This window comes from Pseudomonas asturiensis (assembly GCF_900143095.1).
GTDB classification, from domain to species: Bacteria; Pseudomonadota; Gammaproteobacteria; order Pseudomonadales; family Pseudomonadaceae; genus Aquipseudomonas; species Aquipseudomonas asturiensis.
The window spans coordinates 1-82,449 of record NZ_FRDA01000023.1; the positions used below are offsets into that span (position 1 = coordinate 1).

The following is an 82,449-nucleotide window of genomic DNA, read 5'->3' on the forward strand; positions in this document are numbered from 1 at the left end:
GTAAGCGCTCCATGAATCCCACATTCCAAGCGCTTATCTGATGCTCGATGCTGTGCTCCCGATTCTCTCAGGAGCACGTTCGCCATGATGCGACCCGACGCCAAAGTCGAAAAAGTCTATCTCTACCCCAAACCCGTCGACTTCCGAAAATCCATTGACGGCCTGGCTGCCCTGGTCGAGTTGGATATCAAGGTCGCAGTCTTTGACCCAGTGCTTTTTGTTTTCCTCAACAAGCCACGCAACCGCGTGAAGATCTTGTACTGGGAACGCAACGGCTTCTGCCTTTGGCTCAAGCGCCTGGAGTCCGAACGTTTCAAAACATCGCCTGACGTGACGGACGAAGCGATTGTCCTGACTGTCCAGGAACTCAACTGGATGCTCGACGGTTTTGACCTCTGGCGTAACCGTCCTCATCAGGTTTTGACGCCGCGATTCGTGGCCTGATTCGGTATAATCCAGGGCATGAAATCCATGCCCGACAACCTTCCCGACGATCTCCAACTGCTCAAGCAAATGCTTGCGAAGATGCAGTCGCGGGTCGGTTTTCTTGAAGAGGAAAACGCGCTGCTGCGTCAGCGCTTGTTCGGACGTAAGTCCGAGCAGACGGCTGATCCTGCCACGCCTCAGCTAGCCCTTTTCAATGAAGCAGAAAGCATCGCGGACATCGCCGACGAAGACACGGAAGAAGAGGTCGTCGCACCCACCAAGCGCCGTGGCAAGCGCAAGCCGCTGCCCGCTGGCCTTCCGCGCATCGAGGTCATCCACGAACTGCCCGAACATGAGCTGACTTGCACCTGCGGCTGCCGCAAGCATGCCATCGGTGAGGAGATCAGCGAGCAGCTTGAAATCGTCCCGATGCAGATCCGTGTCATCAAACACGTCCGTAAAGTCTATGGTTGCCGCGACTGCGAAGCCGCTCCGGTCACTGCGGACAAGCCAGCTCAGTTGATTGAAAAAAGCATGGCCAGCCCGAGCGTTCTGGCGATGTTGCTGACCACCAAGTATGTGGACGGCTTGCCGCTTCATCGATTTGAAAAAGTATTAGGTCGCCACGGCATTGATATCCCTCGCCAGACCTTGGCACGCTGGGTTATCCAGTGCGGCGAGCACTTCCAGCCGCTGCTGAATTTAATGCGCGATAGCCTATTGGCCAGCCGCGTCATCCACTGCGATGAAACGCGGGTGCAGGTGTTGAAAGAGCCTGACCGCGAGCCAAGCAGTCAGTCGTGGATGTGGGTGCAAACCGGCGGCCCGCCGGATAAGCCGGTGATCCTTTTTGACTACTCCACCAGCCGTGCGCAGGAGGTACCGACTCGCCTGCTCGATGGCTATCGTGGTTACGTCATGACTGATGATTATGCCGGTTACAACGCGCTGGGCGCCCAAGCTGGAGTTGAGCGTTTAGGATGCTGGGCCCATGCGCGCCGTAAATTCGTTGAAGCGCAGAAAGTGCAGCCCAAAGGTAAAACAGGACGCGCGGATATCGCGCTGAATCTGATCAACAAGCTTTACGGCATCGAACGCGACCTAAAGACTTGCGGCGACGCTGAACGCAAGATCGGCCGTCACGAACAAAGCCTGTCGATACTGGCGCAGTTGAAAAGCTGGATCGAAAAGACGCAGCCACAGGTCACCGCTCAGAACGCCTTGGGCAAGGCTATCAGTTACCTCGCCAGTAACTGGAGCAAGCTGGAGCGATACGTCGAGGAAGGCTACCTGCCGCTCGACAATAACGCCGCTGAACGCGCGATCCGCCCCTTCGTGATCGGAAGAAAAAACTGGCTGTTTAGCGACACGCCCAAGGGCGCGACGGCCAGTGCTCAACTTTACAGCCTGGTCGAGACCGCCAAAGCCAACGGCCAGGAGCCCTATGCGTGGCTGCGCCACGCACTCGAACGCCTACCGACGGCGACATCGGTTGAAGACTACGAAGCCTTGCTGCCGTGGAACTGCTCACCTGCATCGCCTAGCTGAGCGCGCCACCCATATTGAGCACGGTGGGGTTTATGGAGCGCTTACACTGATCCCGGACACGACGCCAAGTCTTTTCTCGCCCCAGTTTGTGCCATCCCTTCAATGCCCTCACATCGAACTCAAGGTCATAGGTCATAGGTCATCCAGCGAAACTTTGACTCGCTGCGGCGCAGCAAGACGCTCGCGCACGCTGGCCATCAGGGTTTCATCTTCCTCGGTCATCAGCACGGGCTTGAACGGTAGTTGCCCGCGCTCAGCGACGTACTGCAGCGCTTGTCGCATGAGTTCGGAAGGTGTGACGCCGAGCTTTTCAAGCTCACGGTAAGCGCGCGCCTTGAGGTCATCGTCTATGCGGACGTTGATAGATGCCATGATGGGTATCTCTCTGTAATGACGTTTGCCTGTACAGTGACGCACTCCTGCCCCAGAGGCAAGTACCTGCTGCGAGACGACTCATGCAGCGCAGCAAGCCATCCATATCCACATCACAACCGCTACGCAATCCAGGCTGCAACCGAGCACTGCAAGGCAACCATTCCAACCTCAACGCCGCCCAAACCAGTCACACTTTGTAACACCCCTGATACACCGCTCATCATTACCCCCTAAAGCTATCCCCCCACCCCGTCGATATCCCTTGCACATACTCTAATCATGGATTGATGAAATGATTATCTCTTTAAGCACCACTGCCCCGTCGATGGCCGACCGCCTGACGCCTTCCGATCAGAAGCTCACTGCGCAACCGATGAGCGATGCAGCGAAGCAGGCGTTGCTCAATGCCACGCCCGCTGCCGTTTACTATCCGAGCGAACCGCCCAAGACCAGTATTGACTCGATGGAAGTGGTCGAGACGATGATCGGTCCGCCTCAGTCGTGGGATTTTCCGCGAGTGGCTGAGTTGCACCGTGGGGTGACGGAGGTGATGAGGGGCGCGTTCAAGGAGTTTCAGTCGGCGCTGTCGTATCTGTACCCGGACCTGGCTGACAAGAAGTTCGGTTTCACGGTTGCAGAAGACGGCAGCCTGAAGGCGCTCAATACGGGCGGGCAGTTGAATGCGGCCGAGATGGATCGTCTGAATGGGCTGCTGAACAACTCCAGCGATCTGAAGGCAGCGGCGTTGAATTACCGCGACTCGGCCATCGATCTGGTGGAGGCTGATTCGGCGTGGACCGGCAGCTACCTTGGCCGGTACAACCTGACCAAGGAAAACTTCGCCGACACGCTGGATCTGGCGGCGCTGCTTATCCCCGTGACCAAGACGCCGTCTCAGGAACAGTTTGACGGGATGTTCTTCAATCAGATGGCCTACAAGGGCGAGCGTGCATCGGCAGAGGTGCTGGCAGCACGGGAAGAAGCCCGTGCGGCGAAGCGGATTGTCGAGACGGCTTGAGGCTTGTTGCGTGTTTTGGGCGAGGCCGACTTCCGGGGTCACTTCCGGGGTCACTTCCGGGGCGACTTCCGGGGTGACTTCCGGGGTCAGGCCTTGGTCAAGATGATACAAGGCTTGCGCGCGCCAACCACTCCTCCCGCGTCATCTCCCAAATCTCTTGCGGCAGTCTCCCGCTGACGAAGTCGCTTTCACCCGTTGCCACTAAGCGCATGCCTTCCTTGATCGATACCCGCCGCGACCCTTCATTGGGCGCGGCCTTGGGCACTTGCATCAGGGGCTGGCCCAGCGTTTCGAACCAGTAACGATTAATCGTCACACAGGCTTCCTGCATGTAGCCGTTGCCCTGCCAATGCGGGTGCAGCCAGAAGCCGCGGTTGTTGCCGGGGTCGGTCATGAGGCTGATGCTGCCGATGATCTCGTGCGGCGCGTTGTGCAGGCGGATCATCCAGTGCCACTCGGTGCCTCGCTGCACGGCGGGCAGGGCGACGTCCTGGATGTAGCGCAGCGCGCCGTCCGGCGGGTAAGGCCAGGGCACACGATTGTTCAGAAAGCGTACGACTTCCCAGTGCGCAAAGCGCTGTTGCACGGCGGGCGCATCGGCGAGCTCGAGCGGGGTCAGCAGCAGGCGCTCGGTGCGCAGCGTGGGGGTGATGTTCATGTCGATGTCCTTTTCGTTGATCCGGTTTTATAGGATGAACGGTCCCGTTACAGGCGACTTTAGTTCGAACTGCGCCACTGGCGCGGGGGTCTACACAGCCTCTTTTAACTTTTGGTATCCACTGACCGTGCCCAGAATTATCACAGACGAGACACCCGAGCACGTCATCGACGAGCAGCAGATCACGCTGTTTGGCTCGCCAAAGGAGCGGCTGGATTTTTATCGGCGCGAGATTCATTACGAAACCACGAATCTGTCCAATCGCACTAACGCCTATTTGTCGGCGCAGTCTTTTCTGGTGATCGCCTACGCGTCGTCCATGGCCAATGCCAATACCGACTGGGGCGTGATGTTTACGTTGGTGGTGCCACCGATGCTGGCGCTGCTGGGCCTGTTCTGTACGCTGGCCGCGTGGCCGGGCATTCGGGCGGCGTGCGACATCATCATGCACTGGCATCGCAAGCAGGCGGGGTTGTTGCGCAGCGAGCCGGTCATCGGGCTGACCTATGACGACTCGCCGCTGTTCAGCGACTGGGAGTCCAGCGAAACCGGGCCGAAGAAATCACTGCTGTTTTCCAAGCGCACGCCTTGGCTGTTCAGTTTTTTCTGGCTGTTTCTGGGCAGTTTCGCGGTGTTCGTTCAGATGCTTGCGCTGGACAATTGATGACCGATCAGGGCACCAGAATGATCTTGTCGCCCCTGCCCTCGTTGATCTCAGCGTAACGCGCCAGGCCTTCGCTCAGCGGTGACTCGACCAGCCCGGCAGGCAGCGCCGTTGGTGAGGGAAATGCGGTAGCTCTTGCACAGGCTCCGAAGCGGTCAGCGATGGGCAGCGTGTATGGAAGAGGCCGGATACGGATCGGCCAAGGGCTTCTGCTTATCGGTCAGATGCGGGCGGCGGCATTGCGAACAAAGCGGTAGGGGCTGACTGAACGCATAACCGTGGGAGGCGGCTTGCCGGCGATGGCGTCAGTCCAGAAGGTGAGATGGCGTAGCAGACATCGCATCGCCGGCAAGCCGCCTCCCACAGTTCGATGTTGGCTGCGAGACCTGCACAACGAGGAGCGCTCCGCTTCCTAAGGGGTCGTCTACGCCTTCATGGCGTCAGCGCTGGCCGTTTCGCGAGCAAGCTCGCTCCCACGAAATGTTGAACTACGCCTGATAGCATGGACAGCGCTATAGCTGATCTTGCCAACACCACCAGTGCACATGCTCCGTACACACGTCCCGTGGGAGTGAGCTTGCTCACGAAGAGACCGGTTCATCCGCCAGAGATGTGGCGTTCGAAACATAGTCTTCGCGAGCAAGCTCGCTCCCACAAGTCTGCTATGGATTCATCTCAGCCCGTGGGAAAGGTCGTTGCTGGCAACCTGTTGCGAAGGCGATGCGGCTGACGCCATCACATCATCAGAAGATGTTGATCGGGTAGTCGACGAAGATGCGGGTTTCGTTGCCTTCGCTGTTGTACGCCTGAGCGTCGTCGGACACGCGCAGGAACGAATTGCGCAGACGAATCGACAGGTCCTTGGCCGGGCCGGTCTGTACCACGTAGGTCAGCTGGCTGAAGATTTCACGTTCGGTGCCATCGCCACTGCCCGCGGTACCGTCGTCGATGTTGTCGCCGCGCACGTAGGCTGCCCGGTAGCTCAGGCCAGGCGTGACCAGACCCGACAGGTCGACGCTGTAGGCGGCCTGCCACGAACGTTCGTCCTTGCCATTGAAGTCGGACCAGTAGGAGTTCGCCAGGTAGATGGTGTTGCCGCCATCGCTGGTGCCACCATCGTTGCGATAGCCGCCATATACGTAGCCGATGTCGCCGCTGCTGCGCTGGTGAGCCAGGGTGAACGAGTGGATACCCACAGCCCAGGTCGCTGCCAGGCTCCAGATTTTGTTGTCACGCTCGTCGCTGTTGGCGAAGTCCTTGTCCAGCCGGGTCTTGTAGCCGTTGAAGTCCAGTGTCAGGGACTGCTCCTGCGGCAGGGCGAAGACATAGTTCAGGTTCACGTACTGCTTCTTCAGGACGTCTTCGTCGTCAGAGGCGTAGAACGCAGCAGTGAATGCCTTGGAGAATTTATAGCTGGCACCGTAGACATTGATGCTTTTCAGGTCACCACTGTCGCGGGCTTCAGCGCTCTTGCGCGCCTGCTGGGTGAAACGACCGGCCACCACTTCAAGGCCGTCGATTTCCTTGGAAGTGATCATCGTGCCGGTGTAGCTTTCCGGCAGCAGACGGGAGTTGTCGTAGCTCAGTACCGGCAACTGAGGCATCTGGTCGCCGTACTTGATGACGGTGTTGGAGATACGCGCTTTCACTGCCGCGCCCACGCGCGTCAGATCATCGGCTGCGTCACCCTGGCCGTTGTCGCTCTGCTTGAAGAAGTCGATACCGCCTGCGCCGGCACGCCCTTTGCCGCCATCCAGGCGCACGCCGTAAAGTCCGAATGCGTCAACGCCGACGCCCACGGTGCCCTGGGTAAAGCCGGACGTGAAAGTACCCATGAAGGCCTGGCCCCACTCGGCCTTGTCTTCACGACCATTTTTGTAGTCACGGTTGATGTAGGCATTGCGTAGATTGACGGTCAGGCTGCTGTCTTCAACGAATCCCTGGGTGTCTGCCTGCCCTTGAGCCATGGCCTGACTGGCGCTGATGATGCCCAGCGCGAGCATACCCATACGTGTGTTAAGCATCTGTATTCCCTTCCTGTACGAATTGACACGCGCTGTGGCGACGGCGGATGCCGTTCCGGGCTTTCAGGTTTCAAACCTGCAAGCCGCACGCTGTCATCGCAGTGGACTACTGATGCACGTACATGGCGCAAAGCCACAAGCGGTGGGGCGCGAATCCTAGTCCCAAGGCTTGAAGGGTGTCAAACGTCAAGAAGGCCGAAATAGAGCGCTCCCGGTTTCAGTCCTTGAGCACGCCCAGCAGGGCTTCAAGCTCCGCATCGTTGAATAATCCCACCGGATAACGCTGCAGCAGCATCGCGCGCACGTCCGGTCGAGGTTTTGCGGGTTTGGTCGTCCTTAACCAATCCGCCATCAACTGGCGGGCCTCGTTACTGGAAGAAGCAGACAACTCACGAGCACGGTGCTGGCTCATACCTGCGTTCATAGTGACAACCTCTTAATTCATGAGGGGCTAAATTTACGGACGCTGTGTGACAGTCACGCTAAGAAAACGGATCAAACCTGACGTTGATTAAAGATGAGATTCGGATAAACGCTACAAAGTGTTACCCAAAAAAAAGCCCATCAGGTGATGGGCTTTAAGCAGCAAGAACAGGACCAATAGGCCACCATTACATGTTACTAATCATTTCTAACTAGGCCTTATGAGGGGCCGGTTGCTGCTGGGTCAGGCAGTGGATATTGCCGCCGCCAAGCAGCAATTCCCGGCCTGGGACCATCACCACTTCGTGCTCTGGAAACAATTGTTGCAGGATTTGCCGGGCGGTTTCGTCCATCGGGTCATCGAAACTCGGGGCGATGATGCCGCCGTTTACAATCAGGAAGTTCACGTAGGAACCGGCCAGGCGCACCGACGGGTTGCGCTCCTGACTGCCGTGCACCTGATCAACGCCCGCGCACTCTTCAGCCGTGGCAAACAATGGGCCCGGAATCGGCATTTTGTGCACGATGAACTCGCGGCCCCGGGCATCGCGGGTGTTTTCCAAAATACTCAATGCCGCATGGCAACGTGGGTAGTTGGGGTCTTCGGGATCATCGGTCCAGGCCAGCAGGACTTCGCCCGGACGAACGTAGCAGCAGAAGTTATCCACATGCCCGTCGGTCTCGTCATTGAACAGGCCATCCGGCAGCCAGACGATCTTATCCACAGCCAGGTTGTCGCTCAGCACGGCCTCGATCTGCTCGCGGGTCAGGTGCGGGTTGCGGTTGCGGTTAAGCAGGCACTCCTCAGTGGTGATCAGCGTGCCCTCGCCGTCCACATGGATGGAGCCGCCTTCCAGCACAAACCCTTCGGTGGCGTAACGCGGGCAGCGCTCGATCTCCATGACCTTGCTCGCCAGTTGCGAATCGAGGTTCCACGGCGCGTACAGGCCGCCATCGAAACCACCCCAGGCGTTGAAGTCCCAATCCACGCCGCGCACTTCGCCACGGTCGTTGATGACGAACGTCGGGCCGGTGTCGCGCACCCAGGCGTCGTTGTTGCTGATTTCCACGACGCGAATGTTCGGCATGTCCAGACGCGCCCGCGCGTTGTCGTACTGTGCGGCGGACACGGCAACGGTTACCGGCTCGAAGCGGGCGATAGCCTTGGCGACGGCCACGTGTGCCGTCTGCACCGGTTTGCCGCCCAGACGCCAGTTGTCCGGGCGCTCGGGCCAGACCATCCAGACCTGGGTCTGCGTGGCCCATTCGGCGGGCATGTGAAAGCCATCGGCGCGTGGCGTGCTGTTGAGTGTGGTCATGTCAGTCAGGACTCCAGTGGGGAGGTCAAAGGTGTTGATCGTGACCCTAGCAGACCGGCCATGACAATATGGGCGACTTTATAACGGATAAAAATCCGCATTAAAAGTGCTTTCAGGTTTTAATCGGTTATGTATTGCTTTTTTTGCCGATATTAATCTGCAATCAAGACCGCGCCTGATCATTCTTTACGCAATGGGCATGCCCCGTATAAAAAGGATCACTCGAGCTCTCGCAGCACCTTCGACAGCCTGTCCACGAAGAAATCCGCGCTCTGGCGCGTGATGCACATGGGCGGTTTGATCTTGAGGATGTTCAGGTCGTCGCCGGTCGGTTGCATGAAGATGCCCAGTTCGCGCAGGCGTTCGCACAGTTGTGCGGTTTCTTCGGTGGCGGGTTCCAGGGTCTGGCGATTGCGGACCAACTCGACGCCCAGGTAGAAGCCCATGCCGTGCACTGCGCCCAACAACGGATGCTGATCGGCCAGGGCTTGCAGGCGCGCCTTGAAGTGGTCGCCGATGACGCGGGCGTTATCCCACAGCCGCTCCTCTTCCATCACGTCCAGCACGGCCATGCCGATGCGGCAACTGACGGGGCTGCCGCCTGACGAGGAAACGAAATAGCCTTCGGCCTCCAGTACCTCGGCAATCTCGCGACGGGTGATCACCGCGCCCAGCGGATGACCGTTGCCCATGCCTTGGGCCATGGTGATGATATCCGGCACCACGCCCTGCTCTTCGAAGCCCCAGAAGTAGTGGCCCAGACGCCCGTAACCCACCTGCACTTCGTCGGCGATGCATACACCGCCCGCCGCGCGAACCCTCTGATAAACCTGTTGCAGGTAACCCGGCGGCAAGGAAATCCCGCCCGCATTACCAACCACCGGCTCACAGATGAAACCCGCCACCTGGCGCTGCTGCCCGGCCAGTTGCGCCAGTACCTGATCAACACTGCGCACGTACTCTGGCGCACTGCCCGGGCCGCGAAACGGTCCGCGATACACATTGGGCGCGGTCACCGGATGCACCCAGTCCGGCCGGGGGCGGAGCGCTTGCGGGTTGTCGGCAATCGAGGTGGACATGGCATCCGTCGCCACCGACCCGCCGTGATAGGCCCCCAGCACGCTGAGCATGTCGCGTCCGCCGCTGTACGCCCACGCCAGGCGGATCGCCAGGTCATTAGCTTCGGTGCCGCTGTTGACCAGAAACACGCGGTCCATGCCATCGGGTGCCAGCGTGAGCAGGCGCTCGGAGAACCCGGCAATGGCCGCGCAGTGAAAGCGTGCGTGGGTGTTGAGCAGCGACCATTGACGAGCCGCTTCATGGGCCATGCGCGGATGACCGTGGCCCAGCACCGCCACGGTGTTGAGCATGTCCAGGTACGAACGGCCCTGCATGTCGATCAGGTGATTGCGCCAGCCGCGCTCGATCTGCGGCGGTGCCTGGTCATAGTGTTTTTGCGAGCGAGCGAAGCGGGCGTCACGTCGGGCCAGCAACTGCGCCGGATCTTCAAGCGTCGGGGCATCGCAATCGAAACCCAGCAGCGTCGAGGGCGACAGGCAGAACGTACGCCAGGCATCGGCCCACGACGGCGCGGCAAACAACGGCGGGCTGAGGTCTGTCGCCGTACACAGTTGCAGCAGCAGCGAGCCGCCGCCATGGCCGATCAGGTCGCCTGCGCTTACGTGTGTGAGCGACTCAGGCATCACGCCCCACAGCTTCAGGCTCACCTCGGCACCGACCAGCATCAGCGCACCGTCGGCCATCCATCGCAGCGTGGCGTCGAACGGCGCGTGCAGCGGTGTCTCGGCCGGGATGTGAAGCTCGACGTGCAGGGCGAAGGTCTCAGGTTCGCGGGCGCTGTCCGGCAAGGTGCGCGACAGGCGATATTCACCAAAGCGGCTGGCAGCCAGCCCGGTGTGCTCGGCCGCCTCGCTGAGCAGGTATTCATCGATACCGTTGCGCTCCCAGTTGCCCGCGACAAAGTGTTCACTGAGTACACCCAGATCGACCCGCGCAGGCTTCACGCCTGCCAGACCGGGCAGCAGCGGCGCGTACGCGGGCTGCTCGAACGGTACAGGCTGTATGCCGACGGCTTGCAGAATCGCCGTTTCCATCAGGGCGATGGGCACGGACGTCGCCACGTCGAAAATAGTCCATTCACCCGCAAGACTGGCCTGAACGTCAGCATTGTCCGGCTCGACGCTGGCCTGCTGTTCGCTGCTGAGCACCAGCACCGCCGAGCGGGCGACGATCAACGGCCACAGCGCTTGCAGTTCCTCGGTCTTGAGCGGGTTGATCGCGTGATAGGCCCGAATCGCCGGCAGGATGTACAGCGGGTCGCCTTCGGTATGGTGCAGCAGCGCCGCGCAGGTGACGGACAGATCCGCCACGCGCCAGGTGGTCACAAGATCGCCGAAATCGTTCAGCCCTTGTAGCTGCCACTTGCGCTGGGTATCGCGCAGCCAGACCACGTGGTGCTCTGTGATGCCCAGGTGCACGGCCTGGATGGGCAGCGCCGCAATCAGTGGCAACAGACGACGATGCGCCTGCTCGGCAGCCTCGATCACACAGGCGCGGGCGTCGGCGTCTTCGAGCACCGGCAACAGATGTTTGATCAATGCATGCGCATGGCGTGGGTCCCACTGCAGAATGCGGTCCAGGCCCGGATGGTCGAAATCGGCCAGCGCCCGGTCCACCTTCGCACACAGCTCGCCAAGCCCGACCACCACCTCACGCCCCAGATGCTCAACGTGCGCCAGCGACTGACCTTCAATCAACTCCAGAAGCCGCACGTGAACCGGCTGGCCGCCGGTCTCGGTGGTCAGCAGTTGCGCAGTGTCGTTGGCGCGGATCACGCCCGGAACATTCAGGTCGTCGTGGCGAGCCAGGTGCTGGAGCGCCGCATGTTGGGCCTCCAGCTCCATGATCGAATAGGCACCGTGGCAGATTTTCAGCACATAACGACGCTTTTCGGTGTCGAGCAGAAAGGTGTGATCCTGCTGACTGACCAGGGATTTCAACGAGCCGCTCAGACCGTAATACTGACTGAGCCATTGCAGCGCCTGTTCGAGACTGACATCCGGACAAGGCAGGCTGGATCGACGAATAAGCGTGGCGAGCGGCATGTGGACCTCGATATTTTACCGACACTGACGCGGCACACACGGCGTCACGGGCAGTCGCGCAACTATAGGGCGATTGGTGCCCGCAGCCCAATCACGTTCAGGCATAAAAGGATGACGTCGGCTTTATGTCGCGCTGCGCGACACGGATGAATTTATTTCATACCCTGCACGCTTCTTATTGCCTGACCCTGTGATGCGCAATCAGGCGCTATGCTTCATCACGTCAAACACACAAACAAAGGCCAGTTCATGCGAATACTCGTTACCGGGGGCGCAGGGTTTATCGGATCTGCATTGATTCGTCACCTGATAAAGAACACTGAACATGACGTGTTGAACGTCGACAAGTTGACCTACGCGGGCAACCTCGAATCGTTGCAGTCCATCGCGAGTGACACCCGCTATGAGTTCGTGCAGGCCGATATCTGCGATCAGGCGGCCATCAGCGCAGTGCTGGCGCGTTTCGCCCCTCAGGCGATCATGCACCTGGCCGCAGAATCCCACGTCGACCGCTCCATCGACGGGCCGGCCGAATTCATCCAGACCAACATCGTGGGCACTTACAGCCTGCTGGAAGCCGCGCGCGGTTACTGGCTGACCTTGCCCGAAACGGAGCGCGGCGCGTTTCGCTTCCACCACATTTCCACCGACGAAGTGTATGGCGACCTGCACGGCGTCGATGACCTGTTCACCGAAACCACGCCCTACGCGCCCAGCTCTCCGTACTCGGCGAGCAAGGCGGCGTCCGATCACCTGGTCCGCGCCTGGCAACGCACCTACGGGTTGCCGGTGGTGCTCACCAATTGCTCGAACAACTACGGGCCGTTTCACTTCCCCGAAAAACTGATCCCGCTGGTGATCCTCAACGCCCTCGCGGGCAAGCCGCTGCCGGTCTATGGCAATGGCCTGCAGGTGCGCGACTGGCTGTACGTGGAAGACCACGCGCGCGCGCTGCTCAAGGTGGTGACCGAGGGCGGGATCGGCGAGACCTACAACATCGGTGGGCATAACGAGCAGAAGAACATCGACGTGGTGCGCGGCATCTGCGCACTGCTCGATGAACTGGCACCGCAGCACCCGGCTGGCGTGCAGCAGTACAGCGACCTGATCACCTATGTGGTCGACCGTCCTGGCCACGATCTGCGCTATGCGATCGACGCCAGCAAGATCGAAAAAGAGTTGGGCTGGACACCCGAAGAAACCTTCGAGTCCGGGCTGCGCAAGACCGTGCAATGGTATCTCGATAACCTGGACTGGTGCCGCAGGGTTCAGGATGGCAGTTATCAAGGAGAGCGACTGGGCTTCACTGACCACAAGGACCTGATTGCATGACTAAAGGCATCGTTCTGGCCGGGGGCTCCGGCACCCGCCTGCATCCCATCACGCTTGGCCTGTCCAAGCAGTTGCTGCCGATCTACGACAAACCCATGATTTATTACCCGTTGTCGGTGCTGATGCTGGCCGGCATTCGGGAAATCCTGATCATCTCCACCCCGGAGGATTTGCCGCAGTACCGCAAGCTGTTGGGTGATGGCAGCCAGTTCGGTGTGCACTTTCATTATGCCGAGCAGCCAAAGCCGGAGGGCCTGGCGCAGGCTTTCCTGATTGGCGAGCAGTTCATTGGCGACGATTCGGTCTGCCTGATCCTGGGCGACAACATTTTCCACGGTCAGCACTTCAGCGTGCAGCTGCAGCAGGCCGCCGCCCGCAAGGCCGGGGCGACGGTGTTCGGCTACTGGGTCAAGGACCCGGAGCGCTTCGGCGTGATCGACTTCGACGAACAGGGACGTGCGCTGTCCATCGAAGAGAAACCCACGGCGCCCAAATCCAGTTACGCGGTGACCGGTCTGTATTTCTACGACAACGACGTGATCCAGATCGCCCGGGACGTCAAACCCTCGCCCCGTGGCGAGCTGGAAATCACTGACGTGAACAACGCCTACCTGCAACGCGGCGACCTGCACGTCGAACGTTTCGGCCGGGGTTTCGCCTGGCTCGACACGGGCACACACGACAGCCTCCTCGATGCCTCGGCCTACGTGCAGACCATCGAGCATCGCCAGGGCCTGAAAGTCGCCTGCCTTGAGGAAATCGCCTACCAGAATGAATGGATCGACCGTGATCACCTGCTTGCACGTGCCGATTATTTTGGCAAAACAGGTTATGGTCAGTACCTCTTCAAGATTGCTGGGGAAACCAAGTGAACGTGATTGCAACAAAGCTGCCCGAAGTCCTGATTCTGGAACCCCGAGTATTCGGCGACGAGCGCGGCTTTTTTTTCGAAAGCTTCAACGCCCGTGCGTTCAGCGAGGCCACCGGACTGGAGAGGCAGTTTGTGCAGGACAATCACTCACGCTCCCAAAAGGGCGTGCTGCGCGGGCTGCATTACCAGATCGAGCATGTGCAGGGGAAACTGGTGCGGGTGACGGCCGGCGAGGTGCTGGACATTGCGGTGGACATCCGCCGCAGCTCGCCGACGTTCGGTCAGTGGGTGGGCGTCAGGTTGTCCGCTGAAAACGCCCGTCAGCTATGGGTGCCGGAAGGTTTTGCACACGGCTTCGTGGTCTTGAGCGACTCCGCCGAGTTTCTGTACAAGACCACCGACTATTACACGCCATCGGCCGAGCGCTGCATTCGCTGGGATGATCCTGACCTGGCCATCGACTGGGAGCTTGATGGAGCACCTCAGCTGTCGGCCAAGGACCAGCAGGGCAAAAGCCTGAACGAGGCCGAGCTGTTCGCCTGACCGTTCTGGCGGCAGACCATTTGCCCGGGTGCCGGATCAGGCTGTGCCGGGCATAATGCGCCTTTGATCCCCCATCGATGCCCCATCAGGATCGACCGGGTTTTCTGTTGCCTGCGCGGATGTCGTCGCGGACCGGCGTTGTCGCCACAGGTTGAGCATGTTCGACCCCAGACAGCGCCCGTCCCGTACAGCGGCCCAGGCACCGCCATTCATTCGGCGCTTGCCAACAATGACCAAGACTTCCTCCCTCCCTCCCCGCCCACGGTGGCGCAGTCTGGCGCTGCTGGCGATCTGTCTGGCGCCGTTGCTGTGGCCGCTGGAACATCTGGCGGAGCGTTACTACCGGGGCGTACTGGCCAGTCAGAACCGTCAGACGCTGGACCTTTACGTCGCCAACCTGCTGGGCACGCTGCATCGCTATGAAACCCTGCCGCAGATCCTCGGCGACCTGCCCGCGCTGCGGGCTGCTCTGGAAACGCCTGGCGACCGGGCCACTCTGGAAAACGCCAACCACCTGCTCAGCGATATCACGAGCCAGACCGGTGCCGACGTCATGTACCTCATGGACGCCAACGGCCTGACCCTGGCGGCGTCCAACGCCGACCAGCGCGACAGCTTCGTGGGTCGCAACTTCTCGTTTCGGCCCTACTTCATCGACGCTCGGGCTGGCAGAACAGGCCGGTTTTTCGGGCTGGGCACGACTTCGGTCAAGCGCGGCTACTTCTTCGCGGGGCCGGTACGCGACGGCGACCGGGTGATCGGTGTGCTGGTGGTCAAGGTCGATCTGGACCACACCGAAACGCTTTGGGGCAAGACACCCGAGCAGTTGCTGCTGACCGACCAGAACGGCGTGGTGATTCTGACCTCCAACCCGGAATGGCGCTTTCGGGCTACGCGCGACCTGACCGATGACGAAAAGCGGGCGATCACTGCCATCCAGCCTTATCCGACACGTGATCCGCGTCCACTCAAGATTGACGAGCACGCCTGGCTGGCGCAAAGCCAGCCCATCGATGAAACCGGCTGGAACGTGAATATCCTGGCGCCCAAAGCACTGGTCGACCGCCCGGTGCGTACGGTGGTGGCGATTGGCGGAGCGGCGCTGCTGGTGCTCATGCTGTTGCTGGGCTTGATGATGCAGCGTCGTCGTCATTACCTGGACCGCATTGCCTTCGAGGCCAAGGCCCGGCGCGAGCTGGAAATGCGCGTGATCGAACGGACCAGCGACCTTGAAGGCCTCAACAGCCGGTTGCGTCAGGAAGTGCTGGAGCGCGAGCAGGCGCAGCAGGAGCTGGTACGCGCCCAGGACGAGCTGGTACAGACCGGCAAGCTGTCGGCGCTGGGCACCATGTCGGCCAGCATCAGCCATGAGCTGAATCAGCCGCTGGCCGCCATCCGCAGCTACGCCGAAAACGCCGAAGTGCTGCTTGATCACCAGCGCACCGAAGACGCACGCGGCAACCTGAAACTGATCAGCGAACTGACCGGGCGCATGGCCTCGATCATCGCCCACCTGCGCGCCTTCGCCCGTCGTGATCGGCATGCGCCGGAAAGCGTGGCCCTGCAACCGGCACTGGACGACGCGCTGGCATTACTGGCCAAACGTCGGCGCGCCATGGAAGTCGAGTTGATCCGCGACGTGCCTGACGCGACACTGTGGGTGCAGGCCGGAGAAACCCGCTTGCGTCAGGTGCTGGGCAATCTGCTGGCCAACGCGCTGGACGCCCTCACCGAGAAAGGCCCGCCGCGCAAACTGTGGATAAGTGCCGAGCAGACCCGTGAAGGCGTCAATCTGTACATTCGCGACAACGGCCCAGGGTTTTCCCAAGAGGCACTGGAGCGGGCCCGCGAACCGTTCTTCACCACCAAGACCCGCACGCAGGGCCTTGGGCTGGGCCTGGCCATCTGCGATACCCTGATGCGCGCACTGGGGGGCGAATTGCTGTTCGCCAACCATGCCAGCGGCGGTGCATTGCTGACCTTGCGCCTGCGCGCCGGTGCTTCGGGTGCCAACCTTCAACCGCCAGAGGACCTTTCTGCATGAGTTCGGACACAGCCATCGACAGCCAGATTCAGGTGGTGCTGATCGACGACGACTCGCACCTGCGTCAGGCACTGCGCCAGACCTTGGACCTTGCAGGTCTGAACGTATTGTCGCTGCCTGAGGCCACTGGACTTGCCGAGCGCATCGGGCGTGACTGGCCGGGCGTGGTGGTCAGCGATATCCGCATGCAGGGGATGGACGGTCTTGAGCTGCTGGTCCAGTTGCATGAACAGGACCCCGATCTGCCGGTGCTGCTGATCACGGGTCACGGCGACGTGCCGCTGGCGGTGAAGGCCATGCGCGCCGGGGCCTATGACTTTCTGGAAAAACCCTTTGCCAGCGATGCGATGCTCGACAGCGTGCGCCGCGCCCTGGCGTTGCGCCGTCTGGTGCTGGATAACCGCAGCCTGCGTCTGGCCTTGAGCGATCGCCAGCAATTGAGCACGCGTCTGGTCGGCCACTCAGCGCCCATGCTGCGCCTGCGCGAGCAGATCGGCGCCTTGGCGGGCACGCGGGCGGACGTGCTGATCCTCGGCGAAACCGGCGCAGGCAAGGAAGTGGTCGCGCGTGCGCTGCACGATTTGTCCAACCGCCGCAACGGCCCATTCGTGGCGATCAACGCCGGGGCGCTGGCCGAGTCAGTGGTGGAAAGCGAGCTGTTCGGCCACGAATCGGGGGCGTTTACCGGCGCGCAGAAACGCCGCATCGGCAAGTTCGAATTTGCCAACGGCGGCACGCTGTTTCTCGATGAAATCGAAAGCATGAGCCTGGACGTTCAGGTCAAGCTGCTGCGCCTGTTGCAGGAACGCGTGGTCGAGCGCATGGGCAGCAATCAACAGATCCCGCTGGATATCCGCATCATTGCGGCCACCAAGGAAGATTTGCGCCAGGCGGCAGATCAAGGGCGCTTTCGGGCCGACCTGTATTACCGCTTGAACGTCGCCTCGCTGCGTATTCCGCCGCTTCGCGAGCGCGGTGAAGACGCCCTGATGCTGTTCGAGCACTATGCCGATGCCGCCAGCCTGCGCCACGGCATTCCCAAGCAGGAACTCAAACCCGGCCAGCGTGCCTTGCTGCTGCGTCACAGCTGGCCCGGCAACGTTCGCGAACTGCAGAACGCCGCCGAACGCTTCGCCCTGGGGCTGGAGCTGGAACTGGAAGGCAACGCCATGCCGGACGCCCCGCCAGCAGGTGGCGGCTTGAGCGAACAGGTAGAAAGCTTCGAACGTGCCTTGATCGCCGCCGAACTGGCTCGTCCGCACAGCTCGGTGCGCAGCCTGGCCGAGGCACTGGGCGTGCCGCGCAAGACCCTGCACGACAAGCTGCGCAAGCACGGCCTGAATTTTGGCGACAGCGGCGGAGCGTCCGATGAAACCGACTGAGCCACAAACACCGTCGTCAGGCAACGCAGCGGCAGAACTGGAGCAGGTGCTGCACCACGACATCCCGCTGACCCGCGAGATGGGCATCCGCGTCATCGACTGGCAGCATCACCGACTGCGCCTGCACTTGCCGCTGGCACCCAACGTCAATCACAAGAGCACGCTGTTCGGCGGCAGCCTGTACTGCGGCGCAGTCCTGGCCGGCTGGGGCTGGCTGCACTTGCGCCTGCGTGAAGCGGGCATCACCGATGGTCATATCGTGATTCAGGACGGGCAGATCAGCTATCCGCTGCCGGTTCGCGACGACGCCATTGCCGTGTGTGATGCCCCAGAGGCTGCGCAGTGGGACAGGTTCATCACCACCTACCAGCGCAGGGGCCGTGCGCGTCTAGTGCTCCAGACCCGCATCTGTGCGCAAGACAGCGATGAGTCGGCCGTGAGGTTTACCGGGCAGTTTGTATTGCATCGGTGATCCCGCCCCGCCAGCCCTATTCGCGAGCAAGCTCGCTCCCACGAGACGGCGTTAGCTTGTGAACAGGGCCGACCTGGAAAAACCGCTCAATAAAGCGACGGCCGAGGCGTGAGGTGGCGGATAACACCCACCCCGTGGGAGCCCTATTCGCGAGCAAGCTCGCTCCCACGAGACGGCGTTAGCTTGTGGACAAGTCCGACCTGTAAAAACTGCTCAATAAAGCGATAAACGAGGCGCGAGATGGCGGATAAACACCCACCCCGTGGGAGCGAGCTTGCTCGCGAAGGCTATGCATCAGACGCCGTCTCTTCAGCGGATGTACTGCCCTATTTGCGAGCAAGCGCACCAAAGCCAGACCTGCGCATCGCGATAGCGCAGGGCCTTGGGAACCACCGGATCAGGACTGCGCCAGCACCAGCAATTTCTCACGCCACTCGGCCTTGGCTGGCAACGCGAGGAAAAACGGATTGAGCAGCGACTCGCGGGCAGGATAGGAGAAGCGCTGGCCGTCGAGCTGCAGAACTTCACCGCCCGCGCCCTCAAGCACGCCTTGCGCCGCAGCGGTGTCCCATTGCGAGGTCGGGGCCAGGCGCGGATAGCAGTCAGCCGCGCCCTCAGCCAGCAGACAGAACTTCAACGAGCTGCCGATATTGGTCAGTTGCAGCGGCCCAAGACCTGCTGCCAGACCGGCCAGCAGATGTTCCTGCTCAGGGCTTGAGTGCCTGCGACTGGCGACCACGGTAAAGGCCTGCCCGGCCTGTAGCGTCTGTCTGACCTGAATCGGCTCGCAATGGTCGGGGCTGTCACTGCGCCACGCACCCAAGGCTGCGCCGCCGAAATAACAGCGATCATTGGTCGGCATGGACACCACGCCAAACACCACGCGTCCGCGCTCGATCAGGGCAACGTTGACCGTGAACTCTTCACTGCCGGAAATGAATTCCTTGGTGCCGTCCAGTGGATCGACCAGCCACCAGCGCTCCCAGGTCGCGCGCTCGCTGAAAGGGATGTCGGCATCTTCCTCGGACAACACATGAATCGTCGGGTCCAGCGCTTGCAAGCCTTCGACCAGCACCTGATGAGCCGCCAGATCGGCTGCGGTGACAGGCGAGTCATCGGCTTTGGAGGTCACGCTGACGTTGGCGCGCCAAAACGGCAGGATGGCTTCGCCCGCCAGGCGTGCGAGTTCGATCACGGGAGCAAGCAGCGGATGCGGCAGGTTGGCGAACGGGTCGGTCATGGTTGAAAGAGTCCACGTTGGGTCAGCACGTCGCGGGTCAGGTACAGCGCAGCCAGGGCGCGCCCTTCGCTGAACTGTGCATTCTGGGCCAGGCTCGCCAGCTCCCGCAGGTTGATCTTGTCCACGCGAATCGGCTCGGGCTCATCGCCTTCTAGCCGTTCCTCGTAAAGGTCGGTGGCCAGCACCACCTGAATTTTCTGGTTCATGTAACCGGGCGACAGCGACAGCTCGGTCAGGTGTTCCAGTTGGTGCGCGCCGAAACCGGCTTCTTCCTTAAGCTCGCGATTGGCGGCGGCAAGGATGTCTTCGCCCGGTTCGATCAAGCCCTTGGGCAAGGACAGCTCGTATTCATCGGTGCCGCCGCAATACTCTTCGATCAGAATCGCGTGGTCAGCGTCGAGCATTGCCACAATCATGACTGCGCCATAACCCGCGCCTCTGCCGACCAGCCGTTCGTAGGTGCGCTCGACGCCGTTGGCAAAGCGCAGTTGCAGCTCTTCGACGCGGAACAGGCGACTGCTGGCGACGATGGCGCGGGCGAGAACGGTGGGTTTCTGACGCATGACAGGCTCCTTCACATGGACGGGGTACTATACCGTGGCTTTTCCGAATGTCTGTGTCGGATATGCTCACTCACTTGACCCACCTTCATGAGGCCAGAATGCTTTCCATGCCCTGGAGCGAAATCGATACCGTCCTGCTGGATATGGACGGCACGTTGCTCGACCTGCATTACGACGACCACTTCTGGTTGCAGCACCTGCCACAACGTTACGCCGAGCTGCATGGCATCAGCTTCGCCATGGCCTGGCTGGAATTGCAGCCGTTGTTCGAGCGCAACGCCGGCACCCTTAACTGGTACTGCCTGGATTTCTGGAGCGCCGAGCTGAAACTGTCGGTGCGCGACCTGAAGCGCGAAATCGCTCACATGATCGCCTTGCGCCCGGACGCTGAAACCTTTCTGGCAGCGCTCAGGCAGGCGGGCAAGCGGGTGATCATGATCACCAACGCCCACCGCGATTCGTTGTCGTTGAAGATGGAGCGGATCGAATTGGCGTCCTACTTCGAGCGTTTGATCAGCTCCCATGACTATGGCTTCCCCAAGGAAAACCAGCAGTTCTGGGAGGCCCTGCATGCCGACACCGCGTTCGACCCGGCCCGCAGCCTGTTCATCGACGACACCCTGCCGATCCTGCGCAGCGCGGGACGCTTCGGGGTTGCGCAGTTACTGGCCGTCAGCCAGCCCAACAGCCAGAAAGGCCCGAAAGACACCGAGGAATTTGCCGCTGTCGGAGATTATCGGGAGTTGATCAAAGGGTTGTGAGGGCCAGCACACCCTTGGAAGACGCGCAAAACGAAGCCAAAACGAAAGTGCCTGACTGAATGCATACCCGTGGGAGGCGGCTTGTCGGCGATGGCGTCAGTTCAGTCACCGACAGGTCGCTTGCGAAAAAGCATCGCCGGCAAGCAGCCTCCCACAGTCCGTTGGTTGCAGCGAGACGTGTGTATCACGCTGAGTACTTCGCGTATGCACCGTTTCGGAAGACGCACAAAACAAGGCCAAAACGAAAGTGACTGACTGAATCCATACCCGTGGGAGGCGGCTTGCCGGCGATGGCGTCAGATCAGGCACCGATAGATCGCTTGCGAAAAAGCATCGCCGGCAAGCAGCCTCCCACAGTCCGTTGGTTGCAGCGAGACGTGTGTATAACGATGGGCGCGGAGCGTAGGCAGCAATCATTTGCCCGAGCCGCTACTCACTCCGGAATCCGCAACGTCTGCCCCGGGTAAATCTTGTCCACATCCTTGAGCATGGGTTTGTTGGCGTCGAAGATTTTCTGGTACTTGTTCGGATCGCCATACATCTGCTTTGAAATCGCGCTGAGCGTGTCGCCTTTCTTGACTTCATAGAATCGGGATTCGGCACTTGCCGCAGGCGCGCTGCCAGCGGCAAGGGTCATCTGGTCGTCCACTTTCTCGACACCTTTGATATTGCCCAGCGTGACCCGAATCTTCTCCTTCTCCTCCTGACTGGTCGCCTCGCCCTTGACGATGACCGTGCTGCCCTGAACCTCTGTCTGAATGTTGGGGTTGCCCAATCCAACCCTGGAGATATGATCTTTCAGGACTTCATTTGCGTTGGCATTGCCAGGCATGATCGCATCCAGGATCTTCTCGCCCGCTTCTTTCACAAAACTCCAAATACTCATTATCCGATTCTCCTTACGTGAGTTGTCAGACTTGCACACTCAACCATAGCCCTTATAAACCGTGGCCTGCAGCCTTCCGACCAACGTCGCTCGACCACCATTGGCCCTGAACGCGTAGAATCGGGAGCCTGGATCGACCACCGGAGTGGACATGGACATCAAGCAACTCAAATTCCTGATCGCCCTCGACGAAACGCGTCACTTCGGGCAGGCGGCTGCGCGCTGCAATATCACCCAGCCAACGCTGTCGATGCGGCTGCGCAATCTGGAAGAAGAGTTGGGCTTGCCCCTGGTCAACCGCGGCCAGCGCTTTGAAGGCTTCACTGCACCCGGCGAGCGCGTGCTGGCCTGGGCGCGCACGGTACTGGCGGCCTACGATGGCTTGCAGGCCGAGGCGGCTGCCTGCCGGGGTCATCTGGTGGGTACGTTGCGCCTGGGCGTGGTACCGCTGTCGAGTTTCGACCCCTTGCCGCTGCTGCACCGGTTGCATCAGATGCACCCGAACCTGCGTTTCGAGCTGTCATCGCTCAGCTCCGAGCAGGTGCTGGAGCAACTGGCGAGCAACCGTATCGACCTGGGCGTCTCGTATCTGGAGCGGCTGGATAACGACCGCTTCGACTCGCTGGCGCTGGACGACACAAAAATGGGCCTGATGTACGACCGGCGACATTTCACCTTCGGCGATACGCCGCTGAGCTGGGCGGATCTGGTCGAGTTGCCATTGGGCCTGCTCACCAGCGGCATGCATTTTCGCCAATCCATCGATCACAACTTCCACAGCCGTGGCCTGCAACCTCAGCCGTTGTTGCAGACCGATGCCGTTCATCAGTTATTGCAGGCCGTACATGGCGGCTTTTGCTGCGCGATCATGCCACTGGACGGCGGGTTGGAGACACTGACCGAACACCTGGCCATGCACCCGATTGCCGATGCCCGCACGCTCGCCCAACTGGGGCTGATCATGCGCCGCAGTGCGCCGCGCTCGGCTCTGGCCGAGGCGTGCTTTGCGCTGGTAGCGGAATTACCACGCTGACGCATTGATCGACGTCATCTATCGGTGCATTGGAACTAGCGATTAGACGATTCCGGACAACAGGCCTAGGCTGTAGGTGTCAATCTGCCGGTATCTCAGCCCATGCACGCCAAGCGCACAATCGGCACGGTGCCTGTTCTCGCACCCGCGCCCGAAGCCAGCCAGTCCTATCGCTATGCGACCCTTGAGGGTCAGGACGGCGCGCGCACCGAACTTGCTGAGGAAGTCGCGCTGGCGATTGCCTACAACGGCATCAGCCAGGCCGTCATGCTGGTCAGCCCGACCGACCTTGAAGACTTCATCGTCGGCTTCAGCCTGGGCAGCGGCATCATTGCCTCGCGCGATGAAATCTACGACTTCAAGCTCAGCGGCTGCGGCTCGGCGATGCAGGCCGAAGTGGAAATCGCCAGCCGTGCGTTCTGGGAACTCAAGCAGCAACGTCGCCAGCTGGCAGGTACCAGCGGCTGCGGCCTGTGCGGTGTCGAGGCGGTCGAGCAAGCGCTCCCGCAGCTTGATGTCCTGCCCGGTGCTCCCCTGCCGCCAGCCCAATGGCTGGAAGGCCTGCGCCAGCGCATCGGCGAATTTCAGCCGCTGGGTCAACATTGCGGCGCCGTGCATGCCGCCATCTTCATGGACGGTACAGGTCAGTTGCTGCTGGGTCGCGAAGACATCGGACGCCATAACGCGCTGGACAAACTGATCGGCGCGCTCATCCGTCAGGACATTCCGCTGGCGGGCGGCGTTGCCATCGTGACCAGTCGCTGCAGCCTGGAGTTGATCCAGAAAGTCCTGCGCGCGGGAATCCAGACGCTGGTCAGCCTGTCTTCGCCCACCGGCCTGGCCCTGCAATGGGCACGCCGGCATAACCTCAATTTAATTCACCTGCCGCAGCACAGTGCGCCGCGGGTCTATAGCCCTGCGATGGAGATTCAAGCGTGAGCACTCATCACCAAGCCGACAAGACACCTACACCCCGCTACAAGCCATACAAAGGTGCGGCTGGCGGCTGGGGCGCACTGATCAGCGTGACGCAGGCCTGGCTGGGCAGCGACAACGCGCTGAAAAACCTGCGCATGATGCTCAAAACCAACCAGAACGGCGGTTTCGACTGCCCGGGTTGCGCGTGGGGCGACTCGCCGGAAAGCGGCATGGTCAAGTTCTGCGAGAACGGCGCCAAGGCGGTCAACTGGGAAGCCACCAAACGTCGTGTGGACCCGGCCTTCTTCGCCCGTCACAGCGTCACCGCGCTGCTGGAGCAGAGCGATTACTGGCTTGAGTATCAGGGCCGTCTGACCGAGCCGATGGTTTACGACGCCGAGACCGACCGTTACAAGCCCATTGCGTGGGACGACGCGTTCGCATTGATCGCCAAACACCTGAACAACCTGCCCAGCCCGAACATGGCCGAGTTCTACACCTCGGGCCGCGCCAGCAATGAAGCGGCGTACCTGTATCAGCTGTTCGTGCGTGCCTATGGCACCAACAACTTCCCGGACTGCTCGAACATGTGCCACGAAGCCAGTGGCGTTGCGTTGTCGCAAAGCGTGGGCGTGGGCAAAGGTACAGTGACCTTCGATGACTTCGAGCACGCCGACGCGATTTTCGTACTGGGCCAGAACCCCGGCACCAACCACCCGCGCATGCTGGAACCGCTGCGCGAAGCCGTGAAGCGTGGCGCCCAGGTCGTTTGCGTGAACCCGCTCAAAGAGCGCGGCCTGGAGCGTTTCCAACACCCGCAGCACCCGGTGGAAATGCTCACCAACGGCGACCGCCCGACCAACACCGCTTATTTCCGCCCTGCGTTGGGTGGCGACATGGCGCTGCTGCGCGGCATGGCCAAGTACCTGCTGCAATGGGAGCGCGAGTCGCAACTCAACAACGCGCCATCGGTGTTCGACCACGCGTTCCTGAACGAACACACTGAAGGCGTACTGGATTACCTGGCCGCCCTCGATGACACGTCGTGGGACGAGATCGTCGAGCAGTCGGGTCTGCCGCTGACCGACATTGAGCAGTCGGCGCGCATGTATGCAGCCGGCAAGAACGTCATCATGTGCTGGGCGATGGGTATTACCCAGCACCGCCATTCGGTGGCGACCATTCAGGAAATCGCCAACCTGATGATGCTGCGCGGCAACATCGGCAGGCCGGGCGCAGGCCTGTGCCCGGTACGTGGTCACAGTAACGTGCAGGGCGACCGCACCATGGGCATCAACGAGCGCCCGCCGGTGTTTCTGCTCGACGCGCTGGAAAAACGCTTCCAGTTCAAGGTGCCACGCGAGAATGGTCACAACGTGGTCGAAGCCATTCACGCCATGGCCGAAGGCCGTTCGAAAGTCTTCATCGCGCTGGGCGGCAACTTTGCCCAAGCCACGCCGGACAGCCATCGCACCGCTGAAGCCTTGAGCAACTGCGAGCTGACCGTGCAGATCAGCACCAAGCTCAACCGCAGCCACCTGTTCCACGGCAAGGACGCGCTGATCCTGCCATGCTTCGGCCGTACCGACATTGACGTGCAGGCCAACGGCCCGCAAGCGGTCACCGTGGAAGATTCGTTCAGCATGGTTCACGCCTCGAACGGTCAGCTGCAGCCTATCTCTTCAAAGATGCGCTCCGAGCCTGCCATTCTGGCCGGCATCGCCAATGCCACGCTCGGCAAGCAACCTGTCGACTGGTTGTGGCTGGCCGAGGACTACAGCCGGATTCGCGACCTGATCGCCGATACCATTCCAGGCTTCAAGGACTTCAACGAGCGCATCAAGCATCCAGGCGGCTTCTACCTGGGCAACGCAGCCGGCGCGCGCCGCTGGAACACGGCGTCCACCCGCGCCAATTTCAAGCCCAACAAACTGCCAAGCACCTTGTTGCACGAGGACATCAGCTCTACCGGCCTGGTCCCGGACCTGATCATGCAGTCCATGCGCTCCCACGATCAGTACAACACCACCATCTATGGCCTGGACGACCGCTATCGCGGCGTGAAAGGTCAGCGCGACGTGTTGTTCGTCAACGAGGCCGACATCATTCGTCTGGGCTTCCAGCCAGGCCAGAAGGCCGACCTGATCTCGATCTGGAGCGATAACCGCGAACGCCGCGTGAAGGGTTTCACCTTGCTGCCGTTCGATATCCCGGCCGGTCAGGCTGCCGCGTACTACCCGGAGGTCAACCCCCTGGTGCCGCTGGAAAGCGTTGGCGACGGCAGCAGCACGCCGACGTCCAAGTTCGTGGCCATTCGTCTTGAGCGTTCTGCCGAGTCGGCACGCATTATCTGACGCCCACAAAAAAGGCCCGTTTTGCTGGAAACGGGCCTGTCACAAGTAGCCTAAGACTGCATTTTCCGACTTAAGTTCCTCAACCAAAACAGTAACTTAGCTGTTTGTGTTGCAGTCGTGTTACTCGTCGGATTTGCATTGCTACATTCTTCACTTGACACCAAGATCGCGCCGTCATCCCTATGAGATTCCCTACATGAAGTATTCCTCGATACTGTTGTTGTCTCTTACCCTGGCCACCGGTTTCGCCTCAGCAGGCGATAACGTGACGGCCGGTGTAGGCGGAGCATTGGGTGGGGTACTCGGTTCGGTCGTCGGTCAACAGATCGGCGGTAGCACCGGTTCAGCGATTGGCGCAGGCCTGGGCGGCGCAGCGGGCGGTGCAGTCGGTGCAAACCGTCACAACCGTACGGAAGCGGCCATTGGCGGCGGTCTGGGCGCTGCTGGCGGTAACGTGGTCGGTCGCAGCGTGGGCGGCAACACCGGCAGCCTGATCGGCTCGGCCGTCGGCGGCGGCGGTGGTGCGGCACTCGGCAACTACATGGGCAACGAAAGCCGCGATGATGATCGCCGCTACCGGGGTGGTCGTGATGACCGCCGTGAATACCGTGGCCATGGCAACCGTGGCAAGCATTACGGCCATCGCAAGCATGGTCGTGGTCACTACCGTGATCGTTGATCGTCAGAACGCATGAACAACCGGCCGCTCTTGAGCGGCCGGTTTTCGTTTAAGGCGCGCAATCAGTTCATCCTGCCCTGTACCCACGCCCGCACATGCGCGTACGGATAATCTTCCAGCTCGGCGAAGCCTGCGGTGGCGCGGGCCTTGAGTCTGGTGAACAGCGGCACACTGATGCCGCACAGAAAACGCGTCAGGCATTCTGCGCTGGGCGGCTGGCCGCTGTAGTCCTGGTGCTTGCGGATAAAATCACCGCATGACGCCTGAAAGTCCATCGCCTCCAGCGGCTGGAGCGCGGGAGGCTCTGGCAGGTGGGCGACCTGACCCTGGCACACCGAGCAATGCCCGCAACGCTGCGGCGCATTGTGATCGCCAAAGTAGTGCGCCAGGCGATGGGTCAGGCATTGATCGCTGGCGAACACGTTCAGCATCGTGTGAATACGGTCGACCTCCGTGGCCTCGTGCTCGCTGAAATAGTGGTGCAGCTCGCGGCTCAACACATCCGCATCGAAGTCGGTGCGCAGCACGCTGTAGACCTCGGTCATCTGCTTGCTTTCCAGTTCGATCCAGCCCTTTTCCTGAAAGTAGTCCAGCGCCTTGACCACCCGCGAGCGCTCGGCGCCGTAGTGCCGGTACAGCGCGTCGAAATCCACCGTCGCCCAGGTGCGGGCGCGGCTGGACGTCTGGATCACGGCCTCGACGAACTGGCGCCGCTCACCCTCGAAGCGGGTCATCAGCTCGCTTGGCTCAATCAGGAATTTGAAGCGATATTCAGCGAAATAGGCGTAACGTGGCGCGATGATTCCGCGCAGCTCCAGTTGCACCAACAGGGTCTTGAGCGGCAGCTGGCGGATGTTGCTGAGGTCCGCCAGCGGGTTCAGCAGAAACTCCCACTGCCCGTCGTGGCCCGCGCTGAGCAGGTCCTCCAGCACCCGAGCGATCCCCTCGCGCTCCGGCGTGTCGCCGTAAACGAAGTTTTCCAGCACATTGAGGCTGTCGCGGTTGGCCATCACCAGGCAATCGGACGCAGCCCCGTCGCGCCCTGCCCGGCCGATTTCCTGGCTGTAATTCTCGATGGATTTGGGCAGGTCGAAATGCACCACATTGCGGATGTCGCTCTTGTCGATGCCCATGCCGAAGGCGATGGTGGCCACCATGCAGTTCAGGCCACCGCCCATGAACTGTTTCTGGAGGGCCTCGCGCTTATCGTTGGGCAACCCGGCATGATAAGCACTGGCTGGCAGCCCGTTCTGCTGCAGATGCGCAGCGATGTATTCGGCCGTCTTTTGCAGCGTGACGTAGACGATGGTCGGCTGTCCGCTTCGCTCGCTCAGCCACTCGACCAGGCGCTGGCGCTTGTCCCGCCCGCTGACCGGCTCGACCCACAGGCGCAGATTGGGGCGATAGAAGCCGGTGGTCACCACGTCATCCGGCGCGATGGCGAACTTGTCCTGCATGTCGGTGATGACCTGTGGCGTGGCTGTGGCCGTCAGCAGCAGGGCTTGCGGGATGTTGAATTCGCGCTGGTAGTCGGGCAACTTCAGGTAATCGGGCCGAAAGTTGTGGCCCCATTCGGAAATACAGTGCGCCTCGTCCACCACCAGCAGCGAGATGGGCACCTGGGTAATGAACTGCCGGAAACGCTCGTTCTTGAGGCGCTCCACGGAAATCATCAGAATTTTCAGTTCGCCTGAACGTGCCCCCGCCATGACCTGGGCGACGTCTTCGCGGCTCTGCGCCGAATCGATGCTCGCGGCCGGGATGCCGTGACGCTGCAGAAACGCCAGTTGGTCTTGAATCAGCGCCAGCAAGGGTGAAACCACCAGCGTGAGGTGCGGCAACATCAGCGCAGGCAGTTGGTAACAGAGTGACTTGCCTGAGCCGGTCGGAAAAATCGCAGCGGCAGAACGCCCCGCCAGCACCGCGCTGATCGCAGCTTCCTGTCCTGGACGAAACTGCGAGTACCCGAAAACCTGCTCAAGACGTTCATGCATTAAAGGTGCTTCCTCGTTGAATCAAAACGGGTGAATCAAAACGGACCTGACCATAGCCTGCCAGGCTGAACGAATACACCCCCAAAACATTTCAGAAATCGCAGCCCTTGCCGATAAACTTGAAATTTCGCGCCTGACGCGTGGGCAGTGCGTGGCAGATGATTCAAGGAGCAGGGATGGATTCCACACAACAGCCCGAGGACGACGGGGTTATCCGTATTCAGCGTCTGGTGCCCGGACAGGTCGACGTGGTATTGGGCTCGCACCCCAATCGAAAACCGCTGCCCCCGACGCGCCGTAAGCCCGCCTATGCGCTCTGGCTGGCCGGGCTGATCGTGGTGGCTTGCCTGAGCGCCATGATTGCCTCGCAGTTGCGCAAACCCAAGGCAAACCCTGCGCTGCCCATCGAGCAACCGGCTCCGGTGGTAAAGCCCGCCGAAATCGAAATCCCGCCGCCGCAAACGCCCCGTGCGACGCCCGTTGCGCTGCGTCAGGAACCCGCTGCGCTGCCGACGCCAGCGCCGACGGCGCCGAGCGCAACCGTGCAGCCTCTGGATAACTGCCTGAAAAACGGCAATGTCATCGACGAAAGTGTCCTGAACTGCCGATTCGGCCAAGTGCCCCGCCCGGTTCAGAGCGAGCCGGCGAAAGGTATGGTGTCTGCGGGTTACATGGCCGATTTCAAGGCCGATGCCGCCCGCCCGGCATCCCGTCCGTCACGTCCTTACACGGTCGCGACGGTGTCCATACGCGAATGGGACGGGCGCAACCGCTACCGTGCGCAATGGCGTATCTACGACAACACCATCGACGGCGACAGCGTGTGCGAGAACTTCCTCGCCCGCTCGGTAGAGCGGCGCGAGTGTCGTAAATCAGCCGAGGTCAATTTCCGCGAACAGTGCCAGGAATGGACGCGCCGTGCGGGTCGTGATCGCGACCCGCAGAGCAAGAACGCCCAGGCGCGCTACTGTGAAGCGGCTTCGACCTTCACGCCCTGATCGGTCTGACCGTTTTTCGCCCACTCGCGCAGTAGAAACTTCTGGATCTTGCCGGTCGAGGTTTTTGGCAGTGCCGTAAACACCACGGTTTTCGGCACCTTGAAGCCTGCCAGGTGCTCACGACAGAACCGCATGATCTGCTCGCCCGTCACCTCGTCTGCCCCGGCCTTGAGGGTCACAAATGCGCAGGGCGTCTCACCCCACTTGTCATCGGGCCTGGCGACCACTGCGGCCTCCAGAACGGCCGGATGGCGATACAGCACACCTTCAACCTCAATGGTGGAAATGTTCTCGCCACCGGAAATGATGATGTCCTTGCTGCGGTCACGAATCTCCAGATAGCCGTCCGCGTGCCAGACCGCCAGGTCTCCAGAGTGAAACCAGCCGCCTTCGAACGCCTTGTCGGTGGCGCTCTGATTACCCAGATAGCCTTTCATGACCGTGTTGCCGCGCATGTAGATCTCGCCAAGGGTCTGGCCGTCCTTCGGCACAGGCTGATGGGTCAGCGGGTCGGCCACCATCACACCTTCGAGCGTGGGGTAACGCACGCCCTGACGCGCCTTGACTGAGGCCCGCTCGTCGGCCGGCAGTTCATCCCACTCGGTTTTCCAGGCGCAGACAGTGACCGGCCCGTAGGTTTCGGTCAGCCCGTAGGCGTGGGTAATGCAGATGCCCATTGCCTCGACCGAGGCAATCACCCGCGCAGGCGGTGCGGCGCCTGCGGTCATGGCATTGACGGGATGACCGAATGCCACGTCGGCGGCGTTGGGCAGATTGGCCAGGGCATTGAGCACGATGGGCGCGCCGCATAAATGGCTGACGGTGTGCTGGCTGATCAGCGTAATGATTTTCTGAGGATCGACCCGACGCAAAAACACATGCGTGCCCGCCTGCGCGGTGATGGTCCAGGGATAACACCAGCCGTTGCAGTGAAACATCGGCAGGGTCCACAGGTAAACCGGGTGCAGGCCCATGCCCCAGGCCATCTGATTGCCGATGGCATTCAGGTACGCGCCGCGATGGTGATAAACCACACCCTTGGGGTCGCCGGTGGTACCGGAGGTGTAGTTCAGCGAGATCGGCGCCCATTCATCCTGCGGCCATTGCCACTCGAAATCGGGGTCGCCTGCGGCCAGCAGCGCGTCGTAGTCCAGTTCGCTCAACGGCCGCCCTTCGCCGTATTCGGGATCGTCCACGTCGATCAACAGCGGAGGATTGTCCAGCAGGGCCAGGGCGGCATGCACCACGGCATGAAACTCACGGTCAGCGATCAACACCCGCGCTTCACCGTGCCTGAGCATGAAGGCAATGGCCGTGGCATCCAGCCGCACATTAAGGGTATTGAGCACCGCACCCAGCATGGGTACGCCGAAGTGCACCTCAAGCATGGCCGGAATGTTGGGCAGCATGACCGCAACCGTATCGCCACTTTGCACACCTAACTGGCTCAACCCTGACGCAAGCTGGCGACAGCGGCGATAGGTCTGTGCCCAGTCGCGGCGGATCGCGCCATGGATTACGGCCGGATAGTCCGGGTACGTTGCGGCGGTGCGCTCAAGAAAACTCAGCGGCGTGAGTGCCATGTGGTTGGCCGGGCCTCTGGAGAGGCCCTGATGGAAGATCGACATAAGAACACCTTGGCGTATTGTTAGCTCTGGACCCGCATGGGCCGGTGATTTCACGAGGCTGCTGTGCTCAGTTATAGCCTGCGGCGGCGGTTCTGCGTGATCAGACCTTCGGATAAATCCCACGCACGTATAGCCAATGGCTTACACACAATCGAGTTGTTTGGCTCTTTGTGAGTCCACGACACGGCCGTAAGATTGGATCCAACAACTGGTGAGCAGGGAGCTCGCCAGGATCAGGGACGATCGACCATCGCCGGGACGGCAGCCGACAGGGAGTTGGAATGGTCTTGGAAAAACCCGCTTCGGCGGGTTTTTTATTGCCTGCGATTTCTTGCCGCTGATTGAGCCGCTGATTAAAAAATGTACGCGTCCTGATCCATCACTGATCACTTGTCACATTGTCGCGTCATGTTGAGTGAGGAACAGGGCTGCAACGGCCTCGTATAGCCAAAGGCTTACACGCCCTGGGGGCAGTTGGCTATTTTTGTCCGACAACAAGAGCCGTATGATTGGATCCAACAAGTGGTGAACAGGGAGTTCACCAGGATCAAGGATGATCGACCATCGCCTGGGAGGCGGCCGACAGGAAGTCGGGATGGTCTTGGGAAAACCCGCTTCGGCGGGTTTTTTGTTGTCTGCACAAACGTGAATGCCTGCGATGGTTAGCGGCCGCGCGCCTTGTTTTTGCGCAGCTTTTCGCGATTCTTTTCCAGTGCCTGCTGACGACCCGCCTCAGCACCAGCCTGCTCACGTTCGATCCTGAGCGCGATTAAGTCGGCGCGCATTTCCCGTTGCCGCTGACTGTTGAGCATCAGCAGCCCCAGCAATGGAAGCAACAGGCCAAGCGCATAGATAAACAGTTCGATGCCGCGGCCATAACCCGGAAAGGTCGGCAGCACCGCCAACAGGCTCACGATGGGCATCGCGACCAGCAGCCAAAAGCCCTCGCGACGCCCACGGGTGACCATCAAACCGCCCAGGGCCAGCACCATCGCTGCGCCGATCAGCACCATGACCTGGACGATCGTGCCGTCCTGCGCATCGTTGAACCAGGTGTAAAACACCTGAGACGTCGCCAGGGCCATGGAGAACGTGATCAGCAGCATCGAGCCCAGAAACGTCGGAAAGTAACGGGCTCTGAAGGCATAGTAATGATGACGATCGGTCATTCGGTCACTTCCTCATAAAGGCCGACCGCGATGCTTTGCATGTAGCTGCTGCCCACCAGCCCCATTCCGACGCTGAGTACGTCCTGCAACTGGATGACCGTAGCCGGCTTGAGTTGAGTCGGCGTCATGCGTGTCGGCAATTCCCCACTGCGCTGCTTGAGCTTGAGCAACCGGGACGTCAGCTTAGGGTTTTGAAGCGTCAGCAATTCTTCGGTCAACGCCTTGCGTTGTTGCCGGTTGAGCTCTTTGGTCAGATCGAACCAACTGCGTCCGGTGGCGGCTTTGCGCGCCTGCATCAGCTTGTACGTGGTCAGCCCCGTGGCGCCGACACCCGACAGGGATGCAATGTCCAGCACCGAGGCGATGACCTGATACAACTCTGAATCGTCGAGCCTGTCGTTGGCGGCCGGAGCCCTGACTTCGTTGAGGGTGCGGGCCAGACCGATACCGCACTGTGCGGTGCTGGCGGCTGCCGAGGCGTAGCCGATTGCGGTGATGACCAGACTGGCACCGCCCGAAAAAGGCACGGCCGCCCCACCACCGAAAACGGCGATCCAGCCCAGGACTGCTCCGCCACAGGACATCGTGGCACTGAATGCCTCGTACAGCAGACGGGACTCGCGAGGATTGGTCTGCACCTCACGGGCGAACTGCTGGGGCGCGATATTGCGTTTGGCCTCCCGCAGGATCAGCCGCTTGGGCTTGATGCTGCAGATGGGCGTGAATTCTCGAAGCGTCACGACGTTGAAGTCGCTGTCGATGTACACGACGCCTGCGCCTGCGATGCCCGGGTCGGAATCGATGGACGCAAACAGACGTTGAACGTTGATTCTGGCTGCAATGTTCTGGCGCGCCAGAACCTGCGAAGGGCTGTTGTACAACCCGATCATGGCTTGGGACATCGGTCTTCCTTGAATCCGTTCGACGCACTTCACCGGCCTCGCCACGGAGGCCGGTGAAGCTGTCGATCAATGCTTATGCATCAATGTACTCAAACGTTCGGGCAAGGCACTGGAGCCCAGTCGCCGACGTCTGGGTTCTTGCACATGCTGTTGACCTGGGTTTGACCGGCGGTCGCCACCTGCGCGCTCTCGGCCTGCTTGACCTTGGCCTGCTGCAGGTTTTTCTCGGTCCCGACCGCTTCTTTCGGCACGTCAGGCAGTTTCTGCTGCTTGGCCTTGGTGTTCTTGCCGGTCTTCTTGTTCGACGTGGCCGCAACCGGTGCGGTATCGGCATTGGCGACGATCACCACGTCGTTGCGCTTCACACCCACTTGTTGCAGGTCTTTCTCGTAGGCCTGGGTGTAGCTGCTCAGGTCTTCGCTGGCACGACCGTTGACCGCGGCGATCAGGTCGTTGGACTCTTTCAGGCCGGCCACGATTTCAGCCAGGCGCTTGCGGCCTTCGGTGGCGTTGATGGTGTTGGCCTTGCGACCCGAGATCAGGTTGGTGAACTCACGCTGGTAGCAGGACTGCGAAGCCTTGGCGTACGCCGTGCTGCGGTCGATGTCGGCCGCGCTTTTGTTGATGTCGGTGGAGTAGGAAGCGATACGTGCGTTGTCGTCGGTGATCTGCTTCTGACGCTCGGTGTAATAACCCGCTGCGCCGCCGACCAGTGCGCCGCCTGCGGCACCGATGGCAACGTTACGCGCACGCTTGTCGGAGTTACCGGTCAGGGCACCCGCCAGAGCGCCGCCCACTGCACCCAGTGCCGCGCCGGTCGCGACCGATTTGGTCATGTCCGAGTCGGTCTGACGCAGGTGCTGCACAGGCTCGTAGCAGGTCGGGTAGTACTCGACCTTGGTGCTGGCGCCGACTTTGGAAACCGGGGAGCTTGCGCAACCGGTCAGCAGGACAGCGCCGAAACCGGCGGTAGCCAGCAGCAAGGCACGGCTTTTCGAGGCCGAGACAAAGGGTTTACGGGACAAAAGCATATTGGCGTTCTCTTCTTTAGGTTTGACGTGCCCGGTGCGGCCTGATGCCGCCCGAGTCCCCTCTGTGCTTGCCAGACACCGGCCGGTCATGGCTGACTGGCCGATGCAAGCAATTGCTTCACAATCGTTTCCGGATCAGCGCGCTTCTGCTGGCGGTATTCGCCCACATGACGCACGAACAGCGTCGCCCGGGTGACCAGGCTCTTGCCGATGATCGGCTTGCGATTGAGTTCTTCTTTGATCCGCTGAAACTGCGCCTGAATCACCGCATCGGTGTAGCGCGTGCCGGTCGCCAGGTTATCGATGTAGATCGCCACCGCGCCATCCAGTGCGCTGCGACCGTTATCGATGGCGGTCCCGAACAGCTTGGCGCTGGCCTCGTCCTTGGCGGCGAGGGCCTGCTGCTGGCTCTTCTTCAGGTTGGTCAGGCGGATGTTGTAGTTATTGATGGTCTCCGCCACCAGCGCAGCGGACTGGATCAGGTTGCCAGCCGCCTCTTCACGTTGCTGGGCGATCAGCGAGACATTGCGCTTGAGTTCTTCGTTGACCAGCCCGAGCTCGGCCTGCAAGCGCGGATCGGCGCTGGCGGCGATGATGCTGTCCAGCCGCTTGGTCGGGTCCTGCGCATCGTCGATGGCATCGGTCAGGGACGCGAGTCGACCTTCCTTCTGCCATTGCTCGAACAGCTCCTTGTAACGTGAGCGCGGCGCGGACAGAGCACCGATGGCCACCCGAAAGCCGGTGGTTTCATTACTCTGCTCGGAGCCGTCGGCGGCAAACAGCGGGTACTCGCGGCGCATGCCGGTGAACAGCGTGCCCTCGCCTTCCAGGTAGTTGCCGCCCTTGGCCACGAAGCCGCCATAAGCGCCCTGACGACGCCCGGCATGCACCAGCTGGAAGGACTCCTGAACCATTTCCGCCGCGTTGCCGATCACGTCGAACAGGCCGATCGGGTTAGGCAGTTTGGTGCCGATCGGCATCAGGCGTGCCGCTTGCCCGGTGCCTCCGGCGACCTGATTGAATACCGCCCAGTCAGACAAGGGGCCGTCAGTTTCGCTGCCTTCAAGCCTGCGAGGAAACAGTCGGCCGTCCATGTCCTGGCGGCTCACGGCCTGCGCGCCTCGCGCTGCAAATTCCCACTCCACTTCGGTCGGCAGGCGCACGAAACCGGTCCCGCCCTCCTCCGCATCCGTGCCGCGACCGCTGACCGGCAGCAGCTCACGGTGGTATTTCATCAACCAGGCGCTGTACACCGCCGAAAAGCGCTCGGCCTCGAAACGCGACAGCTTGACCTTGGGCAGACGACCCGCCATGCCGGTCGGCGCGTCACAGGCAGGTGCGGGCTCGCCGCTGGCCAGCGACTGCGCCTGCGACATGACCTGCGCATACTGACGGGCAGTGACTTCGTACTTGCCGATGAAATACATCATCGGCTTGAGCGGCGTACCCGCATCGGTCTTGGGCAGCAACGGGCTGATGGTTTTGCGCCAGTCAGCGGGCAGATCCTTGAGGGTGAACTGACCGTTGATGAAGTCACGGCGATAACCGGAGATGAACGACTGCTTGTAGCCCGGCTCGTCCTCACTGAACGGGTAGCCAAGGCTGATCTCGCGATCGTCCAGGCTGCCCTGCGCCAGGATGTACACATAGCGAAAGACCATTTCACCGTCGCATGGCAGCGGCAGACTGATGTCGTCAGCCAGCGGCTTGGGGTTGTCCAGTTTGTCATCGTCGTCGGCCTGAACGCTCAACGACGATACGCACAGTGCAGCCATCGCCAGCACCAGACCGGCCCTGCGCAACTCAAACATCTCTGATTCCTTCCGAAGCTTCGATACGTGCGACACGCAAGCCACCCAAGGTCGCAGCGAGCGCGCTGGCACCCAGGACGGCAAACAGCGCCACCAGATAGTGATGGGGCAACAGGTGGCTGGCGTATTCACCGCCGACCTGCACAAACAAACGGTTCAGGCCCAGCTCGGCGACGCCATACAACGCGGCACCCAACACGGCCGCGAGCGTGCCGCTGTACAACGCCTGCAGCACGACGAACAACAACAGCCCGCCCGTGCTGAAACCCAGCAGCCGCAGCACCGACAACTCACGACGCTTGCGCTCGACGGACGCCAGCGCGCCGGCAAAAATCGCCGCACAGGCACCCGTCACGGCCAGGCCGGCGATCACCCAGAATACAATCGTCAGGTTACGGCTCAAGGACTGTACCTGGGCGATGGCCTGAGACTGCGTGGACACCAGAATGCCGGTATCGGCGAAGTAACGGCGCAGCGGTTCGACATCGTTCAGACCCCGCGCGTAAAGACGAAATGCCGGGTAAATGCGCGGCTTGTCGGAGCGCGGCTCACCTTCCCAGCCGAACACGCTCACGGCACGTCCATCGCGATAATCTTCGGCCGCTTCCAGAAATGCCAGCGGTGCAAACAGCGCATCACGCTGAAAGCTTTCCAGCGGAAGAATCGCCTGCACGCGCACCGGTGTGCGTTGCGTCTGCACGGTGCCTGAGACCTGCCGGCTGAATGCGGCTTCGATCCAGTCGCCTACTTGTGCATTGAGTTTTTCGGCCGAGGTCTTGCTCAGCAGCACGCTGTCCACGCGCTGCGTTGTCGCCGAGCCGTTCAACAAAGGGTCGCCCGCTGCGGTCGGGATCATCTCGACGTTGAGCGTCTGGCCGTTCACGGACAGATCAGCCGTCGCGGCAATCTGACGGGTGCGGGGCAGTACAAAACCCACGTCCGGGCGTTGGGCCAGGGTCTCGATGAACTGCGCGGTGAAGCGCCCGCCGCCCAGCGGGATCACTTCCCGCACGGCGGGATCCTGCTCCAGCCGTTCGGTGAGGCTGCCGATCAGGCCGAACTTGAGGCCGAACAGCACCAGCAACGGTGCAATCACCGCCACCAGCGCCAACACGCTGCAGGCCGAGAGCCGACTTTCAGCGCGATAATCCTGCCAGGCCATGCTGGCGACAAGGGCCGTGCGCATCAGCAGGCCTCCGCAAGCGTGGCGGTCACGCCGCCGTCGGTATCGCGTCGACACTCGATGCGCAGCACCACCATGCCTGCGTGGCGAACCAGCGCCTCGTCGTGCGTCGCGATCACACAGCAGGCTCGCTGCCGGGTGGCCTGGTTCAGCAGCAGTTGCATGACGCGTGACGCGTTGAGCGGGTCCAGCGCAGCCGTCGGTTCATCGGCCAGCAGGAGTTGTGGCGCGTGAGCCAGTGCCCGGGCACAGCTCACACGCTGGCGTTGCCCGACCGACAGCGCTGCCGGTTTCTTGCGCAACTGGTCACCGATTTCCAGCTGATCGGCCAGTCGTTTGACCGTGCCGTCGTCGCTCAAACCCAGCAGCCTGCGTGACAAATCGATGTTGCCGCGAACGTCCAGATAGCCCAGCAAGCCACCGGTTTGCAGCACATAGCCCAAATGGCGGCTGCGCAGCTCGGCCAACTGATTGTGTCGCCCGTCGCGCCACAGACTGCCGATGTCGTGTTCGCCGTGCGGTGTCGAAAAATCGAAGCGTTGCATCTGGTCGGGTGACGACACCAGCGCCAGCATGTCCAGCAAGGTGCTCTTGCCACAGCCGCTGGGGCCGACCAGCGCGTAATGCTGCCCGGCCTTGAGTTCCAGGCGCGGCACCACGAGGCGATAGCGTTGGCTGCCCTGGCCTCGGGCCTTGTGCACTTCGCGCAGGTTCAGCATTACGGCAGCGTCGACAAGGGAACGCGGTACAGCGCATCACCCGGCTCGGCATCGCCGAAACGGACCCAATTGGCCAGGTCGTTATGGAAGGTTTCATACAGGCGGATTTTCGAATCCAGCTCGTCGATGAAGTCTTCCTGCTCGGCCACACTCAGCGACAGCCACAGGTCCTGAGTCATGTTCAACGATTTGCTGCGGTACGGCAGCCCTTCGAGGTATTCGCCCAGCACGCCGCCTTCAGCGAGGTTGCCGCCCTTGCGCAAGGCTGACGGGTCGCGGCTCATGTAGGCACTGGCGCTGGCGATTTCCTGGAAGAAATCCTTGGGCGAGGTCTGTGTCTTGCGCGCCGCATCGACGATCAGTTTCAGCGACTGCTGCAAGTCGTTGAGTTGCAGCTTGGTGAGCATCACGCAGACCTGAAAGGCTGGCAGCGACAGGTTGGTCACGTCGCGGTCAGCCGTCCAGGCGCTGACCAGCTGCGGGGCCTGGCTGGCCGATTTGCGACCCAGGAAATCCATGTGCATGGCGTAACCGATGGCCGCCGACTTCTCAGCAACACTGGGGGCGGCAGTCAGCGTCGGTACGCTCTGCGCAGGGTTGCTGCGCACTTGATGCACCAGGTCGGCAAACGACGAACCGATTTCGTCGACACGCTCGCCGAACCGGCGCACATCACCGCCTTCGACCGGTACGTACAAATCGCCGATCTGCGGGTTCGCATCGGCCGTAAGGGTGCGGTATTGCTGCTCGGCGAACGCATGGTTCTTCTTGCCGGCATCGGTGCGCAGGTGCAACGCGTAAATCTTGATCTGCTTGCCGAGTGCAGCCTGGCGCACTTCGGCTTCGTTCATCTGGGTACTGCTCAACGGGTCGTTCTTGCGCAACGAACCGGCATCAGTCACCAGCAGGATCAGACGCCCGCCATAACCTGACCAGTCCATGCCGTTGACGGCCTGCATCACACCGGCAAACGCGTCTTCGTTGAAGGCATGGCTGGAGACCGTGGTGGCCTTGACCTGCTGCGCCAGCTCCATGAAGCGCTGCGGATCGCGGCCCTGATCCAGCGTCACCAGCGTCTTGGTCAGGTACTGAAGGCCAGGCGTCCTGGTGGTGTTGTTGCGAAAGCCCACCAGCCCGAAGCTGACACTGTCCAGCTCGCCGCGCTGGCCGATCTTTTCCTGCAGCTCGTGCACCACATCGCGCACCCGGTCGATGTAGGGCTGCATCGACACGGAGGTGTCCACCACCAGCACCACCGCCGTGCGGAATGCGTCAGCGCTGACCGGTTTTCTGGCCTCGTTGCCCGCGGTTTTTTGCGGCAGGTTGCCCGGATCGATCGAGGCCACGTTCAGCAACTGAACCGGCTGACCGTTTTCATCGAAGCTTTCCCGCGATTCGAAAATCGGCAACAGGTAAAACTGCTCTTGCGGCACGGCGCTGGCGGCCGGTTCCAGCGCCACCACCTGAGCGTTGTCCTCCGGGTTTTTCTGCGCCGTAAGCAACAGGTTTTTCGCCTTTGCGGGGTTTTCGATAAGCGTTTCCAACTGCTCGGGCTGGCGCACAAACATGACCGGTGCCCGGCCTGAGCGCTCGGTGAATTTAAGCACCAGACTCTGCTTCCAGTCGCTGACCTGCTCGGCGGGCAACCAGCCCTCGCTGCGCCCGTCACTGGCTGCACCGACGCGCAACCAGGCACGGCCATCGACCGTCTGGCGCTGATAGACATACAGCACCGAAAAGGCCGGCAACGCCTTGTCGGCCGTGGCGCCAGGCTCACTGGCAAAACGGGCACCGGGCTTGCTCAGCACGCGTTGAAACAGGGTCTTCTTGCCAGGCATCAATAACGGCCGCTGACCACCATCGCTGTCAGGCGGTGACACCGTTGTGCCCTGTGACGCGGCCTGCGTCGTGGCCGATGGCAGCGTTCCGGCAGGTGGCATTGTAGGTGGCGTGGCAGGTGGCGTGGCAGGTGGCGTGGCCGCAGCGCTCGTGGGTGTCCTGGTATCGGTTCTGGTCACGGGCGCATCCGAATGCAGAAACCAGTAGCCGCCCACACCGATGGCTGCTGCCACGGCAACCGCTAGCAAGGCCAAGGGCAGAATACGGCGCTTTTCAGGCTCCGGAGTTTTCTCAAGGGTCACGCCGGGCGCAGGTGCCGGGGCTGGCGCAGCACGCTGCGGCGGGCCGCTCGGAATGTCGATGGACACCGGCGTCAGCCCTGCCAGTTCATCTTTCTCGGGCGCCGGTTTGGCCAGCGGCTGGAATACCGTGCGCTCGGTGTCGTTGAGCGAAAGCGCATCCAGAGCAACCAGCAAAGCCTTGGCGTTCGGATACCGGTCGGCCGGGTCCTTGGCCAGCAGACGGCCGAGAATATCCTGATAACGGCCGTGGTGAATCGGCAACTCGGGCAAGGGCTCGGTCAGATGGGCAAGCGCCGTGGACAACGCATCAATACCGTTGAACGGCAGCTCACCGACGAGGATTTCGTAGAGCACGACACCCAGCGCGTACAGATCGGCACGGCCGTCGATGTCCTGGCCGCGTGCCTGCTCAGGGCTCATGTAGCTGGGCGTGCCCACTGCAAAACCGGCCTGGGTGAACTGGGTGTGGTCGTCCAGGGACTTGGCGATGCCGAAGTCCGACAGCACGGCGTTGCCGTCGGCGCGAAACAGGATGTTGGCGGGTTTGACGTCGCGGTGCACCAGCCCTTGCTCATGGGCATAGCCCAGCGCCGAGGCGATCTGGCGAACGTATTGCAGGCCCTGCTCGGCGCTCAGCCCGGACGCGATGCGCTCCTTGAGCGTGCCGTTGGGCAGGTACTCCATGGCCATGTAATACAGCTCATCGACGTTGCCGATGTCATGGATGGTGACCGTATGAGGATGAGACAGACGGGCCAGCGTGCGGCCTTCGCGCAGGAAGCGCTCGCAGAAGCTCGGGTCAGCCGCCAGCGAAGCGGCCATGACCTTGAGCGCCACCTTGCGCTGCAGCGAGCGCTGGGTCGCCAGGTAAACGGTCGCCATGGCGCCTTCACCAATCTCGCCTTCAATGTCGAACCCAGGAATCTCTATGCCCATGTGTTTATTCTTCAACCGGCTTTGACGACGATGGCTGTAATGTTGTCCGGCGCGCCCCGGGTCAGCCCCAGGTGCACCAGGCTGCGAACGACTTCGTAAGGGTCCTTGTGGCCCAGCACGTCACGAATCTCATGGTCTTCGGCGGTCTTGTTCAGACCGTCGCTGCACAGCAGGTAGCTGTCGCCGGGCAGGATCTGCAGGCGGGCCATCGACAGTTCAAGCTGGTCCTGCACGCCGATGGCACGGGTCACAATGTTGGAGCGAGGATGCACGCGCGCCTGGGCTTCATTGAGCAGACCGCTGTCCATCAGGTCCTGCACGTAACTGTGATCGCGGGAAATGCCGTCGAGCACGCCGTCACGCAGGCGGTACAAGCGACTGTCCCCGGCCCACAGGCAAATGCCCTCATCCTCGCGCACTGCCAGCACCACCACCGTGCTGCCCATGACGCTGACGCCTCGGTGGTGGGTTTCTTCACGCACCGTGGTGTTGATTTCATCGAGGCGCAGACGCAACTGGGCCGCGCAGGTATCCAGCGCCGATGCCAACTGAACGCTGCGCAGGGTATCGACGATCAGGCTGCTGACGTAATCGCCTGCCGCATGTCCGCCCATGCCATCGGCCACCACCCACAGCCCCTCTGCGGGCATTTCCAGAAAAGCGTCTTCGTTGACCTGACGAACCATACCGACGTGGCTGTAGCTGGCCGATCGATACGACATTTCAGCGGCTGGACTGCTCAATGCTCAGCCCCCTTGCCCAACAGAAAACTGCCGAAGTCCGCAGCGGCTGGCAGTCCCTGGCAACGCAGCAAACCTGGCTCGATGCATTCCGACCCCTTGCCCCACCACAGGCTACGGCCTTCACAGGCCTGCTCGATCAATGCCGCCGCTCGCGCTTGAGGCGTGACGCAGGCGAAGCGTTGCAGGCCGGCGAACTCGCTTGCAGGCTCACGTTGCGTCAACACGGGCGCTCCCAGCGCCTGCAATCCAGATTCGAAAAACTCGAACGTCGAATGAGGTTCAAGCGTTTCCAGCAGCAACGCTTCGCCTCGCTCGAACCAGTCTTGCGCGCCGCCGAGCAACGCGCCAGGTGCCTGATCGGCTTCCAGCACGAACGCCACGGTCAAGGGGAAATAGCGCCCCACCCTGTCGATACTCGGCATCAGCACACCTGCAACCGCATCCGGCCCGCAAACACCCGGTGCCAGCACGAAACGCCAGAGCGGGCTGACCAGATAAGCGTCCAACCATTGACCGCCCAATTGTTGCTGGCTGGCCAGCAGGCCGGCGGCCAGCCACTGGTCCCATGGCTGGATGAAACTCTGCGGCAAGCCGCGGCTGACAAAATCGCCCCGGCTCGCCAGTTTTCCGTAGAAACCCACCGCTGTCATAGCCGCTCCGGCAGGCTGAAGCCACTGAGTACACGGCTCTTGAACGGGTTGAACGCGCTATTGGCACGCAGCTCGTAGGAGATACTGGCGCCATCCACACGCAGACGCAGGTTGAAACGGTCCGGCGAATTGCCCGCCGTCAGGTCCGACTGTTCAAGCAGTCGAAACCAGGCCCACGGGCCATCGAGCGTCACACCGGAACGGCCACTGGCCGACGGTGGTGAAATCGACAACCGCACCACACCGATGCTGCCCGGATTGGGCCACTGCATGGCGACCGGGCGGCTTGGTCCATGGTCGTAGCTGATCTGCTGGCCGTCCAGGTCCAGCAGGAACTGGGTGATGGTCGCGTCCATGGCCACCGGCTTCAGCTCGAAACGTACCGTCGGCTGTGTACCACCGGAACGGAAGAACGCGTCACGAATGGCGCTCGCACGCTGGAAGGTCTGCAGTACACCCGCGTTGATGCCCAGTTTCTGCGCGGCGCCCGGCTGCCAGCGCCAGGTGCTCGCCGAGGTGTCGACATAAGGCTGCAGGTACTTGCGGAAGTAACTGTCCATCACGCCACCCACGCCGAAGAACTGGCCGAAGTCATCCAGCGTCGCGTCACGCGCGCTGCCGGGCGACATGGGATAGCGCCCACTGAGGGACTGGCGATAGACGTTCACCACTTCACTCACCCAGGCAGCATTGAGCTGATTGCGCACGCCGCCCATCATCGTGTTGGTGGTGGAGCTGACCACTGACTTGACCAGCCCCTGCACCAGCGGCGGCTGGCGTTCGGCGGTCAGGCTGACCCGCGCTGCGGCAGCAGTGGCCTGATTCTTCGCTTCACCCAGCAATGCATCGCCGCTGGCACCGACCATGGCGCTGACCTGCACATACAGCGCGTTCATGTCCGACAGCAAGGCATCAATGGCGGCGGGTTCACCTTCGCCTTTACTGACCAGGCTTTTGAGGTCGGCAAAATGCGCGCTGACCGGATCCTGCGTGACAGCCGGTGCCTGAGCGGCGGCTGCCTGCTGCTGGCCGAGCAGCGAACCCAGTCGCTGCTTGAGCTCATCGACATTGCCATCGACTTTCTTGCCTTGAGCCGCGAGGAGCTTTTCTTCCTCCTGCAGGTCCGTTTCCTTCGCCACGGCGGCGAGCAATTTCTTCAACGGCGAGCTGGGACCGGAGATGACCCGCAACACATCAGCCGCCTGCGCAACGCTGGTGATCGGCACGAAGTCGATGTCGGCCAGCAACGCATCCCACTGGCGCATGTAGTCCTGGAAATACAGGCGACGCACTTCGGCCGCCAGGCTGGCGACGTCCTGCTGCTCGGCCTGATCGCGGCCCAGCACCCATTGCTCCTCGGCCAGCGTCGAGGTCTGATTCAGGCTGCTGAGCAAAAACCCTTCGCGATAGCCCTTGGCAGTGAAGAGTCCACTGAGCGGTTCGGTCAGCGGTTTGCCACTCTTGCGACTGAACACCAGTGCCGCGTCACGACCGCCGGCTTCGCTGATACGAAAATCAGGTACGCCAGCGGGCAGCTTCTGGCGCTTGACCCGGTCGTAGACCCGTTGCGCCACCGGCAACTGCTGCAACTGGCGGCGCAGGTCATCGATCAGACGCTGATCCAGACGGGCCTTGGGCGGATGACGTTCGAACAACGCCTGCAAATGCTCACCCAGTGCCGCACGTTGCTCGGGCGGCAGGTCGCGGGGCAGGCTGCTGTCCCAGTCCAGGGCAATCCAGGCCTTGATGAAGTCGGCGTCGTAATGCTCGTTATCGGCCAGCATCAGGTAAGCCTTCAGGCCCTCATACAGGAAGTCAGAAGAGCCGCCGCTCTGCAATTGCTCCTCAAGACGGGTGACCAGCCGGGGCGCGAACACGGCAATCAGCAGTTTGCGATACACGCTGCCTGACTCGGCTTGGAGCATGTCGCCCTGATACAGCCCCAGCCCTTCGGCCCATCCCGGCGGGTCACTGGCCAGATGCCGGACCGCATTGAGCAGCGGCAATACCGCCAGCACGTCGCGCTGGGCCGGGCTGAGGTTCTGCACGCTCTGCCCCAGCGGCGCGACTTTCTGATCGACCTGCGCGATGTAGGCCTGGTTGGCATTGTAGCTCACCAGCCACAGCGTACCGACCAGCAGCACCACGGCGACCGTCGCCGCCAGAACACCTCGGGCGATCCACTTGCGTCGCCGCTCGACCTTCGGGTCAACCCCCATCAGGCCTTGCTCGGCAAAGGCCACGGCGGTGAACAGTTTTTCGATGAAATAACTGCGCCCCGTACCGGTCTGGCGCGCCAACTGCTGGCGGTCAAGATTCATGCTCTGCGCCATCGAACCGATCAGCCGGTCAATGGGGCTGCCTTCCTGGGTGCCGCTGGTGAAATACACCCCGCGCAACAAAGCGCGCTCTTCGAACGCATTGGGCTTGAACACCCCGTCCAGAAAGCTTTGCAGCGACTGACGCAGCGCGGCGAACTGCTGGGGGAAGCCATAGATGAGATCGCGTCGCGCCGGATCGCGCTCCTGTTGCAGGCGCTCCACCAGACGCTCGTTGAGGCGCTGTTCGAGAGCGGCGAACTCTTTCTGGAAATCCTGTAGCGGGCCTTGCGCACTCTTGCCGTCATCCAGCGCAAACGTCATGCCCCAGACCTGCGCACGCTCTTCCTTGCTCAGCGCGTCGAAGAACTCCATGAAGCCCGGCACCAGGTCTAGCTTGGTGAGCATCAGGTAGATGGGGAAACGCACACCCAGTTGCGTGTGCAGTTCCTGAATGCGCAAGCGAATCGCCGACGCATGGGCCGCGCGCTCGGCGTCCGTACCCAACAGCAGGTCAGACAGGCTGATGGCGATGAACGCACCATCGATAGGACGGCGTGAGCGCTGGGTCTTCAGCAGGTCGAGAAAGCCCAGCCAGGCTGCCTTGTCGACTTGCGCGTGACTGTCCTGGGTGGTGTAACGGCCTGCGGTATCGAGCAGCACGGCCTGGTCGGTGAACCACCAGTCGCAATTGCGTGTGCCGCCAACGCCACGAATGGCGCCCGCGCCCAGCTGTGCTGCCAACGGAAAATGCAGACCTGAATTGACCAGTGCGGTGGTCTTGCCCGAACCCGGCGGACCGATGATGACGTACCACGGCAATTCATACAGGTTGCGACGCTGATCGCCCCCCAACCGGGCTTTCTTGAGCAGCGCCAGCGCCTCGTCCATGCGCTGACGCAACGTGGCCAGCTCTTCGGCCGTGGCGACGCTGGCGGGGTCGGGCGCCGTCTCGGCAGCCAGGCTTTGCATGACGCGGGCCGCCTGGCGGCGAGCCTGAATGATGCGAAACACACGGTAGCCAATCCACGCCGCGAACAGCAGGATGATCAGCGCCCAGCGACGCCCTTCGGGCACCAGTACTTCAAGCAGCGGGCCGACAAACCAGATGATCAGGCTCAGGGCAATCAGGCCCAGCAACGGGACGAGCCAGCGAATGACAAAACCGAAAAAAACCTTCACTCGACCCCCTCCGCCAACACAGTGATTTCAACCCGACGATTCTTCGCCCGCCCTTCGGCAGTCGCATTGGAGCCCAGCGGCTCGGTGTCGCTGCGACCTTCTGCGGTGAAGCGTTGCGGCTGACCGGTTTTGGCAGCGAGGATCTGCAGCACCTGTTCGGCGCGTGCCTGGGACAAGGCCCAGTTGGACGGGAATCGCAGGGTCGCGATAGGCCGGTTGTCGCTGTGACCGGTGACCCGCACATCGCCCTTGACCTTGCGTATGGCGTCAGCGATGCGCAGCATCAATGGCTGGAAATCGTCGACGATGGTGGCGCTGCCCGACGCGAACAGCTCGTCGCCGCGAATGGTCACCACCGAGCGATCCACGGCGTCTTCGACGGCCACTTTGCCCGCCTTGATTTCTTCGGCCAGAAAGCCGGCCAGACGCGGCCGTTCGATCAGCTTGGGCTGCACGACCGGCCGGTCGATGGACTGCACCGGAATTTCGCCCAGTGCATGGATGTTCTTGAACACCGGTTCGGCGTCCGACGCCAGTTTCAGACGCAGCACGAACAACAGCAGCAACAACAGCGCCAGGCCGATTGCCACGCCGACCCACGGCGGCATGAACTGGGTCAGGCGGTCGCGGGCCAGCGTCAGGCCGCGCCAATGAGGTGACAGCTCACGCTCATGCTCGCCGCGCGCACTGCGAATGGCCGCGCTGGTGCGTTCACGCAGGGCCTCAAGCTCGCTGCGCCCGTTGTTCATGACCCGGTAACGCCCTTCGAATCCCAGGCACATGCACAGGTACAACAGCTCCAGCAGGTACAGCCGCTCACGCGGGCTCTGCAGGCAATGGTCAAGCAGCTGGAAGACTTTTTCGCCGCCCCATGCCTCGTTATGCACGGTGATCAGCAGGCTCTGTTTGCCCCATTCGCTGGTGCTGCCCCAAGGCGTGCTCATCACGGCTTCATCGAGTGCTGTGCACAACACGTAACGCCCCAGCAGGACGTCGTTGCGCGCAACGCCGGCCGCTTCAGCCCGCTCTTCAAACTGACGCAGGTACGCCAGCAACTGCGCGCGCAGGCTTGCAGGTGCCGGATGCGCGATGGTGCTGCGCAACCGGGTCAGCAATGCCAGCAACGGACCGGCTGCGCTTTCCAGCGGGTTGAGACCCTGGGCCTGACCGCTCGCCAGTGGCGCTGCCGCCACACTCAGTGGCGGTGTCGGATCGGGGTTGCCGGGCGGCGCACTGCGCCCGCCCGGACGGGGCATGAACTGGGTACGATCACTGGCAGGTGGAAACGAACCGTCGTCGTTGGAATGCATCGCGACTTATCCTCGAATGGCCCAGAAGGCCAGGTTCAGCCCGGGGAACTCGCCAGCCACATGGAAGGCGAAGCCACCGGACTGCATCAACTGCTTCCAGTGCTCGCTGCCACGGTCCAGTTCGTAATAGGTCGATCCGGCATGGTACGGAATCTGACGTGGCGCGACCGGCAACGGCAGCAAGCCGATACCGGGGAGTTGCAGGTTGACCAGGTCGCGAATGTGCTCCACGGAGCCGATCTTGCTCTGCTGGCTGAAACGCCCGCGCAACGTTTCGCTCGGGATGTCGGCGCGCACCACCAGAATGAAGCTGGCCGTGTCGATCAGGGTCTTGTCTGCCAGCATCGCCACGTGCACGCCGTAGGCTTTCTCGACAATCGGAATCGGCGTTGCCTTGCTGTCGATCAGCATCGACAACGCTTCACGCAGGGCATGCATGACCGGCGTGAAGCTCAAGGTCAGGTCGTCATGCTGATAGCGGGGAAACTCTTCCGGACGGCGCGTGCCGGACGAGAAGGTCGCGAACTCGCCCGCCAGACTGACCAGCTCGCTGTAGAAACGCTCAGGATGCAGCGGGCTCAACTGGCTGAGATGGTTGATCAGCGGTTCAGCACGGTTGACCAGTTGCAGCAGCATGAAGTCAGCAATTTCCGATGCGCCGCCGGCGCCGGACGCCACAACCCGCCCCGCCAGCGCTTCGCCACGCTGACGCAACAGGCCCTGCAGCTCGCTGCGAAACGCGGTGAGCGGCCTGCTTGCTGCCACATCGAGGACCGGCGGGATGTAGCTGTCATCCAGCACCAACGCTCGATCGGCGCGCTTTTCCTTGACCCGCACCACGCCAACGCTCGCGTAATCGCTCAGGCCGTCCTGCGCGGTCAACAGGCGCAGGGCTCTGGACCCCACGGCCACCGGCGCACGGTTTTCAAAAGGGGCGTTGTCATCGCGCACTTCGCGAACCTGACTCACGTAACGCGCGCCACCCAGCTCTTCGCCTTCGTCCACGGTATCCCGTGCACCGGCCCGCTTGAGCGGCAAGGCCAGGTAGACCACACCATCGCGCAGACTTTCGTCGATGTTCAGCGGGCTGGGTGCCAGGTCGTCATGGGGGATACTGAACGGCGTGCCGTCAGGCAACAGGCCTCGCGCGGACACGATGGCCAGCTTGCCCTGCGCCAGCAAACCCTGGTCGATCAACAGCTCGGAAAAGCCCCACGCGCCCGCCGACAAAGGTCGGCTGCGCGCATCGATCAGATTTTCCAGATAACGGTCGTGCTGCTGGAAGTGCTGCGTTCCGATGAACATGCCTTCCGACCAGACCACTCGATTATTCCAGGACATGGATACTCCGTTTGCCTATTGAGCCGGGCGGGATGGGTTGGCGACGACGTCAGTGCGCACGGCCTGCACATCGAGGCTGATCTGATATTCGCGGGTCTGTCGCGGCGGTATGTCGAGCACCGCACGCCATTGGGCGCGGTCGATTTCCCGATAGCCGACCACCAGACCGACATGGCGGGTGGCCGGGTCGAGGTGACGCACCACGCTCTGCAGTTCGCCAGGCTGGATCAGGACTTCATCCCGGTCGATCAGGTCGACACCCAGCGTGGCGGGCGCACGATCGGCCAGCGCGAAGTAGTCGGCGCGCAGAAAGGACGCGGTATTTTTCAGCTCGTAGATGCGTACGCGCACAGGCGCAGCCTGGCCCGACGCACCGGGGTTCAACCCCGCAATCGCCTGAAAGTTGAGCGTGACCGTACTCTGCGAGTCAGCCGCAGGGGCATCCTTGGAAGCGGGCACATCCTTGGCACAAGCACTCAGCAGCAATACGGTGAGAGCTGCCGATACAACGCTGCGAAACATCCTTAATCCTCAATGCTGTTATTGGCTTTTTGGGTCAATCCGGCCGCTCAGGAGCGACGTACGCGCGCGCTGTGCTCCTCGTAGGCGCGACTGAATTCACGCCCGAAAAGATCCTGAAAATCGTCTTCCGCTTCGCGGGAAATATTGCTGTAAAGCGCTGTGAACTGTTGCCAGTACTGAGCCTGACGGGAACCGCTGAACAATCCCGACAAGCCACCCGAAGGCGCCCCCATGCGGGCCTCAAGCTCGGCGGGCTCGAAGCGCTTGAGCAAATGCTTGATCGCCGCCTGCACGCCCGCCATGACCGCCAGCTGATGCGCACGCAAATCATCGAAACTATCGGTCACAGCCTGCTCCGGTCCCATGAAAGCCTGATTACCGTGACGCAGCAGCAACAGCAACGCCTCATCGGCATTGGGGGCGAACTTGAGCGGGTTGTTTTCCACAGGGCCGATCATGGTCTGCTGCATGCGAAATTCGGACTTGAGGCTGCTGCGCGCGCGCAAGACGTCAATCAGGCCTTCGACCATCAGCCGGTAGCTGCGTCCGATGTCGTGCATCTGCGCTTCGGCCTGAGCAGTGTCGATCTGCAACCGATCAAGACCGGCACCGCGCAGGAACGCCTGCAGCAAGTCTGGCTGCCCGGAAACCGCTGGCTGAGCCTGAGTCGGTTCAACGACAGGTGGCGTGACCGGCGCGGGCACCTGCACAGGTTCAGGCGTGGCAAACACAGGCTCGAGGGTGACGGGCACCACCGGTTCCGGCACAGGCTCAAACGCCTGCTCAGGAACGGGCACAGCGGGCGGCGCAGATGGCTTGAGAATGTCGGCAAAAGGATCCCAGTCATCAGGGATCAGCCCGGCAGCCGGAGCGGACACTGGCGCTACAACGGGAGCGGGCTTGGCCAGCGGCGCAGGCGCGCGAAAGTCATGCTGCTCAGCGGGCACATGATCAGGCTGGGTCGGCGGCGCGATACTGGACGGTGACAGGAAGTCGAACAGATCAGGGAAAGTGTCCTGCGACGACCCGCCCTGGAACTGCGCCGTCGAAGGTGCAGCGCTGAAAGCGGGCGAAGGCATCGGTGCTGGCGCGCTCTGGCGCCCCATCAGCGCGTCGAAGCTGCTGGACGAGTCAACGCCTGCCGAAGGGATATCCGCCACCTGCACGGCAGAGTCGATGCGCGCCTGGATCTCGTACTCACCAATGCGAATGATCTCGCCATCCTCAAGCGGCTCGCTGTTGCCACGGCGCAGACGAATGCCCGCCTTGACCAGCTCGACGCCGTTGGTGCTGTAATCGGTCAGATAATAACGGCCGTCCTTATATTGGACGACGCAATGTTTCTGGGAAACAAGCCGTTCCGGGTCAGGAAGTACCCAGTCATTTTCTTGACCGCGGCCAATCGCCATCATCCCCATATCCATTGATTTCTCAGGACATTGTCCGGGGGTGATCTTGTGGTAACTAGTGATCGTCAAGCACAGCGACATCGTGCCTCCTTGCTTATATCGCACCCAAAAAACAACCCGGAAAACATGCAACGAAGAAAGCGAGACCTGCGCACGCGTAAAACGTTCAAAAATTTATTTATAATTATCTACTGTCATGAAAACGCGCGACTTTAAACATAAACTCGTGGCTTTGACATGGGTGCCCGCAGGATACCGTTCATCCTGTAGCCCCCGTCACAACTGCACGAAACCGACATAGCTTAACCTTGACAAGCGATATGTACTACACCAAAAATGCTCAACGCCCGAACTGCGATGATTTCATATTGATATCACGCGAAGGTATCGGCAACAATCTATAAAAAGTTGTCCATAGAAATTCCCTACCGAGCAGCATTACAGCATCTGGTTTGATAAGGAGATCGGTTTTGGTGGATGTTCCGTTGTTGCTGGCCGCCGTTTCCACCAACTTGCCTTGCGGCGAGGATCTGGAATATGACCCGGACTTTCTGCAGTTGGAGCGCGACGCCAAAGGCAAACCCGAGCGCGCCATGGGCGACTCGATACAGCCTGCCGAACCGCCTCAATGGCGCGCTATCGAACAGTCCAGTGTTGCGCTGTTACAGCGCAGCAAAGACCTGCGTATCACTCACTTTCTGCTGCAAAGTGCGCTCGCCCTCGACGGATTTTCAGGCGTGAGCAACGTGCTGACGCTCATCAGCGAGCTGCTGAAGCAATACTGGGCCGATATCTACCCGCAGCTTGACGCCGACGACGACAACGATCCCACCGTTCGGGTCAACGCACTCTCAGGCCTTGCCTGCGATACCAACGTGCGCCTGTTGCGTGAAAGCCCGCTGATCCGCTCCCGCGCCTTTGGCACCATCAGCCTGCGCGCAGCGCTCAGTGCCAGCGGCCTGCAGACCTTCCACGACGAAAACCTGAGCAGCGAGACCCTGTCCGCCGCCTTGCGCGACAGCGACCCCGAGCAACTGAACGCCACCCGCACCGCCTTGAGCGATGCACGCGACGCTGCCGACTTCATCGAGCGCTTCGTTTCCGAGCACGTGGGCTCCGCGCAGGGCGTGGACCTGTCGGCGCTCAAGCTGCCGTTGAGACAGGCGTTGCAGATTCTCGGCGAACCCGTCCACGCCCGCGACGACGCGCAACCGACAGACGCAGCAGCCACCGACACGAACGACAGCCCGGCGCCTGCCTTCTCTGCGCCCGCCTCTGTTGCTGCCCAGCCGCCCGAAGACATTGCCAATCGCGACGACGTGCTGCGCAGCCTGGATCGAATTCTGAGTTATTACGCCCGACACGAGCCTTCCAGCCCGCTGCCTGTGCTGTTGAACCGAGCAAAGAATCTGGTGCATGCCGATTTCGAAACCATCGTGCGCAACCTGATTCCAGACGGAATGTCCCAGTTCGAAAACTTGCGCGGACCCGAGGCTGACTGACTTCCAGACGAAGTCTCAACCCGGATCACGCAATCCCGTTACCGGCAACGACCGATGACGCCAACACCGTCGCAGCAGCGACCAGGAGGAGCAACGTGGCGAAAACCAGTTCTCAGAAATTCATCGCGCGCAACCGCGCGCCTCGAGTTCAGATCGAATACGACGTGGAGCTTTACGGCGCCGAGAAGAAGGTCCAACTGCCTTTTGTCATGGGCGTGATGGCCGACCTGGCCGGCAAGCCGGCAGAGCCCCTGGCTCCGGTGGCCGATCGCAAGTTCCTGGAAATCGACGTCGACAACTTCGACTCGCGCCTCAAGGCGATGCAGCCGCGCGTGGCTTTTCACGTGCCCAACGAGCTGACCGGCGAAGGCAACCTGAGCCTGGACATCACCTTCGAGAGCATGGATGACTTCAGCCCTGCAGCCGTTGCGCGCAAGGTCGACTCGCTCAACAAGCTGCTCGAAGCGCGTACCCAGCTGGCGAACCTGCTGACCTACATGGACGGCAAGACCGGCGCTGAAGAAATCATCATGAAGGCCATCAAGGATCCGGCGTTGCTCCAGGCCCTGGCGAGTGCGCCAAAGCCTCAGGACTCCGAGCCCAACGCGTAATCAGGACCACACATCATGACCGAATCGAGTCGCGAAAATCAGGTACAACAGGGCACCACTGAACAGACCAGTGAGTTCGCTTCGTTGCTGCTGCAGGAATTCAAACCCAAGACCGAGCGTGCGCGCGAAGCGGTGGAAACCGCTGTACGTACCCTGGCCGAACAGGCTCTGGCGCAAACGGACCTGGTGTCCAACGATGCGATCAAGTCGATCGAATCGATCATTGCCGCCATCGACGCCAAGCTCACCGCTCAGGTGAACCAGATCATCCACCATCAGGACTTCCAGCAAGTGGAAAGCGCCTGGCGGGGCCTGCACTATCTGGTCAACAACACCGAAAGCGACGAGCAGCTGAAAATTCGCGTGCTGAACATCTCCAAGCCGGAGCTGCACAAGACCCTGAAGAAATTCAAGGGCACGGCGTGGGATCAGAGCCCGATCTTCAAGAAGATGTACGAAGAGGAATACGGCCAGTTCGGCGGTGAACCCTACGGCTGCCTGGTGGGTGACTACTACTTCGATCAGTCGCCACCCGACGTGGAGCTGCTGGGCGAGCTGTCCAAGGTCTGCGCCGCCATGCACGCGCCGTTCATTGCAGCGGCCTCGCCGACCGTAATGGGCATGGGCTCGTGGCAGGAGCTGTCCAACCCGCGTGACCTGACCAAGATCTTCACCACGCCGGAGTACGCGGGCTGGCGCTCGCTGCGTGAATCGGAAGACTCGCGCTACATCGGCCTGACCATGCCGCGCTTCCTGGCACGCCTGCCCTACGGCGCCAAGACGGATCCGGTGGAGGCCTTCGCGTTCGAAGAAAACACCGACGGTGCCGACAGCGCCAAGTACACCTGGGCCAACGCCGCTTACGCGATGGCGGTGAACATCAACCGTTCGTTCAAGCACTACGGTTGGTGCTCGCGGATTCGCGGTGTCGAATCGGGTGGTGAAGTCGAGAACCTGCCGGCTCACACCTTCCCGACCGACGATGGCGGCGTGGACATGAAGTGTCCGACCGAAATCGCCATCTCGGACCGTCGCGAAGCCGAGTTGGCCAAGAACGGCTTCATGCCGCTGCTGCACAAGAAGAACACTGACTTTGCAGCGTTCATCGGTGCGCAATCGTTGCAGAAGCCTGCCGAGTATGACGACCCGGATGCCACGGCGAACGCCAACCTGGCGGCCCGTTTGCCATACCTGTTCGCCACCTGCCGCTTCGCTCACTACCTCAAGTGCATCGTGCGCGACAAAATCGGCTCGTTCAAAGAGAAGGACGAAATGCAGCGTTGGCTGCAGGACTGGATTCTCAACTACGTCGACGGCGATCCGGCGCACTCCACCGAAACCACCAAGGCCCAGCACCCACTGGCGGCGGCGGAAGTGGTGGTCGAGGACGTCGAAGGCAACCCGGGTTACTACAACTCACGGTTCTACCTGCGTCCGCACTATCAGCTCGAAGGCCTGACCGTATCGCTGCGTCTGGTTTCCAAGCTGCCGTCGGCCAAGGGCGCCTGACACCGTCGGCGCGTGAGGCTGTCGCAGTCGGCCCGCCCGCTGCGACAGCACCGCGCCAATCGGTTTTACGAGTGCCCTGCACTCGATTGCGAGTACGCCGTGCGCCCATGGGGGCGTGTGGCCAATCAACAGAACAGTGGTTCACGCCACATCAGGAGAGCACATGGCTGTCGATATCTTTATCAAGATCGGTGACATCAAGGGCGAGTCCATGGACAAGACCCACAAGGATGAAGTCGATGTATTGAACTGGAGCTGGGGCATGTCCCAGACCGGCAACATGCACACAGGCACAGGCGGTGGCGCGGGCAAGGTCAATATTCAGGACCTGTCGATCACCAAATACGTCGACAAATCCACCCCGAACCTGATGATGCACTGCTCCAGCGGCAAGCACATCGACAAGGTCAAGCTGACCGTGCGCAAAGCAGGCGGCGAAAATCAGGTCGAGTACCTGATCATCAACCTGGAAGAAGTGCTGATCACCTCCCTGAGCACCGGCGGCTCGGGCAGCGATGATCGCCTGATCGAAAACGTCACGCTGAACTTCGCCCAGGTCCTGGTCGACTACCAGCCTCAGAAAGCCGACGGCACCAAAGAAGGCGGCCCGGTCAAATACGGCTGGAACATCCGCTCCAACACCAAGCGCTGAGTCCTGGCGCTCCTGGCCTTGCCGGCCGGGAGCGCTCGGTTGGTAATCTCCTGCCTAGCGGTGACTGAACCATGGCGAAGCCCTCTTTTATCAATTTGTGGAAAGCCTACAACGACATGATGGGCACCTCGCCCAGCGGCAAGCCGTGCGACGGCCCTTGGGCCAATCAGTGTGCAATCCGCCTGAGCATTGCGCTGTGCAACGAACGTTCACTCGCGGTTAATAGCTCAACCTACAGCGAGCCTCGTTGCGCTCATGGGCATGCCCGAGGAGCCGAGTCACTCGCCAATTGGCTGTGGAAGAAGAAACAATTAGGCGCGCCGAAGATTTACAGCAACAGCGCGGCAGACCGGAACAGCCTGATCGACAAGACAGGCATTATTTTCTACAAGGATTTCTACTCCCAGCCGAACGATGCCGAGGGCCATCCCACCGGCGATCATATTGACCTGTGGAACCGCGGCCAGACCCAGACCGGCGATTATTTTCACCGGGCCAAGGCTGTCTGGTTCTGGGAGCTGACGTGATGCAAAAATCGGTCATGACTCTAATGCTGGCTGGCGTGCTGATCAGCCTCAACGCGTGTGCCGAACAGGCAGACTCTGCCCGCAATGGCTTGACCCAGGCCGAAGTCGGCGGCCAGCTTCTCAGCCTGAGCGATGAGCAGGGTCGTTGTACCCTGAACCGTGCGCAAAGCGCGCCCCTGACGCTGGAGATGCAGTGGCCCTGCCGGTTCAGCGAGGACCTGCAAAAGAATGTGCGTGTAGAAACCTACCGCAAGGCCCTGATCGTTATGGTGGAACGCAGCGATCCGTTGCCCGCGCCAAGCAAGAACTGCGTCACTGATCTTCAGCCGGTGCGCCTGTTCAACGGCAAGCTGGAGGCTTCGCCCGTCAGCCGGATTGCCGCATGCGGACCTGCCCACTGGGATCAGAAGGCATTCGTCTGGCAGTTCGACTGGTGAGCGACCTGACCCTGCGTGAGCGCCTCCAGCCCTCGTTGCTGGACCGCCTGACCGACGAAGACCCGGGCAATCTGCAGGAAAGCCCGGACAAGCGCGTGCTCTCGCTGAATCAGCTCAAGGCTTCGGTGCTGCGCGACCTGGCTTGGCTGCTGAACACCACGTCGCTGCTGGATGCCGACGCCACGCTGCATACGCCGGCAGGCACATCGGTGATCAATTACGGCCTGCCCGCGCTGGCGGGAAACAGTGCGTCGAGTGTCGATGTGAACCTGCTCGAAAGCCTGATTCACCGCGCCATCGTCACCTTCGAGCCGCGCATCCTGCCCCATACCCTGCACGTGAAGGCCCATGTTGGTCGAGATGAAATGAACCATAACGCCATGAGCTTCGAAATCCAGGGCGACCTGTGGGCACAACCGGTTCCGCTGCCTTTGCTGCTGCGCACCGAACTTGATCTGGAGTCGGGCCATGTTCGGGTGATGCCGGCCGAACAGAGACGACGCTCATGAATCCGCGCCTGCTCGGGCTGTACAACCAGGAACTGCAGCACATTCGCGAGAGTGCTGCCGAGTTCGCCAAGGAATACCCGAAGATCGCCGGACGCCTGACCTTGTCGGGCCTGGACTGCGCAGACCCTTACGTCGAGCGTCTGCTCGAGGGCTTCGCTTACCTGACCGCACGCGTGCAGCTCAAGCTGGACGCCGAATACCCGACCTTCACGCACAACCTGCTGGAGATCGCTTATCCGCACTACCTGGCACCCACGCCCTCGATGACCGTGGTGCAGATGCAGACCGACCCGAACGAGGGCTCGTTGAGCGACGGCTTCACCCTGCCCCGCGACAGCGTGATGCGCGCAAGCCTGGGTCGCGACTCTCAGACGCCCTGCGAATACCGCACCTCCCACGAGGTCACGCTGTGGCCGCTGCAGATCACTCAGGCCGAATACTTCGGCAATCCTTCCGCCGTACTGGGACGCCTGGCCGCCAGCGAACCCAAGGCCAAGGCCGGCCTGCGCATCACGTTGCGTACCGGCGCGGAGCTGACGTTCGACACCCTGGCGCTGAATAACCTGCCGCTGTACCTGCACGGTGCGGACGAGCAGCCGTTCCGCCTTTACGAGCAACTGCTCGGTAACGCCTGCGCCGTCTTCGCGCGACAGCCAGCCGGCGACTGGGTAGAACGCTTGCCTGCCGACGCGTTGCGTCCTTGTGGCTTCGATGACAGTGAAGCCGCGCTTCCCGTCGTGCCTCAGGCGTTTCAGGGCTACAGGCTGCTGCAGGAATACTTCGCCCTGCCCCAACGGTATCTGTTTGTCGATTTCACTCACCTGACGCGCGCCGTTCAACGCTGCTCGGGCCAGGAGCTGGAACTGATCGTGCTGTTCAACAGCTTCGATCAGTCGCTTGAGAGCAGCGTCGGGGCGGAACAGTTTGTGCCGTTCTGTACGCCGGCCATCAACCTGTTCCCGCGTCGCCTGGACCGCATCCACCTGTCCGACCGCGTCCATGAACACCACGCCATCGCCGACCGCACCCGGCCGATGGATTTCGAGATTCATTCGCTCAAGAGCGTGACCGGCCATGGCACCGGCCCCGACCAGCCGTTCCTGCCGTTCTACGCCGTGCGTGATCCTTCGCGCTATGGTCGCGACAAGGCGTATTACATCCTGCGCCGCGAGCCGCGTGTGCTGTCCAGCGAACAGCGACGTAACGGCACGCGTTCAACCTACGTCGGCAGCGAGACGTTCATCAGCCTGGTCGACAGTCAGCAGGCGCCCTATCGCCATGACTTGCGCCAGCTGGGCCTCAGCGCACTGTGCACCAACCGCGACCTGCCGTTGTTCATGAGCGTGGGCAGCGGCAAGACTGATTTCACGCTGGCCGACAGCGCCCCCGTCTCGGCGGTCCGCTGCCTGGCAGGCCCGAGCCGGCCACGCGCCAGCCATGCACACGACAACAAGGCGTGGCGCTTGATCAGCCAGCTGTCGCTCAACTACCTGTCCCTCAGCGAGCAGGGTCAGGGTGCCGCCGCCCTGCGCGAGCTGCTGCGCCTGTACGGCGACGATAATGACGCGGCCTTGCAGCTACAGATCGAAGGCCTGCGTGAGGTCAGCAGCAAACCCTGCACCCGGCGCTTGCCAATGCCAGGGCCGATCGTGTTCGGGCGCGGGCTGGAAATCACTCTGGAGTTTGACGAGAACGCCTTTCGCGGCACCGGCGTGTTTTTGCTGGGTGCCGTGTTCGAGCGTTTCCTGGCACGTTACGTGTCGATCAACAGCTTTACCGAGACGGTGCTACGTACCACCGAACGCGGCGAGATCATGCGATGGAAAGCCAAACCCGGACGCCGTCCGACGCTTTGAAGACTGTGACGGCCATGCAGAACGAGCCCTGGGAATACGACTTCTTCCAGGCGCTGCGCCGTATCGAATGCGAATCGCCGGACCTCCCAAGATTCGGCCACTCCGTGCGGCTGGCCGACGATCCGCTGCGCCTGGGCCAGCAGCCCGAAAGCGCCTTCGCGCCCTCGACACTGGCCTCGATGACTCCGGCTGGCGACGGCACACCGGCGCGGCTGGAACAGTTTTTCTTCGGCCTTGGCGGTCCCAACGGCCCCTTGCCGCTGCACATCACCGAATACGTGCGTGAGCGCCAACGTAATAATGCCGACAGCGCCAGCAAGCGTTTTCTGGACGTGTTTCATCATCGCCTGCTGAGCCTGTTCTACCGGGCGTGGGCCGAAGCCCGCCCCACTGTCAGCCATGACCGCCCGGACGATGACTACTGGTCTGCGCGGCTCGCGGCACTGAGCGGGCGCGGCATGCCGAGCCTGCTGGAACAAGGGCTGATTCCCGACACGGCCAAGCTGCATTTCAGCGGCCATCTGGCGGCACAGACGCGTTACCCGGATGGATTGCGCGCGATCCTGTCCGAATACTTCGGCCTGCCGGTGCAGATCGAGGAGTACGTCGGCCAATGGCTCGAACTGCCCGAGCGCAGCCGTCTGGGTGTCAGCTCAAACCAGGTGGGTGTCGATTTCTGTCTGGGCAGCCACGTCTGGGATCGTCAGCATAAATTCCGCATTCGCCTGGGTCCGCTCAAGCTGGACGACTACATGGGCATGCTGCCCGACGGTCAGCCGTTCAAGGAGCTGGTGGCCTGGGTGGCCGAGTATCTGGGGCACGAGCTGGACTGGGATCTGAACCTGATCCTTGAGCAGCCCGAAGTCCCTGCGTTTCAACTTAACGGGCGTCAACGGCTGGGGTTCAACACCTGGCTGGGCAAACCCGACCAAGATGCCAAAGACTTGATCCTGGCCCGGCATTACGCCGAACAGGCCACATCAGCACACATTTCAAGGAGCGGGAAACATGGGTGAAATCAGTCGCGCAGCGCTGTTCGGCAAACTCAACAGCGTGGCCTACAAAGCTATCGAAGCCGCCACGGTCTTCTGCAAATTGCGGGGCAACCCGTATGTCGAGCTGGCGCACTGGTTTCATCAGCTTTTGCAGCTTCAGGACTCGGACCTGCACCGCATCATCCGCCAGTTCAACGTAGAACCGGCGCGCCTGGCCCGCGACCTGACCGAAGCACTGGATCGCCTGCCGCGCGGTTCGACATCAATCACCGACCTGTCGTCCCACGTCGAAGAAGCTGTCGAGCGCGGCTGGGTGTACGGCAGCCTGATGTTCGGCGAAAGTCAGGTACGCACCGGTTATCTGGTGCTCGGTATTCTCAAGACCCCGAGCCTGCGCCATGCCTTGCTGGGCCTGTCTTCCGAGTTCGACAAGATCAAAGCCGAAACCCTGAGCGAGCGTTTCGACGAGTACGTCGGCGACTCGCCGGAAAACGCACTGGGCGCCAGCGACGGATTCAACGCCGGTACCGTGCCGGGCGAAGCCAGCGGGGCCATGTCGCCCAGCGCGATGGGCAAGCAGGAAGCCCTGAAGAAATTCACCGTCGACCTCACCGAACAGGCGCGCAACGGCAAGCTCGACCCTATCGTGGGCCGTGATGAAGAGATCCGCCAGATGGTGGACATCCTGATGCGTCGCCGTCAGAACAACCCGATCCTGACAGGCGAAGCCGGTGTCGGTAAAACCGCCGTGGTCGAGGGGTTTGCGTTGCGCATTGTCGCGGGCGACGTACCGCCTGCGCTCAAGGACGTCGAGCTGCGCAGCCTGGACGTCGGCCTGCTGCAGGCAGGCGCCAGCATGAAGGGCGAATTCGAACAGCGTCTGCGCCAGGTCATCGAGGACGTGCAGGCATCGCCCAAGCCGATCATCCTGTTCATCGATGAAGCGCACACCCTGGTCGGTGCTGGCGGTGCGGCAGGCACAGGCGATGCCGCCAACCTGCTCAAACCTGCGCTGGCACGCGGCACCCTGCGCACCGTCGCGGCGACCACATGGGCCGAGTACAAGAAACATATCGAGAAAGACCCGGCACTGACCCGACGCTTCCAGGTCGTGCAGGTCGCCGAGCCGTCGGAAGACAAGGCGCTGCTGATGATGCGCGGCGTGGCCTCGACCATGGAACAGCACCATCAGGTGCAGATTCTCGACGAGGCACTGGAAGCCTCGGTAAAACTGTCCCATCGCTATATCCCCGCGCGTCAGTTGCCGGATAAATCCGTCAGCCTGCTGGACACCGCCTGCGCCCGGGTTGCCGTCAGCCTGCACGCCGTTCCGGCTGAAGTGGATGACAGCCGTCGTCGCATCGAAGCGCTGGAAACCGAGCTGCAGATCATCGCTCGCGAGCATGCCATCGGTATCGTTACCGGGACTCGTCAGGCCCACAGCGAGACGCTGCTCGATGCCGAGCGCATCCGTCTGGCCGAGCTGGAAACCCGTTGGGCGGACGAAAAGGCACTGGTCGATGAACTGCTCGCCCTGCGCGCGCAATTGCGTGACAGCGCAGGCGTTGTCGACAGCGATACCGGGAGCGAGCAAGGCCAGGCGCTGCGCGAACAACTGATTGACCTGCAACGCCGTCTCAGCGACCTGCAAGGTGAAAACCCGCTGATTCTGCCGACCGTGGATTATCAGGCGGTCGCCTCGGTAGTGGCCGACTGGACCGGTATTCCAGTGGGCCGCATGGCGCGCAACGAGCTGGAAACGGTGCTCAACCTCGACAAGCACCTGAAGAAACGCATCATCGGTCAGGACCACGCCCTGCAGATGATTGCCAAACGTATCCAGACCTCGCGCGCCGGGCTGGATAACCCGAGCAAGCCGATTGGCGTCTTCATGCTGGCGGGCACCTCAGGCGTGGGCAAGACCGAAACCGCGCTGGCCCTGGCCGAAGCCATGTACGGCGGCGAACAGAACGTCATCACCATCAACATGAGCGAGTTCCAGGAAGCGCACACCGTCTCGACACTCAAGGGCGCGCCGCCAGGCTACGTGGGTTATGGCGAAGGTGGCGTGCTGACCGAAGCCGTGCGCCGCAAGCCCTACAGCGTGGTGCTGCTGGACGAAGTCGAGAAAGCCCACCCGGACGTTCATGAAATCTTCTTCCAGGTCTTCGACAAGGGCGTGATGGAAGACGGCGAAGGCCGCGTGATCGACTTCAAGAACACACTGATCCTGCTGACCACCAACGCGGGCACCGAACTGATTTCGCACCTGTGCAAGGACGCGCTGAACGTCCCGGACCCGGAAGCCATCGCCAAGGCGTTGCGCCAGCCGCTGCTGGAAATCTTCCCTCCAGCGCTGCTCGGGCGACTGGTGACGATCCCTTACTACCCGCTCAGCGACACCATGCTCAAGGCGATCACCGTGCTGCAACTGAACCGCATCAAGAAGCGTGTCGAGAGCACCCACAAGGTCGCGTTCGATTACGACGATGCCGTGGTGGACCTGATTGTGTCGCGCTGCACCGAAACCGAAAGTGGCGGGCGCATGATCGACACCATTCTGACCAACACCCTGCTGCCGGACATGAGCCGCGAATTCCTGACGCGCATGCTGGAGGGCAAGGCGCTGGCAGGCGTGCGCATCAGCCAGCGCGATAACGAATTGCACTACGAATTCAGCGATGCAGCGGCCTGACTCACAGGCCATGCGCCTGACGAACGCTGAACAGGACCGCCCATGAATTTCCAGCAATTCACCCGCCTGGCACAGGTCACCAGCCCGCTCGGCCCGGACGTGCTGCTGCTCAAGGAAATGAGCGGCGGCGATGAGCTGGGGCGGTTGTTCAACTATGACCTGCAGTTGACCTCCGCCGACGGCTCGCTGGACCTCAACCAGTTGCTCGGCAAGCCGATGTGCCTGTCACTGCAACTGACGGGCGGCGCTCAGCGTTACTTTCATGGCATCGTTGCGCGCTGCAGCCAGAACGTCACCCGTGACCAGTTCGCCAGCTATCAGGTCACGCTGCGGCCCTGGCTGTGGCTGCTGACACGCACCTCCGACTGCCGGATTTTCCAGAACCTGACCATCCCGCAGATCATCAAGCAGGTGTTTCGCGACCTGGGGTTCTCGGACTTCGAAGACGCCCTCAGCCGTCCGTACCGCGAGTGGGAATACTGCGTCCAGTACCGCGAGAGCAGCTTCGATTTCGTCAGCCGTCTGATGGAACAGGAAGGCATCTACTATTTCTTCCGCCACGAAAAGGACCGTCATGTCCTGGTGCTGGCCGATGCGTACGGCGCGCATCAGCCGGCGCCGGGCTACGAGTCGGTGCCCTATTTTCCACCGGACGGCCAGCACCGCGAGCGCGACCACATCAACGACTGGCGTCTGGCGCAGGAAGTCCAGCCCGGATCGCTGGAGCTCAACGACTACGATTTTCAGCGCCCCAGCGCCAGCATCGACGTGCGCTCGGCCATGCCGCGCCCGCACACCGCAGGTGACTATCCGCTGTACGACTATCCCGGCACTTACGTGCAGAGCCAGGACGGCGAGCATTACGCGCGCACCCGCCTGGAAGCCCTGCAAAGCCTGCACGAACGCATCGAACTGAGCGGCAACGCACGGGGCCTCGGTGCCGGGCATCTGTTCAGCCTGACCGGCTTCGGTCGTCAGGATCAGAACCGCGAATACCTGATCGTCGGTGCCCGTTACTACGTGGCCCAGGAAAGTCTGGAAAGCGGCGGTTCGGGCGGCGGTGTGCAGTTCGAACTGGGCCTGAGCTGCATCGACGCGCAGCAGAGCTTCCGGCCGCTGGCCAACACCCAGCGCCCCATCGTCAAAGGGCCGCAGACCGCTTTGGTGGTCGGCCCCGCTGGCGAGGAAATCTGGACCGACCAGTTCGGCCGGGTGAAGGTGCATTTCTACTGGGACCGTCACGACCAGTCCAACGAAAACAGCTCGTGCTGGATCCGGGTGTCGCAGGCCTGGGCTGGCAAAAACTGGGGTTCGATGCAGATCCCGCGCATCGGTCAGGAAGTGATCGTCAGCTTTCTGGAAGGCGACCCGGACCGGCCGATCATCACCGGTCGCGTGTACAACGCCGAACAGACCGTGCCCTACGACCTGCCTGCCAACGCCACCCAGAGCGGCATGAAAAGCCGTTCCAGCAAGGGCGGCACACCTGCGAATTTCAATGAAATCCGCATGGAAGACAAGAAAGGCGCGGAGCAGTTGTACATCCATGCCGAGCGTAACCAGGACATGGTGGTTGAAGTCGATGAAAGTCACGCGGTCGGCCATGACCGGGTCAAAAGCATCGGCCATGACGAGACGGTATTGATCGGCAACAACCGGGTACGCATCGTCAAGCAGGAGGATGTGCTGGCTGTCGGCAAGAACAAGACGGACAGCATCAGCCAGAGCTACATCATCGAAGTCGGCGAGAACCTGCGGCTGGTGTGCGGCAAAAGCGTGATCGAGCTCAATGCCAGCGGCCAGATCAACCTTTGCGGTGTGCAGATCAGCCTGCACGCCAGCGGCGATGCCCAGTTCAATACCGGCGGCGTGCTGCACCTGAACAACGGCAAGGGCGCGGACGCCGCCCCCGACGGACAAGGTGTCAAGGCGGCCATCGACGCCAACATCGCCAGTGCGTTTCCCAAGCCCAAATAACGAGAGTTCCGCCTTATGGCTTATCGCATTAATGAGCTTCAGTTCCAGTTGCCCGAGAGCGAGCTGCTGGACGCCTCGATCAACATTCTCAAGTTTCCGGCACTGGGCACGTCGTTGATCGTCAGCCGCAGTCAACTGGCGGAAGGTGAAACGCTGCACAGCAACTTCGACACACAATTGAAGCGGCTGGAGCAGCAGGTTCAGGACCTGCGCTATCAGCCGGTTCAGAGCACACGCCTGGGCGCAGATCAGTCCATTGATGGCATCGAGCTGCGCAGCCAGTTCAGCAAGGGCGCAGAGAAGGTCTATCAGTTTCAACTTGCCTTCGTATTGCCGGGCACACGCAAAATGATTGCGCTCAGTTACGTGAAGGCTCAACCGTTGGGCGATGCGGAGGCGGCCCATTGGGCCACCCTCAAGCAGACGCTGACCCTGGCATGAAGAGCGCCCTGAATGTCTGACGCGTTGTGGGCCGCCCGACTGGGTGACGGGCTCGAGCACAGCTCGATGATGGCCGACATTCTGGGCGGCGTCCTTGAAGTCGCGGCTTACGCGGCGATTGGCTCGCTGGCGACCATGGCCGTCGTGGCCGCCACCGGGATCACCGTTGCAACGGGCGGGCTTGGCGCGTGTGTGCTCGGGGCCGTCGTGGGGGTGATCGTCGGCCTGGCGATGAGCAAGACCGGCGCCGATAAAGGACTGAGCACGATATGCGAGTCCCTTGCCAACGGCCTGTTCCCGCCCACGGTACAGGCCACCATTCTCACCGGCTCCACCGATACGCTGATCAACTCGATTCCGGCGGCGCGCGCAGCAGGGGCCGTGCCTGCACACATGAACCCGATGGCGACGCTGCACAGCGATGACACCGCCGAAGAAACGCCCACGGACGAAGAAACAGCGCCCGCCGGCCCCGACTCGATGTCCATGAAAAGCCTTGCAGCGCCTGAAGAGGAAGGCTTTCTGGACATGGCCAAAGGGTTTTTCTCTCAGCTTTGGCAGCCCACCGTCGCGATGCCCGTACCCGGCGCGGTGCCCAAGCCGCTGGACCTGGTCACCTGCATGAAGCATCCGCCGATGCCGCCGCAGTTTCTGGCCGAAGGGTCGGAGAAGGTCAGCATCAACGGTCAGCCTGCCGTACGCAGCGGTGATCGCAGCACCTGCGAAGCCAAAGTGGTTTCGTCCGGGATGGTCTCCTCCAACGTCACCATCGGTGGCGACTCAGTGGTGGTGCGGGAAATCCGCAGCGGCAAGACGCCGGGCGTGGGCCTGGCGCTGACCGTGCTGATGATGCTCAAGGGCGGCAAAGGGAAGTTTCGCGCCAACCTGCCCTGCATGCTGCTCGCCGGGGTCAACTCCTTCGTCGTCAGTCAGGTGACAGGCGCGATTACCAATGCTGTGGCGGGCTCGCCCAATCCGGTGCACGCGGCAACCGGTGCCAAGGTGCTGGGCGGCATGGATGAGCTGGATTTCGTCTTGCCGGGCGTGCTGCCCATCGACTGGCAGCGCTTCTACAACAGCCGTGACGAGCGACGTGACGGGCTATTCGGTGCGGGCTGGAGCGTGACGTACGAAGTCAGCGTGCGCATCGAGCCGCACCCCGACGGCGGCGAACGGCTGGTGTACACCGACGAGCAGGCGCGCCGTATCGACATGGGCTTCATCCCGCTGGGCGGCGCGGTGTTCGGCGCAGGCGAAGGCCTTGCGGTCAAGCGCAGCGACAGCGGGCAATTGCTGATTGAAAGTGATGACGGCCTCTACCGGCTGTTCGAGCCAACACGGGCCGACCCTTCCCTGCTGCGCCTGAGCCAGCTGGGTGATCGTAACGACAACCGGGTCTACCTCGACTACAACGACGCCGGACAGCTGGTGCGCCTGCGCGACACCCTCGACATCGTGCAGATCGAGCTGGTCTACAGCGCGCAATGGCCTGATCGCGTTCAGTACATCGAACGCCTGTACCCCGATCAGCAGCGCGAAACACTGGTGACCTACAACTATGACGCACAGGGCGATCTGGCCGAGGTGCGCAACGCGCTGGGCCAGGTCCAGCGCCGTTTCGCCTACGACGCGGGCCAGCGCATGGTCGAGCACCAACTGCCCACCGGGATGCGCTGTTTCTATGAATGGGCGTACATCGACGGCATCGAGTGGCGCGTGGTTCGGCACTGGACCGATGCAGGTGATCGCTATGCCTTCGATTACGACCTGAGCCAAGGCATCACCCGGGTCATCGACGGCCTTCAGCGCGTCAGTCTTCGTCACTGGAACGCTCAGCATCAGATCACCGAATACACCGACAACCTGGCCAAGACCTGGCGTTTCGAGTGGAACGATGAGCGCCAGTTGCTCGGTGCCGTCGATCCCAAGGGCGGTCAGTATCAGTACAGCTACGACGACGCTGGCAACCTGAGCGAAACCGTCGACCCGCTGGGTCGTCGTGAGTCGGTTGTGTGGCTGGAGTTGTGGTCGCTGCCGTTGGTGGAGACCGACGCTGCGGGCAACAGCTGGCAGTATCGCTACGACAAGCGTGGCAATTGCACCCACGAAATCGACCCGCTGGGCCAGACCACGCGCTATCGCTACGATGAGCGCGGCCAGACAATCGAGATCATCGACGCGACCGACAAGCACAAGACACTGGAGTGGAACGACCTCGGCCAGTTGGTCGAACACATCGACTGCTCGGGCTATCCGACGCGCTTTGGTTACGACCGGCACGGCTACCTGCAGGTGGTGACTGATGCCTTGGGCGAACGCACGCTTTATGAACATGATCGGAAAGGTCGGCTGCTGCGCTGTGAATGGCCGGACGGGCGCCTCGAGCAATACCTGCGCGACACCAGCGGCCAGCTCACCGGCTACGTCGACCCGGCCGGGCACACCACGCGGTATCAATACGACCTGCGAGGTCAGGTGCGTCAACGCATCGATGCCGTCGGCCGGCCCGTGCAATTCAGCTACGACGCCTATGGCCGCCTGCAGGCTCTGACCAATGAAAACGGTGAAAGCTATCGCTTCGCCTGGGATGCGGGTGACCGCCTGACCCAACAGCAGGATCTGGATGGCAGCGCCCGTCGCTACGCCTACGATGCGCTGGACGACGTTATCCAGATGGAATATGCCCCCGCCCCGTTCGGCAACGGGTTGGCGCTGGTACCCAACGAACCGGTACCGCCCATCGTGCATCAGCTGGAACGCGACGCCGTGGGTCGATTGATCGCCAAGGTCACAGATAACGGCCGCACGCAGTATCACTACAGCCGGGTGGACGACCTGACCGGGGTGGCGTTCGTCAGCGCTTCTGGCGAAGAGCAGACACTTGGTTTTACCTATGACGCGCTCGGCCAACTGCTGGAAGAACAGAGCACAGCGGGCAGCCTGAAATACCATTACGACGAACTGGGCAATGTGACCCAGACCCAACTGCCTGACGGCCGCTGGCTCAACCGCCTGTATTACGGCAGCGGTCACTTGCACCAGATCAACCTGGACGGCCAGGTCATCAGTGATTTCGAGCGCGACCGGCTGCACCGCGAAGTGCTGCGCACCCAAGGCCAGCTCAGCACGCGCAGCGAATACGACCGCAGCGGTCGGCTGCGCTCACGCAAACGACGGCTCGCCAGCCAGTCGCCGATTCTTCCGGCACCCGCCCAGAAGCACTTCGACTACGACCCGGCGGACAACCTGATCAGTCGTCTCGATCAACAGCCGCGCGGCGACCAGCGCCAACTGCTGCACTACGACGCCACCGGTCGCATCATGGCCAGCCAGGACAGCATCCAGGGCCAGAGCGAAACCTTTGCCTACGACGCCGCCGCCAACCTGCTCGACGGCCCGCCTGCCAGCGCAGGTCTCGTCGTACACAACAAACTGCTGACCTATCAGGACAAGCGCTACCGCTACGACGCCTTCGGCCGCATGATCGAAAAACGTAGCGGCAGCAGTCGCGTGCAGCGCTTTGCCTACGACGCGGAACACCAACTGATCGAAGTCCGCACCGAACACGGCGCACGCACGACCGTCGTGACCATGACCTACGACCCGCTGGGTCGGCGCATCGGCAAACACGAACACGACGACCACGGCTTCCCGCTGAGCGTAACCCGCTTCACCTGGGACGGCATGCGCCTGATACAGGAACACAAACACAGCCAGACCAGCCTGTACATCTACGCCGAAGACGGCTACGACCCGCTGGCCCGCGTCGATGGCAACGGTGCCCTGCAAAAAATCCGCTACTACCACAACGACCTCAACGGCCTGCCGGAACAACTCACCGAAACCGACGGCCACACCGTCTGGCAGGCCCGCTATCGGGTCTGGGGCAACACCGCCGAAGAAATCCGCGAGCCCTACTACCTCGAAGAACAGAACCTGCGCTTTCAGGGCCAGTACCTGGACCGCGAAACGGGACTGCACTACAACACGTTTCGGTTTTATGATCCGGATATCGGCCGGTTTACCACGCCGGACCCGATTGGGTTGGATGGGGGATTAAACACTTATGCCTACGGACCCAACCCCTTTGGCTGGGTGGATCCGTGGGGGTGGAGCCCAAGTTCCGCCTTGGACAGATCACTCGGCGGAACTGTAGGCGACAACATGCAAGCCCAGCATCTTATCCCCGTGGCCGTCTGGAAGGATCACAAACCGTTTTTAGACTCGATTGGGATGGGCGGGACACGCGATACGAAAAGCAACGGACTTCATATGCCTGACAGTGAAGCGAAAGCACGCGCTGTCGGGAGCAAGATTTATCACAACGGCTCACATAAAAATTATTCCGACCTCGTTGATCAAAAACTGAGCAGAATCAGTAACCGTTACAGAGCTAAATTCATATCCAAGGCTCAGGCAAGGCAGCAGGTCGAATCCCTCCAACGCAGCCTTCGTAAGAAAACTGTATCTGGACGCATACGAACCAAATCAAGCACCGGCCGACTTTGTTAAAGAGGATTTTATGTTTTATACACTGGCGATCAAAACAGAAAAGAGCTGCCCCGTATTTATTGATGGTGTGCTCAGTGAGTCCTTCTACCCAGGTGCCTACGATGAGGGCATGTCAGGCAGTTGGTATTACTCTGAACCGGGAGAGCCGCTTGCTCTACTGCCTGGCAAATTACTGCTCATCACCAAGGACAAAGGTTATAACTTTGACTTCCGCACTGCGTTTGAAGGCCATATTGTAAGCGAGCAATTTCTGTCGATTTTCAAGACTTTGAAAACCGGCAAATGGGAAACAGCCGAGCTGAGCATTGTCAACCCGAAGGGTGACAACATATGTGCGAAAAAATACTACTTCATTCGTCAGATCATGCAAGAACAAGAGACACCTGCTGTTATTGACCCTGACAAGTCAAACATTAACTACAGGAAAAGTGGAGAAATAAAAAACGTTATAGCCCTAGCGATCAAAGATGATGTAAAACTGGATTTTTTTAGCATTTTTGAAATTAGCCTTTTGGGATACACCTTTGTGTCGTCAGGCGCTGCCGAGGCATTCTTGAAATATGAAATGAAAGGCTTTGAGCTCGTGAGCACCGAAAAAATCGGCACTGTCAGGCGGGCGTGATTGCGGTGAGGAGTCAGGTCACCCCCTGACAACGTTATTCGAAGGCGCGTACTTCAGACTTAGGTATGCGCCAACCTAGACCTGCACCGATCAACTCCATTGTCAGGCCCACACCGAGCAAAATAACGTGTCCAAACGTACACAATTCACTACACAACCGACATGAATACCCCTGATAAGTAAAATATTCGAAACAAAACATTTTTTTCATTTTTGATTCGTAAACTGCACGGACTTCTACACACCCTGACGGTCCCTTTACATGAATCGCTTTCTCTGGAAGTTACTTCCAAAGTCTCAGCGCGAGTTATTGCTCGAGCGTCTTCCGGTCATTGACCGGCAGGTTGTGAGCAAGACGCTGGCAGGCAAGACCCGGTTTCCCGAGGTGTTTGACGAGCTGGAGTGTCTTTTTATCCATGTGCCGAAATGCGCAGGCAGCAGTGTGGCCAAGGCGCTGTTTGACGGAGCGCCGGCGGGTCACTTGCCGCTTTACTGGTATGAAAAGCAATTCAATGAGCGTTACAGGCACTACTTCAAGTTCGGCTTCGTCCGTGACCCGTTGCAGCGGGCGCTCTCGGCGTACCACTACTTGTTGCAGTCAACGCCCGGTCGGGATCAGGCTGCGGGCGAGCTGGTGAACAAGTACCCCAGTTTCGATGCCTTCGTGGACAACTGGTTGTGCACAGAAAACGTTGCACGGCAGATTCACTTCGCGCCACAGCACTACTTTTTGCAGAATTCGCTGGGCAGTCTCGATGTCGATTTCATCGGTCGCCATGAGAACCTCGACGCGGACTTTCGTACGCTATGCGCTCATCTGCATGTCAAAGGCGAGCTGCCGCACGTCAACCGGTCAGCCAGCCGTGGAGGTTCACCCGGCACGACCTGTTCCGCCGCTTCACGTCGTAAGGTGCGAGAGGTGTATGCCCGTGATTACGAGCTGTTCGCCTATGAATAGCGCCAGACCCCTTCTCGTCTCGCCTACGCTTTCGGTCAACCAGGCCATGCGCCAGGCGATGAAACGTCAGCGCGCCTGCTGCCTCTGGCTCACAGGTTTGTCGGGGGCGGGTAAATCGACGCTGGGCAATCAACTTGATGAAGCCCTCCAGGCCAGAGGCTTGCACAGCTATCTGCTGGACGGCGATCAGGTACGTCAGGGGCTTTGCAAGGATCTGGGCATGTCGGATGCAGATCGACACGAGAACGTGCGACGAATCGGTGAGGCCGCAAGGCTGATGGTCGACGCCGGGCTGATCGTGATCGTATCGGCGATCTCGCCCTTTCGGGCAGACCGGGACGCAGTGAGGCGACAGCTGGCAGCGGACGAATTCATGGAAATCCATGTCAGCACACCCTTGGACGAGTGCGCCCGTCGCGATCCGAAGGGGCTTTACCGCGCCGTGCAGCAAGGTCTGATCAGCCGATTCACCGGTATCGACAGCCCTTACGAAGCACCTCGATATCCCGAGTTCGTCATCGACACCAGCCAGGACGATTGCCAGGCATTTATCTCTGACGTGATTACACGTATGACGCTCAGGGCCTCATGAAGCCCTGAGCGTTACGTTGTGGCCTTACTGAGCGCCGAGCGCCCCAATCTTGCCCATGACGATGCCCGCGAACTGCTGCAGGGTCATTTTCTGGCCGTTGAAGTCGACCATATCGTTGGCGTAATGGAAGTCGGAGACGATGTTGTCGCCGTCGACTTTGGCCAGTTGCATCATTTCGGCCATGGCACTGGCCATATCGCTGGCAGCGTCGGCCTGCTCGGCGATGACTTTCATGTCGGTTTGCCCGTCGCGGAGAGCCTGCTGAGTCGCGATATCGCGAATCATCGGCTTGGAGACCACGACTTTCGCAACGGCTTCACCGATCGACTTGATGGCCAGCGCGTTGGCAGGCTGGTCAAGCGAACCCGGGTCGGTCAGGTCCACGGCAAGGCGGACATGGCTTTCGCCGTTGGCGGTCTTGAGCGAGAGCTTTTCCAGTTCGATGTGCGGCTTGCCAGCCAGCAGGGTTTTCAACTGGGTGTTCATCTGCTCACGCTCGGCAGGCGTCAGCTGCAATACGAACGGGCGCTCCTCAAGGATGGCTGCCTGCTGCTGCGGCATGATGGTGTTCTGGTAGAGCTGGTACAGCGCCTGCGTGGCCACCGCATTGAAGTTGCCGATCTTGAAGCCCATGTGCGCAGCGCCCACGTCCTTGCCGCCGTACGCGATCATGCCGACGTCGTAGTTGACCTGGGCTGCGAAGTTTCCGGCATCTTCCTGGGCGAGGTTGGTGTTGGTGAAATCCTTGATCTGAATTTGCGGCTTGCCCAACGGCTGGAAGCCCACATTCTGGATTTTCATGTTGGTGTGCCCCAGATAAAAACCGGAGCTGCCCTTGGTGCCACCCGTGTCGAATGTCATGCCTTTGACGTCGATATTCACCGGGCCGTCAGGCGATGTGACATTAAGCTGCAGGCTGTCCAGATTGCCGTCGAGGCTGAATTTCTGCGCGTCCGATGAAGACTCGGCGTTCACGGTCATGCCGGAAAATTTGAACGTGCCGTCGGCCTCGTTCATTTCCAGCGGCGCCATCTGCACCCAGCCTTTGGTAGCGCGGTCGTAGCCGATGCTCGCCTGCCCCTTGATGGGCGACACATCCTTGCTCATGGCGAACCATTTTTCCGAGCTGGGGCTTTTCTCCATCTCGAAGTTGCTCAGCGCCATGACCGGCAGCAGGTTGAGTTTTTTCAGGCGCGACAGCGGAATCGGGCCGTGCTGAATCTGGTCCACGAACAGGAACTGCCCCCCCAGGGAGCTATCCGAAAGGTTCTGAATGTCGACGCGGTAGTGCGCGGTGCTGCTGAAGAAGTGCCGATCCAGAGAGACCATTTCGAGGGTGACGCTGGTGTCGGTGCCCTTGAATGACTTCGCCAGCTCCTGATTGGCCTTGCCGATCGAATCGGTCAACGCGCTTTCCAGTTGAGTACCGGTGTACCAGGCGCCAGCCGTTGCCAGAGCTCCTGCCACGACGATCACGCCAACCGCTATACCTGCTGATTTATTCATAGTGACTCGAAGATGTCCGTTCTGATGATGGGGGGTCGTCCCTGGAACCACAGCGCATGTGTTCGCACGCAGGGTTCATGGGTCGACAGGGCTTTGCGCACTGCCGAAAAGTCGCGAGAGGTTATCATCGGCCGCTCACAACGGCCCAGTGTTCTCGGCCAGTTCTGTGGGCGATTACGCTTTTATTGCGGGCCGTTGGACATGGCCTTCTGCCTTTTGTTGCAGGCTCGCCCGATGGAATCGGGAATTTGCCGGCCATTCCCTGAAACATGGGGTAGCCATGTTCTTTGCCGAAACGTTAGGCTGGAAACAAATTTGCAAACCGGACGGAATCAAATGAGCGCAGTGCAAACCCAACGAGGCCCGATCAAGGCTGTCATTTTCGATATGGACGGCCTGTTGCTGGACAGCGAAGGTATCTACACCGAAGTCACTCATCTGATCGCCAGCCGCCATGGCAAGACCTTCGACTGGGCGATCAAGCAGCATACCATTGGCCGGGGTGCTCTGGATTTTGCCGAGTACGTGACCCAGACGCTTGAGTTACCGATGTCTGCGCAGGAGTTCCTGGAGATTCGTCAGCCCATGCTCGACGAGCGCTTTCCGCACTCCCCGGCCATGCCCGGTGCCGAGGCGCTGGTTCGCCACTTGGCCGAACACAATATTCCGATTGCAGTCGGTACCAGCTCGTCGGTGCACTACTTCCACGCCAAGACCACCCTGCATCGCGCCTGGTTCGAGTTGTTCGAAACCGTGGTCACGGCGGATGACCCGCAAGTAACGGCCGCCAAGCCGGCGCCTGATATCTTTCTGATCGCCGCCAGCCGCCTGGGTGTGTCACCCGCCGATTGCCTGGTCTTCGAAGACTCGCCATTTGGCGTGACGGCAGCCAAAGCGGCCGGCATGTATGCGGTGGCAGTGCCGGATTCACATATGCCGCGCGAGCAATACGAGCACGCAGACCTGGTGATCGGGTCTCTGGCCGAATTCTCGCTCAAGGATTGGGGTCTGCCAGACCTCAAGTGATCCTCGCAAGGCTGACGGGTCGTTGCCTCAAGCGACACCCGGTCAGTGCATCTGTCTGCTTGCAGGCGCGCTGACCTTTCAACGCGCCGGTATGTTCGATTGAAACCGCGTGAATGACATGGAGGATGTTAAACATGAATTATCGTGTTCTCGGCCAGTCCGGCCTCAAGGTTTCCACGTTGACCCTGGGTTCGATGATGTTCGGCGAGCAGACCGCCGCTGAGGAGTCGCTGCGCATCATCGACAAGGCGTGGGATCAGGGGGTCAATTTCATCGACACGGCAGATGTCTATAACGCCGGTCGTTCGGAAGAGATCGTAGGGCGGGCCATTGCAGCCAATCGCAGCGACTGGGTGGTGGCGACCAAGCTGGGCTTCAGCGCGCCCACCACCGTGCCCAACCGCTCGGGCCTTAACCGCAAGCACATTTTCAACGCGATCGAGAACAGCCTGAGGCGGCTGGACACCGATTATGTGGATATCTATTACCTGCACAGGGAAGATCACGAGACGCCGCTGGAAGTGACGGTTTCGGCCATCGGCGAGCTGATTCGCCAAGGCAAGATCCGTCATTGGGGCGTCTCGAACTTTCGCGGTTGGCGGATTGCGGAAATCGTCCACGTCGCGCAGCAGCTCGGGGTGGATAAGCCGGTTGTCAGCCAGCCGCTGTACAACATCGTCAATCGACAGGCCGAAGTCGAGCAGATCACCTCGGCAGCCTTTTACGGGCTCGGCGTCGTGCCGTTCAGTCCGCTGGCGCGCGGCGTGCTTAGCGGCAAATACGCACCCGACATCGCACCGGACAGCAGCAGCCGCGCCGGGCGTCAGGACAAGCGCTTGCTGGAGACCGAGTGGCGCGTAGAGTCGTTGCGTATCGCGCAAAGCATTCAGGCCTACGTGCAGGATAAAGGCGTGGGCATGGTCGAATTCGCCATTGCCTGGGTGCTCAACAATCAGGCAGTCAGCTCGGCCATTGTCGGCCCCCGTACCGAGCAGCAGTGGGATGGCTACACCAAGGCGATGGCGGTCACGATCACCGCAGAAGACGAGGCGTTCATCGACTCTCTGGTAACGCCTGGCCATGCTTCGACACCGGGCTTTAATGACGTTCAGCATTTCGTGTCCGGGCGCCTGCCCCGCCAGCAGGCCTGAAACGATAAGGTTTACAGGGCGAGCGGAGAAACGCGTTCCAGCTCGCCCTGGCATGAGAATTATCGCGGTAAATCGATAGCCATATAAAAGCTCATTCGGTATGTGGGCCGATGAGCGCTAAGATAGCGTTGACGGGTTCCACGATAATTCACTGAAATGCACTTCATGTACTGCGCTGAAAAAATGAAAGATGTCTCTGCTCTCGCGACGTCCTGGCAAGTCTTGGCTAGTCTGTTGGCAATCCAGTGGATTATTGGATCCTATCCGGTCAGGTTGGTAGAGAAGTATGGCGATGCGTAAATCAGATAGAGAAGCCTTCCTGCTCTCGGTATTGGGCAATGAGCAACCCCCGGCGCACCTTGCCAGGGCAGTGATCGAAGAGAAACTGCGTAACGCAATTATCGATGGCAGCCTGCCCAGTGGCACTGCGATGCGCCAGCAGGAATTGGCAACGCTGTTCGGCGTGAGCCGGATGCCGGTACGCGAAGCCCTGCGACAACTCGAAGCACAATCGCTGCTGCGTGTCGAAACGCACAAAGGTGCGGTTGTGGCGCCATTGATCACCGAAGACGCTGTCGATGCCTATGCATTGCGCATCTTGCTGGAGTCAGAAGCCCTGCGCTTGTCGATTCCCTTATTGACTGAGCAAGACCTGGCGATTTCAAGGGGCTACATCGAGCAGCTCGAAGTCGAGACCGATTACACCCAGATCGGCAGGCTTAACCGCTTATTCCATATGTCCTTGTACGCCAGAACACCCAGCAAGCGCCTGATGCACCTGGTGGAGGAAGGTTTGAACGAAGAAGAGCGCTTTTTACGTTTCAATCTGTCGTCCATGGGGCTGGGTAAACTCTCTCAGGACGACCACTGGGAACTGCTTCGTCTGGCGGAAGAAAAAGCTGTCGAACAGATCGTGGCAGCGCTGCAGCATCACCTCAATCGCGGCGTTCAGGCCATTACTCAATTCCTGAACAACAAAGCGGCCACCGAGACCCCTCGCACTCGCAAGAAAAGCCCTGCCTGACCCCGCCGGCTCGTCGGCTACCTTCCGCACGTCCGGCGAGCGCTGCTTACCGGACTGCCCAGTCCCAAGACCCACCCGCCTCAGGCTGCGCAGACGTTCGGTCTGACGGCACGTTTTTACGCCTAATTTCCTGAGCCCTCCGGTGGTATGCCACTGGAATCAGGCAAACTCGTTCGTGACCTGGGTGGATCCAACCGGAGGATCGACTTTGGTCAGGATTCAATTGCCCTGCTGGCATCGGGCAGTGATCTGTCGATTTGAACGCAATGAAAAGGAGTCAGCGCACCGGGCAGAGAGACATTGGAATGTCGTTCCGATATCGCTCGCAAAAAATACAAATCTTTTAATTGTTCGGCACAACGGCAACGCTGAACGAGGCATTCGTTCATTATTATTAATTCTGATCCCTGTCGGTCGGAAGGGTTGCCTACACCCCTATAAAACATGAACCCTCTGTTTTATATAGCAACTTACACCCTGCAAATCAGCCCACTTAAATAATATAAAAAAATAATTGCGCAACTTGTTAATTGTGTTTTAACTTTTCCACACAGCCGACGCAGGGCACTGCACAACCGCGCAGAAGCCGCGTTTTCAAAAGGCTGTCGGCGAACGCACAGTACGCCGAACCCTAACTTGCAGCGGTACGACAACTGGGGGCGATCTTGAATCCCTTTCCTTAACAGGCTGTTGGCTGCCTGCAATTAATACGCGTCGACCTCTGTGCGTCAGCGCCGTAAAACGCTGCAACTTTAAATATATCCGCCTGCCTTTTAACGACCAAGGGAACTCGTCATGCATTGCCAAAAAACACGACTGGACCACAAGAAACTTGAACTTAGCCGTCACGCCATCTTCGGTGAGATCTGCTCGCTGGAGGTATTAAGACGGTTCATGGAAACCCATGTGTTCGCGGTCTGGGACTTCATGTCGCTCACCAAACGCCTGCAGCAGGAGCTGACCTGCACACAACTGCCCTGGCTCCCGCCCAAGGACGCCGCAGCGGCCAGGTTGATCAACGAAATTGTATTGGGTGAAGAATCGGATGACCGATTGGGACACGGCCATTACAGCCATTTCGAGCTGTATCTGGATGCGATGCGCGAAATCGGTGCCAGCACATTGCAGATCGAACGTTTCATCGAACTTCAGAAACAGGGCGTGCATTACACAACCGCATTGCAGCGTGTCAACGCAGGTCAGGCGGCATCGGTGTTCGTGACGCATACCCTCAACACAGCGCTGCACGCCCCGGCTCACAGTGTGGCGGCGGCATTCCTGCATGGCCGCGAGAGCGTCATCCCGCTGATGTTCCAGAGCATTCTCGATGACTGGGGCATCACGGGCGATCAGGCTCCGACCTTTCGTTACTACCTGGAACGCCACATCGAAGTCGATTCCGAAGACCACGGACCCGCTGCAGAAAACCTGCTGGCGCGCCTGGTAGCGGGCGATCCTCGGCGTGAAAGCGAGGTGTACGAGGCCGCCATCGCCGCTGTGGAAAGCAGGGTCCAGCTATGGGACACGCTGCGCACCGCACTGCGCGCGCCATTGATGCAGGTCAGCGCTTAGCACCGGTTGCTCTCAAGGGCTGCTCTCAGGGATCAGCCCTCAAGCCTCTACAAGGAAGCCATCATGAAAGCAGAAGACTACAGCTCGTTCATCGATGCGTGGGAAGGTCGCGCCACCATTCGCACTCGTCCACGCCGGATCGTCGAGAACGATGAAAAACTTATCTATCCCCTCAGCCGTCAGCCACTGGTGCTGAGCGAGACCTTTAGCCGTGAATGTTCGCACCTGCGTGATTACGCCCTGGTGCAGAGCCTCTACAAATTCATCAACGATGTGGTGATCTTCGAAACTGAAATCGTCGACAAGACCGCACGCAGTATCGCCAAGGACAACTTTGCGATTCGCTTCCCGTTCGCCTGCCGCTATGACGCGATGACGGTGGTGGTGGATGAGGATTATCACGCGCTGGTCGCAATGGACTTCATGCAGCAGACCATCGCGCTGACGGGTATCGACCCTATCGAACTGCCCGGCGAAATCGAGCTGAGTCGGGCTATCCCGGCGGCGCTGGCGCTGGCACCGGAACATCTGCGCAGCGCTGTGGAATTGATCTGCGTGGCCATCGCAGAGAACACAGTGACCAACGATGTGGCAGCCTTTGCCAAGGACGATTCGGTCAAGCAATCGGTCAAGGGCCTGATGGCTGACCACCTGCTGGACGAAGGTCGGCACTCAGGCTTCTGGTCACGACTGGTGCGCATTTACTGGCACACCGCGAGCAAAGACGACCGCCAATGCATTGCCGACATCATGCCGGTGTTCATCGCACAGTACCTGACCAGTGACATCCAGCACGGTTTCGATTTCGCCCTGATCGAACATCTGCCCGTTGCTGAATCCGTCAAACAAGCCCTCAAGGCCGAAACCCTGGCCGTCAGTTTTCCCATCAATCGTCATCACCCGCTGATCGGCAATATCGTGCGCTTTTTCAAGGCCAGCTCAATGCTGGAAACCCCTTGCGTACAGCGGTCCCTGGCTCAATACCTGCCTGCTCAGGGGATGCTGCAATGAAACGCCTGGAGATCGTGCTTCTTGGTCATAGCCTGACCCTGAGCGAACTGAATGCCGAGCTGCAGTCGCATGGCCATGCCGTGCATCACCTGTCCGACCTTGCTGCGCTGCAGTCCTGTGGTCACGTCTCGATGCTCATCGAAGATGGCAGCCTGGCGTTGAGCAGCGCGCAGTTGAAGGGCTTGGGCGAACCGGCTCTTCTAAGTCTGCGTGTGGGCCTGGACGCTGTCCCGGAATCTCTGCCGCAGCTGGAACTGTTGTGCTGGCACGGTTCGGCAAAGGCCCAGCGCCTGATCATTCGGCAATGGCTGCCCGTTGAGTCCTCGGGCAACGGACGAACGCTGCGCGATGACGCCATTGCCGCTTGGGTGGAGATCGTTGCTCTGCAGGTGAGCCGACGTTCCCGGGACGATCATTACTTTGTGCATCTGCCAGCGGCACAGCCCGCTCAAAGCGAACGCCAGGAGGGCCTGCGAGCCATTGATGCGCTGCTGTTCGAGCACCAGTTGAACCGCACGCAGCGGCCTCATCTGTTGCAACGGGCCGAGACGCCGCTTACCCAGCGGCTGGCGACGGCCTTGCAGACCTTCGCCGAGCGGCCGGCCCTGTCGGTTCAGGGTCAGTCCTGCAGCTATCGCGAACTGGCAATGCACGCTGCCGCGATTCAGCGTCATTTGTTGCCACTGATTGCACAAGCCCACAAGGGCGACGCGCCGCCTGTGATCGGTCTCTGCCTGCCCAAGTGCACAGCGTTGTATGCCGGGGTGCTCGCGATTCTGGGCTGTGGGGCTGTTTACCTGCCACTCGACCCGGCTCTTCCACTTCAACGGCAGCAATACATTCTGGAAAACTCGGGGGCGATGCTGCTGTTGCATGACGGCTTGCACCCATTGGCTGCTGCCGAATTCCCCGCGCTTAACATCGGCGCGATGCAACTGACGGAAACGGGTCATGTGGCTTCGGTTTTCCCCCCGGACTGTGATGCGCCATGCATGGCGCTTTACACCTCGGGCACGACCGGCCATCCCAAAGGCGTATTGCTCAGCCAGCGTAACCTCAGCCACTTCACGGCATGGTATGCCGACTATGTGGGTCTGACCGAACACAGTCGAGTGCTGCAGTTCTCGACCTTGAGTTTTGATTCATCAGTGATCGATATTTTTCCGACCTGGCTCAGCGGTGCTGAACTGGTAGTGCCCGATGAGGATCAGCGACGCGACCCGCTGCAACTGGTCAGCGTTTTGAAAGCGGGCCTCACACATGCATTTCTACCGCCCGCGCTGCTGAGCATCCTGCCGCTCGATCAACCGCTGGGGCTTGAACATGTCGTGACAGGTGGAGACGTCTGTGAGCCTCACGTGATCGCGCAGCTCACTGCACAGTGCCATTTCCACAATTTGTACGGCCCCACCGAAGCCACCGTGCTGGTGACGGCCAGCCAGTTCCAGCCGCACAGCAGCAATCGCAATCTGGGAAAACCGATCGCCAACAGCCAGGTCTGGATTCTCGACGAACAACTGCAGCCTGTGGCGCAACAGACTCAGGGTGAACTGTACATCGTCGGGCCAGGGGTCGGCCTGGGTTATATCAACAACCCTGAACTGACGGCGGAGCGCTATGTATGGCTGACGTGCCCGGGCGGTGAACGATTACGGGCCTATCGCACTGGAGACATGGCCAAGTGGACGGAGGACGGCATCGAGCTGTCCGGGCGTCGAGACAATCAGGTGAAAATTCGCGGCTTCAGGGTCGAGCCGGAAGAGATCGAGCATTGCCTGCGTGCCAGTCAGTTGTACCGACAGGTCGCAGTGGTCGTCGATGCTCACCGGCGCATTCTGGCCTTCGTTGCTCAGCCACATGGGCCTGAATCTGATGACGCGACACTAAGCGCCCTGAAGGCTCATGTGCAGCAGCTGCTGCCTGACTACATGCACCCGATCGCTTACACAAAGATCGATGCCTTGCCGTCTGCCAGCAACGGCAAGACTGATCGCAAGGCGTTGCTGGAGATACCTGTTGTTTTCAGCGATCGGCTTTCCCGGCGCCTGCCAGAGACCGAGCGTCAGGAGCAGCTGTTAGCGCTATGGGCCGAACTGCTGGAACTGCCATCAGGCGACATCTCGACGGACGAAAGCTTTTTCAATCTGGGCGGTCACTCGATTTTGCTGTCGCGCATGTTGCTCGAGATTCGGGAACGGTTCGGACGCAGTATTCCTATCAACCGCTTCATCGAAGCACCGACCTTACTGACGCTGGCAGGCCTGATCGACAGCGAAGGCAGCTCAGGCTACACCATCAGTCCACAGGCGCTGCTGGATGCCCAGCCGGATATCCAGTTGACGACACTGCCTGTCAGCCAACTGGGCGACGTGCACAAAGTGATCGTCACCGGGGCCAACGGGTTTCTGGGTGTGCATATCGTACAGGCGCTACTGGACTGGGGTGCGACCGAGATTGCGTGCCTGGTACGTGAATCGTCAGGGCAAAGCGCGCAGGATCGCTTCGAACAATCGCTCGCCGAGAACAGGCTGGGGCATCTCGACCTGAGTCGGGTAACGGTTTATGCCGCCGATGTCACGCAGCCCTGTCTGGGCTTGAGCGAAGCGGTGTATGAACGATTGGACCGGGACTTCGGTGCACTGGTCCATAACGCAGCCAACGTAAACCATGTTCAGGATTACCAGACGCTGGCCAGAGACAACGTTGCACCGGTCTTCGAATGCCTGAAGTTGTGTGAGGGACGCAGCAAGAAGGTCTTCAATTTTGTCTCGACCTTGTCAGCCTGCAGCGCTGTCGACAGTGCCGGCACTGTGCTTGAGCAACCCGCAGCCGCCACTCCGCCGATCTACATCAAGAATGGCTACAACCTCTCCAAATGGGTCGCTGAACGCATCCTGCAACACGCCAGGGATAAAGGTGTGTGGGTCAACATTTACCGCCCCGGCAACATCGCATTCAACCGCCATACCGGCGTGTGCCAGCCACAAAAGAACCGCTTGATGCTGATGCTCAAGGGGTCACTGCAGCTGGGGCAGGTTCCCGAGTTCGACATCAACTTCGACCTGATGCCGGTGGACTTTCTGGCGCGTTTCATTGGCTTTCATGCCAGCCGCTATCAGTCCGAACGTGCCGTTTTCAATCTGCATAACCCCGAACCCCTGAGCTGGAACAGCTATGTGGAATCGTTCCGCGAAGCGGGTCGCGAGTTCGAGCTGGTCAGCGTTACTCACTGGCAGGCCCAGCTTAACCGGGTCGATAGCGATAACGCGTTGTTCGGCGTGCTCGGCTTCTATCTGGACGGTTTTGAAGAGGACATCGGGGACATCTCGATGATCGAGTACCAGAACACCCTGACTGGCATCCGCCAGATGGGCGAGCAGTACCCGCAGAAAACCCCGGCGCTGTTGCGCAAGGGCTGCGATTACCTGAAGGAAATCGACTTCATCTGAGTCGAGTCATCAATCAAGTGCAATGGAGAACGACATGAAAACAATCCACAACAACCTCAAGCCCGACACGCTGATCAAGAATCCGACACTGTGCCGTGTTGTCTCGGCAGTGGAGATTCCCAGCGATGCCAACAGCGTCTGGGCAGTCGTCGGCGACTTTGGCGGCTTTCAGGCCTTTATTCCTGCCCTGGAGAGCACTGAAGTCACGGGTAAAGGTGTTCGCTCGGTACGCAGGAAGCTATTCAAGGACGGTAACGTCGCGATCGAGCAACTGAACAGCCGGGATGATCAGGCACTGTACATGACTTGGTCGTTGATCCACACCAGCTTGCCTGTGGGTCAATTGTGGGCTTCGATGACGGTACTGGCCGTGAGCGAGAATGAGTGTATTGCGACCTGGACGATCATTGCCGAACCTGACCAGGGAGGACCTGAGGCGCTGCCAGCCTTCGAGACGTTTCTACAGGGGTTTGCAGACAGTGCCATGAGCAATGTACGCAGTCTCTTTGCCTGACCTCGACGTTCCATAGCCTGAAAAGACAAAACCCCTCACCGCGCTAGCGATGAGGGGTTTCGGAATTGAATCTTGACGATGACCTACTCTCACATGGGGAAACCCCACACTACCATCGGCGATGCATCGTTTCACTGCTGAGTTCGGGATGGGATC

The 82,449-nt window shown here is 60.8% G+C and carries 65 protein-coding genes, 1 rRNA gene and 1 pseudogene; 39 read left to right on the plus strand and 28 right to left on the minus strand.

Annotated elements, in window-relative coordinates; translation table 11 throughout:
- Positions 1-84: 84 nt before the first annotated feature.
- Both tnpB and tnpC read left to right on the plus strand, forming a co-directional pair.
- Complete coding sequence (tnpB, locus tag BUB69_RS25885; RefSeq protein WP_007247730.1) at positions 85-444, plus strand: IS66 family insertion sequence element accessory protein TnpB; 360 nt, start codon at positions 85-87, stop codon at positions 442-444.
- A gap of 18 nt (positions 445-462) precedes the next feature.
- Complete coding sequence (gene tnpC / locus BUB69_RS25890; protein ID WP_073172532.1) at positions 463-1,974, plus strand: IS66 family transposase; 1,512 nt, start codon at positions 463-465, stop codon at positions 1,972-1,974.
- A 132-nt stretch (positions 1,975-2,106) separates the two neighbouring features.
- Here the strand turns inward: tnpC and BUB69_RS25895 are convergent, their stop codons facing one another.
- Complete coding sequence (locus BUB69_RS25895) at positions 2,107-2,346, minus strand: type II toxin-antitoxin system RelB/DinJ family antitoxin (RefSeq protein WP_073172535.1); 240 nt, start codon at positions 2,344-2,346, stop codon at positions 2,107-2,109.
- 295 nt (positions 2,347-2,641) lie between these two features.
- Between BUB69_RS25895 and BUB69_RS25900 the strand changes: the two genes are divergently transcribed.
- A complete protein-coding gene (locus tag BUB69_RS25900; RefSeq protein ID WP_024685725.1) occupies positions 2,642-3,367 on the plus strand; it encodes a hypothetical protein in 726 nt (241 codons plus the stop codon).
- Between the two features lie 97 nt (positions 3,368-3,464).
- Here BUB69_RS25900 and BUB69_RS25905 read toward each other — a convergent pair whose 3' ends face one another.
- Positions 3,465-4,025, minus strand: coding sequence for a GNAT family N-acetyltransferase (locus BUB69_RS25905; RefSeq protein ID WP_073172538.1), 561 nt, complete (start codon positions 4,023-4,025; stop codon positions 3,465-3,467).
- 127 nt (positions 4,026-4,152) lie between these two features.
- On the opposite strand from BUB69_RS25905, the gene BUB69_RS25910 reads away from it, so the two are divergent.
- Positions 4,153-4,689 carry a hypothetical protein gene (locus BUB69_RS25910; RefSeq protein ID WP_024685723.1) on the plus strand — a complete coding sequence of 179 codons (537 nt, stop codon included), beginning with the start codon at positions 4,153-4,155 and terminating at the stop codon, positions 4,687-4,689.
- 7 nt (positions 4,690-4,696) lie between these two features.
- On the opposite strand, the pseudogene BUB69_RS28710 reads toward BUB69_RS25910, so the two are convergent.
- The 5 genes and pseudogenes from BUB69_RS28710 to BUB69_RS25930 all read right to left on the minus strand — a co-directional run.
- A pseudogene (locus tag BUB69_RS28710) lies at positions 4,697-4,795 on the minus strand (quinone oxidoreductase family protein); the annotation flags it as partial.
- A 637-nt stretch (positions 4,796-5,432) separates the two neighbouring features.
- Complete coding sequence (locus tag BUB69_RS25915) at positions 5,433-6,713, minus strand: OprD family porin (protein WP_073172541.1); 1,281 nt, start codon at positions 6,711-6,713, stop codon at positions 5,433-5,435.
- Positions 6,714-6,930: 217 nt separating this feature from the next.
- The gene (locus tag BUB69_RS25920) at positions 6,931-7,137 is read right to left on the minus strand and encodes a hypothetical protein (protein WP_050586929.1); all 207 of its coding nucleotides are present in this window, start codon (positions 7,135-7,137) and stop codon (positions 6,931-6,933) included.
- Between the two features lie 211 nt (positions 7,138-7,348).
- Positions 7,349-8,455: an agmatine deiminase gene (gene aguA / locus BUB69_RS25925; protein WP_073172544.1), complete on the minus strand. Its 1,107-nt coding sequence runs from the start codon at positions 8,453-8,455 to the stop codon at positions 7,349-7,351.
- A 218-nt stretch (positions 8,456-8,673) separates the two neighbouring features.
- On the minus strand, positions 8,674-11,580 hold the full coding sequence (locus BUB69_RS25930) for an aminotransferase (RefSeq protein WP_073172547.1): 2,907 nt from the start codon (positions 11,578-11,580) through the stop codon (positions 8,674-8,676).
- Between the two features lie 249 nt (positions 11,581-11,829).
- Here BUB69_RS25930 and rfbB point away from each other — a divergent pair, with 249 nt between their 5' ends.
- The 6 genes from rfbB (at position 11,830) to BUB69_RS25960 (ending at position 18,224) form a co-directional block, all read left to right on the plus strand.
- Complete coding sequence (gene rfbB, locus BUB69_RS25935) at positions 11,830-12,912, plus strand: dTDP-glucose 4,6-dehydratase (RefSeq protein ID WP_073172689.1); 1,083 nt, start codon at positions 11,830-11,832, stop codon at positions 12,910-12,912.
- A complete protein-coding gene (gene rfbA, locus BUB69_RS25940; protein WP_024685125.1) occupies positions 12,909-13,784 on the plus strand; it encodes a glucose-1-phosphate thymidylyltransferase RfbA in 876 nt (291 codons plus the stop codon). The genes rfbB and rfbA overlap by 4 nt, the downstream gene beginning before the upstream one ends.
- Positions 13,781-14,326 carry a dTDP-4-dehydrorhamnose 3,5-epimerase gene (gene rfbC, locus BUB69_RS25945; protein ID WP_073172550.1) on the plus strand — a complete coding sequence of 182 codons (546 nt, stop codon included), beginning with the start codon at positions 13,781-13,783 and terminating at the stop codon, positions 14,324-14,326. The genes rfbA and rfbC overlap by 4 nt, the downstream gene beginning before the upstream one ends.
- A 229-nt stretch (positions 14,327-14,555) precedes the next feature.
- On the plus strand, positions 14,556-16,370 hold the full coding sequence (locus BUB69_RS25950) for a sensor histidine kinase (protein ID WP_073172553.1): 1,815 nt from the start codon (positions 14,556-14,558) through the stop codon (positions 16,368-16,370).
- Positions 16,367-17,752: a sigma-54-dependent transcriptional regulator gene (locus BUB69_RS25955; protein ID WP_073172556.1), complete on the plus strand. Its 1,386-nt coding sequence runs from the start codon at positions 16,367-16,369 to the stop codon at positions 17,750-17,752. Before BUB69_RS25950 ends, BUB69_RS25955 begins: the two co-directional genes overlap by 4 nt.
- Positions 17,739-18,224, plus strand: a complete 486-nt coding sequence (locus BUB69_RS25960) for a thioesterase domain-containing protein (protein WP_073172560.1) — start codon at positions 17,739-17,741, stop codon at positions 18,222-18,224. Before BUB69_RS25955 ends, BUB69_RS25960 begins: the two co-directional genes overlap by 14 nt.
- A gap of 397 nt (positions 18,225-18,621) precedes the next feature.
- Here BUB69_RS25960 and cysQ read toward each other — a convergent pair whose 3' ends face one another.
- Both cysQ and nudE read right to left on the minus strand, forming a co-directional pair.
- On the minus strand, positions 18,622-19,464 hold the full coding sequence (gene cysQ, locus BUB69_RS25965) for a 3'(2'),5'-bisphosphate nucleotidase CysQ (protein WP_073172563.1): 843 nt from the start codon (positions 19,462-19,464) through the stop codon (positions 18,622-18,624).
- Entirely contained in the window at positions 19,461-20,027 is a 567-nt protein-coding gene (nudE, locus tag BUB69_RS25970) for an ADP compounds hydrolase NudE (RefSeq protein ID WP_073172566.1), read from the minus strand. The genes cysQ and nudE overlap by 4 nt, the downstream gene beginning before the upstream one ends.
- A gap of 98 nt (positions 20,028-20,125) precedes the next feature.
- On the opposite strand from nudE, the gene yrfG reads away from it, so the two are divergent.
- Positions 20,126-20,788, plus strand: coding sequence for a GMP/IMP nucleotidase (yrfG, locus tag BUB69_RS25975; RefSeq protein WP_073172569.1), 663 nt, complete (start codon positions 20,126-20,128; stop codon positions 20,786-20,788).
- A 433-nt stretch (positions 20,789-21,221) separates the two neighbouring features.
- Here the strand turns inward: yrfG and lysM are convergent, their stop codons facing one another.
- Positions 21,222-21,674, minus strand: a complete 453-nt coding sequence (lysM, locus tag BUB69_RS25980) for a peptidoglycan-binding protein LysM (RefSeq protein ID WP_073172572.1) — start codon at positions 21,672-21,674, stop codon at positions 21,222-21,224.
- A gap of 151 nt (positions 21,675-21,825) precedes the next feature.
- Between lysM and BUB69_RS25985 the strand changes: the two genes are divergently transcribed.
- The 4 genes from BUB69_RS25985 to BUB69_RS26000 all read left to right on the plus strand — a co-directional run bounded on the left by BUB69_RS25985 (position 21,826) and on the right by BUB69_RS26000 (position 26,658).
- A complete protein-coding gene (locus BUB69_RS25985; RefSeq protein ID WP_073172576.1) occupies positions 21,826-22,707 on the plus strand; it encodes a LysR family transcriptional regulator in 882 nt (293 codons plus the stop codon).
- A gap of 102 nt (positions 22,708-22,809) precedes the next feature.
- Positions 22,810-23,646, plus strand: a complete 837-nt coding sequence (gene fdhD / locus BUB69_RS25990; protein WP_073172581.1) for a formate dehydrogenase accessory sulfurtransferase FdhD — start codon at positions 22,810-22,812, stop codon at positions 23,644-23,646.
- Complete coding sequence (locus tag BUB69_RS25995; protein WP_073172584.1) at positions 23,643-25,979, plus strand: FdhF/YdeP family oxidoreductase; 2,337 nt, start codon at positions 23,643-23,645, stop codon at positions 25,977-25,979. The genes fdhD and BUB69_RS25995 overlap by 4 nt, the downstream gene beginning before the upstream one ends.
- 196 nt (positions 25,980-26,175) lie before the next feature.
- On the plus strand, positions 26,176-26,658 hold the full coding sequence (locus BUB69_RS26000) for a glycine zipper domain-containing protein (RefSeq protein WP_073172587.1): 483 nt from the start codon (positions 26,176-26,178) through the stop codon (positions 26,656-26,658).
- A 62-nt stretch (positions 26,659-26,720) separates the two neighbouring features.
- Here the strand turns inward: BUB69_RS26000 and BUB69_RS26005 are convergent, their stop codons facing one another.
- Positions 26,721-28,652 (minus strand): RecQ family ATP-dependent DNA helicase, encoded by a 1,932-nt coding sequence (locus BUB69_RS26005; protein ID WP_073172590.1) that lies wholly within the window; start codon positions 28,650-28,652, stop codon positions 26,721-26,723.
- 176 nt (positions 28,653-28,828) lie between these two features.
- Between BUB69_RS26005 and BUB69_RS26010 the strand changes: the two genes are divergently transcribed.
- Complete coding sequence (locus tag BUB69_RS26010) at positions 28,829-29,650, plus strand: hypothetical protein (protein WP_073172593.1); 822 nt, start codon at positions 28,829-28,831, stop codon at positions 29,648-29,650.
- On the opposite strand, the gene BUB69_RS26015 is transcribed toward BUB69_RS26010, so the two are convergent.
- From BUB69_RS26015 to tagH, 15 genes are all read right to left on the minus strand, one after another.
- The gene (locus tag BUB69_RS26015; protein ID WP_073172596.1) at positions 29,617-31,278 is read right to left on the minus strand and encodes an acyl-CoA synthetase; all 1,662 of its coding nucleotides are present in this window, start codon (positions 31,276-31,278) and stop codon (positions 29,617-29,619) included. The genes BUB69_RS26010 and BUB69_RS26015 overlap by 34 nt on opposite strands.
- Before the next feature lie 662 nt (positions 31,279-31,940).
- Positions 31,941-32,447 carry a hypothetical protein gene (locus tag BUB69_RS26020; protein ID WP_073172598.1) on the minus strand — a complete coding sequence of 169 codons (507 nt, stop codon included), beginning with the start codon at positions 32,445-32,447 and terminating at the stop codon, positions 31,941-31,943.
- Complete coding sequence (gene ssp4, locus BUB69_RS26025) at positions 32,444-33,349, minus strand: Ssp4 family T6SS effector (protein WP_024687068.1); 906 nt, start codon at positions 33,347-33,349, stop codon at positions 32,444-32,446. The genes BUB69_RS26020 and ssp4 overlap by 4 nt, the downstream gene beginning before the upstream one ends.
- A gap of 89 nt (positions 33,350-33,438) precedes the next feature.
- Complete coding sequence (tagQ, locus tag BUB69_RS26030) at positions 33,439-34,380, minus strand: type VI secretion system-associated lipoprotein TagQ (protein WP_073172601.1); 942 nt, start codon at positions 34,378-34,380, stop codon at positions 33,439-33,441.
- An 86-nt stretch (positions 34,381-34,466) separates the two neighbouring features.
- Positions 34,467-36,191 carry a formylglycine-generating enzyme family protein gene (locus BUB69_RS26035; RefSeq protein WP_073172606.1) on the minus strand — a complete coding sequence of 575 codons (1,725 nt, stop codon included), beginning with the start codon at positions 36,189-36,191 and terminating at the stop codon, positions 34,467-34,469.
- Complete coding sequence (locus tag BUB69_RS26040; protein ID WP_073172609.1) at positions 36,184-37,377, minus strand: ABC transporter permease; 1,194 nt, start codon at positions 37,375-37,377, stop codon at positions 36,184-36,186. Before BUB69_RS26040 ends, BUB69_RS26035 begins: the two co-directional genes overlap by 8 nt.
- On the minus strand, positions 37,377-38,093 hold the full coding sequence (locus tag BUB69_RS26045) for an ABC transporter ATP-binding protein (protein WP_073172613.1): 717 nt from the start codon (positions 38,091-38,093) through the stop codon (positions 37,377-37,379). Before BUB69_RS26045 ends, BUB69_RS26040 begins: the two co-directional genes overlap by 1 nt.
- Positions 38,093-41,170: a serine/threonine-protein kinase gene (locus BUB69_RS26050; RefSeq protein ID WP_073172616.1), complete on the minus strand. Its 3,078-nt coding sequence runs from the start codon at positions 41,168-41,170 to the stop codon at positions 38,093-38,095. Before BUB69_RS26050 ends, BUB69_RS26045 begins: the two co-directional genes overlap by 1 nt.
- Positions 41,171-41,181: 11 nt before the next feature.
- The gene (locus BUB69_RS26055; RefSeq protein WP_073172619.1) at positions 41,182-41,892 is read right to left on the minus strand and encodes a PP2C family protein-serine/threonine phosphatase; all 711 of its coding nucleotides are present in this window, start codon (positions 41,890-41,892) and stop codon (positions 41,182-41,184) included.
- A gap of 17 nt (positions 41,893-41,909) precedes the next feature.
- Positions 41,910-42,563, minus strand: a complete 654-nt coding sequence (gene tagF / locus BUB69_RS26060) for a type VI secretion system-associated protein TagF (RefSeq protein WP_073172621.1) — start codon at positions 42,561-42,563, stop codon at positions 41,910-41,912.
- On the minus strand, positions 42,560-46,063 hold the full coding sequence (gene tssM / locus BUB69_RS26065) for a type VI secretion system membrane subunit TssM (RefSeq protein WP_073172622.1): 3,504 nt from the start codon (positions 46,061-46,063) through the stop codon (positions 42,560-42,562). Before tssM ends, tagF begins: the two co-directional genes overlap by 4 nt.
- A complete protein-coding gene (locus BUB69_RS26070; protein ID WP_073172625.1) occupies positions 46,060-47,373 on the minus strand; it encodes a DotU family type VI secretion system protein in 1,314 nt (437 codons plus the stop codon). The genes tssM and BUB69_RS26070 overlap by 4 nt, the downstream gene beginning before the upstream one ends.
- A gap of 6 nt (positions 47,374-47,379) precedes the next feature.
- On the minus strand, positions 47,380-48,714 hold the full coding sequence (tssK, locus tag BUB69_RS26075) for a type VI secretion system baseplate subunit TssK (RefSeq protein ID WP_073172628.1): 1,335 nt from the start codon (positions 48,712-48,714) through the stop codon (positions 47,380-47,382).
- Between the two features lie 15 nt (positions 48,715-48,729).
- On the minus strand, positions 48,730-49,236 hold the full coding sequence (tssJ, locus tag BUB69_RS26080) for a type VI secretion system lipoprotein TssJ (RefSeq protein WP_073172631.1): 507 nt from the start codon (positions 49,234-49,236) through the stop codon (positions 48,730-48,732).
- A 47-nt stretch (positions 49,237-49,283) separates the two neighbouring features.
- The gene (gene tagH, locus BUB69_RS26085; RefSeq protein WP_073172635.1) at positions 49,284-50,726 is read right to left on the minus strand and encodes a type VI secretion system-associated FHA domain protein TagH; all 1,443 of its coding nucleotides are present in this window, start codon (positions 50,724-50,726) and stop codon (positions 49,284-49,286) included.
- 392 nt (positions 50,727-51,118) lie between these two features.
- Here tagH and tssA point away from each other — a divergent pair, with 392 nt between their 5' ends.
- From tssA to cysC, 16 genes are all read left to right on the plus strand, one after another.
- The gene (tssA, locus tag BUB69_RS26090; RefSeq protein ID WP_073172692.1) at positions 51,119-52,147 is read left to right on the plus strand and encodes a type VI secretion system protein TssA; all 1,029 of its coding nucleotides are present in this window, start codon (positions 51,119-51,121) and stop codon (positions 52,145-52,147) included.
- 95 nt (positions 52,148-52,242) lie between these two features.
- Positions 52,243-52,758: a type VI secretion system contractile sheath small subunit gene (tssB, locus tag BUB69_RS26095; RefSeq protein WP_024687054.1), complete on the plus strand. Its 516-nt coding sequence runs from the start codon at positions 52,243-52,245 to the stop codon at positions 52,756-52,758.
- Between the two features lie 15 nt (positions 52,759-52,773).
- Positions 52,774-54,267, plus strand: coding sequence for a type VI secretion system contractile sheath large subunit (tssC, locus tag BUB69_RS26100; RefSeq protein ID WP_024687053.1), 1,494 nt, complete (start codon positions 52,774-52,776; stop codon positions 54,265-54,267).
- A gap of 163 nt (positions 54,268-54,430) precedes the next feature.
- A complete protein-coding gene (locus BUB69_RS26105; protein ID WP_024687052.1) occupies positions 54,431-54,919 on the plus strand; it encodes an Hcp family type VI secretion system effector in 489 nt (162 codons plus the stop codon).
- Between the two features lie 71 nt (positions 54,920-54,990).
- The gene (locus BUB69_RS26110; RefSeq protein ID WP_073172639.1) at positions 54,991-55,446 is read left to right on the plus strand and encodes a type VI secretion system amidase effector protein Tae4; all 456 of its coding nucleotides are present in this window, start codon (positions 54,991-54,993) and stop codon (positions 55,444-55,446) included.
- A complete protein-coding gene (locus tag BUB69_RS26115; protein ID WP_073172643.1) occupies positions 55,446-55,883 on the plus strand; it encodes a hypothetical protein in 438 nt (145 codons plus the stop codon). Before BUB69_RS26110 ends, BUB69_RS26115 begins: the two co-directional genes overlap by 1 nt.
- Positions 55,829-56,392: a type VI secretion system baseplate subunit TssE gene (tssE, locus tag BUB69_RS26120; protein ID WP_425439409.1), complete on the plus strand. Its 564-nt coding sequence runs from the start codon at positions 55,829-55,831 to the stop codon at positions 56,390-56,392. Before BUB69_RS26115 ends, tssE begins: the two co-directional genes overlap by 55 nt.
- Positions 56,389-58,248, plus strand: coding sequence for a type VI secretion system baseplate subunit TssF (gene tssF, locus BUB69_RS26125; RefSeq protein WP_073172645.1), 1,860 nt, complete (start codon positions 56,389-56,391; stop codon positions 58,246-58,248). The genes tssE and tssF overlap by 4 nt, the downstream gene beginning before the upstream one ends.
- On the plus strand, positions 58,212-59,264 hold the full coding sequence (tssG, locus tag BUB69_RS26130; protein WP_073172648.1) for a type VI secretion system baseplate subunit TssG: 1,053 nt from the start codon (positions 58,212-58,214) through the stop codon (positions 59,262-59,264). Before tssF ends, tssG begins: the two co-directional genes overlap by 37 nt.
- Positions 59,257-61,938, plus strand: coding sequence for a type VI secretion system ATPase TssH (gene tssH / locus BUB69_RS26135; protein WP_084537199.1), 2,682 nt, complete (start codon positions 59,257-59,259; stop codon positions 61,936-61,938). Before tssG ends, tssH begins: the two co-directional genes overlap by 8 nt.
- A gap of 42 nt (positions 61,939-61,980) precedes the next feature.
- Entirely contained in the window at positions 61,981-63,915 is a 1,935-nt protein-coding gene (locus BUB69_RS26140) for a type VI secretion system Vgr family protein (protein ID WP_073172651.1), read from the plus strand.
- 15 nt (positions 63,916-63,930) lie between these two features.
- A complete protein-coding gene (locus BUB69_RS26145) occupies positions 63,931-64,356 on the plus strand; it encodes a DcrB-related protein (protein ID WP_073172655.1) in 426 nt (141 codons plus the stop codon).
- A gap of 12 nt (positions 64,357-64,368) precedes the next feature.
- Positions 64,369-68,868 (plus strand): RHS repeat-associated core domain-containing protein, encoded by a 4,500-nt coding sequence (locus tag BUB69_RS26150; protein WP_084537201.1) that lies wholly within the window; start codon positions 64,369-64,371, stop codon positions 68,866-68,868.
- Between the two features lie 10 nt (positions 68,869-68,878).
- On the plus strand, positions 68,879-69,490 hold the full coding sequence (locus BUB69_RS26160; protein ID WP_073172658.1) for an Imm43 family immunity protein: 612 nt from the start codon (positions 68,879-68,881) through the stop codon (positions 69,488-69,490).
- A gap of 262 nt (positions 69,491-69,752) precedes the next feature.
- Positions 69,753-70,448, plus strand: coding sequence for a sulfotransferase family 2 domain-containing protein (locus tag BUB69_RS26165; protein ID WP_073172661.1), 696 nt, complete (start codon positions 69,753-69,755; stop codon positions 70,446-70,448).
- Positions 70,441-71,040, plus strand: a complete 600-nt coding sequence (gene cysC, locus BUB69_RS26170; RefSeq protein ID WP_073172664.1) for an adenylyl-sulfate kinase — start codon at positions 70,441-70,443, stop codon at positions 71,038-71,040. The genes BUB69_RS26165 and cysC overlap by 8 nt, the downstream gene beginning before the upstream one ends.
- 24 nt (positions 71,041-71,064) lie before the next feature.
- Here the strand turns inward: cysC and BUB69_RS26175 are convergent, their stop codons facing one another.
- On the minus strand, positions 71,065-72,546 hold the full coding sequence (locus BUB69_RS26175; protein WP_073172668.1) for a YdgA family protein: 1,482 nt from the start codon (positions 72,544-72,546) through the stop codon (positions 71,065-71,067).
- 336 nt (positions 72,547-72,882) lie between these two features.
- Here BUB69_RS26175 and BUB69_RS26180 point away from each other — a divergent pair, with 336 nt between their 5' ends.
- The 7 genes from BUB69_RS26180 to BUB69_RS26210 all read left to right on the plus strand — a co-directional run bounded on the left by BUB69_RS26180 (position 72,883) and on the right by BUB69_RS26210 (position 82,293).
- The gene (locus BUB69_RS26180; protein WP_024689442.1) at positions 72,883-73,572 is read left to right on the plus strand and encodes an HAD-IA family hydrolase; all 690 of its coding nucleotides are present in this window, start codon (positions 72,883-72,885) and stop codon (positions 73,570-73,572) included.
- Positions 73,573-73,706: 134 nt separating this feature from the next.
- Positions 73,707-74,723: an aldo/keto reductase gene (locus BUB69_RS26185; RefSeq protein WP_073172670.1), complete on the plus strand. Its 1,017-nt coding sequence runs from the start codon at positions 73,707-73,709 to the stop codon at positions 74,721-74,723.
- Positions 74,724-75,015: 292 nt separating this feature from the next.
- A complete protein-coding gene (locus tag BUB69_RS26190) occupies positions 75,016-75,747 on the plus strand; it encodes a GntR family transcriptional regulator (RefSeq protein ID WP_073172673.1) in 732 nt (243 codons plus the stop codon).
- A gap of 795 nt (positions 75,748-76,542) precedes the next feature.
- Positions 76,543-77,319: a DUF3050 domain-containing protein gene (locus BUB69_RS26195; RefSeq protein ID WP_073172676.1), complete on the plus strand. Its 777-nt coding sequence runs from the start codon at positions 76,543-76,545 to the stop codon at positions 77,317-77,319.
- A gap of 63 nt (positions 77,320-77,382) precedes the next feature.
- Positions 77,383-78,330 carry a diiron oxygenase gene (locus tag BUB69_RS26200; protein ID WP_073172680.1) on the plus strand — a complete coding sequence of 316 codons (948 nt, stop codon included), beginning with the start codon at positions 77,383-77,385 and terminating at the stop codon, positions 78,328-78,330.
- Positions 78,327-81,779, plus strand: a complete 3,453-nt coding sequence (locus tag BUB69_RS26205; protein ID WP_073172683.1) for a non-ribosomal peptide synthetase — start codon at positions 78,327-78,329, stop codon at positions 81,777-81,779. Before BUB69_RS26200 ends, BUB69_RS26205 begins: the two co-directional genes overlap by 4 nt.
- A 34-nt stretch (positions 81,780-81,813) precedes the next feature.
- A complete protein-coding gene (locus BUB69_RS26210) occupies positions 81,814-82,293 on the plus strand; it encodes an SRPBCC family protein (RefSeq protein ID WP_073172686.1) in 480 nt (159 codons plus the stop codon).
- 70 nt (positions 82,294-82,363) lie between these two features.
- Here the strand turns inward: BUB69_RS26210 and rrf are convergent.
- Positions 82,364-82,449, minus strand: a 5S ribosomal RNA gene (rrf, locus tag BUB69_RS26215); the annotation flags it as partial.

Bases quoted from the DNA above. Each gene is read 5' to 3' on its own strand.
- tnpB (WP_007247730.1), top strand. From the start codon at position 85: ATGATGCGACCCGACGCCAAAGTCGAAAAAGTCTATCTCTACCCCAAA.
- tnpC (WP_073172532.1), top strand. From the start codon at position 463: ATGAAATCCATGCCCGACAACCTTCCCGACGATCTCCAACTGCTCAAG.
- BUB69_RS25895 (WP_073172535.1), bottom strand. From the start codon at position 2,346: ATGGCATCTATCAACGTCCGCATAGACGATGACCTCAAGGCGCGCGCT.
- BUB69_RS25900 (WP_024685725.1), top strand. From the start codon at position 2,642: ATGATTATCTCTTTAAGCACCACTGCCCCGTCGATGGCCGACCGCCTG.
- BUB69_RS25905 (WP_073172538.1), bottom strand. From the start codon at position 4,025: ATGAACATCACCCCCACGCTGCGCACCGAGCGCCTGCTGCTGACCCCG.
- BUB69_RS25915 (WP_073172541.1), bottom strand. From the start codon at position 6,713: ATGCTTAACACACGTATGGGTATGCTCGCGCTGGGCATCATCAGCGCC.
- BUB69_RS25920 (WP_050586929.1), bottom strand. From the start codon at position 7,137: ATGAACGCAGGTATGAGCCAGCACCGTGCTCGTGAGTTGTCTGCTTCT.
- aguA (WP_073172544.1), bottom strand. From the start codon at position 8,455: ATGACCACACTCAACAGCACGCCACGCGCCGATGGCTTTCACATGCCC.
- BUB69_RS25930 (WP_073172547.1), bottom strand. From the start codon at position 11,580: ATGCCGCTCGCCACGCTTATTCGTCGATCCAGCCTGCCTTGTCCGGAT.
- rfbB (WP_073172689.1), top strand. From the start codon at position 11,830: ATGCGAATACTCGTTACCGGGGGCGCAGGGTTTATCGGATCTGCATTG.
- rfbA (WP_024685125.1), top strand. From the start codon at position 12,909: ATGACTAAAGGCATCGTTCTGGCCGGGGGCTCCGGCACCCGCCTGCAT.
- BUB69_RS25950 (WP_073172553.1), top strand. From the start codon at position 14,556: ATGACCAAGACTTCCTCCCTCCCTCCCCGCCCACGGTGGCGCAGTCTG.
- BUB69_RS25955 (WP_073172556.1), top strand. From the start codon at position 16,367: ATGAGTTCGGACACAGCCATCGACAGCCAGATTCAGGTGGTGCTGATC.
- BUB69_RS25960 (WP_073172560.1), top strand. From the start codon at position 17,739: ATGAAACCGACTGAGCCACAAACACCGTCGTCAGGCAACGCAGCGGCA.
- cysQ (WP_073172563.1), bottom strand. From the start codon at position 19,464: ATGACCGACCCGTTCGCCAACCTGCCGCATCCGCTGCTTGCTCCCGTG.
- nudE (WP_073172566.1), bottom strand. From the start codon at position 20,027: ATGCGTCAGAAACCCACCGTTCTCGCCCGCGCCATCGTCGCCAGCAGT.
- yrfG (WP_073172569.1), top strand. From the start codon at position 20,126: ATGCTTTCCATGCCCTGGAGCGAAATCGATACCGTCCTGCTGGATATG.
- lysM (WP_073172572.1), bottom strand. From the start codon at position 21,674: ATGAGTATTTGGAGTTTTGTGAAAGAAGCGGGCGAGAAGATCCTGGAT.
- BUB69_RS25985 (WP_073172576.1), top strand. From the start codon at position 21,826: ATGGACATCAAGCAACTCAAATTCCTGATCGCCCTCGACGAAACGCGT.
- fdhD (WP_073172581.1), top strand. From the start codon at position 22,810: ATGCACGCCAAGCGCACAATCGGCACGGTGCCTGTTCTCGCACCCGCG.
- BUB69_RS26000 (WP_073172587.1), top strand. From the start codon at position 26,176: ATGAAGTATTCCTCGATACTGTTGTTGTCTCTTACCCTGGCCACCGGT.
- BUB69_RS26005 (WP_073172590.1), bottom strand. From the start codon at position 28,652: ATGCATGAACGTCTTGAGCAGGTTTTCGGGTACTCGCAGTTTCGTCCA.
- BUB69_RS26010 (WP_073172593.1), top strand. From the start codon at position 28,829: ATGGATTCCACACAACAGCCCGAGGACGACGGGGTTATCCGTATTCAG.
- BUB69_RS26015 (WP_073172596.1), bottom strand. From the start codon at position 31,278: ATGTCGATCTTCCATCAGGGCCTCTCCAGAGGCCCGGCCAACCACATG.
- BUB69_RS26020 (WP_073172598.1), bottom strand. From the start codon at position 32,447: ATGACCGATCGTCATCATTACTATGCCTTCAGAGCCCGTTACTTTCCG.
- ssp4 (WP_024687068.1), bottom strand. From the start codon at position 33,349: ATGTCCCAAGCCATGATCGGGTTGTACAACAGCCCTTCGCAGGTTCTG.
- tagQ (WP_073172601.1), bottom strand. From the start codon at position 34,380: ATGCTTTTGTCCCGTAAACCCTTTGTCTCGGCCTCGAAAAGCCGTGCC.
- BUB69_RS26035 (WP_073172606.1), bottom strand. From the start codon at position 36,191: ATGTTTGAGTTGCGCAGGGCCGGTCTGGTGCTGGCGATGGCTGCACTG.
- BUB69_RS26040 (WP_073172609.1), bottom strand. From the start codon at position 37,377: ATGCGCACGGCCCTTGTCGCCAGCATGGCCTGGCAGGATTATCGCGCT.
- BUB69_RS26045 (WP_073172613.1), bottom strand. From the start codon at position 38,093: ATGCTGAACCTGCGCGAAGTGCACAAGGCCCGAGGCCAGGGCAGCCAA.
- BUB69_RS26050 (WP_073172616.1), bottom strand. From the start codon at position 41,170: ATGGGCATAGAGATTCCTGGGTTCGACATTGAAGGCGAGATTGGTGAA.
- BUB69_RS26055 (WP_073172619.1), bottom strand. From the start codon at position 41,892: ATGTCGTATCGATCGGCCAGCTACAGCCACGTCGGTATGGTTCGTCAG.
- tagF (WP_073172621.1), bottom strand. From the start codon at position 42,563: ATGACAGCGGTGGGTTTCTACGGAAAACTGGCGAGCCGGGGCGATTTT.
- BUB69_RS26070 (WP_073172625.1), bottom strand. From the start codon at position 47,373: ATGCATTCCAACGACGACGGTTCGTTTCCACCTGCCAGTGATCGTACC.
- tssK (WP_073172628.1), bottom strand. From the start codon at position 48,714: ATGTCCTGGAATAATCGAGTGGTCTGGTCGGAAGGCATGTTCATCGGA.
- tssJ (WP_073172631.1), bottom strand. From the start codon at position 49,236: ATGTTTCGCAGCGTTGTATCGGCAGCTCTCACCGTATTGCTGCTGAGT.
- tagH (WP_073172635.1), bottom strand. From the start codon at position 50,726: ATGTCGCTGTGCTTGACGATCACTAGTTACCACAAGATCACCCCCGGA.
- tssC (WP_024687053.1), top strand. From the start codon at position 52,774: ATGACCGAATCGAGTCGCGAAAATCAGGTACAACAGGGCACCACTGAA.
- BUB69_RS26105 (WP_024687052.1), top strand. From the start codon at position 54,431: ATGGCTGTCGATATCTTTATCAAGATCGGTGACATCAAGGGCGAGTCC.
- BUB69_RS26110 (WP_073172639.1), top strand. From the start codon at position 54,991: ATGGCGAAGCCCTCTTTTATCAATTTGTGGAAAGCCTACAACGACATG.
- BUB69_RS26115 (WP_073172643.1), top strand. From the start codon at position 55,446: ATGCAAAAATCGGTCATGACTCTAATGCTGGCTGGCGTGCTGATCAGC.
- tssE (WP_425439409.1), top strand. From the start codon at position 55,829: ATGCGGACCTGCCCACTGGGATCAGAAGGCATTCGTCTGGCAGTTCGA.
- tssF (WP_073172645.1), top strand. From the start codon at position 56,389: ATGAATCCGCGCCTGCTCGGGCTGTACAACCAGGAACTGCAGCACATT.
- tssG (WP_073172648.1), top strand. From the start codon at position 58,212: ATGGAAAGCCAAACCCGGACGCCGTCCGACGCTTTGAAGACTGTGACG.
- tssH (WP_084537199.1), top strand. From the start codon at position 59,257: ATGGGTGAAATCAGTCGCGCAGCGCTGTTCGGCAAACTCAACAGCGTG.
- BUB69_RS26140 (WP_073172651.1), top strand. From the start codon at position 61,981: ATGAATTTCCAGCAATTCACCCGCCTGGCACAGGTCACCAGCCCGCTC.
- BUB69_RS26145 (WP_073172655.1), top strand. From the start codon at position 63,931: ATGGCTTATCGCATTAATGAGCTTCAGTTCCAGTTGCCCGAGAGCGAG.
- BUB69_RS26150 (WP_084537201.1), top strand. From the start codon at position 64,369: ATGTCTGACGCGTTGTGGGCCGCCCGACTGGGTGACGGGCTCGAGCAC.
- BUB69_RS26160 (WP_073172658.1), top strand. From the start codon at position 68,879: ATGTTTTATACACTGGCGATCAAAACAGAAAAGAGCTGCCCCGTATTT.
- BUB69_RS26165 (WP_073172661.1), top strand. From the start codon at position 69,753: ATGAATCGCTTTCTCTGGAAGTTACTTCCAAAGTCTCAGCGCGAGTTA.
- cysC (WP_073172664.1), top strand. From the start codon at position 70,441: ATGAATAGCGCCAGACCCCTTCTCGTCTCGCCTACGCTTTCGGTCAAC.
- BUB69_RS26175 (WP_073172668.1), bottom strand. From the start codon at position 72,546: ATGAATAAATCAGCAGGTATAGCGGTTGGCGTGATCGTCGTGGCAGGA.
- BUB69_RS26180 (WP_024689442.1), top strand. From the start codon at position 72,883: ATGAGCGCAGTGCAAACCCAACGAGGCCCGATCAAGGCTGTCATTTTC.
- BUB69_RS26185 (WP_073172670.1), top strand. From the start codon at position 73,707: ATGAATTATCGTGTTCTCGGCCAGTCCGGCCTCAAGGTTTCCACGTTG.
- BUB69_RS26190 (WP_073172673.1), top strand. From the start codon at position 75,016: ATGCGTAAATCAGATAGAGAAGCCTTCCTGCTCTCGGTATTGGGCAAT.
- BUB69_RS26195 (WP_073172676.1), top strand. From the start codon at position 76,543: ATGCATTGCCAAAAAACACGACTGGACCACAAGAAACTTGAACTTAGC.
- BUB69_RS26200 (WP_073172680.1), top strand. From the start codon at position 77,383: ATGAAAGCAGAAGACTACAGCTCGTTCATCGATGCGTGGGAAGGTCGC.
- BUB69_RS26205 (WP_073172683.1), top strand. From the start codon at position 78,327: ATGAAACGCCTGGAGATCGTGCTTCTTGGTCATAGCCTGACCCTGAGC.
- BUB69_RS26210 (WP_073172686.1), top strand. From the start codon at position 81,814: ATGAAAACAATCCACAACAACCTCAAGCCCGACACGCTGATCAAGAAT.